Source organism: Lysinibacillus sp. JK80 (genome assembly GCF_027557635.1).
GTDB classification, from domain to species: domain Bacteria; phylum Bacillota; class Bacilli; order Bacillales_A; family Planococcaceae; genus Lysinibacillus; species Lysinibacillus capsici.
Map to the genome: position 1 here is coordinate 4239148 of NZ_CP058997.1, position 115343 is coordinate 4354490.

Below are 115343 nucleotides of genomic sequence, written 5' to 3' on the forward strand. Positions count from 1 at the left end.
TCCAGAATCAAGATGGCAATATGGATATATTGATTGGCTGCACCTACTCCTGATACAGCATTATCTGATAAAGCACTGAGCATAAAAGTATCGGCTAGTCCCATCAACATAAATAGAAAAACTTCTAAGAAGATTGGCCATGTTAAATGGAATAGACTTAACTTATTTGTCTCTTTAATTGTGTCTGCCAATACTTTCACTTCTCCTATTTTTTCTTAAAAATCTATTGTATCTTATCACAAATATTCAGACTGTAAAGAGATTTATAGGAAGACAGCGCTTCCACATAAAAAATCCCTTTCACATCGTGTGAAAGGGCTCATTTTTAAATTAAGCAATAAGATTGTAATTGCTCTCGTTTTTCAATTGTTAGGCCAAATTCCTGCTCTAAAAACCCAGTCTTAGAACCATAGCGACGATCCATCGCATCCAATGCTGCTTGTAAATAGTCTTCACGGGCAGACATTAATGCATAAAATTGCTGTAGTTCTTGCTCATTATACTGATGCTGAATAGCCTGAGCCATTCGTTCTACCATTGGACGTAAATGTATATTAGTATCTAAATAATCCTCCATGATAGTCTCCTCAGGTACATCTAAAGCTAGTAAAATAAGTGCTCCTCCAATACCCGTTCGGTCCTTACCAACTGCGCAATGATGTACAAGACCTAGATTATTAGGATTTTGAATCGTTTGCATTAACTCTTTAAATGAAAGATTGTTAAAAGGCATTTGTGCATAAAAATCCCGAAACATCTCAGGGCTTACCACTTTATAGAAATCTCTACCACCAGCATTGGTCGGCATTTCAAAAGCATGATTACCCTTTGCTGGGATTTGTATATATTGAGCATGCGAGAACACTGGGTTAGGATTATGATACGCCTCATTGTTATCGCGATAATCAAAAATGGTTTTAATCCCTAACGTTTCAAATAGCTCTTTATCCGACAGTGTCATTTTTCCAAGGGCAGCTGAGCGGTAAAATAAACCGTTCTTTACCCTACGCCCATCTTTTGTTTTATATCCACCCATGTCTCGGAAATTATAGACTGCTTCAAATGGAATTACCTTTGTCTCTAATTGCTCCAATCACTACACCTCCTAAGATTATCAAGCATACTTACTTTTATTTTAAAGAACAAACTACATTAATTCCAATTTTCACGCTAGGTAATAAATTAAACCACATAAAAAATGCTAGCTGAATGGCTGACAGCTAGCATGGAAACATTTCTTATTTAAATAACTCTGGGTACACAGCCTTCGCTACTAATTCTACAGCTTCACCAATACGCGGACCAGGTCGATTAGAGATATCTGTATCAATGGACAATACCGCTTTGTTTTGAATAGCTTTCACAGTATTCCAACCATCTCGTCCAAGAATTTCTCCTATTGGATCTTCTGTATAGTTTACTGTTGTTAAAATAACATCTGGATTTTTCGCAATAACATCTTCCTCATTCACTTTTGCCCAGCTATTCAAGTCAGAAAAAACATTATTAACATTAGCTGCATCTAATATTTCTTGCTGGAAAGTGCTAGAGCCTGCTGTATATATGTCTGGCTTAGGGCTAACCTCTAAATAAACATTTTTCGGCGTTTTTACATCCTTCACCTTCGTTTGTACTTCAGCAATTTTCGCTTTAATCTCTTCGTTTAATTTATTTCCTTTATCAGCAACATCCATCACAGCAGCAATTTGTTCGATATCTCCATAAACATCGTCGAAAGTAGTAGCAGATTGAATAACAAACACTTTAATTCCTGCGTCCTCAAGCGGCTTTAGTGCATCCTTATCACCGATTGTATAAGCAATGACAACATCTGGCTTTAACGCTAAAATTCTTTCACTGTTAAAGTTCATAGTATCCGAGACACGTTCAATTTTTTGTGCTTCCTCTGGGTAAGTATCGTACTCAGTTGCTCCTACAATTTTATTGCCAACACCTAAAGCAAACAAAATTTCAGTATTACTTGGTTGTAAAGATACAACTGTTTTTGGTACTTCATTAAACTCTATTTCCACTCCACGGTCATCTGTCACTTTATAGCTTGTTTTCTCTGCTTGTTGTGTATCTTGCGAAGCATCTTTATTTTTTGTATCTTCAGCAGTGCCACAGCCTGCTAATACCAGTGCAAGTAAGAGCACTGGTAGCCATTGGAAATTAAATACTTTTTTCATTGTTATTCTCCTTTTTCTTTTTCATTGGGTAGGATTTACTAATAAACCGTATTTCCGCTATTCCAGCTTGCTGATTCATAAAAACAGCCATGACAAAACATACATTAGCTAATAAACCAAGGTAATCGAAAAGAATAGCAGGAACCTCTCGTTCTTCTGATACTTTGTGTAAAGTACGATATGATTTTTTTGCCTCACTGCGACAAAGATGTAAGGCTGAAGCTGCCTCTGTTCCTTGAGGTAAAACAAAACTTTGAATCTCTTCCTTCACATGGCGAACGTAAAAATCATAACGTTCACTTAACCAAGATAAATCCTCTTCAGTTACTGCTAATTTCCCACGAACTGAGCCATTCACATGATAAGCCATAGGTAACATAAGCAATAAATCCTCAGCAACAACTTGAACATCCTCTTTTTTTACCGCAGCTAATGCAACTCCTAGATGTGTTGTCAGGCTATCTGTTCGAATTTCAAAATCGACCGTTGAAGCTTTCTCACGCATAAATGGATAACAAGAATAACGGGCATCTTTTTTCACTTGCTTCCCCCCTATTTTCTATAATGAAAAATTCTTATTTGAAAGGCATAAAAAAGTCGCTCCTTTTTGCAAAGGAACGACAAAAATAACATAATGAGCCATCAAACTGGACAAAGCCTATGTATTTGCCGTATATCCTCCTAGCTTCCGAGAAGTTTTTATACGTTCAAATAAAGGTCGGTCTCCTGGCTTGTACAGTTCGTCACATGAAACGAATGTGTTATAAAGGACCTTCCCATCTTCTTTGAGACAGTGGTAAATCTTTATAATGGCTGCACTTACAGTTGCGGAAACAGCTCCGGTTTTTCACCGGATTCCCGATTATGCTAATTAGCACCTTTATTCTGCAAGAATATTTCATTTGTAAAGCAGTTTATCATATATGCTTCAGAAAAAATAGCTGTGCTCAGTTTTAAAATATAGCATTATTTCTACTTGAAGAGAAAACCCTAACAAATTTTTACATTATTAAGGAATTTACTATAATAGTGTTTCAATTGCTTTTTCAATATCGAGCTGTGAATCTGTTGGTTCAAAGCGTGCGACGGTCTTACCATTAGCATCTACTAGAAATTTTGTAAAGTTCCAGCGAATATTACGACCATCTAAAAAGCTTGGGGCAAGTTGAACAATTGCTTCTGCCAACATTTTCTCCTGCATACTTGCCTTCCCAAACTCTCGGTAATCCACTTCATGCTTTAAATAATTAAAGAGTGGATGGGTAGCCTCTCCATTTACCTGTACAAGCTCAAAAATCGGGAATGTGACCCCATAGTTTACCTTGCATAGATGCTTAGTTTCCTCCCCATCTTCAGGATTTTGATGGCCAAATTGATCACAAGGAAATCCAAGAACTACAAAATTCTCTTTTCCATATTTATCATACATTTTCTGTAAGTCTTCAAATTGATATGTAAATCGGCATTGGTTTGCCGTGTTAACAATTAACATTGTTTTTCCACGATATGTTTCCATTGATAAAATTTCGCCATTAGGCTTCCGAACTAGATAATTATAAATGCTCATGTATAATCCCCTTTTTTCATTCATTATAGTTGACTATTCTATCGTTCATCAAAGAATTTGCACAAAAAAACACCACCTCGCTACTTTGAACGGATGGCTGACTTATACTTCTTTTTATATTTAGCATCTTGTTCTTCATTAATTAAACGATGGGCAATATCTAATAATTTCGAGTCATTTGTTTGATCATATAACTTTTTAAATGACATAATAATATCCTGACGAATAAGAGATGGCTGTTTTTCATCTATACATGTTTGAAATCTTTTAGCTAGATACGATACAACCAAATCTCTTTGTACTGGGCCCGCCTGTCCAATTTTCCAAATTGCTTGTAATGCATGCCTTGCCGTAGCAGATTGTTCATCGTAAGTCACAGCCCAAATCTTTAAAAAATCCTCCAAGACCCTTTCTTCTGGATCACTTTTTGCAGCTAAAGCGCATAAAATTTGTGCAGCACGTGCACGAGAATAACCATTATTGTATGTAAGTGCTTTTATTAGCTGTTCCCAAACTGCATATGTCCAATCTACGGGTTCCTGCATAATTTTCATTAATTCCTCGTAAGATTCATATTGAATATCGCGATCATGCTCTGTTAGATTACTAAAAAGTTGCAAAATCTCTTTTTCCATAATTCATCCCTACCTTTATTGTTTCAGAACGTAATAAAATTTGATTTATGGTACACTTAACTTAATTTTTTTCGCAAAGAAGGTGAGTTTATGAATAGATTTAATGCTAGGAAATTGATTTTTCGGTTGATTGTGATAATATCACTACTTCTAGCTGCCTATTTTGTTATCCCAGTGTCCATGCCTTTAATACTTGCTGGGATTAGTGCATTTTTCTTAGAACCAATTGTCATGTTCTTTAAACGGAAATGGAAAATGTCACGGAAAATAGCAGTTGCTTTTATTTACATAGTGAGTGTTATTGTTATATCTATTATTTGTTATCTTTCTATTACACAAATAATGACACAAATAATTTTACTATCTAAGCAAGCTCCCTATTATATTTCCAAGCTATCAGATATGTGGCTTCATATGCAAGAAAATATTTCTAAATACACAGAAGACTTTCCACCTGAAGTAAGTGCTTCGCTTCAAAAAACCACTATGGATTTCATAAAGAAAGTCGAAGAATCCTTTTTAAGCTTCTTTAATTATAGCAAAGTTTCTGCCTTCTTTTCAGAGATACCCAGCCTATTTATCAGTCTTCTCGTTTATATGATTGCGCTATTCCTATTTATGCTTGATTTGCCTAAGTTAAAGCAAATCACTTATAAATATTTAAAGCCCAATACAGCAAAGAAGATAAAAATTATTTTAAATCGCTTAAAAGATGCAACATTTGGCTATATGAAGGCTCACTTATTTGTAAGCTTTATTATTGGAGGCGTCACACTCATTGGACTGCTATTAATCCAACCGAAATATGCAGTAACAATGACGATTATTATCTGGTTAATAGATATTGTACCATTCCTAGGCTCTATCATTATTCTAGCGCCATGGGGACTTTACCACCTGTTGATGGGAAACACCTCTATAGCTGTAAAATTATTCATCTTAGCTGCTATTTTACTTATTATTCGTCGAGTAGTCGAGCCTAAATTAATGGGAGATCATATCGGTTTATCCACTTTACCAACATTAATTTCCATGTTCATAGGTCTACAGTTATTTGGTATTATCGGTTTACTTGTCGGCCCATTCGTTATTATTTTCTTTATTGCCTTGAAAGAGACAGGTGTCATCAAAGTAAATTTTAAAATTTAATATCAATTTAGTATGCAGGAAAGTCTCTTTTCAAGAATAGAAGTAGTCGTCTTGTTTCTTTTGAAAGAATAGCATTCCAAAAACAAAAAAGGTCATCTTTGTATATTTTTCTCTACAAAGATGACCTTTTTCTTATCTCAACCGTCTATATATTAGTGAGGCCTATTGAATACGTCCAAAGCCTACTAAGTATTGATTCCACCAATCAAGTGATTCAATTACGACACCATTGTTTTGAGCGTCGATCATTGTGTTATTACCTAAATAAATACCTACGTGTGCTACACCTGAACCATAGCTGAAGAACACTAAGTCCCCAACGCGTGCTTCACCTGCTGAAATGCGTTGTGTTGCTAAATATTGTTGTGATGCTGTACGAGGTAAAGAAACACCCGCTTGCTTATATGACCATTGTACAAGACCTGAACAGTCAAAACCTGTTGATGGGTTGCTACCACCCCAAACATAAGGACGTCCTAGGAATTGTTTAGCTGTTGAAATGGCATCTCCTGAAGAAACAGTGCCAGCTCCTGAACCAACAATAATTTTTTGTGGTTCGCCTCCACCATTATTTTGAGTTGCTTGTACAACTGGTGTAGCAGCTTGAAGTGCACGTAAACGAGCTGCCTCTTCTTCAGCTGCTTTACGCTCCGCTTCTAAACGTTCTTCTTCTTGTTTCGTTGCAATTTCAGCTTTTAATGCAAGTGATTTTGCTTCGTTCTCAGCTTTCTTCACTTCCATTTCGCTTTCTTTTTGCTGAAGCTCTTGGAATTGTTTTTGAAGTTCCTTTTGTTTTTCATCTAATGTAGCTTTTTGTTGCTCTAAGCTTGCTTTATCTGCTTCCTGTTGATCCACTAATTCTTGGTCAGCATCCATTAATGTTTTCACCGCTACGACACGATCCATTAAATCTGCAAAGCTTTTTGCCTCAAGCACTACGTTTAAATAAACACCTACCGTGTTGTCTTGCGCTTGGTATGCAGCCATACGTTCACTTAAAATTTTTGAACGTTGTTCGATGCGTTTTTGTGTTTCAACAATACTAGCATCCACTTCTTTAATATCTGCTTGTACTTGTTTAAATACCTTTACTTTTGCGTCGATCTCTTGTTGTAGTTTCGTTAGTTCTTCTTGTAATTTTTTAATTTGTGCATCTATTTCAGCCTTTTTCTCAATCATTTGTTGAGAAGTTTCTTCGGCATGTACTTCTGTTGGTTGAATTGTATTAAATAATAAGCCGCCAGCTAGTGCTAATGCTAGCACCATCGACTTACGCCATTTGTTACGCTTAGCCACGTTACCTTCATTTCCCTTCATCTATCAATTTCGCTCTCGATATTCTATGTAATCACTTGAACGATTTCTATTTTAATTAAATGTTCTTATATTTATTTTAGCCTTTTAAAGTTTAGCATTTTCTACATAACTTTTATACTATTTCATGTCTATTTAATACATTAGTAAAACTCGAAATATTTCTGTAACATTCGCACTTAAACTACATTATTCTACATAATACATTTTTCTTCTACACAGAGAAACTATTAGCTAATTCGACATTAGACCTAACAGATCTTTTGTAATGTTTTTGTAATATTTGAGGGTGCCAAAGAAAAAGGTAGGGAAAAAATTCCCTACCTATTGCTTCATCGACCTTAATGCTTGTATAGATAATCTCACTAACAAAATAGCACATAAAAATAAACCTAAATATGCCGCTGTGTTCAAATAGACCGCATAAGAATCGTGGATAAATTGTGAAATAGCTAAAAGAGCGACAGATATAATACCAAAAGTTATACCCACCAGCAGCAAAACAAATTGAGAAAACAAATGTGTAATAAAACGTGAATTATGTTCATCCGAAAAGACATCATGATGTAAAATGATTTTTCCGCTCTCAACTCGCTGAATGAGCTGATCGACTCTTCTAGGCATTTTACGCAAAGTCGGTATTAGCATAGATAATTCTTCTTGCAGCCGCTCCTTAGTTGCCATCGGTTCTTTAAAAGGCTTAAGGAAAGAGGCACGCATATATGTAGCAGAAAAATCCTTTGCCTCAGTAAAGATATCAAAACGTGGATCTATTACCCGTAATGTGCCATCTAACGTCACTAAGGAACGGAGAGCTAATCCCACTGCTGGATAGAATGCAAGTCCAAAATCTCTTACCACTGTAAATAGCGCGTGAATTAATTCTTCAGTAGGTATACGGTCAACATAGGAAATTTTCAGTAAAATTTGGTCGATTGCCTGCTCCATTCTCCCACGTTCTGCATGATCAGCATTTTCCACTAATAATGTTAAACCATCATATAAAACGCTTGAATCATTTAGTTGAATGCCCATCAAAAATAACTTTAAGCCTTCTTGCTGTGTTGCACCTAAACGTCCTACTGCGCCAAAGTCAAGCAAGACTGGTGTTCCATCTGTTTCATCGATATGGATATTTCCCGGATGTGGGTCTGCATGAAAAATACCAGAGAATAGCATCTGCTCAAAAAATGAGTAGAGTACGGTTCTTGCAAATTGCCTACGATCAATCGACAAACGATTAAATTCAGATGCCCCCTCTGCCACACTTTGTCCACGAATATACTCCATCACAATAACATTTTCATTACTGTAAGGCGTAAATATTTTAGGAATTCGAACCTTGTAATCGCTTTTCGCCAGTGCATTCTTCACCTGTAGCGTATTACGTACTTCAATATCTAAATGAATCTCCTCACGTAGCCCCTCTGCAAATCCCCCAGCCAACTCTCGAAAGCCTAATGATTCTGCCCAGGTTGATTTTGTGGATAGCCAATTAGCAAATTCCTCTAAAATTTCAAGGTCATCGCGCATAATTCCCTTTACTTCTGGACGCAATAGCTTGACTACCACCTCTTCATAATTTATAAGCCTTGCTTTATGCACTTGGCCAATAGAGGCTGCTGCAATGGGTTCCATTTGAAATTGGCTAAATATTTCGTCCATTGATTGCGGAAGAGATCTCTCTAAAATTTGTTTCACTTGCTCCTCTGATAAAGGCCTTACTCGGTGTTGAAGCCTTTCTAATTCATCAATAAAAATAGGTGAAAAAAGCTCTTTTCGTGTGGAAAGTACCTGGCCAAATTTGATGAAAATCCCACCACATTGTTCTAACGTTGCGCGCAAAGCAATTGCAAGTTCTTTTTCATTTTCTCGTTGCCTCGCATATTTAATCGTTTGTACGACACCGTTTGTAACAGCAATTTTTAATACCTGACGCAGGCGTTTCTGCTGTCGCCAATAGCTACGCAATCGCAATAGTAAAGATTTTTGGCCGTGACGGCGATCTCCATTCGTAATGCCACTAGGGTCAAAAAGCTCAAATACCAAATAAAGCAACATCGAAATTAGTAGCATACTACCGATCCAAATTAGTGTGCTTACCTCAGTTACTGTTTGCATCATCGTTTCTGATAAAAAATCTGTATGGCGTAGATAAGAATACCAGTACACAAAAGAGGTTAATGTCACACTAATAACGACTGACAGCACTCTTCGCACAAAATTAATATTCGAGCCAATTAATCGTCCACTCACAATATAAATCAAACCCGATACTATGAGGATTTGGGTTAAAAATTTCAAAAAGATCAATATGTCACCCCCTGTGCCATTTCCATTTCCTACTACCGTTAGTATAGCAAATTTGTGCATCAACTTTCTTGAACGAGGAACACCACAGAAAATTTATTAATTTGGCACCTTGATAATATACCCTTTAGGGTATATTATTTATTTGTAGTATTCAAACTACATAATTCTCCTACTTTTAGAAACAAAACCTTTATTTAAGAGACTCTAAATACCCCATTATGTATTTACTATGAAAAGGAGTGTTTACATTGAGTAAAAAATTTTTAATAGTCGGCGGCGTTGCAGGTGGTGCATCCACAGCGGCTCGTCTTCGTCGTCTAGATGAAAAGGCAGAAATTATTATATTTGAAAAGGGGCCGAATGTTTCATTCTCTAATTGTTCTCTCCCCTTCCATTTAAGCGGGATTGTTGAAAATAGCGACAAATTAATTTTAATGACGCCTCAAGGCTTCCAAACAAAATACAATATAGAGGCTCGTGTTCAGCAAGAAGTTGTACGTATTAACAGAGAGCAAAAAACCATCACCATTAAGGATTTAAAAACGAATAGAGATTATGAGGAAAATTACGATACGTTAATTTTATCCCCAGGAGCAAGTCCTATCGTCCCTGACTTAGAGGGCATTCATTCTAAGCACGTCTTTACCATTAGAAACGTGGCTGATATTGACCGTTTAAATTGGTATCTACAAACAGATAATGTACAGGATATTGCCGTGGTCGGCGGAGGCTTCATTGGTGTAGAGGTAGCAGAAAATTTGAAGCTAGCAGGCTATAATGTATCTCTAGTTGAATTTGGCCAACAAATTATGGCCCCTTTTGATTATGATATGGCTCAAATCCTACACAAGGAAATGACTGATAAAGGGGTTCAAGTTATTGTCAATGACGGTCTTGCAAAGGTTACACCAAATAATGTGACGTTGAACTCAGGCAAACAATTGAAAGCCCAAGCAGTAGTATTAGCAATTGGCGTTCGACCTGAAATCCGCTTAGCCAAAGAGGCCGGGCTAACAATTGGTGAACTCGGAGGTATTCAAGTTGATGCAAATTACGTGACGTCTGATCCTTCCATATATGCTGTGGGAGATGCGATTGAAGTATTCCATCAGCTTACCCATAAACAGACGCGCCTTGCTTTAGCCGGTCCCGCTCAACGACAAGCACGTGCAGCAGCTAATCATATGTATAACATCCCTCATCACAACAAAGGAGTCATTGGATCTTCAAGCGTACAAATTTTCGATCTCGTATGCGCGACAACAGGTTTGAACGAAAAAACAGCCCTAGCAAATGGCTTTCAAGCAAAAAATGTTTATTTGATAGCTCCAGACAAAGTAGGACTAATGCCAAATAGTAATCCACTTCACTTTAAGCTCGTTTATGAAACACCGACGGGTAAAATACTAGGGGCTCAAGCAATAGGTAAAGGTAATGCAGATAAGAGGATTGATGTTATAGCTACCCTCATCACAATGGGCGGTACATTAGAAGATTTAAAGGAGCTAGAGTTATCCTATTCTCCAATGTTTAGCACTGCCCGTGATATTGTTAATTTGGCAGCTCTTGTAGCTCAAAATCTATTACACGGACACTTTAAGCAGGTAAAAGTTGATGAAGTAAGGGAACTCATTGAAAATCAAGCCTTTTTCTTAGACGTTCGTGAAAAAAATGAATTTGAATCCGGTCACCTTATCAATGCACACAATATTCCTCTAAGTGAACTTCGGGAAAGAATGGATGAAATTCCGAAGGATCAAGCAGTGTATGTGCATTGCCGATCTGGTCAACGTAGCTATAATGCTGTTATGGCCCTTCAAAATAGCGGTTTTTCTAACGTCTTTAATGTAAGTGGGTCATTCCTAGGGATTTGCTTATACGAATATTTTACAGATATCACAACGAACAGAGATAAAATAGTAACTGCTTATAATTTTAAATAAGTTAAAGGGATGCCAATTATCAGCATCCCTTTTCTTCGTTAATTTGTAGACAAAACTTTTTCCCAGTCAATCGTACCATTTTTAACTTGTTCACGCTTTTCCTTAGTCATGATGTCATTTGGACGCCCGCCTTTTGGCCAATCTTTTTCATGGTTCGCCCACTCTGGACGATCTTGCGATAAAATAAAGGCAGCTAAATCTGCAGCTTCTTGATCTGTTAATGTTCCCGCTGCACCTATCGGCATATTATTTTGAATATAGCCAGCCATTTTTGACATACGTGCCATACCTGCGCCATCATTAAATGAATTATCTCCCCATAAAGCTGGGCCAGTATTAGCACCAGTTCCTGCGCCATCAGCTGCATGACAGGCTATACAGGACTGTGCATAAAGCTCCTCACCATCTGCAACATTTGGAATTGGCACATTCTTCATATCACTTGTGCCCGCCCATTCACGTTTTGCTCCAATTGGAACACCTTCAGAAATATAAGCGAAATACGCCACCATAGCCTCTAGTTCATCACTATTCATTTCGAATTTTTTACCATTCATACTCCGAACCATACAGCCATTAATCCGTTCTTCTATTGTAACTACACCACCTGAGCGTCCAATATACTGTGGATAATTTGCCATTACACCTACTAATGATGAGGCTTGCTCGTCATAGCCAGCACCGGCATGACAGCTTGTGCAAGATAATTGGTTGCCCACATATTCATCTGCCGCAACATGTGTGTTATTAACAAGTTCATAGCCCGTTAATATTGCTTCTTTCATTGGACCATCTGGTACTTCTTCAATACTTGGCGGAGCATAGACCATTGACTGAGCAGCTGCTGTTGTTGGTATTTGTGTTTGCACTGTCGCTTCTTTCTCACTCACATTCGAATCAACTGTAATTTTGTCACTGACAAACGTCCCAACAAAAATGGCGCCTGCTAACAGTACTGTTCCTGCTACTCCTGCTACTATAGGTTTCATCTATAATACCCCCCTTTGTATTCTCACTTATATTTTAGCAACATAACAATTTATTGGATGTGATTTTTCTCACACTACCATAAAATAGAACCATTCAGATGATAAAAAAGGATAAATTATACATTTTATTTTGTTCTATAACACAGAAAACAAGACTTAATACCTCTTGCAGTATTCATTTGTTCGAAAAAAAAGCGTCAAGTACACATACGCACTCGACACCTTTAAAGTCTTTTATAGTTTACACTGTCCATCAGCACATACCGATTCTCCATTACCATTTATCATTATCGTTGGCTGAATACCAGCTATTTCTGCAGCTTGATGCAAAGTTCGCACAAACACTTCATTCGGCTCAGCCCCTTTAATACCATAACGATTTTCAAATACAAAGAACGGTACACTTTGTACGCCAAGTTGCTGTGCTTCATAGCGATCCTTGTCTAGCTCTTCACTAAAATCAGTTGAAGCTAATATTCCCGCTGCAACTTCTCTATCCAAATCTAATTGCGCAATAACTTTTAATAAGAACTCATCTTTATTCAAATCTTCACCATCTTTAAAATAACCAGCCATTAGTGCTTCCGTATAAGCTGTCGCTTTACCAAATTGCTGCGTCCATTTAGCTAAACGATGAGCCTTTTCTGTATGCGCTGTTTTCATCTTAGCAAAATCATAATGCAAACCAACTTCCGTTGCTCTCGTAGCTATACCCTCGACCATATCTTTCACTTCATCTAGCGTGACATCATACTTTTTAGCCAGCGCCTCATAAAAAGAGGGTGCATTCACTTTCGGGATATCTGGGCCTATTTGAAATGCTTTATATTCTATTTCCACTAATCCTGTATAGCCTGCGATGCCAATCGCCCGTTCCAGTTCTCGCTTGCCAATATAACAAAATGGACATGTAAAATCAGAGAAAACTTCAATTTTCATTACCATACCCCCTTATAATATATCCATCCAAATTTTAATAGCTGTTGCTAATATAAGAACCGCTAAAATAATTTGTAGGAATTTAGTATTTAACTTGCCCCCTATTCTCGCACCTAGAGGAGCAGCTATTAGGCTAGCTACAATCAAGATGAGCGCTGGATAATATTCCACTTGCCCAGTCATTAATTTACCAATAGTTCCTCCTATTGAGGAGATAAACGTAATAGCAAGGCTTGACGCAATGGTCATACGAGTAGGGATTCCTAAGACCACAAGCATGATTGGTACTAATAAAAATCCACCAGCTGCCCCTACTATCCCGGAACCGATACCAACAACGAAAGCTAATAGGGCCGACAATGGTTTATTAAATGTAACAGCCTGCAGCGGTTTATCATCAATTTGCTTTTTCGGTATGAACATCATCACAGCTGCAATCAATGCAAGGATTCCATAAACCATGTTAATACCAGACTCAGATAAAAATTTTGAACCGAAGCTACCCACAAAGCTTCCCGCTAATATGGCGCTCCCCATATAGATAATGAGTGATTTATTTAAATACCCACCTTTACGATAGACCCAAACACCTGAAAGAGCAGCAAAAAGTACCTGAATCGCACTTATTCCTGACACCTCATGTGCAGAAAAGGCCGCAAATCCTAGTAATGGCGGTATATATAGTAGCATCGGGAAATTAATAATGGCACCGCCAATACCTAACATCCCTGATACAAATGAACCGAGAAAACCAATAAGTAAAATGGTTAAGATCCATGCAATATCCATTTAGTTTTCCTTCTTTCTGGCTGTATTCAACAAAAGGAAAGAAGGGTTGTTCTACTGTAATAGACAACCCTCAATCAGCCCTATGCTTTCTGAATGAAAAATGTAATAACGCCAGCCTCTTCAGATTGATCTAAAATGATATGACCGCCTGCTTTTGCCCAAGCAGGAATATCCGCTAAAGCTCCTTTATCTGTCACCTGAACTTCTAAAACTTCCCCAGACTTTAGGGTATCTATTGCTTTTTTTGTCTTCACAATAGGCATTGGACAAGAAAGGCCTTTTGCATCTAGTTGTAAACTTGATTTCATCATATTCTCCTTCAACTCGGCAAAGGTTGTAAGCGATTTTGCCGGTTCTTCTTGTTTTATATCTTCATGAAGGATGAGCGCCTTCAATTCACGAAATTTACATATAATAAGCATACATGCATACTCATTGCACTTTAGCATGTTTTATCGTACTGCACAGCGATTTGGTCCAATTTCCATTTCTGTTTGCTCATCTAACGCTGGTGTGATTTTCCCCATATTCACCTGACGAATTTCCTGATAAGCATTTGGTTGTGGAGGTAATTCATCTGTTACCACACGTCTAAATTCTTCTTCATCATGAATATTTAATCCATGGTTTTGTACAAATAAATCCCCTAGTCGTCTAGCAACCGTCCCATCTTCATTCAGCTCATCAATAATCATAAAATGTGCTGGTAAGACAATAAGTTCATCAGACAATTCTCGATAACGCTTGTAAAGCGTGTCTCGTAAATCTCCAACCCAGTCATCAGCAAGGCCAGCTAAATCAGGACGTCCGATTGAATCGATAAATAAAATATCTCCTGTTAATAAATATTTGCTGTCAACAACAAATGAAGTAGAGCCTATCGTATGACCAGGAGAATAGATAGCTCCTACATCTATTTTTGATGCACCGATTTGAACAGTCGTTCCATCAACTAATGGTGTATAGTGGAACATAACTTCCTCAGCGTCCTTAGGTGGCAAATAATAGGTTGCGCCTGTCATCTCTGCAATATGGCGCCCACCTGAAATGTGATCAGCATGTAAGTGTGTATCAAAAACATGTTTAATTTGGACATTTTTATGTTCTGCAAAATTTATAAACACATCTGTAAAACGTACAGCATCAATAATAGCTGCTTCACCTTCAGAAAGGACCATATAAGACAGACAGCCCTTTCCTAAGCGAACAAACTGATAAAGCTCACCACCGCCTGTTAAATCACCTACTTTAATTGGCTCTAAATATTCACTCCAGGATTTCATACCTCCAGCTAAATAGGCAACCTCAATACCTGCCTCAGCTAACATTTCAGCAACCATTAAAGACGATCCTTCTTTAGCACAAACGACTAATACATCTTTATCAGTTGGGATATTCGGTAAAATATTATCAATACCATCTAACAGTTCAAAATACGGTATATTTAAGTACTCAAAACGATGTCCATCGATTTTCCAATCTTCGAATGCATCCGCATTACGAACATCTAAAATAAACAACTCTTCATTGTGAATAACCTTTTTAGCTACTTGTGACGCGCTCCATTTTTGAATTGACATCTCTTTTACCCCCATTGGTATTGTTTTTATGTTTTTTATAGCGGAGAGGGGTGCCCTCTCCGCTTTTATAGGTAGGTCACTAGAATGTAAGTGACGGTGCTGCGTCTTTCGCGAATTCTAGGAACGTTACGGCTCCTCCCACTTCAATACCCTCAATGAAATCTTCAGTAGTTAAACCCATAACATCCATCGTCATCTGACAAGCAATAAATTTCACACCTAATTCTTGTGCCATTTCCACTAGTTGAGGAATAGCTGGCACATTTGCTTTTGTAAACCCTTCAGCATAGTGTTCTGCTCCAGCTGGCATTGGTAATGCATGCATACCTTGCTTATGAATTAAATTCAAACCTTCAAATGTAAAGAAGATAGCTACCTCTTTCTCAGAAGCTGCCGCAGCTGTTGCGATATTAAATACCTTATACGCATCAAATAAACCACCGTTACTTGCAATGATTGCTACTTTGTTTGACATAATAAAATTCCTCCAATTTAAATGTTTTTTGTTAAATCGCCTGACCAGGATGTCATACCTGGTAAGACGTTAAATACTTTCGTAAAACCATGTGAAGCCAGCTTTTGCGCAGCCATGTCACTGCGTTTTCCAGTACGACAAATAACATATATCTCCTGCTCTTTATCAAGCTCAGAAAGTCGTGTCTCCAGTTCGCCCATTGGTATCGATTTTGCTCCCGCAATATGCCCAAAAGCGAATTCCGCTTCCTCACGTACATCTAGAATTAATCCTTTACGACTTGTGATTTGCTCTAAATCAATTGTTTGATCAAACGTCATTTCTTCTATTTGGTCGTTTGTACATTTACGAATATAGTGTTTCAGTACACCATCATCTTCTAAAGTACCAATATACTGATGACCTACAGTTTCAGCCCATGCCGCAATATCAGCTTTAGATCCTTTGTCAGTCGCAGCTACTTCTAAAATTTGACCATCTACTAAATCAGCCATCGCTTTTTTTGTTTTCACAATCGGCATCGGGCAAGAAAGACCCTTGGCATCTAGCTGAAAATCCGCCTTCATACTTTTCACAACCTCCATATACCTATAAGGGTATTATTTTAATCAAAAAAATATAGATTTAACCTATTACTGTACTTTTCCCTCCCAAGCTAACATACCACCAATCATGTTAGTTACATTAAAGCCATTACTTTCTAATAGTTGAGTAGCCCGAGCACTTCGTCCACCTGATCGACAAACCATAATATACGACTCCCTCTTATTTAATTCAGGTAGTCGAAACTCTAATAAACCTAGCGGGATATGAATAATGCCTGGGATGTGGCCAGCCTCTACTTCATCTACCTCTCGCACATCAATAAGATTCAGCTTCCCTCCTTGCTCCATCGTTTGTTGAACTTCTTTTGCTGTAATTTCTTTCACTTTTTTCTCCTCCTAGTATGCACTCATTCCACCACGAACATTAGAAACACGCTCAAAACCTTGCTTTTTAAGTTGCTTACAAGCCTGACTACTTCGCATACCACTCTGACAAATAACTATGATCTCTTTATCCTTCGGAAGGTTTTTAAAGCTCGACCCAAGCGGAACATTTTTAAATTGCGAGATATGCCGACCTTTATACTCAGCAGGCGTGCGTACATCGATAAATATCTTATCCTTATCATTCAGCATATCTTTTAATTGGGCTGTAGAAATTGATTGAACGCCCTTCGCTGGCTTCATTCGCCAAACGAAAAGGCTGCCACAAGCGCGATAATAATCCATATTTCCATATGACCAGTCCTCCTTTTTATACGATTATGGGTATATCAAGTTATCGACTTTTCACGACCAAGTCCATCGCCTCTTGGATAGCAGCATTCATTTTTTCAGCATTGCCTTCAGCAGTCGATACACAATCTAATAAATTTTCACTTACAATGACACCAATCGTCCGGTCAACAGCAGAACGCACGGCAGATAGCTGTGTAATCACATCTTTACAACTTTGACCTTCTTCCATCATGCGTAAAATACCCCGCATTTGACCTTCCATACGTTTCACACGATTTGCAGTGTTTGAGCCATACGCCATTCTGTTATGCCCCCTTTCAAACGATAGATTGAACTTCCTTACGAGATTTATATTATACCCCTATAGGTATGTTGTCAACATAAAGCTTCTATCTTTTTTAAAATGCTGCAATTGCGAGTTACAATGTTCTCCCTATCGCTTTAACCTCATCTATCTGCTTCCTTATTATTTCAACAAAAAACCCTGCTACGAGTTATTACTCATAGCAGGGAGTTTATTTTTATTTAGCTAATTGCATGGCTGGCCCAAAGAATTCATAGTGAATTTTTTCATCTTTCACGCCAATTTCCTGTAAATTTTTAATAACCGCTTCCATAAAGCCTACAGGGCCACATACATATACATCTGCATTATCAGCTACTTTTTCAGCCAGCAATTCTTTTGTAATAAGCTTGTCTTCATCAGAGTATAAAGCTGTATAGGATGCATTCGGTAAGACGTTTACTTTCTTTTGAATGTCATCACTGAACGCTACAACCTTCTCATTACGAGCACATTGGATAAAGTTCACTTCATTCACTGCATTATCATTTAGAGATTGCAGCATACTGTTTAAAGGTGTTACACCGATACCGCCACTTACAAATGTAATTGGTGCAGCCGTTTCTTCTAACACAAATAATCCGGCTGGAGCACTTACATCTACCAAATCTCCAACTTGTAATTGATCATGAATATAATTTGACACTTTACCATTTGGCGTATGATCACTTTCACGTTTCACCGAAATACGATAGCCATCTTCTGCACTCGCTTGTGAAAGTGTATATTGACGGTTCATTAAATACTCTTCTCCTGGCACTTTCACTCGAATAGAGATGTATTGACCTGGTTCATAAGTTGGTAGTGGTGATCCATCTTCATTTACAAAATAAATAGAAGTTACTAAGTCACTTTCTACAACTTTTTTTGCCACTTTCAATGGTTTAAATAGACGCCAACCACCATTGTTCTCAGTTTTTTGGTATAACTCTTCTTCTACTTGAATGAAAATATCTGCGATAACGCCATAAGCCTCGGCCCATGCACCAATAATGTCATCAGTTGCTGCATCACCAAGTACTTCTTTAATCGCTTTTAATAAGTTTTCACCCACAATTGGGTAATGTTCAGGTAAAATTCCTAAACTACGGTGTTTATGTGCAATAAGCATTACGGCTGGTAAAATTGCTTCTAAGTTTTCAATATGAACTGCTGCAGCGTAAACAGTATTTGCTAATGCTGTTTGCTGACGGCCTTGTTCTTGGTTCGTGTGATTAAAAATATTTAGTAATTCTGGATGAGCTTGAAACATATTTTTGTAAAACGTCTTTGTGATTTCAACACCATGAACTTCTAATACAGGTACTGTTGCTTTAATAATTTGAATTGTTTCTTGTTTTAACATATCGCTTACCATCCTTTCGTGATTACAATATAACGCTTTCATTCTCTTAAAGCAATATATAAAATACATCTTTAACAAAATAGACATAATTAATGTATTTTAAATACATCTTTAAAAATAGGTTGTAGATATTATACTTCAATGTAAAAATGCTATAATTATTTTGAATTATAGAAAGTAGGGTGTTTAGATGCGCTTAACTTTATACACAGACTACTCTTTGCGCACACTTATTTATTTAGGCGCAAAGGAAGATGGTCAATTATCGACTATTCAAGAGATCTCAGATGCTTATAATATATCGAAAAACCATTTAATGAAGGTGACACACCAGCTCGGGTTATTAGGTTACATTGAAACAATCCGTGGACGTGGCGGTGGAATTCGCCTTGCTATCGATCCAAAAACCATTACCATCGGTGAAATTGTTCGTCATACAGAAGAGGATTTTCATCTTGTAGAATGTTTCGATAAAGAAAATAACCTATGTAAAATAGCTCCAGAATGTCAATTAAAGGGTGTACTGTATGAAGCTTTGCAAGCCTATTTGAAAGTATTAGATCAATACACCTTGGACGATTTCCTTCATTCTAAGGAAAAATTAATGGCTCTACTGCTCGGTAAATAAAAATACCCGCTCAACATTTGTTGAACGGGTATTTTTTTTAGAAGTTTGCTTATAATTGCTTTGAAAAGAAAATCATATCCAATGCACGAATACCATTTTCATAAATTGGTTCTGGGTAATGACTGAAGAAGTCCTTTTCAATAGCCTCCATGCGAAAGCCTGCTTTTTGATAAAAAGCGATATTATCAATACTTGAGTTCGCCGTTCCAACTAATACCGTTTGATAACCATCCTTTTGACATTCTTCCGTGAGCTGTCGCAATATCTCTTTGCCTATTCCCTTCCCTTGATACTTTGGTACAATAGCAATATTCTTCAATTCAATTGTAGTATCAGTTTGAGGAATGACTAATGCCACTCCCACCAACAGTTCCCCACAATTAATTTTATATAATGTACCCTTATCTAAATATTTCCGAACTGCCACTTCACTCTCATCAGCTAATAAAAGCTGAGGTAAAAAGGCTTCTCGGTTTCCTTCTACCTTTTCTAGGGATGTTCGATAACGGACATAATCTTCTCGTTCAAAAACATTTAACACACATGGTTGCTTTTCCTTCACTTCTAACCACGAATGCTCCTCAGGATAATCTTTTTCCACCCCTAATCGAACAAAAGGTAGCTTTTCTTGTGCTTTTTGTGAACGGATATTAACCTTTCGGGCTCCTGCAAAAACACGTGATAATCCCAGTTCAAAAAACGCAATATCTAAAATAGCCGTTTTTGCTTCAAGATTATAGCCCTTCCCCCAAAATTGATAGCCAAGCCAAGAGCCGATATGACAGCTCTTTTTATGACGATCGATAAACATTAATGATGTCACACCAATGACTTGCCCCTCCTCATCTAAAATCACACGAGGGACGGTCTTACCTTCTTCTTCATCTATACGTTCACGCTTAATAAAATGAATTGTGTCTTCTACCTTGCCAGCAGGTAAGCCTAGGGCATCTCGAACCTGTGGCATAGAAGACAACGCATGCATAGCCTCAGCATACTTCACATCATGCCTTACTAACGTTACTGCCATCTTCTATTCCCCTTTATTTCTTAGGATTGAAAACTTATTCTTTATATATACTCCATATACTATAGATTATTCAAAAGCCTTGTTTTGCTAGTATAACTGAATATCCATCTACTTTATATAAATATAGAAAAATAAAAATTGAGAAAGTGAGCTTTTACTACACTTTCTCAATTATTTTTATGGTTGAACTGGTATAGTGATCTCTAGTTCAGGTATATATTGAATTTTCGGATAACCGTTTTTATCCAATTGAAACATACCTTTTTCGTTTTCCTTGAAAAGATGGATATAGGGTTTTAAGGTTATTGTTTTTGGAACAGATTCAAAAGGAGTGTACCGAAGATCATCAAGATGAATGTTTCCATTGGTAGCGTTCCAACCGTTTCCTCCAATTACTTCAATTTCACGACCATGCTCATCAATAATAACTATCCCCATTGTTAGTAGTGTTAAATTATCAGTGAACGTTGAATTATCAGTTAAAACCATCCGTGTTGTGATACTTGTTGTAACTGGTGTTAGCTTGACCTTTTCAAGAGTCAAATGAATATTGTCATATTGTCGACTTATATTTGGTGCTAAAGTTACATAGTCTTTCACTTTATTTTTCACAGGAATATCAATTTCAATGGGGTTTTCTATACCTCTGACAAAAGCTTGAATGGTTAAATCAAATTGCTCTGGGAAAGGCTTCCCTCCCTGATTTCTCAGATCCGAAAATTCAATAATAACAGAAGCATTATCTTTACCAGGATACATAAAACGACTAATAGAATTGGGCTCACTCGGAGCAAAAGAATTAATAGGCTCATCATTTATAAACAAATTATAATTACTGATACAATCCATTAAAGCTTCTTTCTGATCTTCTTTATAGGGGCGTTCAATAGCAATTGAAACACGTGTACCGTCATACGCTACTTCCGATACACTTAATGTAAACCCCTCCTGTGTCACACTTACCTTTGGTTTTGTAGAAAGTCCTTTTTCATCAGCCATCTGCAACCCCAAATCACCAGCGAGACGGAAAATTGAGGATAGTACAGGCACTTGTTTAAGCGTTGCAGCCATTGTTGGTGAAATAAATGATGTAATAAATAGTAAGCTAACTAGCATGGCTGTTGCAAAAGCAACTTTATAGTGCCATTTCTTCTGGTGCTTTACTACTTGTGGCTGCTCGTTACGTTCATATTTACTAATTACACGATCAACCAAATCAACTTCTACAGGTGTTTCTCGAATTAGCAGCTCTATTTGTGCCATATCTTTATCATTCTGCTTTAAATGAATGCTCATAAAATCCACCTCCTAACTTATTTTCCTTTATTAATTTTTTTCGTAATCGTTCATATTTTTTTCTTATTGTAGCTGGTTTCATATCCATAATTTCAGAAATTTCTTCAAAGCTATATTCTTCAATAGAACGAAGCAGTAAAATCCTTTTTTCATCTACATGTAAGTTTTCCAATAGCCTATGCACCATTTCATCATATTCAGGTATCGGAGCTTGCGTCTGCTTCACCTGTTCTTGCTTCACATTTAGCCAAAACTTATAGCCCCTATTTTTTGCTTTTATGACATCAATACAATGGTGGTGAGCGATTTTATAAAGCCACGCCGATAAGGAAACTGTATAAGAAAATTTTTGAATATTCTCTAGTCCTTTAATAAAAATATCTTGTGAAGCATCCTCCGCCTCCTCTTTGGTTCCTAGCATATAGTAACAATAAATATAAATTTGCTTTTGAAAACAACGAATGATTTCTGCATAGTCATGCGTGTCCCCTGATTGAACTTGCTCCACGATTGATTGAATATCTATATCAGCTCGCTCTTTTGATGGTTCTCGTGTAGTCAATGTTGTCCCCCTCTCCAATCTATATAACTGAAATTATTAGAAGTTTGTGACACTAGATAAAAAATCTTAAAAATATTATTGAATGTCATCGAGTTACTTGGAGAAATCTTTTATATCTTCCCTTCCTCGCCTATATAACTGAAATCAACAGCCATTTGTGACACACTATAAAAATTTTTCACAAAAATAAAACGCTTAAGGGTAACCTAAGCGTTTGAGTCTCACTATTTTATTTTGTAGCTTGTTATAAACCCTTTAATAATTGGGATAAATACTCCTATCAATACAATGGGTAGGAACCACCATCCTAATGAATTTACCTCACCAAGACCAATACGAACCATCTGAATCGATATAAAAGCAAATAAAATGAGACAGATATTTTTTACTTGATTTAGTATTTTTCTGCTATTCAAATAAAATGCTTTTACATTACTTTCATCCAAACGTGACGGATAATTATGCATATGAGGTGCTTTTTCTAGCAGCCACATAACAATCCATAAAAATAAACCGATGAACGGAAGAATGAATAATTCTATTTTTGATCCCCATCGATCCACCTCACCTAATCCATTAAAATGACCAGGTATTTCATCAGGCAACTTACCCCATGCCAATATAATATAAAAGATGGATAAAATAAATATACTACCACCAATATAGTCCCATATCTTTTCTGATCTTGTTTTAGGTAACTTTAAAATTGGCCTATACATTTTCTCCACCCCTGTTCTTTTCCTTTACTACATCTACGTTATGACTACTATTAAAGTTTCAAAATTTACGAAAATTGACTTAATATTCAACATGCACCATTAATTATCCCTATTATTAGTAGCATTATAGCGATAAAATCTACTTTTTTTATTACTTCATATATAATTTATACCCATTTTCAAACTGCTAATTACTGTAGAAATACTCATAATACTTTGTAAAATTCATATAATCTGATATAAATGATATATATACATATTTCATTATTTTGTAACATTTCTACTAATTACTGAGAAAGGATATTTCAACTATGCGATTTACTATCTACAAGAAATTATTACTCGGTTTTTTTATAGTTATTTTGGTACTCGTTACAACAATCGGCTTAAATATAAAACAGCTTGATTCTGTAAATAAGACCTATCGTACATTATTGGAGGAACAAACTACTAAATCTATAAGTATTCAGGAATTACGGGTGATTGCAAAACAGGAAATTGTCAGCATGCGAGGCTACTTACTACTTGGTGACAAACAAAACTTTCAAAGTAATCAAGCCTCACGCGAGGAATTCAAACAAAAATCTGAAGAATTAATGGCTACTTTAGATTCAGAAAAATCAATTAAGATGCTTGAAGCTATTAATAAAAGTGAGCAAAATGTGCAAGAATTTGCAGATCGTATGTTTGAGTTAAAAGCTGCTGGAGAAACAGAGAAGTACGAAAAATTGGATAGTACTCAAGGACGCTTAATTATTAAACAATTCGATGAACGTGTTGAAAACCTTTCTAATTATCAAAATGAATATGTAGAAGGTAAAATGGCTGCTACATCCAATCAAATTCAAGACATCAAGCTCCAAATGATGCTTCTTGGAGTCTTTGCTGTTGTCATAAGTCTGATAATTGCTATGGTTGTTGGTAGTCTAATGTCTCGTCCAATTAACGGTATGGCTAAAGCTGCGAAAAAAATAGCTGAGGGTGACTTAACAGCTGAACAAATTCGTATAAAGAATCGTGATGAAGTAGGTGATCTAGCGCTTGCGTTTAATCAAATGGCTACAAATTTAAAGGATTTAATTACGAATGTGCGCCAAAACACTGTACAAGTAAGTGGCTCTGCTGCTGAGTTAACAGCTAGTGCAGAGCAAACTATACAGGCTACAGAACAAATCACTTCTTCTATTCAAGAGGTTGCTAGTGGCTCAGAGGCTCAAGGGAAAAACGCAACTGAAAGCTCAGAAGCAATGAAAAACATGACAAAGGGTATACAACAATTAGCTTCTACTACTGCGGCTGTTTCTGAACTGGCAATCGAAACAAATTCAGAGGCTAAGAAAGGGAATGATTCTTTACATCGTGTTATCTCTCAGATGACAACAATCAACACGGCTGTTTTAGAGTCAGCAAGTGTTGTTAAAAATCTAGACGGGCATTCCATTGAAATTGGCAATATCATTGGCATTATTACTGATATTGCAGAACAAACAAACTTATTAGCACTTAATGCTGCAATTGAAGCGGCTCGTGCAGGCGATCATGGACGCGGCTTTGCAGTCGTTGCAGATGAAGTGAAAAAGCTAGCAGAGCAATCAAAAAAATCCGCTGAGCAAATCGCTACCTTGATTTCTGAAATACAGCAGGATACAAACCGTGCTGTAACGGTGATGGATACTGGAACTCAAGAGGTTCAAATTGGTATGCAAGTAGTGAAGGTAGCAGAAGAAGGTTTCTCTAAGATTGTTGAGCTGATTGAGCAAGTATCCATGCAAATCCAAGAAGCAACGACAGTGTCAGAGGAGATGTCCTCTAGCGCAGAGCAAATCTATGCTTCCTTTGATGAAATTGCAACTATTGCACAGATGTCCTCATCTAATTTACAAAATGTTGCTTCTGCTTCCGAAGAACAATTAGCTACTATCGAAGAAGTAGCTGCTTCAGCAGCAACACTTTCAAATATGGCAGAAGAACTTCACACGCAAGTCTCTCGTTTTAAGGTAGAATAAAAAACTGCTCGTTTTCTTTAGGTTTATAGAAAACGAGCAGTTTCTTCATACAAAGAAAAATAGCATGATTTTTCTACCTATCGTATGCTAACCCTACTCACCATTTTCCCCCAGTAAATACATTCTTCACTACTTTATTTTACACTTCACCAAATATCAAATTTTTAATAAAATAGACATTACTTAAGACAGAATTAAATAAATTTTTAGAATATTATTGACAGGCAGTTAATATCCAAGTAATATTGCTTTCAACAACACATTGCAGGCCAAGATTGGAAATAGTAAAAGTGTTTGTGTACTTGTAGAGAGCCGATGGTTGGTGTAAATCGGTAGGCACACATTTTGAACTCGTCCATGAGCTACTCCCTGAACTTTTTAGTAAGGGATGTCGGTTTCCCCCGTTAACAGGATAGACAGTGATAGCTGTCGATAAGGGGACTTTTTCTATAAAGAGAAGGTCAATTAGAGTGGTACCGCGAGCATAAACTCGTCTCTATTTTTAAATAGAGACGGGTTTTTTATTTTTTTAATGACTTATTGGCCTAAGTGTAGATTTTAGATACTAATCACTAAAAAGGAGTGTTTGAAAATGGGAAGAAAAATTTGGGTGTTTGATACAACTTTACGTGATGGCGAACAGGTGCCTGGAGCAAAGCTAAATCTTTATGAAAAAGTAGAGATTGCTCAGCAGCTGAAAAAATTAGGTGTCGATATTATTGAGGCTGGATTCCCCGCTTCCTCTCAAGGTGATTATAATGCCGTCAAAGCTGTAGCTGAAAAGGTTGGCAATACAAACGACATTATGATTACAGCATTAGCACGTGCTGTAAAGGCTGACATTGATGCTGTCTATAATGCTGTGAAGTATGCTCAAAACCCGATGATTCACATGGTACTAGGAACCTCTGATATTCATGTGGAGAAAAAATTCAGCAAGTCAAAAGATCAAATTTTACAAATAGGCGTGGATGCTGTGAAATACGCTAAAACATTATTGCCGCAAGTTCAATATTCCACAGAGGATGCCTCTCGTTCTGACTTTGAATATCTTTGGAAAACAATTGAAGCTGTTATGAGAGCTGGCGCAACGATGATTAACGTTCCTGATACGGTTGGCTTTGCAGAGCCAGAGGAATTTGGAGAAATGATTTTTAAATTAAATGACCGTATGAAAAACTTAGATGATAGCGTTCTTTTAAGCGTTCATTGTCACAATGATCTTGGCATGGCAACGGCTAATACGCTAGCTGCAATTAAAAATGGTGCAGATAAGGTAGAGTGTACAATCAATGGTATCGGTGAACGCGCAGGTAATGCTGCATTAGAAGAAGTTGTCATGGCACTTAAAACTCGTAGCTCCGTCTACAATGCAGAAACCCGTATTAATACAAAAGAAATTATGAATACTTCACGTCTTGTTTCTAGCTTTATGGGCTTAGATGTACAGGTCAATAAAGCCATTACAGGAGATAATGCATTTGCCCATTCTTCTGGTATTCACCAAGATGGTTTGTTAAAATCGCGTGATGCTTATGAAATCGTCCATCCTGAGGATGTAGGTCTTGATGATATGGAGCTAGTACTAACAGCTCGCTCTGGTCGCCATGCAGTGAAAAATGCTCTTGAAAAATTAGGATTTACTAATCTTTCAACAGAGGAATTTGAAGGTATTTTCGAAGGATTCTTAAAGCTAGCCGATGCGAAGAAAGAAGTATATGATCACGATTTATATGTTATTGTTGAAAGCTATTATGAAAAACATGATGCCAATAATAAAAATGCTACACATTATAGTGAGCAATTCTTTGATTTTGATGATCTACAAGTCGTCAGCAATACAAGCTTCCCTTCAGCAAGTGTTAAGGTTCGAAAAGGCGGCGAAGTATTTAAAGCTAGTGCAGTAGGCTCTGGTCCAATTGATGCCCTCTATTCAGCCATTGCAGAAATTACAAATATGGATGTAAAACTAGTGGAATATAATATCAATAGTGTTTCACGAGGCAAAGAGGCTTTAGGTAAAGTAAAAATTACGATTGAGCACGAAGGCGAAAAGTATATTGCAAAAGCAGCAGATACAGATATTCTTAAGGCAAGTGCATTAGCCTATATTAATGCGATCAATAGCATTGTAGTGACAAAATTAACACCTGTTATGAATTAAATGAAAATAGCAAAGCCAGTATGGCACTTGTGCCATACTGCTTTTTCAATCCTAGTGACTATCCCTAACTAGTTTTTGATATTCCTCATCGATTCGTTCGATATCAAGACGTTCAAATAATGGTGTCACCTCTCGAATGACTTTAGGGAGATCTACTTGCTCATGCCACATCATTTCATTTATACCTAACATATTTCTTACTTTCTTTGCTGAAAACGGTAAGAAAGGATGCAGCAGCTGTCCTAAATTCGCAATGATATAGACGCAAGTTGCTAATGTACGATTACCTGCCTCTACGTTTTCTTTTACCTGTAGCCATGGCTGTTGTTCATCAAAATAACGATTAGCACCGCGAATATACTCAAAAATCGATTCTAACGCCTGTTTGAAATGACCACCTTCGATAAGAACACCCGCTTCATTAAACAATTGTACGGTTTGTTTTCGAATGTCGCTATCCACCTCCGCTTGTGGCACCTGACAAGCAAATGATTTCTCAATAAACTTCAATGTACGGTTTACAAAATTGCCATAGGCTCCGAGTAGTTCGCCATTATGGCTATAAATAAATTCCCGCCATGAAAAATCAGTATCACGATTTTCTGGCGCATTCATCGTTAAGAAGTAACGAATAGAGTCCGCATCATAACGGCTTAAAATATAAGGAACCCATACAGCCCAATTCTGACTAGTAGATAATTTGCGTTTTTCTAATGTTAAATACTCATTAGATACGATATGGGTAGGTAATGCCTTGGATCCAATTCCCATTAAAATGGCTGGCCAAATAACTGTATGGAATGGAATATTATCCTTCCCATGTACATAGTATGAAATGGTCTCTTCATTCCATAAATCTTCAATAGCTATTTGATGCTCTTTTGCCCATTCCAAGCTTGCTGTTAAGTACCCTGCTACAGCTTCAATCCATACATATATTTTTTTCCCTTCAAAACCTGGCACTGGAACATCTATGCCATTCGGTAAATCTCTTGTTACCGCTCGGTCAGGAACTCCCTCTGCCAAGTATCGCTCCGTTAACCCTAAAGCATTGTCACGCCAACGTTTCTCGGCTTTCGCTTGTGCTAAATAAGACTCCAACCTTCCTTGAAATTGACTAAAGGTAAAATAAAAGTGCTCAGTTTCCCGAATAACAGGTTCGTTCCCACAAATTTTGCAGCGCTTATCAATTAAATCCAATGGGTCTAAAATTTCTGAGCAGTTATCACATTGATCTCCCCTTGCTTTCGCTCCACAATTTGGACAGAGCCCCTCGACAAATCGATCTGGTAGAAATTGTTTATCCGTCTCACAGTAAGCCTGTTCAATTTTCTTTTTGTATAAGAAATTATTAGCCAGTAGCTGTAAGAAAAGGGCCTTAACGGATTCATGGTGGTGCTCCGCATCCGTTCTTGTGTACAAATCATAGGTAAATCCTAAATCATGAAAGCATCTAGTAAACTCCTCATGATAGTGATTAGCTATAGCTTCTGTCGTTGTATTCTCTTGTGCGGCACGTATAGAAATGGGTGTACCATTACAATCACTGCCTGATACATATAAAACCTGCTCACCTTTTTGTCGGTAATATCTAGCCAAAATATCACCTGGTAATAATGCGGCAACATGCCCTAAATGCAAAGAGCCATTTGCATACGGCCAAGCGCCTCCAATAACAATCGTCATTCTAAATTGCTCCCCTCACAGAAAAAATGGTAAAAAAAAATCGCCCTAATCAAATCTGATTAGGACGAGTATACCCGTGTTACCACCTATATTTACAAATAGCTTACACTATTTGCCTCTATCAGTACGTCTTCACTCAAAAAAGAGATACTGCTGCTGTTGTAACGAGTGCCCATCTCGTCGTAATCTACTGGCTAAAAAGCTTTCGGTACGAAGCTCAAAGGTCATTTTCAAAAGGGTTCATTTACCTCATTTCCACCAACAGAGGCTCTCTACAAAATGCTAATCCAATTTACTTTTCCTTCTCAATGCTTTTTCTATAGGATTGGCATTATTTTACGCCTTCTTGTGAGGAAATGCAATGATTGTTGTAAAAGCGTCTTTTTTTTGATTCATTTTCTCGAGTTAATCTAATGTAACCTTTAGCAAATCAGTTAAATCATCAATTACTATATCTGCTTTTTCTAACTCCTTATCTTGTGCAAAGTCAAAGCGAACACCTATTGATAGTAATTGATTGTCCTGTGCAGCTTGGATATCCGAAGAACGATCTCCTACCACTGCTCCATAATCAATTTTATTTTCATCTACAACTCTTTTGACCAGATCCGATTTATGCCCACTTGCAATTGCTTGAATGCTATAGATTCCCTTTATAAAACGCTCCAACTGATAGGTTTCGACGATTGCTTGTAAATAGTCAACCTGTCCATTACTCGCTATGTATAACGGATAGTTCTCTGACAATGTTGCGAGGGTTTGTTCAGCGTTTGGATACAAAGCACCTTTATGTCCACGTATTTGCTCAATCAGCTTTACATGGAATAATACATTGCTCTCTTCTCGTATCTCTAAAGCATGCATAGGACATAATGTTTCCCACACAACAGGTAAAGGAACCCCCATTATTTCTCTATATTTTTCTATAGGTGTTTCTCCCTGCCACAAGCCGTTTGTCCGCAGCACATCAAATGTTGCATCGAGCGCAGGCTCTAAAATAAGATTGGTTTGAAATAATGTTCCGTCCATATCAAAAATAAACGCTTTATTCATAAAATCTCTCCTTAATTAGTTATCCAAAAACACCATATGCTGCTTTTCTTGCTTATAATAATCCAAACGATCCTGCAAAGTTCCTGTATGAAATTCAAATTTATGACCATCAGGATCTGTAAAGTAAATCGATTTTTTATCCTTTTCATCTCTTTGCCGACCTGCTAAAATATTGACCTTTAGCTGCACCAATCTGTCATACACCTTATCAAAGTCATCCTCAGCGATTGTGAAAGCAATGTGTGTATAGGAATGATGGATGTCATTACGTGGTATATCCTTTTCTACATTCAGAGCTAGCCACAGCCCATTTACATCCAAATAGGCTGTGCTGTTCCCCTTTACTAGCAACTTGGCATCGAATACTTTTTCATAAAATGTGATGGATTCCTCTAAATTAGAAACTGAAAACAATAAATGATTGATGTTTTGAATTGTCATGGCTGTGCTCCTATTGATTATTTCTTCCCCTTTTTCATTCCCTTGGCTATTTGCTTCCACTTGCGTTGCTCCTCAAGTTTTGCTTGCGTATTTGTTTTGCGCTCCATATAAGCCAATTCTCTTTGCAGCTTAAAATAGCTTTGTAGACGATATTGGTCCAAGTCCCCATCTACAATAGCTTGCTGCACAGCACAATAAGGCTCTTTTTGATGTGTACAATCACGATAACGACAAGCTGTCGCTAGTTCCTCAATATCTTGAAAGCTAGAAGCTAAACTATCCCCTTGATCCCACAGTTGAAGCTCACGCATCCCTGGCGTATCAATTAGACAGCCACCAGCAGGCAATACTACTAGCTCTCGATGGGTTGTTGTATGTCGTCCCTTGGCATCATCCTCACGTATACCCGCTACTTTCATCAGTATCTCACCACATAAAGCATTTGTTAATGTGGACTTCCCTGCTCCTGAAGACCCCAATAGTGCCCCCGTGACCCCCTCTGTGAATAGCTTCTGAATTTCCTTTAGACCTTCGCCCGATAGAGCACTCGTTACGAAGATATCCACACCAAAGGCTACAGACTCCACTTCTTGTACTAAGCTCGAAACATCCTCGCATAAATCAGCTTTTGTCAGGACAATAATGGGCTTTGCACCTGAATCCCAAGCAGCCACTAAATATCTCTCCAAACGTCGAATATTAAAATCTGCGTTCAAGCTCATAACAAGTAACACAATATCGACATTTGATGCGACAATCTGTTCTTGAATTTCCGTTCCTGCAACTTTACGTGAAAATACAGATTTTCGTTGGAATAGCTGATGAATAATTGCTCGTTCCTCACCAGGCATTTTCTCCACTAGCACCCAATCACCAACTGCTGGATAGTCCTCCCGAGCTAAAGAGGTATACGCATAATGACCAGCAATTGTCGCAAGCCATTCTCCCTCTTCAGCTAACACCCGATAAGAATGCTTATGCTCTAAAGTAACCCTTGCAGGCACACAATTTTTTAATTTAGCCTGTTTTTTCATTTCTATCATTTGCTCTTCAAAATATGTTGTAAAACCTAATGTTGTTAAATTCAATTTATTTTCCTCCTAAACGTATGATGCCTCAGCGAAAATAGTTGTCATCCGCAAGAGGCCCTATCGCAATTCACCTTTTGGAACTACAATAAAAAACCTTGTAGCTGCAATTCGGCAGTTACAAGGTTTCACAGGCACGTTTAAAAGATACACAAATACCCCGAGTTATGGCACGGCGTCACTTTGTATATTTTAGGCGTGTGAAATTGAACAAACCGAATTGCAGTTCGCTAATTACAGATCTATTCATCATGTCACATCACCTACTTTCCATTTAGTTGTTATCAATATAGCTAAATTTTCAGAAATTGTCAATTACAATATTATAAGCATTTATTCCAATCATCCACGCATACAATGAACAAAACCATTAAATGCGAGGAGATGTTGGATTGCCTAAAATCATTTCAATTAGCACATATCAACCACCTTACACATTACAGCAAGATAACGCAGAGGAACTAACGAAAGAGCTTTTTTATGCAAAAATTCCAAAACTAGAGCGCTACTTAAAGGTTTTTGAAAATGGTGGCATCAACACACGCCATTTTTGTGTGCCAGCTGAATGGCATCGTACGAATCACTCCTTTGAAGAACGTAATAATTTATATATTGAGTTAGCTACACAATACAGCGTAAGTGTCATTCAAGCATGTTTAGCTAATACAGCTTTTTTATCCTCACCTATTCCTACTGAGGACATCGATGCCATCATTTTTGTTAGCAGTACAGGAATTTCAACACCTAGCATTGACGCACGTGTTATGAACAAAATTCCCTTTTCAGATCGACTTAAACGCATTCCTCTATGGGGTCTTGGTTGTGCAGGAGGAGCCGCTGGTATAAGCAGAGCCTATGATTTTTGTAAAGCCCATCCACATGCAAAGGTACTTGTCGTTTGTGTCGAGTTATGTAGCCTCACTTTTCAGCCAAATGATTTTTCTAAAAGTAATTTAATTGGTGCTTCTCTTTTTGCCGATGGTGCAGCATGCATACTTGTTTGTGGGGATGAAGTAGCTATCGCAACAAAAAGGCCAACCCCTAATATTCTAGCTACAGGTTCTAAATGGATGCCAGATTCGGAAAATGTAATGGGTTGGGATGTTAAAAACAACGGGCTTCATGTCGTTTTCCAAAAAAGTATTCCTTCTATTATTACCAATTGGCTTGGACCTTTCATGGAGCAATTTTTAATGGCACAAGGACTGTATAGCGAACAATTGACTCATTTTATTGCGCATCCTGGAGGAAAAAAGGTATTAAAAGCTTATGAAGATACACTTTATCTATCTCCCCAAAAAACCGACATTTCTCGGGAAATATTGAGACGACATGGTAATATGTCATCACCAACAGTGTTATACGTATTAGAGCAGTTTATGTTAAATGAAGGACAAGTGGAGGATACAGGCTTGCTCGTAGCTCTTGGCCCTGGTTTTTGTGCAGAAGCTGTATTATTAAACTGGAGGGAGTAACATGATCTTCTATTTTATTTTTATCCTTGTCGTTCTACAAAGATTGACAGAGGTTGTTATTGCCAAGCGCAATGAGAAGTGGATGCTTTCTCAAGGAGCCTATGAAGTAGGTGCTTCACACTACCCCTATATGGTAGCCATGCATATTAGCTTTTTTCTGTTTTTAATAGTGGAAATCGTCACAAACAACAATGGTATCTCGCCCTTATTTCCGTTATTTTTTATATTATTTTTAGCTGTGCAGGCTTTAAGAATCTGGTGTATTCGCTCTTTAGGCACTTTTTGGAATACAAAAATCCTCATTTTACCTGACGCACATGTTGTTCGTAAAGGGCCATATGAATATATGCGCCATCCCAATTATGCGGTAGTTTGTTTAGAAATCCTTTTGCTACCACTCATGTTTCAGGCATACTTTACAGCATTTTGTTTTACATTACTCAATATTACAATGCTTTCTGTACGAATACCTATAGAAGAAAAAGCATTACGAGATGCTACTAATTATAATCGTGTATTTCAAAAGAAGATTTCGGAGTCTTAGCCGAAATCTTCTTTTCTTCTTTATTGCCATTCCCAGTTAAAGGGATCTTGTAGACGTTCCCAAGGGTTCTGAAACTCTTCATTTGTTAACAAACAGTTGTCCAACTGTTTAGTGATGTCTTCTCGATCTAGATCAATGCCAATAATCACAAGTTGTGTCATTCGATCTCCGAACTCTTCATCCCAATCTTCCAATACTTCAGGGCTTTGCTGGAATACATCCTGCTGCTGGGCTTGAGAAAGAGCTGCTACCCAATAAGAGACTGGTTCAATTTTTGCAGATGACCCCGCTTGTGATAATAATAGTGCAACTTCCTGATGTCTTGCACTCCAAATAATCCCCTTCGCTCGTACTATTGAATCTGGCATGTGATCACACCACTCAACAAAGCGCATCGGATGAAACGGTCTTTTGCGTTTATAGGTAAAGGAAGAGATCCCGTACTCCTCAGTCTCTGGTGTATGGTTTTCATGACCAAGCTCCAACTCCTTTAACCAACCAGCCGATTCAGAGACACGTTCAAAGTCAAAGCGCCCCGTATTTAAAATTTCAACTGGATCAATAACACCATTTGTTGTACGTATAAGTTTTGCCTCAGGCTGTAATGCACGTAAAATACGTTCTAATCGCTCAAGCTCCTCTGCGGATACTAAATCGCACTTATTTAAAATAAGGACATCACAAAATTCAATTTGATCAATAAGAAGGTCTGCAACATCACGCTCATCTAATTCACCAACAGCTTCCTTCCGCTCCAATAAGCTTTCCCCAGACTGAAAATCATGCCAAAAACGATGGGCATCTACGACAGTAACCATTGTATCTAATCGACAAAACTTCGTTAAATCAATGCCAAGCTCCTCGTCTAAATAACTAAATGTTTGTGCAACTGGAATCGGCTCACTAATCCCTGTCGATTCAATCAAAATGTAATCAATATTGCCTAGCTTCGAAAGACGTTCCACCTCCTGCAATAGATCCTCTCGTAATGTACAGCAAATACAACCATTCGATAGCTCCACAAATTTCTCTTCTGTACGTGATATACCGCTACCATTTGCGATAAGCTCCGCATCAATATTAATTTCACTCATATCATTCACAATAACAGCGACACGTAAATCCTTTTTGTTTTGCAATACATGATTCATCATTGTTGTCTTACCAGAACCTAAATATCCACTCAATACTGTAACAGGAATTTTCTTTGTCATTTTTACAACTCCTCAAATCGTAATCATTACTATTTACAATTTGTAATTAAATCATATTACTTTGGAAAATGCAAAGCTTTTTATTACTAGTGAAATTAAACTTGACAATCTCCAGTGAGAAATATATTGTATAAATCGTAATAATTACTATTTAAAAGGAGGTCCTTCAATGCGTGTACAAGTAACGCTAGCCTGTACTGAAACAGGTGATAAAAACTATATTACTACTAAAAATAAACGCAATAATCCCGAAAGATTGGAGCTTAAAAAGTACTCCCCTCGCCTGAAGCGTGTAACCCTGCATAGAGAAACAAAATAATATTGGAATGGGGGGTCATGATGAGATCCTCATGAGCGGTTCTGACCTGTTTTAGAGCGGTGTCTTCTACTTTGTGAGCGAGGTTAACCTGCTTTGGAGCGCCTTCCTCTTCTTTGTGAGCGGTTGAACCTTCTTAAAAGCTTTTTATGCAAATCAAAAAAATGACTGTTTCAAAGGCATACTTTTGAAACAGTCATGATGAAATTTTATAGCTAAAGCTGCTCACTATTGATTTCTAACGCTAGTTCATTCAATTTCTCATCTAATTCATCGAGCATGCGTAATCTAAAATCTATTTGTTCATCAATATTAACTCCTTGTTTCATTAATGGGCTACCATCCTTAGATTGTTTCTTTAATGCAACTATTTCATTGGATAATCTCTCAATATCTAGATTTTTCGTCTCTAACTCACTTAGTAAATGTCGATGAAGGCTGTCCGATTCTACTTTCTCTCTATGGTATTTTTCTAGTGTCTCTAAAATATTCTCCATTTGTTTACTTGCTATGGTTGTATAGTCACTTAACTTTTTATCTATGCTTTCCACAATAGACCTTTCATTTGAATCGATCGAAGCCTCCTTTGATGCTTGAAATTTGTCCATCAATGACTTTTTTTCAGCCCGCAATTCTGCCAATTCCTTTAATAATGCCTCAATGGATGCAATTTGCTTTTTTCTTTGTGCTTCTCTCTTCTGAATTTCTTCATCGTAAGCTTGCAATTCTTTATCAAAGTCTCTTTTCAACTTTAGGAGCTCCATCGAAAGTTCTTTTTTATGCCTTGTTAATTGAACATTTTCTCGTTCAAGTCGAAGAACCAAAGCATAATAATCACTATCTCTAAGTCTTTTTACTTCATTTTTGTACTTGGCTAACTCGGCCCTTAAAAAAATAATCATTTGTTGGAGCTGTATTGGATCATTGTTTTTCACAATATCATTGTCCATCATCACACCCCCTAGCCTGAATATCTTTTTAGTAAATCGACCACCTCTTCAAGCTGCTCTCTACTTTCCTCTAGTAAATCATCCAGCTGCTTCATCCATTTTTCTTCTAACTTTGAATTCTCTATTTGTTCAACATGACTCTTTTCGCCTGAAACAAGATAAGCCATTAATAGCTGTAATGTACTTTTTTCAAGAAAGGCAAAGCTATTATCTTGTTCATTACGACGACTTAGCTGTTCCTTTACTAATTGTTGAATTACACTACCAAACTCTTGTTTTTCGTTGTCACCCATTGTCTTCCTCCTGTGTTTGGCCCATTCCATTTAGATTAATTGGATTTAAAACAACAACACCTTCTGTGAGCTGATCGCAATATGTAAAACCCATAATCGTGCCTGAATATGATAAATTATGGGACCATTTTATTTGAAAATTGGTAAATGAAATGGTTTCATTCGGTTCGATTGTTGATTTACCAACTGGTCTCAGCCAATACTCCTCTTTGCTTGATTTGTCATTAAAACGCTCCCACTGACTCTGCCCCTGAGTTTTAAAATTCGGAGTGAAATTTTCATGAACATATCTCCCTGAAAAGTAAAACGGTGACTCCTTGGGTATTGTTATACACAAAGATGGGTTCGTGACGGCTGCACTACCAATATTACGAATATGATAGGAGCCTAAACATAAACTCTCTTGCTCAGGATCATAAGAAATATTAAGTGCAGTTGTAAAATAACTAATGAGGTTAATCCTATTCGGAATTGCTAATTCCTCAACCAACCTTTTAATATCATGAACATAGGCATTTGTTTGTTCTTTTAGTGCCTGTATCTTGTCTTCAATACGATCTGCCACTTTAAACCTCCTTGTTATTTCCATTAAAAAAAGAGAGGATTACCCTCTCTTCATAGTATGACTTTCTTCTTTTTGTTATCACAATTAACCAACAGTTGGGAAAATAACTGGGCATTGTTGTGGACGAACCGCAGTTGGACATGAGAATGGTAAGTCTGCTCTTGGTTCGCAGAAAGTTGCTAAAAATTCCACAGTAACTGGGAATGTAGATTGAATACTTTGACAAACAGCAACAGTAATTGTCAACGCAGAGAACGTGATTGTACCTGCTGCAGCACCTGTTCCAACACTAAGTGTTCCAGTTGTACAAACGAAGCAATCTAAATCTGTGTATAAAATTTCAACGTCTGTTCCCTTAGGTGCACATAATGTCACTTGCTCACAGCGAGAAACTGGAATATTATTGCTTGTGAAAACAGTACCATTAGGTAAAGTAACGACAATTGTTAGAATGAAGTTCTTTTGAACATTTAGATGTTGCAGACAAACAGTTGATCCATCAATAGAGAATTGGCGATTCTCACGGTTCAGAATCACAATTGGATTTGTAGTTGCTGGAATTACTCGACAAGTAACAATAGCACCTGTTAAGTCAGTAGTTGCTGTAACACCTGGGAATGTAATTGGTCCAGTAGGTGAAATATCAAACGACATTTCTTTTACAATCCAGTCGTATACCTTATCAACATTTATACAGATTAGTTCCTGCGCCTGGGATGGCATATGCTCTTGCATCCTTTTGACACCTCCATAAAATTTTTATCTTTCGTTTGTAGCATATGTTTTTCAGCTATAAGTGCATGGGCTAACAAATAGTTACATTGGATATTTATTAAAATCAATCAAGATTTGTTTTCATACACTTCCCTCATTAACGATACGAATCAAAATGTTGAAAGAACCGTTATATTTGTAACAGAAAGTCAATATTTTTAATAAACTAATAATGGACTGAAAGGGGTGAACTACAATGGAAGAGTCAAAATTGTATACCACTCAAGAAATTGAAAATTTAAAGGAAAAAATTGAATCTTATAGAGAATCGTTAACCTCGTTAAAAATGGGGAAGTCAATTGAAGATTTCCTTTATATGAAGCAGGAGTTTGATGGACTAAAAACACAGATGGCCCATTTAGAAGGGATTACAGAGACATTGGATACTAAACAAAATTCATATATAAAAGGATACGACGATCAAATTAGGGTTCTTTCAACACAGCTTGAGTCTTTGAATCAAACCATTGAAGGAATGAACCAAGAGATTTTATCAATTTTAAATAAACTGTTGCCAGTTAAAGGAAATGATACAAAAACCATAATGCCCTCCATTGACATGCCTGCTCAAACCTATTCTAATCTTTTACCTAGACAACCTAGAATGACACAGACAGCAGATCAAACTACAATTACATCAGCACAACCTTCTTATAGACTACTACAAAGTGTGGCAGGTAAAGCCAAAAACCACCAACCAAATGTAAATATCGGGGGTCCCTCTCCTCAGAATGGTCTACCGGAAACTAAACCTGAAGAACGGCATTTTAATCAGCAATATTTCCAATCAATCAATACGCACCCCAGCCAAATATACAATGGTTTATACAGAAACACGACAGTTGAATCCACCTTCCATTTTAAAAATGCCATGGATGCAAAGGAAGTTCCAGTAAGTGTATATGATCCATCTGCCGTACAGCCTGCTTCAAGAGAAGAAAACATCGAGAATGATACTTTACAATCTTCTATAGTTAATGAATCAGATAGCACTAAAACTGAAACATTAAATAATCCTATGGAGGTTGTGAAAATTGAGAATGAACGTAACAATCTTGAGAATCCCATTGTAACGAATGAATCGATAGAACAAGTTATCTTTGAGCAAATTAGCGACCCTGTTAGTCAAGACATTGAAGCAATAGCTAGTGAGCCTCTCAACCAAATCATTGCAGAAACAGTAGCAGAACCTGCAGCTATAGATCATTCTCCTTCATTAGAAACAGAAGAATATGTTGAAGTGTATCATGCTGATGCAACCTATGAGGTTCATCCGTCCTTTGAAGAAGAGATCATGCAACTTGAATCTGTAAACAAGCCGATTGAGGAAGAACATAAAAAGGGAAAAAACTCATTTTTCGATTTCTTTAAAAGATGGAGTTAACATTATCTTAAACATCCACTATGTCAAAACATACATAGTGGATGTCTTTATGTGTTAAATAAAAGCAGTCATAAAGAAATCATTGAATTTATAGGTGAAATAGATAATTGCCCTTAACCCCTAATCTGAAATGAATAGAATAATGAAGAAAGGGGGTGTAAAAATGTGTTTGAATAACTCAATGTGTGGCTGTTCAGGTAACGGTCATGGTAACGGGGAGTGTACTGCACTGGGACCTTTTGTTGCAATTGACGCTGCATGTATTACTCCACCAGTAGCTACTGGTTCTATTATCCCATTCTCATCAGGAATAACTCCTGTTGCATTAGTAGCTGCTGCTACTGGTTTAATTGCAACTGTAAGTCTTGTAGGTTTTGGTACAGCAGTTCCAGGGATTACTCTTGCTGGCGTTAATATTGATTTAACAACTTCTGCTGCTACAGAAGCATTTACGGTTCCACGTCCAGGTACTATTACATCTATTTCTGCTACAATCTCAGCAACTGCTGCTTTAACTCTAACTGGAACAGCAACTGTCAGAGCACAGATTTACCGCGCAGTTCAAGGAAGCAATGTATTCAGCCCTACTGCAGCATTTGTTGATTTATTACCACCTTTACCACTAATAGCATTGGCAGTAGGTACGATTGCAAGTGGTAATGCAAACGTTTCAGTACCTGTAAGTACTGGTGATCGTTTACTAATGGTATTCTCTATGACTACTACAGGAGTTGCTGCTACACTTGCTGGTAACGCAAGTGCTGGTATTACTATCGTATAAAATAAACTTAAATAAAAAATGAAAACAAGTGATTTCCTCATTAGCAGAAATCACTTGTTTTTTCATAAAACATCCATATTTATTTAACCAAAGCATTCTGAATATGTGTCAAATGATGCTTACCATGCCATGCATAAAGGCCAATTGCATGCTCAAGAGTCGTCAGGCCTGAATCAGGATGATTAAAGGCTCTTTGTAATTGTTCCTCCGATAAGCTTGACAGTAAATAAACCCAACGTTCATGTAAGCTTTCAATCAAATTAAAAGAAATTGCTACTGGCATTTCAGAATCTTGTAACTGTGCCCATTCTGCCTCATTGTATGGCTTAATGGTTGGTACATCCTCTGTTAACGCTAGCTTAAAACGGATATAGCTATTCATATGACTATCAGCAATATGATGGACTAGCTGTGTCACGGTCCAGCCATTTTCACGGTAAGATTTTGCTAAGTCTTGCTCGCTTGCACCACTTAACGCATCTGCAAGTTGTTTTGGTAACAAACGAATTTCATTAATCCACTCTAGTACTTGCTGTGAATTCATTTCTTTCGGAAATTGGAATTGTCCAATGGGATAACGTAAATCTTTCATATTGCTGACCTCCGTTTTATTTTTTATATTACCAATTTAATATTTTTCTTGCTATAACCATGCACTGTAATTATCTATGTTCAATAGCTTTTCGCATTTAAATTTCTGAATGGCGTCTTCAGCATCTTGTGCATTTCAGAAATATGAAAGCAATACACAATGCAAGCTTACATGCGCACACCACACACCTCCTTTCCCAATACATATACAAACATCAAAAACCCTTATTTTATAAGTATAAATACTTATAAAATAAGGGTTTACTATTATTCCTGGATATCGTATATCAACGTATCAAAGTATTTTTCATTTGTATACAGTAGAATAGCCCATTCACCAGGCTTAGGAACTTTCACATGAGAAGGTGTATGAGCATCTGCTCCATTAACAGGTCCTCCGAGTCCTATGCTCCAACCATTCGCTAAAATCGGTTGTATGACTTTAGAGTCTCTATGGTATCCAATAACTGTTAATTCTGTATCTCGTACTTCATCTATTCCCCATAGATGCCACATCCATTTTTGTGTGCTTAGACTAGGCATATTCGCACCAATGACACCCGACTTATCAGCATTACCAATAATGCCTCTATCACCAAATTCCACTGCCTTTTGATTCCAATCAACTGATGCAATATCACTTTCTTGCACAAAATCAGGTAGATCCTCTGGCATTGTAACATTTGCTTTGTCTGTACAACCCACTAAAAATAATAGCAATATACATCCAAATACAACTCGTTTCATAACATCCCCCTTTCTTATGAAACGTTTGTTTTAACCATATTGTTACAGATAATTCTGTAAATTATAAAACTATCATTTTATCGTACTTTTTACAATATCAACTAATGACTTTAATGGATGGAGAATTGTAATCGCCGTGTGATCTTCAAATCGTTGTGCTGCATCCACCATCGATAGCTGGGCAACTGATATGGATTTTTCTTCAGCTGACAAAGTATGTAAAGCCCTTAAAATAGCATCATCATAGGCTTCCTTTTTCCCCTGCATAATGAGATTAAATGTATGCTCAATAATTTTTCCCTCTACATCTACTGATACTCCTTGATGCTTAGCATATTGGTGAAGTCTTGCCATCGTTCCTTCGACAGTTGCAGGATTTGTAAAAAGAATAAATTGAGGCTGTTGCTTACATATACTTTCAAAATAGGGCTCATCTATCTTTATGATAGGGATCGAGGGATCGAACAAAGTTTCATCCTCTAATAAAGCAATATAATTTGTACACGTTATTAAAATGGCATCCACATCACAGCTAATTATCCATTCAATTTGCTCCTTAACTTTACGTGCTAAACCATCACTACCTTTAGACACGTGCTGTATCACGCCAGGGTCTACAAAATGGAGTATCTCTATGTCTTCAGCGCTTTGAAAAGCCTGCTCAATGTATTGTATATTGGAATAATGAGCATGCAAGCAGGCGACCTTTTTTCTCAATTAAACTCCTCCTCATTGGAAAGTCTCTTTTCCATTGTTGCTATTACTAGAGAGTTACCATTACGATTCTTCACCATTTCCTCTTTCGTTACAACATAACCTAAAGAACGATATAACTCAATATTACGTGGAACACTCATACGTACTTTGCACTGACTAATTGTAATCCCCTTCGATAGTGTATATTGTTCAAGCCAAGAAATTAGTGTTTTAGCTAAACCTTGTCCCTGTCTTTCTGGGATAACTGAAAGTCTAAAAAAATAAATTCCCTTTGTACTGAGGGTAAACCTTACCATGGCAACTGGCTGTTTTTCGATATAGCCAATAAACGCTTGTTCACTTTGCTGCATTGCCTGCTCAATAGAATCCACCGTTTCACTTAGTGCACTGGATGGTGGAGTAGCTTTTTCATATTCTTGAAACGCCTGTAGCATCACCTGATGTATAACTGGGGCATCCTTGCTCTGTGCTAAAACAATTTCCATCCTAAACCACCTCTTATCGTTTTTTATTCATAATAGTGCATATTAAAACAAAAAGAAACCGTATTATTTCGAATACGGCCTACTACTTATTATGTTTGTCTTTCACTTTTGCTTCCTTTTCAATGTGCTTTCTCGCTATTTTCAAACGTTGGATATCCTTTTTCTTAAGAGGAATAATCTCTTCCTTCATCATCTTAATATAAGAAATCATTAATAAAAGTAACACCACTGTAAAAGGTAATGCAGCGATTAACGAGGCCGTTTGTAATGCTTCAAGACCTCCTGTATACAATAAAACGCCTGAAATAGCTGCCATTAAAACACCCCATACTAGCTTTGATAAAATTGTGGGATTTAAAGAACCTCTGGACGTCATGCTCGCCATAATAAATGTAGCTGAATCAGCAGAAGTGATTAAGAAAGTAAAAATTAACATTATGCCTATAACTGGTGCTAACAGTGATAATGGCAAATGCTCAAGCATTTGAAAAAGTGCAATTGTAACATCATTACTAACTGCTTCAGCTATATGTGCATTTTCATGTAAATCAAACCACATGGCAGTACCACCAAAGACCGCAATCCAAAAACAGGCAATAAGGGGCGGGATAATTAAAACACCTATAATAAATTCTCGAATCGTTCTACCTCTAGATACACGAGCTATAAATGATCCTACAAACGGAGACCAAGCAATAGCCCAAGCCCAATAAAAAATAGTCCAATCTTTTACCCAAGTTCCCCCCACATATGGCTGCATTCGAAGGCTATACTGAATAAAATTTGAAATATAATCCCCTATCGCTAATGTAAAAGTTTCTAGAATGAAAACTGTAGGGCCTGTTATAAATACAAAAAGCAACAGAATAATAGCAAGGCCCATATTAACATTACTTAAAATACGAATCCCTTTTTGAAGACCTGTCGTAGAAGAAAACATATAGCCTACAAACATAATGGCAATAATAGATATTTGTATAAAAAATGTATTTGGCAAGCCAAAGACAAACTTCAATCCCCCATTTGTTTGTAGAACTCCGAGGCCAATAGACGTGGCTACACCCATAACTGTAGCAATAACTGCCAGAATATCAATCGTACTTTTGACTATACGATTTGAACCAGTGACTGGCTCTAAAGCTGTAGAGATTAATAAATTTCGTTTTTTATTAAATTGTACATAGGCCATGACCAGTCCCATAATAGCATATACTGACCATTGGCTTATACCCCAATGAAAGAATGAATATCCCATGGCAAGTCTTGCAGCATCTGTTGTTAAAGGTTCCGTAGAGCTAAAAGGTGGTGAAAAGTAATGACTCATTGGCTCAGCTACTCCCCAAAAGACCAAGCCTACGCCAAGTCCTGCGGAAAAAAGCATGGAAATCCATGTTAGAAAGCTAAATTCAGGTCGACTATCTTCTGTCCCTAAGCGAATGGTGCCATATTTACTAATTGCCAAGCCAAATAAAAAAATAACGATAATAAAGACTGTCAATAAATAAAACCAGCCGAAATAATCCGTAGTCATATGAAATACGCTGTTTGCTACGTTCTTAAATTTTTCTGGTATCGTTGCTCCGATAATGACCAAAAGAAAAATTGCTCCACTTGAAATAAGAAATACTGGGTTTCTTAAAATTTTATTTTGCATACAGCGCCTCCATTTATCCCAGACAGATGACCAAATTTCCTTTATTATGCGTATCATTCGTTAATTTTATTAATAAATAAAAAAGAAACCGCATTATCAAAAGACAATGCGGTCTACTATTAATGTGATTTATGCATAAAACGTATGGCTCTACTAATAACAGTTGGTACGATCGAAGCATGATTTTCGTTTAAAGCCTCATAAAATTCAACATTCATTATTTTTTCTAATACTGTCGCCATTTGGCGCGCATCATCCACCATAAAGGTTTCAAGTTCACCAGCGCTCAAAAACAAAGTTTCGTTCATGTCTTGATGCTCGTTCAGAAATACTGAAGCACACTGCACTAATTCATGCTCATTCCACCAAATGGATGGGCTAATAGCTAGATAGCGCTGGAAGCTGGATTGGTGGTGAAATAGTTGCCACAGTGCAAAGTAACCTCCTAGGGAATGACCAAATAAAGCTTGCTGTGCTTGATTTACTGGATATTGTGCCTCAATCGTCGGCTTTAGCTCTTCTTCTATAAAGCGACTAAAATCCACTGCTCCTCCAAGCTTCTCATGACCTTTTCCTTTAAATCTTGCTGGATAAATATAAGACTCCGCAGGTGCTGTAAAATCATAAAATCTTCTTTCACGCATATCGTCGCCATGACCAATTCCAATAACAATAGCTGGAAGGATACCTGTTTTTGGTGCATTACGACTTTGTAGACGCACCGCTTCCTTTACAAGGTTAAAATAGGATGAGCCATCAAGTACATACAAAACTGGAAAGCCATCTTGTGGCGCTTCCTCCTCTGGCACATAGATATTAATCGTGTACAAATAATTTGTCAATTTTGAAGTCATATGTTGTGTAATGTAGTCTACTTTAGTTGTATTCATTAGATATCCTCCTTCAAAATTTCATAGCCATAACATACAGGTGTATTGGTTACAGGATCTTCCATAATGCGTGCATCAATATTAAATACTTTACGCATTACCTCAGCACTTAAAATTTCCTGTGGCGTGCCAGTTTGCATAATAGTACCCTTACGCATTGCAATAAGATGATCTGAATATCTGGCCGCGTGGTTAATATCATGTAGAACCATCACTACTGTACAGCTGTGGTGCTCATTTAAACTTTTAACAATGTCCAATACCTCTAGCTGATGCGCCATATCTAAATAAGTAGTAGGTTCATCCAATAGCAAGATATTTGTTTCTTGTGCTAAGGCCATAGCTAGCCAAACACGCTGACGCTGACCTCCTGAAAGCTGGGCAAGCTCCCTATTTCGATATTCCATCGTATTAGTAACTGTTAAAGCCCATTCAATCATTTCCTCATCCTTATTCGTTAAACGATTGACATTGTTGCGATGTGGATAGCGACCATACGCAATTAACTCCTCCACTTTCAATTGACCAGGAGCTATCGGTGTTTGAGATAATATTGCTAGTTTCTTGGCAATATCTTTGGTCGATAAATTTTGCATATTTTGCTCCTGCAAATATACCGTACCTTGTTGTTTTTTTAAAATACGTCCTATTGTTTTAAGGAGTGTAGATTTACCACAACCATTTGGACCGATGATTGTAGTCACTTTGCCCTCTTCTATCGTTAAATTTAACCCTTCAAAGACACGTACCTGCTCATAACCTGAAGCCAAATTTTCCATTCTAAATGCAGTTTGCACGCCATTTCCTCCTATGCCTTAGATTTCACCAGTAAATACAAGAAATACGGAATCCCAATAATTGAAACAACAATACCTACAGCCAGTTCCGATGGTGCAAAAACGGTTTTACCAATAAAATCAGCGAGGATTAACAGACCTGCACCAATTAAAGCACTCACTGGCATAACGTAACGGTGCTGAATACCAACAAGCTGCTTGGCAATGTGTGGGGCCATTAAACCTATGAAGCCAATACTCCCTGATACAGACACACAAGCACTGACAAGACCTACACTGGCTAGTAACAGCTTCATTTTCTCCTTTTCAACAGCTATTCCTAAACTTGTGATGCTATCCTCTTCAAGCTGAAAATAATCGAGTAAATATGATTTTCTATGCACATATATTCCTAAAATCAAAAGCCAAGGTAGCATTGTAAGCGCAAAGATCCAATTCGCATTATAAATTGAACCTGCCATCCAAATAGCCGCTGATTCAAAATCTTGTGCACTCATTTTTAAGGATAGGAACAAGGACAAAGCTCCAAATCCACTATTGATAGCTATACCAGTTAAGATTAATCGCTGCATATCCAGATGACCATTTTTTAAAGCAAATGAAAAAATCAGGATAGCTGCAATTGTTCCACCGATAAAACCGAATAGTGGCATCATTAAAATTGACATCCAGCTGTTCATATCTGCACTCACTAGCTTTACTTGAAAGAAGTACATGAATAGTACGACTGCTGCACCAGCTCCAGCATTAATCCCTAATATTCCTGGATCTGCTAGTCCATTGCGTGTAATCCCCTGTAATACAACTCCTGCCATACCTAAGCCAATACCGACAAGTCCAGCAATGACAATCCGAGGTAAACGGAATTCAAATATAACAAGATCAAACTTTGAATTTGACTCGATCCGCAGCAATGTTTTGATGACATCCATTACAGACATATCAAAAACACCATTTGTAATATGTAAATAGCTCGCAACTAAAATCATTAAAACAAGCATCAGCATGGTTAAAAAGAATACACTTGAGGTTTTTTTACGCACGTTTTTCACCTCCGTGCTTACGAACTAAATATAAGAAGAATGGTACACCGACCAATGCGGTTAAGACACCAATTGGCGTTTCAAATGGATAATTGACAACGCGGCTCAGGACATCACAAAGCGCTAAGAAAAAGGCTCCAATGACAGCTGCACAAGGAATAATATAGCGATAATCAACACCAACAAGGAAGCGTGTAATATGTGGTATGACTAACCCTACAAAGGCGATTTTCCCTACAAGGGCAACCGCTGTCCCTGTCAAACATACGACAGCTAGCATGCTAATAATACGTACTGCTTTTATTTTCTGTCCTAGCCCCATGGCAATATCTTCACCTAATGAAGTAATGGTAATCGCTTTTGCCGATAGTAAAGCCAAGATCAACCCAGTTAAACCAAATGGAATAGAAAGAATCAGCAAATCCATATTTACCATATGTACCTTTGTGTTATACCAAGCACTTACTGTTTGTGATACTTGGAAATACATCGCAATGGCAGTAGCAATACTACTTAAAAATGTGCCAATGACCGTTCCAATTATGGCTAGCCTTACTGGAGATAAGCCATTGCGGATTAACGAGCCAAAACCAAAGACAATACCAGCTCCCAATGCAGAACCAAGCATCGATAATAAAATCATTTGATAGTTTGGTAGCCCTGGAAAAAAAACAACGGCTAATGTAATGACAAATGCAGAGCCATCATTAACACCCATTAATGAAGGCGAGGCTAAATAGTTTCGTGTAATCCCCTGCATGACTGCACCGGCAACTGCTAAAAATGCTCCAACTAGTAATACCGCGGCAACTCTTGGAATACGGCCTGTTCTTATAATTTGATGATCGACATCCGATGGATCAAATGCTGTCATCGACTGCCATACTGTAATGGCACTAATATCTTTTGTCCCATACATAACAGAAATAAGTGCCACAAGGGCAATAAGGAAAGGAGATATCGCTAATATTGAAAACGACACTTTGTTTGTTTTTTTCAACTTTCACACCTTTTTCTTTATCCATTTTGCGGTACACAATATCAATCACTTAAGTGTATACCCTTAACAACTGCCTGCAATGAAAAATGCCACATCTTACAAAAGGCTGGTAATAGCCCGGTGATACCACCAAATCTACTACCAGCCTGTTTATACTATTTAAATAACTTTTCAGCTGCAGCATCTAAGAATTTCACCTTAGACCAAGCAGTACCACCTTGTGCTAATGGCTCAATTGTGTTGACAAAAACTTGATTATTTTGTGTTGCCTTTAAGCTAGTAAAAATTGGATTCTTTTGTAGCTCCTCTAAAGCTTTTGGCGTATCCTTATTCTCTGAATCCTCGAATTGCAGGAAAATCACATCTGGATTTACTTGTGCTAATGTTTCAAGTGATAGTTCCGCTTGCGCCTTAGCTGTTGTAACAACTTCTGGTACTGGTGCTCCTAAATCTTCATATAGAACAGGGTTTAAATAAACGCCTGCTGGATAGATGTACATCACTCCACCACGAACACGGATGATTAATACTTGCTTATCTGCTAATTGCTCCTTGGATTTTACTTGGGCATCAGCAACTTTGGCTTCATAGTCAGAGATGATTTTCTTTGCATCCTCTTCCTTCCCAGCTAATTGTGCAAGCAATGTTAAATTTTCTTTCCAATTTGTTGAAATATGTGAGTATGGAATCATTGTTTGAATTTTGTTGAGCTTTTCAGCCGTTTCTTCAGGAAATTTCGAAGTACCCACAATTACATCAGGATCCAGATTAAGAATGGCTTCTGCATTTGGCTCCATTTTATTTCCTACAAGTGTAGCTCCTTCAAAATCTGTTGCTAGATAGGCAGGAACTTTTCCACCTACTTCTAGAACACCTACTGGCTTAATACCAAGCATTGCCGCATCTTCCATTGATTCAAGACTGGCAGCGACAATGTTCTTTACTTCGGCTGGTAGCTCATATTGCTCGCCTAAGTACGTGATGGTCTGCGTGGATTTAGCTTGCTCTGTCTGTGATTCTGTTGCACTTGTCTCTGCTGTATTAGCTGTTGATGTTGCTTCCTCTGCTTTGTCTGTTCCACATGCGGCCAGTGATAATGCTAATAGTGCTGGTGCACACATTTTAAAATATTTATTCATAGATATTCTCCCCTAACGATCTCATATTGATAATGATAATCGTTTTCATATATAAGTCAATATATAATTGATACTCATTATCATTTACGGATACTATCCTAACAAAGTGAAAAAAGATTGTGAATGGACGATTTCGAAAATGACATGGATTTTTGCCGATTTAAGCAATAAAAAAACTGCTTCTTTTTTATAAGAAACAGTCAATTATACATATCTGGCTTCCTCTATTTTTAACTTGCGATAGGCTGAGGGAGATAAACCCGTACACTTTTTAAATACTCTGCTAAAATAAAAACAATCTACATATCCAACACATTCTGCAATTTCAGCTACAGGTATTCCACCATATTCTAGTAAGTCTTTCGCACGTCGTATACGGTATTCTGTTATATATGTACTTGGATTCATACCTGTATGCTGCTCAAATAAATAAGCAAAACGACGACGCTCAATGCCCAATTCCATCGAGATATTTGATACTGAGATTTGCTGTGCATAATTTTCGTGTATATACTGTAATGCCTGTTCCATTAATTCGCTGGCACTATCTAAAACCTGCATTTTTGCCGCTACAAGGATATCTTCCAACAAATTCATAAATAATGTCTTAGACTTGAATAAAGCCATATTACCAGGAAAGGAATAGCTTTCTACTAATTGCTGAACATGGCTAATAATTTGTGTGTTAAAGCCTGTATTGATTAGAAAATGTTGCTCGGCTAGTGGATATAGATTTATTTCTTCTGTAGGTAGGCTGTAATGAACAACTGCATACTCCCAACCTTTATGGCCAGTCGCTCTCACTTCTATCGGCATCTGGGGGCCAGCATGGGCAATCATTCCTGGCTCCATCATATAGGGGGTTCCATTAAAGCTAAAGATCGCACTCCCTGCAAGTGGTACTACTAAACCACACTTTTCTGGAGCTGTTGTTCTACCAGCATCTACTTCACCTGGCTCCATTTTTTTAGTAAAAACATCTGTAAATTTTACAGAAGCATGTGCAAAGTAATCAATTAAATACTTGATATCCATATGCTAACTCCTATACATGTATAACATTCTGAATCTGTGAAAAATGATGTAAATCATGATTGATTAATCCTACAAAATAGTCGATTATAGTCATTTCTGACTGCCCAATTTTAAATGACTGTTGCCATTGCTCATCTGTCCATTGCTGAATGTCCTGCAATAATTGACGCCTTGTGGAAATAAAATCATTCAATGTTTCCTCCATTGTTTGTTCACGGCTTTTCTTAGCTGCCATCGTATTCAAATGTGCTACATCTGGCCCTTTCGGCAGACGCTCATCTGTAAAGAGAAAAGGAATTCGGTAATTTTGCACAAACTTATCCCATGGTGGAAGATGCCCAATTACCTCTGCAACCGACCATTTCCCAGGTTCAATGGGCATACGCCATTGTGCCTCAGATAACCCTCGTAAATTATCTATCCAATCTAAAGATTTTATATAGTGTTTAATGACATAGGTTATATCTTGTTGCAATTGTTCCCCCTCTTTCTTTTTTTATTGAAGATGAATTTTCAATTCTGGCCAACATAAATGCCATTGTTTTTGCTGAATTCTTTGACGATAAATCGCATAGGCATACTTATTTTCTAGGTAAAACGATGTTGGCTCTACTATGCCTGCTCCTAAAAGATGAATATCGTACGGTGCTGCAATCTCTAGTACCCCATCTGATAATTTTACTCCAATTGCCGTTGGGATTTCTGGGAAATGAGAGATTCCATCAACAGCAGACTGATATGGTTTACTACCATTTAGGACATGCATTCGTGCTTGATTTTTCACGGACCAAGGCTCGTTTGGAGATAACTTTCTCAGTTCTTGCTCATACTGCTTCTCTACTTCTTCTGCTAAATTTTCTTTATCAAAATATATCACATCAATATCAGCAATTGGTGTTCTTTCCTCCTTATTGTGAAGGTAATCCCATACCTTTGAGCGAATAATTCCTGCGCATATCCACCAATCTGGTAGTTGCAAGTTTTCTACTGTGGATAAAATGCTCATCATCCAGTCATCAGATGCAATTAAGTTCTTCAGCTCTTCCTCCGATTGAAGCAACCTCATTCTGTCAGCCTCCATTAATATAAATTAAATTTATAAATCACTAAAAATTATATATTAGATTTATACATTAACAACATTTACCCTAAAGCTAATAAAAGAAAGGGAGAAGCTTATGAATAAAATGATCATGCTGTTATTATTTGTACTACTTAGCTTAGTTGGACTTTTCTATACAAACATTTCTTTAACACTCATATGTATCGGAATGGTAGCTGCTTTTATTGGTACACTTGCGGGAGGTGGTGGACTAATTACACTTCCTGCCATGATGCTTGTCGGTATCCCTATTCAAACAAGTATTGCCACAAACAAATTTTCGACAGGCATTTCGTCTTTATCCAGTATTTTTTATCTACTCTATCAGAAGGAGCTATATCTCACATCTATCATCAAATATATAACTCTTGCTATTGTTGGGGGGATTTGTGGCTCACTTTTAGCGGTTTCGCTGTCTGAGCAAACTATGAACTATATGGCCTGTGTACTACTTCTTTTGGCTTTAGTCGTAACTTTAAAAAATAAGGCGTGGACGGAAGTTCCTGATTCGCTAGAACATCAAGCACCTCATTTTTGGCAACCATTTTTCATCGCTATGTATGATGGTGGTTTCGGCCCTGGCTCTTCGACATTTAGCATCTTACACTATCTACGTACTCATCATACTTACATTAAGGCTGTACAGCTCACTCGAGTACTCCTCTTCGGGAGCTGTACAGGAGCATTTATTGTGTTTTATCACACTGGCTTTATTCAATGGCACTATGCAATTGCTATGGCAATTGGCTCCATTATAGGCTCCCAATTAGGTCTCCTAGTGCTCCCATACATTCCATTAAAAATAGCCAAAACACTACTAACATTGATTATTATATTGTTGCTTGTTCAAGTTACATTGAAAATAATTTAATGACCACTACTCAAATGCTCATGAATTACCTTCCATTGATCGTTAACTAATGTAAAAATATTAGTTGCTCTACCGCTACCTGATACAAACTTTTCGTTATGATAGCCTTCATAGTGATATGTATAAAGACAGGTAGCCGTCGTTTCATCAACGGTTAACCATTTTACATCAGTAGCTGAATAAACCTCTTCTTTAATGACATTCCATGCATGCTTGAAATAAGCCTCAATCTCCTCTGTTGTAGTGCATGTTTTATCAGAGAACCAATAAATTGCTTGTGGATGCAAAATAGCCTTTACTTGATTAAAATCATGGGTATTTGTTGCTTGGATATAATGTTCCAATGCTTGTTGATGTGTCATCTTCACCCCTCCTTTTTTCACAATATTATCCGATAATTAACTTTTTATAAATCACTAGTTCTGTATCCCTTTCTGCTTTGACAGTAAATAGATGGCAGCTATAATTAAGAAAAAACCACAGACCTGAAGATTAGTTATTTTTTCATCCAATAGAATAGAAGATAAAATCATACTACTAATTGGCAATAAGCTAGTAAGTACACCTGCCCAAGATGCTGAAATTACTGCAAGACCCTGTTGCATCAAAAGAAACGCTATGACGGTTACAACAATGCCGAAATACAATACTAATCCCCACTCTGCAACTGATATTTCTTTAAATTCAAAATACCTGCTTTCAGCTACAGCAAATGGGAAAAATAATATGACGCCTAATAAGCTAACCATAGTTGAGACTGTAAGAGCACTCATACGATAAGAAATTAACTTACCAATGATGATAAATAAAGATTCACAGAATACTGCACCTAAAATGAATAGATTGCCTAATAATGAAGTTGAATAATGGTTAGTAGTAGAATGGTTAGCAATGTTCATAAGGATAGCTCCCACTACGGCAAGAAGTATGCTAATACCCATATTCCTCGTTAATGTCTCCTTCAAAATAAAATAGGATAGGAATGCCGTGCAGACTGGCAGAGTACCAGTATAATACCAGCTTCCATAGCAGTCGTTTTTGAAAGACCATGGAGCATTAATAGATTAAATAAAAACACCCCTAATAACGCTTGTAAAAAAATCGCTACTAACTCTTTTCTGTTTAATGTTGAAAATCCCTCTATCTTTATCCACAAAGGAATCAAAATAATTGCAGCCACAAGAAATCTTAGTTCATTAGCTAAGAAAATTGGAAAACTTTGAACAACCAATTTGCCAGCAACAACTGAACTACCAACGATACTCATCGCCACAATAACTTTCCCACTACTCCAGATCCACCTATTCATTTTTCTATACTACTCGTTCCATGGATTCATTAATAATATCGGTTACTGCTAAATATAGGTTTTCAGGGTGTTCAGCAATTCGGTGGCAAAGATATAAGTACCACTCATTTCCATACGTTAAATATACTCTACAACGATAATCTTTCCTTCTTAATTCATTGAGTAATGTAGGGCGTACACCATAAAGCATCTCAACTTCAACATTTGAGTTATCAAGATATTGGCGTCGCTCTATCTCTTGAATAAGCATTTCATCATGTGTAGCGATTGATAACGGATGATTCGCATTTACTAACTGATCAACATAATCAAGATAATGCTTATTCAGTTCTTCTGATCTGATCATGGCTATATCGACAGACTCTTGAAAAGCCCCTTTAACAAGTCTTATTTTCCCTGGATATTGCATAAGTTCTTGTAAATCTAACTTTGTACGATAAAGATGCACTTGCAATGTAATTCCAACATTTGTATACTCCGTTGCTATTTTTTTGTAAAGAGTAATAATATCATTAGTCTTAGAGGATTCTTCCATACTTATCATCAAAGTTATTCCATACTGCTGAGCTTTTTGTGTAAGCTCTTCAAGATGCTTATAAGCTATCTCAGCATTAATAGAAAGACCTATATGAGATAAATCGAAAGATACTGTTTGCTTCAAAGATAAAATCCCCATTTCCTCAATTACTTGTAAAAGCTCATCCTTTGCTCTTTGACAATCCATTAAATTGGTTGTATTTTCCCCAATATATTCAATGGAGATATTATAATTGTCATTAAGATAATTACGTGCAGCAGCGATGGCATCCTCTCTTTTTTCTCCTGTTACATACCTTTTTGCTGCTTTCCATAATAATGGGTAGAGCTCTGTTGATTGCTGCACCGCATATTTCAAGCGCTCGTCTCGTGCCGCGGCTTTTAAGGCCTGAATCACTAATTCTTCTGTTTTCTTCATATTTATTCCCCCTCTTCGGTATTGGTAAGTACTTTATCATGATAAAATTGGTAACTGTAGAACCACTTTAAAGTGATTTTAAAGGTACCACTTTCAAATCGGAGGTATGTAAAATGTTATGGATACCTATAGATCGAGCATTAGATATTCCTTTAAATCGTCAAATCTATCAGCAAATACGGGAAAAAATTTTAAGTGGACAACTTCAGGCAGGAGAAAAATTAGTATCAACACGAGAGCTTTCAGTAGAATTAAAAGTATCAAGAAATGTCATATTAGAAGCTTATGATCAGTTACTTGCCGAAGGATTTTTAATTGCACGAAGAGGAGCTGGTACATTTGTTGCAGAAGGCACATTGTTACCACAACAGACCAAACCTCTTATTACAAATAAAGCAGGAGATCCAATAGTAGGGAAAGAGGTTGTAAACTTACGCTCGGGTATTCCAGCACTCGACTTGTTTCCTCGTAAAACTTGGGCGAGGATAAGTCACCAGCTATGGCACGATAGTGAGTCCTCCATATTAGGATACGGGGTTCCAGAGGGGCGCATAGAATTAAGGCGTACTCTTGCCCACTACTTATTAAGGACAAGGGGCGTTGAATGTCATCCAGAGCAAATTATTATTACATCTGGTGCGACACAGGCAATGATGCTTGTGTCGAGATTATTGCTGTCATCTAATGATATTGCTATTATGGAAGATCCTATAACGAATGATATTCAAACTATCTTTAAAGCTTCTGGTGCTACCATTTATCCGGTACCAGTAGATGAACTCGGGATGAAAACAAGCCTATTACCAGATAATATAGATCCTAAACTTGTCTTTCTAACTCCCTCTCATCAATTTCCTTTAGGAAGTACCTTACCTATTCAGCGTAGAATTCAATTAATTGAGTATGCTAGAAAGAATAATTGCTTTTTAATAGAAGATGATTATGATAGTGAGTTTCGCTACGAAGGGCCACCTGTTAGCTCTTTACAGGGCCTAGATCCAGAGCTAGTTCTCTACATCGGTTCTTTTAGTAAAATTCTCTCTCCCGCATTAAGAATAGGATACATTATCCTTCCAACACAGCTTACTGAAAAATGCCGTCAATTAAAATGGTTTACGGACTTACATACACCTTCCTTAGACCAGCTTATCCTTTCTCGCTTTATACAGGAGGGCTATATGGAAAGACATATCACAAAAATGAAGAAGTTCTATAAAAGCCAACGTGATTTTCTGATTCAATGTTTACAATCCACTTTTTCACATAACATAAAAATATTTGGCTATTCTACAGGTATGCACTTAGTTGCAGAATTTGAGAAGATTGATTTTACACGAAACTTATTAGTGAAAATAGAACAATTTGGTGTAAAGGTTTACCCAGTAGAGGATCATACAATTAAAAAGGGAAAATATAATAACAGATTGATTATTGGCTATGGTCATTTACAAAAGCATGAAATTGAACTAGGCATCACTAGACTTTTTCAAGCAATTTATCATTAGGAGGATGTCTGTGCTAGCTACTATTGAAAAACAATCAAATTACCATATTGCTACATTCAAACGGCCATTACTATATTCAATAGATGCCGTTTGGGCCGCTATGACTAACAATGAAAACCTACAAAAATGGATGAGTAATTTAGAAATCATTGAGCTACGTAAGAACGGGAAAATACATTTTAATATGAATGATGGAACAGGTAATTTTGAGGAAATAACCATCACAGATTATGTTGAGAAAGAAGTAATAGAATTTTGTTGGGGAACAGATACGGTGAGATTTGAATTATTTTCTACTGAAAAGGGTTCTTTATTGGTATTAGTGGAGACACTTCAAAATCTGACAGAGCATACACCGAAGGATTTAGCAGGATGGCATATTTGTCTTGATATGTTAGAAGATCTACTAAATGGCGTTGACCATCAATATTTCCCAATGGATGAATGGCAGCAAAGATTCAGCGAATACCAAAAAATGCTGAATAGTATAAAGTAAAATAATACAAAAAATCCTAGAGCATCATTACTCTAGGATTTCTATTATTGATAAAAGGCTGTAGCAATTGCTAGTGCTTTTAAAGGATCTTTGATTGAATCCAGTGTGTAAACAAGCTTTTCATCCTGCCACACAATTAAATTACCTGATTGATAGACATCTAGCTGAGCCATGCCATATTGCCTTGGAATAGGTAGCATGTGGTTTTCTAAATACGCTACTGCCTGCTTAGCAAGTTTGACACCTGCATCAGGATTATCAGTTCGTGTATGAGTGGCAATTGCCCATCGCTCTTCGTTCCAACCAGTCCATAATGAACCAGCGCCTGCATCTTGATAACCTTTTATATTGTAACCAAGATCAACCTCTTGCCCGCCATTTTGATTAAAATTATCAAATGCTATCTGTGTGCTTGCACCTTCCACACTTTTATATTTCTTGACCAGCAATCTTCCAATAACAGTCGCTGATTTCTTTAATCGAATATCGTTAATTGGCATATTCTCTTTGCTCTCATAAAAAATAACTTCAACCTGGTCGCCCTGTGTTCTTGCTGTAGCTGATAAAAATGTACCCTCTGCAATAGGTAACGTTGTTGGCATTTTTATTGGAACATTGAAATGTATCTGCTCCTTTATTTGTTGAAGAGCTTCAGTTGCTTGAACCGTATCAATTTGATCATTATTAGACAGTGCTACAGATGTACTTGTTTCAATCTCATGTTCTTGTGCATTCTTATTTCGTTCAGCACAAGCACTTAAGCTACAAATGCTTAACAATAAAAAGAGAAATACTACCTTTTTCAACATGTTAACCCCCATTTAAGAAATGCCTTCTCTCCATATTTTCCCCTGAAAAAGGTTAACTTAAACGCTTCAGCTATCGAAGTTCATTGATGCGCTTCGTCAGCTCATTAAACTTCTGATCAAGCATTGTGTAGTCCTTATCTTTTACTGTTAGAAAGCTCAGTTTGCCTAAAATCTCTTGTCTTTCCGTTTCAAGCTTTAAACGGAGAGCCGCTGTATCATCCACTTTATTCGGTGTGACTTCTGTCCACTTTTTCTTGATGTGCTGACCGTGAAGCTCCCAAACACTGTTCGTGACTTTTTCTAGAAAGTATCGATCATGTGAAACGACAAGCAATGTTCCATTATATTGAGTAAGAGTATGCTCTAACTGCTCACGAGAAGGTAGATCAAGATGGTTTGTCGGCTCATCTAAAATAAGAACATTTTTATCCTCTAAAATATAAGCCATCAGCTTACACTTTACGCGTTCTCCCATACTCATTTTGCCTATGGGAGATGTCCAATGTGTCAGTGTAAACCCTAAATTCTTCATCAAGTTGCGCACTTTAGCACGCTCTTCAAATGTCTCTTGATAAAAATATTGCTCTGGTGTCTGATCAAGTGGTAAATCAAATACTTCCTGTGTCAGATAACCAATGTTTGCAGCTGGTGATACCCATACTTCACCCTCAGCTTCTAGCTTGCCTAAAAGAACTTTTAAAAAGCTTGTTTTCCCACTTCCATTCTTTCCTGTGATAGCTATCTTATCTCCAAATTGAGCCGTAATATTCACATCGTTAAATAGTATGCGTTCACCAAATTTTAAAGATAAATGCTTGATTTCCAGTAAGCGCTTGCCAACTCGTTGATTCGTGCCTAAAGAAAAACGAATCTCTGCTTCTGGCTCTACTGCTTCCACTCTTGTCTTCGCAAGTTCAGCCTCTAATCGCTTTTTCTTAGATTTCACCTGAGAATCTAAACGCTTTGCTTTTACACGATGGTACTCCTTAAAACCTTCCAGTTTTGTTGACTGGGCGTGGCCCTTTTGTGACCAAGACGTCAGTTCCGACATTTGAGCCTCAATTCGTTCAATGTTTTTTTGCTGCTTCTCGTAGGCACGTTGCTGTGTTAATCGTCGGTGTTCCCGATCAGCCATGTAGCTTGTATAATTGCCATCATGTTCAATCAGGCTTTTTTCCTCAATAGACCAGATTTTTGTGGCAACCTTATCTAAAAAATAGCGATCATGTGATACCACGATGATTGTCCCCTTATAGTGTTGTACTTGTCTGATGAGGAATGCGGTACTTCGTTCATCTAAATGATTCGTTGGTTCATCAAGTAATAAAATTTGAGCATTCTGGGAAAAACCTTCTGCAAGACGCATTTTCAGCTTTTCACCCCCACTTAACGCTGCAAATGACACATTAGGTACCTGCCACTTAGCCAGCAGATCAGCTTCTCTTGCGGATACTTCTAGTTTGTCAAAATGAGCTAGCTCCTGTTCAACAAATGTAATTTTTAAAGCCTGTGCTCCCTGAATTACTCCCATAGTTGGTGATAATGTACCTTGAATCAATTGTAATAATGTCGATTTCCCAGCACCATTCCTCCCTATAATGCCGATGACTTCGCCTTTTTTTACTGTGCCTGTCACATGCTCAAATAACAACATATCCTTTATTTCATAACGTACATCCTGTAATTTTAAAAGTTCCTTCATACTATCCATCCTCTCCAGTTGGAGGGACAAAAAAATCCCTCCAATTCATTTGGAAGGATTAGTCGCTACAATATCATACACAAATAAGCTCCAAACTATTGTGAAAACAAGCTTTGGAGTAGCTAAATATCGGCAGTGGTTTGCGAATATAAAGCAATTATTATGAAAAATGGGCAGACTAATCCTATTTTTGTTGTTCGTGAAATATAAAATTTCCTATACAAAAATTAAGATTAGTTATTCATTAGCCACCCATCTTCCCTTCATTCATCGTTATCGTCATTGTAACATCATTTTTTTAAAAATAAAACTCCATACCTTGAGCTAAGTCTATCTAAAACATTCATAGGAACGAATTTGGTTTCTAGAAATGGTACGGAAATACCAGCCATATCTTCGACTCCATCTAAAGCCAGCAATGATTTCCCTTCCTACAGCTGTTGGGAAAAACCAAAAACTTCTACCACTATTCATCCAAATATACGTATTTCTAAACAAACAGGAACGTATACCACTGGACCCTTCTCGCCAAGCAGGAATTGGTGGTGAAAAACCTGGTGGTGTGCTCATGGGCATTTGTCCTGCTGGAGGGGGGCCGAAATAAGTTGGCCCAAATGACGTTGTTTCAAAATCATTATAATCTCCCCAACCACCAGGTCTTCTAAAATTATCTTCTCTAAATGGATTATTATACACACAAACCCTCCTTTTACATTATTCAATATATGTAAAAGGGCGATTCACCGTTGAGCTATTGCCCATTTATCAAAGGTTACCTAGTTCCTATTATTGTATAATGGAAGGAAAATCGTTCAAAAAGGAGTACTTATGAAAAAATTATTGATACTCTTATTAGCCCTGCTTATCGCAGGTAGTATGTGGATGCTGCTTGCTAAAAATTCAGTCTCTTCTTCCACAAGTATCCAAGCAAAGCTTGCTGATGTGAAAGATTACACATACTACTTAGATAAAGGCAACGATGCCATTGGCAAGAGCATGACGAAGTTAGATTTAGTGATTGTAGAACCTCTTGAAATGCAGCAAAGGTATATCGTCAATGCTCAAAAAAGCGGTACTTTAGTGTACGGCTATATTAATGTGATGGAAGCAGACAAATGGAATACAGCACTCTATCAACAATTGAAGGAAGAAGATTTTTATCGAGACAAACAGGGTGAAAGAATGTATTTTGCCAAATGGGATTCTTTTTTAATGGATTTGACTTCTACGCACTATCAAGACATTTTGCTAGCAGAAATAGAGCAGCAAATTGTTCAGAAAGGCTTAGACGGTGTGTTTTTAGATACGGTTGGTAATATCAATTCCTATTTACCTGAAGATGAACAAAAGTGGCAAAATGAAGCCATGTTATCTTTTATCCAACAAATCAAAAAACGACATCCAAATATATCTGTTGCTCAAAATTGGGGATTTCAAACACTTGCCGATTATACAGCACCATATGTTGATTTTATTATGTGGGAGGATTTTTCGTATCCTGTAGTAGGAAAAGATGAATGGTCACTCGATATGATGCAACAGCTTGTCCACATACGCAATAAATTTGGTACACAAGTGATGACAATTGGTTTTGAAGAAGAAGCAAAAAGCCGTGCTTTAGCTGAGAAGCATCACTTCAAATTCTTTTACAGTCCTGCTGGCTCTTACTATAATAGCTGGCAATCATCCTTACTTCCCTCTGACAAATGACTGTTTTGAGGGATATTTGTTTAAGAGCTCATCTCAGGGGTAGACTAAAAGAAAATCAGCTTGAGGTGATAGGATTGGATATGACCAATATGTATGAAGAACAAAAACATAAGCATGAAAATCGCTTTCAATATAAGCAGCGTAACATGTGGACTGGGATTTTATTTGGGCTTGGGGTTGTGGCATTTATAGATGAGGTGATTTTTCACCAATTATTACACTGGCATCATTTCTATGATAAGTCTACAGCAGCTATTGGACTAGTTTCAGATGGTTTATTTCATGCATTCAGCTTTTTTGCTACGATTGGATCTGCTTTTTTATTGGCTGATCTACATAGAAAACATGGGTTTTGGCTAAAAAGATGGCTAGGCGGTATTTTTCTTGGAGCAGGCTCATTTCAGCTTTACGATGGAATTATACAACATAAATTCATGAAACTTCACCAAATTCGTTACAATGTTGAAATACTTCCCTATGATATCGTTTGGAACATATTGGCGGCGCTATTAATAATTATCGGTATTGTCTTACTACTCCAAACAAATCAAAAAGATCGATAGGAGGTGGCGCATCTTGCATTCTCACGATGTTCATGCTCAAAACTTTCCTATTATGGTTCAGCTTCTACTGGCCTTGCCATTTGTTCTAGTTCTTATAGGCTATATCCTCGCTGTTATTATTTCGAATCAACATAAAAAACAATGGCCTCATTTCCGTACTATCTGTTGGATTGTTGGAAATGTCTGTGCTCTGATTACATTAATCGGCCCATTGGCTGCTCTTAGTCATATTCATTTTGACGCACATATGATAGGACATTTATTGCTTGGCATGCTGGCACCATTACTTATGGCTTTAGCAGCACCCATGACTCTGCTGTTAAGAACCTTACCAGTAAACAAGGCTCGTATTCTCTCTCGGCTACTAAAAAATCCGTATGTTCGTTTTATTCGTCATCCAATTATTGCATCTATTTTAAATGTAGGAGGCCTATGGTTACTCTATACAACCTCACTTTTCAATTTGATGCATGAACATATACTACTGTATGTATTCATTCATCTCCATATTTTTCTAGCGGGTTATTTGTTTACTATTGCCTTTATTTATATTGATCCTACTCCACATTCATACTCTTATGTTTTTCGATCCCTTACATTAGTAGTAGCATTGGCTGCTCATGCCATATTGGCAAAATTTATTTTTGCAAATCCGCCTCATCATGTACCATCCACTGAGGCAGAACTAGGTGCTAAGATCATGTACTACGGTGGAGATGCTATTGAAATCCTTCTTGTGTATATTCTCTTTTATCAATGGTTTAAAAGCACAAGGAATAGTATTCACCCCAAAGCAGCTACTTCATCACGCTAATCTCGCCCTGTTGATTAGGTTAAATAGGATTGGATAATCCGCCAGTCCTCTAGCTTTTCAGTGAACGTTTTAATATTTTTCCCTGGTATTGGACTTGTTGATGGCATTTTTTTATAGGCTCGTCCTTCTAGAAGCCCTAAGCCAATATGCTTTTTAAAAACCTCAAATGCTTTCGCTCCATTAAAAAGCACTAATTGAATATTAGGGTATTGTTCAAAAAGGGTTTGAAAATCATTGGGCTTTTCATTGCGTATTGCTGCATCTAAACTTCCTTCACGTTCACAAGTTGCAATCGTGTCCCAAAGACCGATTGCATTGTTTTTTAATAAGGCTATTCTCTCTGTATAATCATTTGGAATCGCTATCTGTAATAACTCACCCATAATAGGCCAAAAGTGATTGCGTGGATTGCCATAGTACTGCTGTTTCTCTAACGATTGTTTTCCTGGCATGGATCCAACAATGAGCACCCTTGTTGATGAGTCTACAATTGGTAATAATATATTTTTTAATTCATTGGACACAACAATCACTCCTTTTCTCTATTGTAGCGGAAAATTCGAACCAGTAAGTAAATCTTGGCTTGAAATGAACAAGGGATGTTGGCATGAATGGTTCATTTTATACGACTGCACAATTTTGTAGCCTATACAGTAGCCTATCCAAGGTGGAAGGGCCCCCCCGTATAGAAATGGATGATGTTGTTTAATTCCTTGAAGTTGTATATTCGGTAAAAAATGATGCTCCCATAAAGCTAAAAGTTCTTTTTCTGAGTAGGATTGTAACCAAGGAGCAATCCACCTTTCTCCGTATAAATCTTTCACCGCATCTTCTGCTAAGCCTTCTAAAATGAGAGAATCCAATAAAGTCATATCATCTAAAGTTTTTTTTAATATGTGTATACGACAAACATGGTTATATTCATGAGCAAATAATGCTTGAAGCTCCTGCTTTTCTAAATCACCCACAAATAAAAAAAGCGAATGAGGATAAGCGACACCATTTTTATTGGTTATCGTTTGCTGCTGAGTAATTGGGAAAATATAAATTGGTATTGATGGGCCATTCCATTTCCTCTGTAAGTATAGGAACTCCTGCTGTACACTGGCCCATAATTTTTGCCTCTTTAATTTTTCAACATCGACTTCCTCATGAGGTAAAAAAAGACCCTGTTGCTGTAATGTATAGTGAATTTCTTCTGGAAGCCCATCTCGAAATAGTTTGACTAATCGACCGCAAAGAATCGAGCATTGTAAGCTTGTTCGCTCATCCTTTCTAGTTGATTTTCTAGCACTTACAAATTCATCTAACCACTTATCCGTTGACACAACTGCCATATTATCACCTCTTCACAGCATATGTCTTGAATAGACAATCGGCTAGTGATAAATGCATCAAATCGCATATATTAGCTTGTAATGATAATGAAAGGAGGGATATGTGTGAATCCAGCTGATGCTTATAGTCTTTGCTGTAAATATCATGGTAAACGTGTTCGAATCTCGGATTCATCTGGTAAAGTACATGTTGGAGAAATCACAAGGGTAGATAGAAGACAGGTATGGATTCTACCTGATAGAAGATATAGTGGTTATGGTTTAGGGTTTTGGGGATTTGGAGGGTATGGAGGAGAAGGTTTTGGCTATGGAATTGCTCTAGGAACAATTTTAGGTATTGCGCTAGCTCCAATTATTTTCTTCTAATTCAAACCTTTTATATAAGTGAAAAAGAAGCCATTTCAAACATTGTTGAGATGGCTCATTTTTCATTATTGAACTTGCTCTTGTTGCTGTTTGCTTTCAATCAGCTCGGATATTGTAACAAATGTGTAGCCTTGCTTTTTTAATGCAGGTAGTATTTCTTCTAGTGCTTGAATTGTTTGTGTACGGTTCCCGCCGCCATCATGAAATAAAATAACATCTCCAGGCCTTGTTCCCTTCATTACCTTTTGCACAATTTTTCTTACACCAGGCTCTTTCCAATCTTGCGTATCCTGATGCCAGGACCACATTACTACCTTATAGCCGTCCTTAACAGCAGCATTAATCATAGCATCCGTGTAATTTCCACCAACGGGACGGAATAAAACTGGGGAAAAACCAGTAATACTATAAATCGTGTCATTTGTCTGTTGAAGCTCCTCTTGCAATTTTTTGATGGAAACTTTAAATGGATGTGTATACGTATGATTTGCTAATTCATGGCCTTCTGTATAAGAACGTAAAACAAGCTCTGGATATTTTTCTGCATTTTTTCCAATAATAAAAAAGGTGGCTTTTGCATCATATTTTGCTAATAAATCTAGCACAGCAGCTGTGTATTTAGGATGTGGACCATCATCAAAGGTGAGTGCAACAATTTTATCCTCTGTATTGATATCCCAAACAACTTCACCTGTCTCCTCATAATAAGGACGACCTCTATCTGCGTAGCCTTCCTGCACTAAAAATCCCGAGATGATTAAAAAGAAAACCATAAAAATGAATACGTAATTACGTGTCATAGCATCACCTCCCAAGTCCGAAATCACAGAACTCCGTCAACTTACTATTTACGAATTACCCGGAAATATACTTGTGAAGGATTGTCTGTTTTCTCCTTTTAATTATTTCAAAAAAATTTTAAACGTTATTTATAATTTTGAACAATATGTGAAAATCTTTGAATAGTACTTTATTTTTTTATTTATTGATGTAAAATTAAATCAAATCTGATATATAACAGTTATTATAAATATATAAATGTTATGCAACACGACAAAGGGGATGACATATATGTGGATTATTACAGTATTTGAAGAAAACACTTATCGCATGTTTGAGTATAGTTCTAAACGTGAGGCAACAAATGCACTACATAAATTTAAGCAAACCGCTTTGCTTTCTTATACAAGATAATAAAGGATAAAAGGAATCTATTCATTTGAGTAGATTCCTTTTTGTTATAAAGTACCTCCGATGCTTCCCCCCTCATTCCTTTCATCCTTATACATCTAGCAACATATTTAGTTTTTTTATGAAAATGTCGAACACCTTGCTAGCCTTCACCATATGTATATAGAGAAAAGGAGTGATTTCAATGGTGACAATTGAACCTATTATGATTAAAGGGCATTTCTTCACTGCAGTAGTTGTTCAATTACCTAAAACAACATTACTAACTATTTCTAATGATACAGGCTACATTATGTGTGGTGCTTTAGATGTCGGCCTATTAAATAGTCGCTTAGTTGATCGAAAAATTATTGCTGGTCGTGCAGTAGGCGTGAAAACAATTGACGAGCTATTAACAGCTCCATTAGAATCTGTAACATATGAAGCAGAACAGCTTGGTATTACAGAAGGAATGACTGGTGTAGAGGCACTTTTAAAAATGATCTAATTGGCTAAAAAAGCGTCAACTAGACGCTTTTCTTTTTTGTTTGCTAACTATTTGAATAAGCAATTTCCCCATTTCCCATACTGTTAGACAAAGGGAGTTGTTAGTATGAATAGTAGGCAACATGTTAAAATACACGCCACCTTACTTATTATTGTTTTAATTGTTTTCATCTGGTCTGTTATAAAGCCGTCCTCCTATTTAGATTGGCTAGCTGAAGTTAGTCCTGGAATTGTGGCAATAACAGTCGTTGTTTGCATTTATCATAAATTCCGCTTCACCACATTTTCTTATTTTATTATCGCTCTCTTGTCGATCCTGACTTTTATAGGTGGGCATTATACCTATTCGGAAGTCCCTCTTTTTAATTGGATAAAAGATGAATTTCATTTACAACGTAATCACTATGATAGGTTTGGCCATTTTTTAAAAGGTTTATTAGCCATCGTAATAAGGGAAATACTAATCAGGAAAACACCACTTACAAAAGGAGCTTGGCTTACAGGTATTACGATCAGTATTCTGCTCGCAATTGCTGCTTTTTATGAAATCATTGAATGGTTAAGTACAAGAATCTCGAAGGGAAGTAAAGGAGCAAAGGATTTTTTAGGCATGCAGGGAGATAAATGGGATGCACAATGGGACATGTTTTTAGCCTTGCTGGGAGCTATTTTAGCTTTACTTCTATTCACAAAGCTCCATGACAAATTTTTAAAAAGAATAAACAAATCATAAATATTTTTGCATAGCATGATTATATAACCTATGAAAGGTGGTATTAGATGTACTATGCACAGGTCAATCAACAAACACATCATCCATCACGTACTATGATTGTAATCGGCTATGGACAGGTAATGGCTACACCAAGCTCTGTACAATTACAAATTGAAGTCCAAACACAGGGCAACCATGTACAAGGTCCTCAACAGGAAAATGCGGCAATCATGAATGAAGTTATGCAATCACTTATCGCACTTGGTATTCCAAGAGAACAAATTCAAACGGCTAGTTATACAATCACACCACTATATAATTTAGAAGATGGCAAACAAATTTTTAATGGCTATGAAGTAGTCAACGCCATTTCCGTCAACGTTTCGGATACCAATGATTTGGGCTTAATCATTGATACGGCTGTAGAAAATGGGGCAAATCGAATAACCAATATTCAGTTCAAAATGGACCATACCGATGCTTACTATCAGCAAGCATTAAGTTTAGCGCTACAGAATGCTCAATTGAAGGCGAAAACAATAGCAGAAACTATGCACCTGCCTTTGCAGCCACTCCCTGTAGAGATTGTGGAAGAGCAGGCTAACACACCTATCCTTTATCGCTCTATGGCTGTATCCTCGGGAATCACGCCTATAGAACAGGGACAAATTGCTATTGATGCTACTGTTCGTGTAAAATTTCAATACTAAAGTTAGGAGCCTTCCACTAGTCAAAGTGCAGAAGGCCCTCATTTATTTTACAAGTGTATTTTTTTCAATAAGGATTTCATCATCCTGAGTTTTAATAACCATATCAAAATGTTGGCAATGTGGATGCATAAATAATTCATATTGAATACGTCGCTCATCATGTGATTGTTTTAAATAATTTATATCTGTCCCTCTTTCAAGCACATCACGATCTGATCTTCTCTTAAGCTCTGTAGCCCCATCCGTATAAAAATAAATGTTTAAATCGAATAACTGCGGATCTATAAATGCTACACACATTCCTTCTACTATCGTGATCTGTTTTTTCGAAGATATTAATGTACTTTTCATATAATGTGTATCGATTGTCATTAAATCGAGTCCTACTCTTATCATCTGAACATCTCGCTCCAATGATGGCAGATGATGAGCAGCGGGATGACAAGCCGTCATTTTAAAACGATGATGCTCATTTTGATATGTATATTCAAGTATTGATTGTTTGCGAATATCCGAATCCACAATATACGGATCAGTATTTAAATAATTCACTTCATCTTGATCTAAAGCATGTATAAGTTTTTTGGCAAATGTCGTTTTTCCAGCAGCTCCATGACCAGAAATGCCGATTATGATTTTTTTATCAGCTTGTTTAACCCATCTTAAAATTTCTTTTAATATCGTCTCCATCTTACTCTCCTTCACTATAAAAGGTATGGCAAGAAACAATTCCTACCATACCACTTAATATTAGCCTTCATTATACGGGGAATCCCATATTCGCTCTATCATTACTCCATTATGCTTAGGGCTTAGTAGAAAAACATCTGGGTTGCTTAAATTTTTCCAACAGTGAAAATCAACATCATTATCATAATACTTCAGTAGCAAAGAGATGATATTGCCATGACTCACAATTAATGTATAATCAACATCCTGAGCAAATGCATCTTTTACAAGGTCTACAATTCGATGCATCGCTTCATTACTGGATTCTCCACCATCATATTTTAAATCCATATCAACAAATGTCGCCTGTAATTTTTCGTACCAATCTGGAAAATCTCTAGTACTTAAAAGGCGCTCCGAAAGACGTTCATCAATTTCAATCGTTATACTTTCTCTGCTACTTAATGGTTCAATGGATTGGATTGCTCGTAAGAAAGGGCTAGATACAATTCGATCAATTTTTAGATTCTTGAAAAATTCAGCTAAACTATTTGCTTGCTCTATTCCCTTCTGTGTTAAGGGTGCATCTAGTGATTGTCCTTGTGCTAGACAATGTCTAATGACATAAATTTTCCCCATAAAAACCTCCTAATATAGAAAGTCATTTATAAACGATTATTATACCCCGTTTACTAAATAGCTCCGATTTAAATGTTCCTATTCATTATCTCACTTGTTCTACATTTTTCCGCCCAAAATAATTCGTCCCTATCACACCAATAATAATCATGATGCCACCAATAAGATGATATAGATGGAAATCTTCCTGTAAAAATAAGACCCCTGCCAAAATAGTAATAAGTGTTGCAAAATTGCTAAAGACACTCATTTTAGATGCTTCCAATTTAGATAAAGCATAATTAGATAAATAGGATGTACCAAGTGAAGATAGTATACCTAAATATAAAATAGCGAAGACAAAATGAGCATGTGTTAATGGCTTAAAAAATTCATTGAGTGTTCCATTCATCATATGACTTCCAAGAGCCATTCCATTAAAAATAACAAATCCACACAATGTCATGACATATGTTAATGCTAGTAAAGAATATTTCTTGGTAAGCCCTCTAGCAAAAATATTATAAAGTGATGTCGCAATCGCTGATAGTAAAATAAATCCATTTCCTATGACATTTCCTGTAGTAGTATTTGCTCCATTCATCATTAACAGATAGATGACACCAAGTACGGACAAACTTACAGATACAAGTTGACCCCAAGTAGCTTTTTCCTTTAACAATAAACCTGCCAATGCTAATGTAAAAATAGGAATTGTCGCTTGAATAATTCCCGCCTCTGATGAGGAAATTTTAGCAAGTCCAAGCACTTGAAACGTAAAAAAAGCAATTGGATACAAGATGGCTAACGGTAATATTTTTAGTATGTCCTGCATGTTCATTATTAGCTTATTTTTTGTCATTACCATGATTATAACAATACCGATGAATGCAAAAGTAAAACGATGTGCAAGTATATCAATAGGACTTGCTACAGTCAACGTAACTTTCACAAACATAAATGAGAGCCCAATGACAAATGCATAAATTATTGCTGCTATATAGGCATTTCTATTTTCTGACATAGGATCGTACTCCTTCTTTAAACATTCCGGCCGGTATAGTTATCGTATTAAATAGAGAACTTATTGACGATATAAAAAAAACACATCTGTACCGATACAGATGTGCTGGAGGTTATGTATGCTTAAATACGAATGGATTTATTCTCAGCTCCTGACTCAGATCCAAACAGGCTCACTTCAAGCAGGGGCAAAACTCCCCTCGATTCGCCAGTTATCACAGCAATTTTCCTGTAGTAAGAGTACGATTTTAGCATCTTTAAAAAAACTGGAGGATCAGCATCTTATCTATTCAATGCTTAAAAGTGGCTACTATGTTGTTGATCATCAACTGCCCATCCAACCAAAAATGAAAAATTACATTGATTTTGCTACATCTTCGCCCAATTGGCATGCATTCCCTTATCAAGATTTTCAGCATTGTATTAATAAGGCCATCGACACATACCAAGCAGATTTATTTAGATATGGGACACCAAAAGGCCTACCGTCATTAATAGCGGAAGCAAAAAAACTATTAACAAGCTATCAGCTGTTTACAAAGGAAGAAAATATTTTCATTACTTCAGGTGTCCAACAATCTCTATCCTTGCTAAGTATAATGCCCTTTCCAAATGGTCGCTCAACGATCTTAGTGGAACAACCTAGCTATCATTTGTATATGGATTATTTAAAAACCTATGAACTTCCGGCAATGGGCATCAAAAGAACAACGGATGGCATTGATTTAGATGAACTAGAAAACATTTTTAGTAAACACGACATAAAGTTTTTTTATACGATGCCACGTCTGCACAACCCTCTAGGAACTTCCTATAGTAAAAAAGAAAAGGATTCAATACGAAAACTTGCCTATAAATATAATGTGTATATAGTTGAAGATGATTATTTAGCGGATTTTGAGCAAAATACAAAAATAGATCCCCTATTTACGGAGGATACACAGGATCGGGTTATTTATTTAAAAAGCTTTTCTAAAATTATGTTTCCTGGCTTACGTATCGGACTTGCCGTATTACCAAATGTTTTGATTAATACTTTTCAACAGTATAAAAATACCACTGATATTGATAGCTCCATGATCTCCCAAGCTGCATTAGAGCTCTACTTGAAAAGTGGTATGTTTGAACGTTATCAGAAGAAAGTCAGTGAAGCTTATGCAAGCCGAGCAAATCAACTTCAACAATCTATAGCAACTCATCTGGCAGACTATCAATCCTCTAAGGAAATCTGTATGCATAGCCATATCATTCTACCGAGACAGGTGAATACTTCTAAGATTATTGATCATTTGGCACAACAAAATATTTTGTTAGATCCTATTAAACGCAATTATTTAGATGCATTTTATCGGGAACGTATTATCAAACTAAATGTATCGAATATAGACGAATCCAAGATTGATGTTGGCATAAGGGAAATTGCGCTAGCCCTTCATAACACGAGCAATTATTTCTAAAGAACATTATTCATGAAACCTTATTGTAGCTCATATAATTAGACATCATAAATTGGTTCAATAAGGAGGATTCAATGCAATCTGAGAAATTGCGACTAAGGAAGATTCAACGTCTTGCATATGAAATTATGGATGAGATGCACAAAGAAAAGCATCGCACAGAAATGCACAAATTAATTCCGATTATTGATAACTTGTCGCGGGCAATTGGGGATTTAACAGATTCTGTTGGTAAATACTCACTGGATTATGTAGAAGAAAAAGTAAAAAATGCCCATGCTCTTTTATTTAACAAAGAAAAGGTAGATATTTATTAATAAAGACAGGGAAAAAGGGTAACCATATACATGGCTACCCTTTTGGCATTAATGCGTTTCAGGTTCGAATGTTTTACAGTCTGTTTCCTCGCTGTTGGAAGCATGTTGTCCCTTTTGGCTGACAACATAAATTTTTTCAGCTGTGCATTTGTTACCAGAATCCCAAAATGTGCAGTTATTGACTTCACAAAGAATTTCTTGTGCCATCGTCTCACACCTCCTCCTTGTTATCTTTAACAAATTAGAGGTAATCAATACGTTATTCAAAAAAGTCATCTTGCACTTTTGTCAGTGCTGTCTGATTCACTCCATACTGAAGTCTAGATTAGTAGGATGATTTGATAAATGTTCCTGCGTAAGCATATTTGTTGAGGGTACCTTGTTGTCAACTTCTTCAAAACGGAAGCCATCTGCCCAGACTTTACCCGAACCAATTAGTAACACACCAAAATAAATGGAATTACCTTCTTCAGGTACGTCTAAGACAATAGAATAATGATTCCATTCAGTAGAACCTGTCACAGGGCGTTGATCCATATTATCAAATTGAATCGTATCACCTGTACCATTGTCAATACGCATCCATGCACCACACTTTGTAGCATCTGCCGTCTTTAAGTAGCATGACATTTTCAAGCGTTTCCCTTTATAGTCAGCTGCCTGAAAACCCTGCATCATTGTAGCAAATTGACCATGATTTGCTGAGGCAGTTGTGGAATACAATACTCCTGAACGCTTCCCTGAATGAAATACCTTGTCATCTGCATGAAATTTATACAATTCTGGATTAGCACCACTCAACACCCAACCTTTAACCTGTTCAACTGTTTCCATGTAATGTTCCTCCTCCATCATATTTAATGATTGCATTACTTTTCGATACTTCCCTGGTGGTAAAGCATAAACTTCTTTAAAGGCTCTTGTAAAAGCCTCTTGTGATTGAAACTGAAGTGTAACAGCAATCGTTAATATCGATACATTAGAGTACATCAAATAACTCGCTGCCATAGCTAGCCGACGTATACGAATATATTCACCAATCGTAATTCCCGTTTCTTGCTTAAAAATTCGGCTTAGATGGTACTTCGAATAGCCAGCAGTATTAGGAAGACATTCAAAAGAAATTTCTTCCATCAATTGCTCCTCGATATAGGCAATAGTTCTTTGTGTCGCTTGACTATACTCCATGTTACTCACCTCATCTTTATCATAATGGAGAAGGAAACAGATTTTTTGATGGAGGTTGCTAAATTTAGCTTAATCAATTATTTTTGTTGGTGTTGCTTCTTGCACAACGATGAGACCATCATAAGCTTCCTCAGGCGTCATTTTAATGGTGTACAGCATTTGTGTCAGCTTATACCACGGACGAAAATCATCGCCGATATTGCCCATTCTTTGCTTTTTGGAAAGAATATTCGCCAGCTCCTTCGATTGTTTGGCAGCTTCAAAATCCACATAAAAGATGCTATTATCAATGTCACTAAAGGCATCCACTAAAGCATTGTGATGCTCAATCGTATATTCCTTTCGTGCTCCAGACCCATTTTGTGCCTTGAATGTATTTTTCACAAAGTCTGTGCCAATCGCAAAATATTGATCTTTATATATCTCACTTAAATAATGCCCCATCGATTGATAGCCTGCCATCGTAGCAGAAGTTTTCTCAATATGACCATTATGAGCAGACATTAATACTTTATCATGACCTTGTGTTGCTTCATATTCAACAATCCATTGTAAATTTTCAGCTAAATATTCGTCCCGTAAATTCATATAATTACCATCATTTAAAAATAATTGCGTACGCTGCTTCATAATTTGCGCATATTGAACAGCAAATGCGAATTCATCCTTTGAAGATTTTTTCTCATACATCGCTTTGTTTGATTGTAAATCGTTGATTATTGTATCAATCGTTTTATCAAGCTCAAGTAGCTGACTATCCGATAAATCTCTCATCGTTTTGTTGGAAACATGCTCTAGCTTAGTCGTGAATTTTCGTGCATTGTCAGCATGTACCTTGGCGTAAAAATCAAGTAACCCCTTTTTTTTGCTGCAATCATAGCGTTGCATATCATTTCCATAAAAGTAAATTTTATCTTGATCATCAACTGTCTGATTATAGTCATGCATCCACTGCACAAACTCTACCATTTGTTCTGTTTTGTAGATGCCATAGTCTAACGCTTTTATAGCTTCCTCCGCCGTTCCGACACCGTTTTCGATAAATTGATTTATCTGTTGGGCCCCACCAAAATCTCCTTCTAAAACGAAAACATGGACATTTTCATTTTTTATCATCGCTTCAAATACATCTTTTTTTAATGTTTGAAATTCGATATTGCCATGTGTTGCTTCCCCAAAACCAATAATTTTTACATCATCAGGAATGTTGATATCTTTAATTTCATTCGTATATTGTGCGGCATCTTTTACTGCCTCTCTCTGTCCACATCCTACTAAAGCTACTAATAGCATCGATGCAGTTAAAAAACGTAAGCTACGTTTCAGCATTCTCATTCTCCTTTTAGCTTAAATAGATTTTCGCTGGAAATAGTAATATCCTCCGAGGAAAAATACGATGAATCCGCCACCTACTACGGTTAACAATTGCTCCCACGGTACAAAGAATACATCGTCTGTATTGCCCCCTATATACATCATCGAAAAGGGTTGTGCCCAAGGATAATACGGACCAATTCTTTCAGAATTCACTGCTAAAATTGATGGTAATGTAAATATGACATTAACAGCAAATGGAGCAGCAAAGCTTTTAAACATAATGGACATCCACAATTGCAAGGCTACTAATGGCAATGTCGCTACCCAGCCTCCTACTATGCTTTTCCAAACAATCTCCATAGGAAAAGAATCTGTATAGCCTTTTACCATCCCAACAGCAAAGACCGAGCCTAAATACAATATCTGCATTGCTAAAACAAGCAGCATAATCAATATGTATTTAGCTACAAATACTTTCCCTCTTGTTACTGGTAATGCTAAAAGTTGCTTCCATCCACCAGACTGATGTTCATACCTACAAATAAGACTGGTAAAAACACCAGAAATAAGAGGTAAAAATAATAGAGCATATGTTAAATTCATCGAAAATAACGATATATACCACTCATTGATTTCAATCCCCTGCATGTTGTCCTCTAAATTAGCGGATAGTCCTATAAAAAGTCCAATCATGGGTCCTGCTAAAATAATTGGTACCATTTTTGATTTACGTAACTTAAACCACTCAGCTTGAAGTAAAGCAATCATTATTTCACGTCCCTTCTTGCAAAATCAACCATGCCGATAATATAGAGTAAGATACCAATTCCTACGCCTAATAAGACATTGATCATCGGCTCATTCCATTGGTTCATCAATGATGGCCATTTCCATATCATCCAATCTGGAAGAACATAGGAAGAATAGGCAAAAATCACCCCAAAAATGCCTACAGTTATAGGAATCCCTTGATTATGACTTACACTCGCTATCCACAATTGAAGTGCCAAGATAGGTAATGCTGCAAAAGCAGGGAAATAACTATATTTGGCTAGCTCCATGTAAGGTACCGTGTCACCTAATTCTAAAAACAACCCGTAGCTCAGCGTAAAAAACATTAATAACGTTGAGGCGAAGAATAGTAAGATAGCTAACAACGTAAATTTAGACAAATACACGGTTAATTTCGAAACAGGTAATGCAATGAGCTGCTTCCAAGCATTGGTCTCATTTTCAATGCTTGCTATGAATGACGTAAGAATGGCAATACCCAAGACTATGGCAAGCGGTGTAAATGAATGCACATTTAATAAGAAATAGCCCCAATCATCCTCACTTTGCTGTAAGAGATAATCCTTTCTTACTCCATAATTGACCATTTGCAGAGCAACCACCCCTAAAGGGCCAATAAGCGTTAGAAGCCATAATCCTTTACGTTTGATTTTTAAGAAGTCAGCAGTTAATAGCTTTCCCATCATATCCCCTGTTCTCCCATCGTCATTTGGAGGAATATATCCTCCAATGAACGTTTCTCTTCCTCGACTCGGAATACCGATATACCTTCCTGAACAAGAACTTGGACAATATGAGCAACCTTTTCATCCGAGCACTCTTCTAAGAAAATCACACCACCCTGATAATCTGCCTTAATACCATTTGCTAATAAGAAGCGCCATCCTTTTTCACCATTGTTTACTTTAAAGGTAACCTTTGGTTGGGCAAATCGACGCATAGCCTCAATAGAATCTTGGAAAATTAATTTCCCTTTCGAAACAATCCCAACTTGTGTTGCCATTTGATCAATCTCTGATAACAAATGGCTGGAGATTATAATGGTCATGCCATATTCCTCTGGTAATCTTTTAATTAAATTACGAATCTCTATAATGCCTGAAGGATCGAGGCCATTCGTTGGTTCATCTAAAATAAGTAATTCAGGACTATGTAGTAAAGAAGCAGCAATACCAAGACGTTGCTTCATTCCTAAAGAGAAACCTTTGACCTTTTTATGGGCAGCTTCCCTCAAACGGACAATTTCCAAAACTTCATCGATTCGAGTTTTCGGTACACCTAGTATTTTTCTTAGTGCCTCTAGATTCTCATATGCTGTTAAATGTGGATAATAAGAAGGGTTTTCAACCAATGAACCAATCTTAGCTAAAATTTGGATACGTTCCTTCGTAATATTCTTTTCAAAGACTTTAATTGTTCCAGAAGATGGCTTCATTAAACCTAGAAGCATTCGAATTGTAGTCGTTTTACCTGCCCCATTCGGACCTAAAAATCCATATATTTCACCTTTGCGTATTTGCAAGTTCAAATTTGATACAGCTTGCTCTTTTCCAAAGCTTTTTGATAAGTTTTGTGTTTGTACGATATATTCCAATGTCCTCACCTCTTTAACTATCTTAAAAAGGGAAGTTTAAAAAAAGGTATGGGCTAAGTTTAAATTTTGTTTAAAAAATCATTTCTATCATAAAAAAAATCTGCGAAGCATTTATTTCTCCCGCTTCGCAGATTTTTTTATGATAATTTTAGTACCAGAGTGATCGGAATGGATATCCCATTCAAGATGCATGCCCTTTATCATGACATCAACAATTGACAAGCCGATTCCGGCGCCCTTTGCATTCGACTCATTTTTCATCCCTTGACCATGATCCTCAACAATAAATGCTGTATAACACTCCGTCGATTCGGTTTTGACACTTATATATTTACCACTATTCGCGTGGCGCAGTACGTTTTGGAAAATATTATCAAATATTCTCCCTAACCATAATGGATCAACACGCCATTCAACAGGTTCAAATGACTGTAGCTCAATATCGATTGTAAAACCTTCTCGCTCGAAAACTGGATACCATGTCGTTAGATGTTCCCTTACAAATCGGATAACATTGATGTCTTTCGGTTCAAATTTATATTTACTTGCCATAAGCAATGTGTAGGACATCAAATTTTCAATTAAAGCATCAATATTCACTATGGATGTGTCCATAGCCTTTAATGCCTGCTTCCCTTCCTCAGATAACGCTTCTTTGCTAATTGTATAGGATTGAGCTCTTACCTTCGTTAAAGGTGTCCGTAAATCATGTGATAAATTAGCAATCAGTTCACGTCTTAGCTGTTCTTCCTTCTGTTGACGTTGTTTACTGTCTCGCAGTTCACAAACCATTCTGTTAAAACTATGCTCCAATTGCCCAATCTCATCTCGTTTTTTCACCTGAATTTCAATAGGTAGACCATCTACATCACGTATTTCCATCGCCTCTTGCAGATGTAATAGTCTTTTTCGAATTCCCTTGAAAAATAAAAGCGAAACTACAATAAAAAATAAAATAACTGCAATAACACCAAAAAATAAAAAGTTACCATAGTTATCATAGACCTTTATAAGTGGAGGATTAAATGCTACCCTTGGAATCTCTAATACAATAAAGCCATTTGATATATCATCACCTAAGAAGGCAATAACAGTAAATGGATCATCTCCATAACGTTCTTTTATAAATTGAGTTGTATAGGCTGGTGTCCACTTTGCTGGTAACTGATCCTTCACATTCCATGTAGTCAGTAAGTTCCCCTCTTCACTTACCCAAAACATAGAAGCCGTAGGAAATTGCTCTTGCCACTTTTGAAATAACTGCGTAATCGCATCATCTGTTGCATTGGTCATATTTTTAGCCTGTACATGCCATTGCTCTTCAATGTCACTTTCTACAAGTACTCCACTTGAAAAATCTCCTGTCCCTGTCTTTGTAATGCCTAATACGAAAATAGCAACACCCAGATAGGAGATTTGCACAATAGATATGGCTAATATAATAATGAGCATATATTTCGCTAATAATGATCGAAAAAATTTCATTGTTTCACCCTATAGCCAATGCCTCGGATTGTTTCAATAATCATAGGCTTTGCAGGATTGATTTCTATTTTTTCTCTTAAGTAACGAATATGCACCATGAGTGTTTTATCACCTTCTATATAGCTCTCACCCCAAACACCCTCATAGAGTTGTTCCTTCGTTAAAATTTGATTTAAATGACGAATAAAATACTGTAATAAATAAAATTGTTTTCCTGTCAAAAGAATTTCTTCTTCATCAATCGTATTGATTATTTGCATATCTTTCGTATCAATTTTAAGGTGCTGCAATGTCAGTACATCATCACTTTTTTGATATCTTCTTAATAATACTTCCAGTCTTGCTACGAGCTCATCAGGGTGAAATGGCTTTGTTAGGTAATCATCAGCAAAATGCAGCCCTTCAATTTTATCTTCAACAGCTGTTCGTGCTGATAACATTAGAATTGGCAGGTCTTTATTTTCCCGTTTAATTCTTTTACCTATGGAGAAACCGTCCAATCCAGGTAGCATCACATCCAATATAGCAATATCTTTTGAGTTAATATGTTGCTCAAGCCCCTCCCCTGATTCCAGCCATGTCACGTCATAACCTCGTTCAGTTAATTCCTTGCTTACCCATTGTCCGATTTCTTTTTCATCTTCTATGTACAATATACGAATCAATGTTCATCCTCCTTGATACATTTAACTAAAATTAGAAATTTATAATTTCCATACATGGTTATTATAGGGGAACTGTTAATTATTTTCTTAGGAAATTCAAAAACGTTGATTTATTGAAAAAAGCAACTAATAAAAGTTGCTCTTTTATAGTATACGTTGCTACTTTATCAACTGCTTCAAATTCATTTAGAAAGGTGTAGGGAATCGGTATTACAAGGCAAGCCCCAAAGCATGCAAGAATCATATACTCCTAAGTTGAATTATTTTTTCATCGACGTTGCTCGCTTCACATTTAGGTGCTCGAAAAAAGAAACTTTACTTCTTTTTTCTTTGATAAATATGCTAACATGGCCCTAACTATATTAAAAATATTAGAGAAATATAATTTACTTAGGTTTTACCTATAATAGAGGGGGGTTTATGTTTGGATATAAGACAACTACGCTATTTTATAGCAATTGTGGAGGAAAAAAAGATTTCTGCTGCGGCTGAAAGGTTACATATTTCTCAACCACCATTAAGTCAGCATTTAAAAACGATGGAGGAAGAACTCGGTTCAAAGTTGGTAGAAAGGAGCGGCAAGTATTTTGAAGTAACTGAAGCGGGAAAGACATTATATAAATATGCGTTGCAGGTTGCACAATTAATGGAAGAGGCAGAAGCAGAGGTTAAGGATATTGGATTAGGCCTTCATGGTCGATTGACATTGGGCATTAATACATTTTCAGTAATTGAGCTACCTCAATTACTACAACAATTTCAACAATATTATCCAAAGGTGACTTATAAAATTCAACAAAACGAATCTTCTTATCTATGTAAATTAGTAAGGGACCGTATTGTAGAACTTGCCATCATTCGCTTACCTTTAGAATTAGATGATTTCTCTGTTCTTCATATGTACACTGAACCATTTTACTTTATACAATCCAAAAAATTCGACTTCTTAGAACACGATGTATCTTTAGCTGACATACAAAATTGGCCAATCCTTTTACCAAGCACTGAAGGCTTAGGCGTACATTATTCGATATTAGAAGCATTTTCTCGCTTCCAGTTGCAGTCCCACATTGTTGGAGAATGCTCAGATACGGCACTGTTAATGAACTTGATCGCTGCTGGCTTTAGCTCCTCTATCGTACCTGAAACTATTTTAAAGCAATATGGAGATTTACCACTTCATGCATACAAAATTCCATCAGCAGAATTATCCACCTCAGTAGGACTCGTATGGCTGAAGAATCATTATTTATCTAAAGCCGCTCAAAACTTTGTGGATTTAATGAGGAAGTATTATTGTTAACGATTAATAAAAAAGAGAACAAATCAGAAACGTTAGTTTGCTCTCTTTTTGAACAGTTATTGAATAATCAGCATATCATTCTCATCAAACTGCCACATGTCGCCATAGGCAACTTCCCAATAGTAGCCATTTGGATCTTGAAAATATCCACTATAGCCACCCCAAAATACAGTTACGGGCTCCTTAATAATTTTTGCACCCGCCTTTTTTGCTAATGCAAAGACTCGATCTACTTCTTCTTTTGATTTACCATTATAGGCAAGCGTGATTCCACCAAAGCCTTGGCTAATTTCTGGTGGATTGGATTCATTAATATCTTTGACTAAACGTTCAATTGGAAATAACGATATTTTTGTTCCTCCATTATTAAAGAACATGACATCGGGATTCGTCTCCTCTCCGTATACCACCACTTCAAAACCCAGTCCCTCTCGATAAAAATTTAGAGATTCCACCATATCTTTAACACCTAATGTAATTAAATTTAAACGATTCATCTTCAAAATCCCCTTTTTAAAGTATTACTACTTTAATTCTCTACCGAACGTATATTTCCTTTTATTACCGCAAGAAAAATATCGAGTAGTTAAGACCAATCAGGTGTGACATTTTTATTTAATCGTTCATCATCAATAAATATTTTTATTCCTCTAATCATTGCCAGCTCACAAAAGTTACCTCTACGTTTCTATGACACAAAAAAGTACGTACTTTTTTTGAGAGTTTATTAGCAGCATAATGAGTAAGCAATCCAATAATCACAAAACATGGAGGACTAAAAATGATTACTCATTTACAAGATACAATCACTTTAAATAATGGCCTACAAATGCCTGGTATGGGTTTAGGGGTTTTTCAAGTAGAAAATGACGCTACTGCAGAAATGGTTAAAAATGCTATCGAGGTTGGCTATCGAAGCATCGATACTGCTGCTATTTATGGCAATGAAGCAGGTGTAGGAGAAGGTATTAAACAAGCTCTAGCATCTACTGGCTTACGTCGTGAAGATTTATTTATCACATCTAAAGTATGGAACGATGGTTTAAGCTATGATGAAACAATTGCAGCTTATGAAGAGAGCCTACAAAAATTAGGATTAGATTATTTAGACCTTTATCTAATTCATTGGCCTGGTAAAGATAAATATGCTGAATCGTGGAAAGCACTTGAAGACCTATATGAACAAGGCAAGATCAAGGCAATCGGTGTATGTAACTTTACTGTGACACACTTGGATAACTTATTATCATTTGCTCATATTAAACCTGTTGTGAACCAAGTGGAATTCCACCCACGCTTACAACAAGTGGAGCTTCGTTCATTCTGTGACAAGCACCAAATTCAACTTGAAGCATGGGCACCTTTAATGCAAGGTGGACTTCTTGAAGATGAAACAATTTCAAAAATCGCAACAAAATACGGAAAATCAAATGCTCAGGTTATTTTACGCTGGGATGTACAAAATGGAGTGATTACAATTCCAAAATCAGTACGTAGAGAGCGTATGATGCAAAACGCTGATATCTTTGACTTTACTTTAACAGACGAAGAAATGGCATTAATCAATGAGATGAATCGTGAACAACGTGTTGGACCAAATCCAGATGAATTTGACTTTGCTCTATAAGCATTAAAAAGAGGAAAGAGACTGTCTTGTATATGACAGTCTCTTTCTCCCCTCATTATGATGTTTGCTGCATGGCAATATCATCATCACGTTGTTTTAACAGTACATCTTCACCTTTATCCTGTAATAATTCAACATGTTTTTCACCCCACGTACAAAGCATGTTCAGAATTGGTTCCATTCCTTGTCCATAGGCTGTTAATGAATATTCAACTTTTGGTGGTACTTGATTGAAGACCTTTCGATTGATTAACCCAGCCTGCTCCAGTTCCCTTAATTGGTTTGTGAGCATTTTTTGTGAAATACCTGGAATCAATCGTCGAAATTCGTTTGTTCGAATTTTACCATGGTGGTTTAAATGACAAAGAATAACTGGTTTCCATTTACCACCAATAACTTCTAGTGTAGCTTCAACACCAATATTATAAACTTTTTGCATCGTAAACCTCCTGTTATATCCAAAAGTAACTAAAAGTACTCTACATATCTTTTTGGTATGTATGAATATTACTACACATAATAAAAAAAATCAAAGGAGATAGTAGTAAAATGTCAAAATCAAAAAAGCCAAATGCTAAACTTACCTTACTAGCACTTGCTATCAGTGCATTTGGTATAGGGTCCACTGAATTTATCAGTGTCGGACTTTTACCATTAATTACAGATGACTTTGGTATTTCTCTTAGCACAGCTGGCTTAACCGTTTCTATATATGCACTAGGGGTAACTGTTGGGGCTCCCTTACTAACAGCTTTAACATCCCGCCTTAGTCGAAAAACCGTATTATTGCTTGTCATGTCCATTTTTATAGTGGGTAACCTAGCAGTCGCTTTAGCTCCTAATTTCGCATTACTATTAATCGGACGTATTATTTCAGCATTAGCACATGGTGTGTTTATGTCCATCGCTTCTGTTATAGCAGCAGATGTAGTGGAACCAAATAAACGAGCAAGTGCTATCGCCTTTATGTTTACTGGCTTAACATTAGCTACTGTAACAGGTGTCCCACTCGGTACATTTATTGGACAAGTAACAGATTGGCGTATGTCATTCATTTTTATTGTTGTCATTGGAATTGTCGGTTTAATTAGTAATGCATTTTTAGTACCTAGCCAATTATCGAAAGGCAATCCCATCTCTATCCGTGATATTGGCAAAGTATTAGGCAATATTCGAATGATCTTAATACTATTCATTACCGCAATTGGATACGGCGGTGCTTTTGTTGTCTACACATATGTTTCACCTATTTTAGAGCAATATATGGGGTATTCCCCACATACAGTCGTCATTATTCTAGTTGTCTATGGTATTTGTGTAGCTATCGGTAATACTCTTGGAGGTCATTTTGCTAATCATAATCCACTACGTTCCATCTTTATTATTTTTGTTGGACTTGCATTGGCATTGCTTGGCATTGGCTTTACTCTTGAATCACCTATTATGGGATTAATAATGGTGCTGACAATGGGATTGTTCATGTTTATGAATGTCCCAGGATTGCAGCTATATGCTGTTCTACTATCTGAAAAATATATACCATCAGCAATTTCAATGGCCTCAGCATTGAATATTTCTGCTTTCAACATTGGCATATTTTTAGGCTCATATATCGGAGGCTTTATTATTCGCCACCAATCGTTGGCGCATACGCCTATATACGGATTCCTGATGGTTATGCTAGCAGCAATTGTTACACTTTTATGGTTACTTTTCGATAACAAAAAACAATAACTCTCTGAATTTCATTTTGTATAAAAAAGTAGTAGAGAATGTGTATTGTTTGTTGATATGTAGTATCCTATAATTTACTTGAAACAAACGAGAATGATTATCATTCTAATTTGAGGGAATACCATTACTGTTTTAGTAAATCTATAGGAGTGAATAAAATGCGTAGAGGTCGATATTTTTCATTTGTAGTTTTCTTTGCACTTATATTCGTATTAGGTGCCTGTGGCTCAAATGAAGTAAAAGAGGATACAGCTACAGAAGAACAATCATCTAAAGATACAAGAATTGTAGAAGACGAGTTTGGAAAAGTAGAAATTCCTACAAATCCACAGCGTGTAGCTGCTATCTATTTGGAAGACTATTTAACTGCTTTGGATGTAAAACCCGTTGTGCAATGGTATCACCCATCTTGGGGAAAACAGGACTATTTAGGATTAGATGTTCCTGAGTTCGACATTACTGGTAGCATGGAAACATTATTACAAGCCAAGCCTGATTTAATCATTGTAGATGGTGCCGCGGACAAGGCAAAGTATGATGAATACTCAAAGGTAGCGCCTACTTACCGCTTGAAAGAAGATATTCTACAAGATCCACGTGAAATTGCAAAAACAATAGCTGATGTTTTAAATATTTCCGATAAAGCAAAAGAAATGGTTGATCGATATGAGCAACGTGTTTCCGATTTAAAAGCAAAACTAGATGAATCAATTGGAGACGAAACAGTTGCTGTTGTACGACTAAATGTAGCAGATAATACATTAGCGTTATTTGGCATTAAAAATCGCTACTCTGGCTATATTTACACAGAGACAGGCTTAACACCACACCCATTAGCCCGTGATATGACAGAGTTTCACGAGGTTTTATCAGAAGAGGCTATCACGGAATTAGATGCGGATCATATCATCCTTTTCCCTTCAAACGGAACATGGGAGTCTAAAGAAAACCAAGAAGCCATTAAATGGTTAGATAGTACACTATGGAAAACACTCCCTGCTGTAAAAAATGGGCATGTTTATATTGCTGATCGCACATATTGGCAATCTGGCGCAATCACAGCCAACTTGCTAAAGTATGATGATCTAGAGAAATGGTTCGTCAAATAATTTTCCAAAGAAAGCTCTTAACGAGGGCTTTCTTTGGCTTAGTGTTAAAAAACAAAATAATCAATAGCACTTTTGTGAAGGAGAAAATGGACAGGTGTTGTCACTCATCACTTCTTCACATTGAAATAAGTGCCTATCCTCTCTTTAATAGACTTTTTTGTTCCCTACTGCTAGTTCGAAAGAAGAAAAGACATGTTAGCAGCATGGTTGATTGGAGTGGAGCCAGCGTCACTCCTAGGAGATTTAGCGTCATAGGTGAGACCCTGGAGCGAACGCAAGTGAGTGAAGCGGCTCATCAGACGCCCCCTGGAAAGGACGCTGGCGGAGCGGAAATCAACCCCTTGCCTTGCTAAATGGACTTTTTCTACTAGTCATATGATCTTTTTCAACAACATGAAGAAAGCTCTTAATGAGGGCTTTCTTTGTGTTGTTCTGCCAATTCAAAAAAGGGGTGAATTATCAATGGGTAACTTAACACATGTTTATACGTTACAAAATATCTCTTATTCAATTCAATCATCAAAAAAGTTATTGATTAGTAGTGATTTCTATACACTTTTCATCGTAATGAATGGTAGCGGAAAGCTAGAAATAGATCATGACATCATTCATTTTAGTGAAGAAAAGTGCATATTGATTCCGCCAAATAACACGGTTAGTATCCATATTCAAAGTGAGCACCTTTGTTTTTATCAATTACAATTCAACATTGTCAATCTCAGCAATAGTCAGAATTCATATAGTCATTTTACAAGTATCAGCGAACGACATCTTCTCCCCTTTTCACAATGTCATAGACTGCTAGAAGTCATCTATCAGAACCGGTTAGCGGAGGATGAACACACGATTTTTGAACAGCATGTACACTTTCAAGAGCTGATGTTATTACTCTTACATCAAACCATACCCAAGCAGATGCAAAAAAATGATCGACAATCTGTTGAGCAGTCCATTAACCATTTACATAAACATTTTGAAAAAGAGTGGACGGTTGAGCAGCTAGCACAGCTAGCTGACGTACCAAGATGGAATTATACGCGCATTTTTAAAGATATTACGGGACAAATTCCTCTTCACTATTTAAATAAACTTCGTATTGAAAAAGCTAAGCAATTATTAATGACAACAAATGATCGAGTATTTGAAATTAGCCTGTCTGTCGGATTTAATAATGAGTATTATTTCAATCGTCGTTTTAAAGAACATGTTGGCATCTCTCCAGGACAATATCGAAGAAATCAAAGCAGCCATATACGTGTATTTGCACCATTCTTAGAAGATTTCTTTGTTGCGCTTGGGATTACGCCAATTGCTCAATTTAGTCATTCAAAATGGGGAAAACAAGACTATTTAGGTCTACAGAAAGTGCCAGATATCGATGTACAAAATAGAGAAATGGATCGACTCTTTAACTATAAGCCAACTTTAATTATGTTAGATTCTGGTGTAGAGCGTTGGGAATCCTTTCAGCACTTAGATGAAGTAGCCCCCGTCTGCCATCTTTCACACCCTGGAGAGAATTGGCAATCTACTTTATTTAAAATTGCAGATCTAACAGGAAAAACCTCCTTGATGCAAGACGTAATCCTACAATATGAAGATAAAGTACAACAAGCAAAAGGAATTCTTAGCAAATCTGTTTATGGGCAAAGTGTAGCATTTCTCCGTATTTCAGCCATTGGCATTACTCTATACGCGGGTCCTGAATGTGGCTATACGGGCCCAATTTTATATCGTGACTTAGGTTTAATGCCACATTCACTAGTATGGAGTATTCCGCACAATCAACGTAAAGCACAACTGACATTTGCTCAATTGTTGCAATTAGATGCTGATCATTTATTTATTACCTTTGATAAACAACATTCCATTTATGAAAATGAGGAACGTGCTATTTTAAAAACTCCTACTTGGAAAAACCTAGCTGCCGTTAAAAGCAACTGTGTCTATGAAGTAGACTTTTTAACATGGATGAATTATGGCATTTTATCACATAGTAAAAAAATTGATGATGTCTTGAATGTACTTGGCTAAAAGGAAGCTTACTTTAGCTTCCTTTTTAAATGATTAGGACAAACATTGCACTGCTAATAACACCGAAAGCCGTTTGGCTACATAAGATAGAATATCAGTTATAGGATAGGAGGAATAACCTTGTATTACAATCCTTATCCGTATTTTGTGCATCCCTATCATTATCCAACATCGCCTATCGCTAATCATTTTGCCATTAGACCCTTTTCGCAACATCTAGCAATGCCGACCAATAATCCTTTTCCACCTGTCGATACACACAAATTAAAAGCTTCAGCATCACGGATAAAGGCGATGATGCAGCAAGCCCAATTACTTACGGATAAAATAGATAGCTCCCAACAATTCGCACATGATTTAATGAATGCTGCTCAACTTTCAAATAAAACAGAGGTTGAAAAATTAATCACATCAACAGGCATTACGATGAAATTTGAAACAAACTATACACCAGACAGTTTTAGAATACGCCTTATTGATAATGATTGTTGTGGAGTCACCTTAAATTTGAATTGGTGAAAATTCCTAGTGAACTTGTAAACTATAAAAAACTATGCTAAAGTGTTTGTATTGTTATTTCTGAAAATTCTTATATTACTTTTCTTATCAAGAGAGACGGAGGGATTGGCCCGATGAAGTCTCAGCAACCAGCTAACAGTATGGTGCTAATTCCAATTGGCAAAATGATCAGCCTTGAAGATGAGAAGAAGAACTACCGTTGTTGCAGCAGGAGTCCTCTTCTATTAGGGGACTCCTTTTTATTTACAACTATTTTTACAGAAAGCAGGGAAATCGATGTCTAATGAACTTTTACAAGCATTGCAATTATTAAAATCCAAACAGTGGGTTGACTTAACACATACATTCGGCCCTAATTCACCACATTTTTTTATGTTTGAGGACGCTAAATTTGAAACGTTATTTTCTCATAAGGACGGTTTCTTCGCTCAACAATTCACGTTCCCTGGTCAATATGGCACACATATCGACCCACCCATTCATTTTGTGCGAGATACTCGCTACTTAGAAGAATTAGAACTAAAAGAGCTTGTTCTTCCCCTTGTTGTTATTGATAAATCACAAGAGGCTGCGAGCAACCATGATTTTTCATTAAGTGTTGAAGATATTCTTGATTTTGAGGACAAGCATGGAGAAATTGAAGCAGGAACATTTGTAGCATTACGCACAGATTGGAGTAAGCGCTGGCCAGATAAAGAGGCTTTCAGTAATAAGGATGCAGATGGACATAACCATATCCCTGGCTGGGGTTTAGAAGCTTTACAGTTTTTACTAAAAGAACGCAAGGTAAGCGCAATTGGTCATGAAACTTTCGATACGGACTCTGCTGCTGATTTTCGTAAAAATGGCAAGCTAGATGGCGAATATTTTGTGCTTGACCAAGACACCTATCAAATTGAGCTAATGACGAATTTAGACAAGCTACCTGCGAAAGGCGCTATCATCTTCAATATCGTACCTAAGCCAGAAAAAGCATCTGGCTTCCCTGTGCGCTCATTTGCTATTTTGCCATAACATAAAAGTCGGTATAGCGTATACCGACTTTTATGTTTGTCCATTTCTTTTTTTGAATAAAAAGTAAGCAATGAGCATCCCTACAATAAATAAAAGGATAAGATAGATACTATAATGAGTCAGATAGTATCCAACAAATCGCCATTTCTCTTCAAGCATCTTTCCTAATGATATAAATGTGAACGTCCAGATAAATGCCCCTGTATAGGCAAAAAGCGCAAACTTCCTATAAGGATAATTATTAATAGCCGCAATATACGCTGTCAAATGACGTACCCCGGGGATAAAATAGCCAATTAATAATAGGGTAGGTCCTATTTTTGTAAACATCTTTTTCGTAAAGTCAATTTTTTGCTCTGTAATATGAATTTTAGGGCCATATTTCTGCAATAACGGTAAGCCAAAACGATAACCAATATAGTAGCTTAAGGTAATGCCTCCAACCGCACCAATCATTGCACTGACTAAAGCAGGAATATGTTCAAGACTTTCTCGGTAAACACTATAGCCTACATAAGTTAGAAACACCTCATCAGGAAGTGGCACCCCTACAATACCTCCAATTAGAATCACGATAATTCCAAAGTATCCGTAATGTTCAATTAGAGACTGCACGTGATGTGCCATAAATCATCCCACCTAAAATTTATTAAAATCTACCTGCTATATATAGTGTAACCTCAGCGCTCTAAATGACTTGAAGCTGACGTAAAGCAAAATTGATACCGCCATCCGTAGATGTCTTTGTAACAAAATTCGCAACACTTTTTAGAGCTTTACTACCATTTCCCATGGCAATTCCTACTCCTACATATTCCAACATGTCAACATCATTATCCCCATCCCCAAAGGCAATCGCATTCTTAGGGTCAATATTGAAATGATGAAGCACCGCTTTAATAGCTATAGACTTCGAAACATTCTGCTGTAATACATTCACAATATAAGGATGCCAACGCTGTAAAAATATATTCGAAAATTGGCTAGTATATCTTTTTTCAGCCAGCTCATCCACATATAGACACATGAGAAAAACCTCTTCATCTACAATTTTTTCATTTATAAGTGGAAAATCCCCTAAAGATAAAGTTTCTTGCATCGCTCTTAAAGCTACTGGACTTTGTATGCTATTCATGGATAACTCCTCTGTAAAAAATGTTAGGCTATGCTGCTGTTCCTGTGCAAAAGCCTGTACATTGTGGACAATTTCTTTGGCAATCGGAGTTTTATGTATGACAAGATCCTTATGTTTCACATAGGCCCCATTTGCAGTAATAAAGGTTTCAATCCCCAGTGCTTTTAACTCATAGCACATAGATAAGGGTCTTCCAGTAGCCGCTACAAGATGGATTCCTTTTTCTTGCAATAGCTGAATAGCTTGTTTTGTACTTTCTTCCACACAGCCATCCTCGTAATTAATCAATGTGCCGTCTACATCAAAAAACACGATATTATACTTCATTTTGAGCACCTCCTTTATAGTCATTTAGAACTAATTTATAATTTTTCTCCCATGAAATATGTGAAAGTATTTTGACAAACTTTAAGCAAACTATATAACTTCCTTTTGCACCACCGATAAAAACAATTACAAGCGTATTTATAATAATATTTAACTAAAATTTCCTTGAATATTTTTATTTAATAATTCTAAAGGAGTATACCAAAGAACACAAAATTGTTAAAATAAAAGATAATATCTTAAATACATTGAACGATAAAATCTTACGTATAAATAGAACAAAAGAAATAAAATTTTAGTGCACGCAAAGGAGTTGATTCTTATGGCATTTAACATTTACTACTATGAAAGTAGTGTGGATTGTAAATTTTGCAAAAAGCAGTTTACAACTTATAAAGTTCGCCCTAATCGATATAAAATTATCGAAGAACAGACGGATTTCATGCCTGTTTACGATGGCCTAAACCCTTTGCTATATGAAGTTGCCGTATGTCCACATTGTGGTTATGCCTACCATAAATCTATGACACGGACATATGGACCTTTCATGCTACTCATTGATGAACTATACATTAAAGAGCTCCAGAAACCTATGGATATCTGTCAGGAACGTACAATTGATGATGCCATTATCAGTTTTAAGCTCGCCTATTTAGTATCCCGTGCATCAATGGAAGAATCTCTTTTAATGGCGAATTTCGCTTTAAAAATTGCTTGGCTCTATCGATTAAAAAAGGACGAAGAATCCGAAAAGCGTTATCTTTTTGCAGCTAGAGACTTTTATAGTAAATCCTTTGCCTCTAATCAAGAAGGTGGAGAGAGAATTCAGTTTTTACATGCTGAATTAAGCCTTCGACTTGGTGATATTCCTGAAGCAAAAAAAGGATTTTCACGCTTAATCGCTGATCGAAATGTTTCGCCAAAATATCGCAAGCTTGCACGCAATCGTTGGGAAAATTATAAATATGACGAACAACCCATAACAATTAATGAAATCATTAATTAATGGGACGAGGAGATGATTAATTATGTTGCTATTTCAAAAGAAAATTGATGTGAGAGAAGAGGATATATTTTCAGAGCTACATCATTTTTTATTAAGAAAAAATAATCGCTACCTAACAAACGAAGAAATTGTCGCTCTAACAGGCGTATCACCTGAGCTGCTTTACAAATGGGTAAAAGCAGGAAAATTAAAGAACTCCATTTTTCCTAATTTAGGGGCTCCATGCGAACGATGTGGACAGATTACGCAAGCTAAAATTTGCGTGAGCTGCTCTTCCTCCATTGTTGGGACATTAAAACAAGAAGAAAAGGATCGTGCATGGTTTAACCAAATTCAACGTAACCATGTAAGAGCAAGTACGTATCACTATAAATAGCATTCCAACATCTCCATCAATTGGAGGTGTTTTTCTTTTTTACATACTAAATTTAAACTAATTTTAAACAAATTCTTCCTAAACTTTAAACTTGCCTTTCTATAATTAGTATCAATATAAAGTGAAGGGTTGATAATTAATGAGGAAAGCTAGGAAGCATAAGGTTTTATTAAGTTTTGCACTGGCAAGTTTAATGACAGTAAGTGGAGTAGTAAATGTCTCTGCTGCTGTCCCTGTAAATGAGCAGATTATTAAAAACGATTCTGCTGTCAAACAAGCTAGGACTTCTAATGAAACATTACTTGATTGGAAAAAATGGGTGAATGACCATGCATACAGCCTGTCATCCATCCAGCCTGAAACGTTTGACGGACAAAAAATTCCCGCTAACAAATTTGACGATTTAGAGATGCTAAAACCTTTATTACATGATAAACGTATTGTCTTTTTAGGGGAAAGCTCTCATGGAGTGGCGCAATTCAATCTAGCGAAAACACGTTTAATACAATTTTTACATCAAGATATGGGCTATAATGTCCTTGCCTTTGAAAGTGGTATGGGTAATGTGATGAATGCTCAAGGACAAATTGATAAACAAGCAGCTCTACAAACAATGAAGGATGCCATTTTCGGCGTTTGGTGGACAAAAGAAACTTTGCCTCTGTTTGACTATGCAAAATCGACTCAAGCAACAGAGCAACCTCTTGTACTTACTGGCTTCGATATTCAACAGCAAGGAGCATTTACGAACGGAGATTGGCTGCAAAACCCTAAGTTGGCTCAGCAATTCAATGAAGCTGAGAAGCAACTTGCTGAATGGAGCTCGGGAAAAGATTTGAAGGGCTATCAAAAAGTAAAGGCTACTATAATTGATGTATATAAACAAGTAAAATCACAAATACAATTCAAAGAAAAAGAGCTACAGGCAGCTTATCCAAAAGAGCCTCATATTGTAAAACTAATGGATCGCACTCTAGCAGATCGTATTCGACTAGCAGACGAATATATAGAGTTAACAATTCAGTCCAATATCGACATTGAACAAAATAATATAGAATCATTTTTGCAAACTATGGAATGGCGAGATCAAGCGATGATGGAGAACTTACTTTGGTTAGCTGAAGAGGTGTACCCAACAGAAAAGTTTATTGTATGGGCTCATAACGATCATATTCGTAAAGCACAATCGGAAGTAATGGGATCTCCTTACCCAGTTAAATTAATGGGGGAACGTTTACCTGATATCTATAAGAAATATAGCTATGTATTAGGTCTATACATGACTAGTGGAGAGACAGCTAATAATATGGGAGAACCTATGCCTGTTTTACCTCCTGTCAAAGGATCTATTGAAGATATTCTGTCTTCAACAAATAAACCTTACACATTCATCGATTTACGCAATCGACAAAATGAACGAGGCAACTCATGGATGTTTGAACCACGCTTATCCTATAGTTGGGGAATGATACAGGAAAGTCTTGTTCCGCGCGAACAATACGATGGTATACTTTTAATAGATCAGGTGAATAAACCAACTTATATCAAATAATCTCTCTTATTAAATCAGAACCACCAGTCTAACTGGTGGTTTGCTCTACGCGTGAAACGCTGGGGTACTGGCCCATGTCTAAAGACACACTGAAAGGTCCGCCAACCGCACTCCGTTTTCACGCTACCACTAAAGTGGTTTTATTATTTTCGCTTTTTTGCTTGTATTTCTTCTCCTGTAAATGGATCAATGAATTCTTTCATGGTCATTTGATCCTCAATAATATCCTCGCGCAATTGATTTTTTATATATTCCTGTATGATTTTTCTGTTTCGTCCTACTGTATCTACATAATATCCGCGACACCAAAACTTCCTATTTCCATATTTGTATTTCAGGTTCGCATGCCGATCGAATATCATTAAACTACTCTTCCCTTTCAAATAACCCACAAACGATGAAACACTTATTTTTGGTGGAATACTCACCAACATATGAATGTGATCAGGACAGGCTGTAGCTTCAATGATTTCTACTCCTTTTCTTTCACATAACTGGCGAAGAATTCTACCTATATCTGCTTTGATTTGTCCATAAATAATCTGCCTTCTATATTTTGGCGCAAAGACGATGTGATACTTACAATTCCATGTCGTGTGTGCTAAACTTTTATTATCCATTTGGAGCCCCTTTCGTACGAAGTCGGTTGACCAGACCTGATTTCATTGTACGGCTGGGGTTTTTTTCTTGTCCATAGCTAGAAGCTCTTTGGAACCCCTCGCATAGCAAGGGGTTTTCAAAAAATACAAACAATAGCAAACTAGATTTCCTAGTTTGCTATTATTTTAAGTATCCATCGATATAGTATCCCATTCTTCGCCTTGATATCCAATCATCCAAAATAAGCCTCTCCGTCTTTCCATCACAACACTTTCATTTAATGCTAAAGGAGCTTCTTGTCCATTGATGCGGCTATCTACACAAGCCCAATGTAATCTGTAAATTTTATCCGCCTCATCCACTATATCTTCCTTACTGCGCAGTACCGTTTGACCATAAAATTGCTCAAATGTCTCGCAACGAGAAACTACTTGAATTGCATATTCACAATCACATACATCGTCAGGGAAATTTAGCTCTTCCACAAGTCCCAATGCCCAAATAAGTGTCCAATAGGCTTCATATTGCCATGATATATTGACCGCTTCTTGAGCACCAGGATGCTGAGCCTCAAGAAAGAATTTTTCATGCTCCGTTAAAAATTCATGCACCTCATATGTGTGTAGCATATTGGTAAAGAACTCTCTAGACTCCTCAATATCACCCTTCTGTGCTACATCACAAGCGAATTGAATAACAATCAACAGGGCAACTGCTCTTCTTGCAATATCCTCTTGGCTTTTAAATTGAAGATTTTCTACTGGTGGTAGCTGAGGAAGCGATGCCGCATAAGGTATGTTCTTCTCTTTTAAAAAGGCTATCGTTCTAATTTTTCGTGCCTCTCCCTGTGCTGATGTGACCTCTTGTGCATGTATCTTTCTTGTACAAGCATGTGGTTGAAAATCAGATGGACCTGATTCTCCATTAGGATAAACAATAACCATACCGTTCTGATCCAGCAAAGTACCATCTGATAGGAAACCAATCCCCCCTATGCTTGCTAGTAATTTTATAAATTGCTGCATATGGTCTTCTGTCATCTCTTTGTTCATTTCGATTGCAACGACAGTATTGAGCACTGATATTTGAATCATTATGCGTTCTTTTAGCTGTTCATCTTTAAATGGAATTTTATCGTAAAAGCCCATCATCCCAGGTATATTTTTTACAAAATAATCAGGGTGCGTATCTTCAGTTAAAATATTTATGGAGCATCTATATTTATTAAATAAACCTCTTGATTTTAATAAATATTCGTTATCATCTTTTTCAATAATGAAGCTTTTTGCCAATACATCGGATAGTTTATCCTGAATATCATCTGTATCATTTTTGGAAGCAAATATCGTAAAATGGTTCAATCTACTCTCTCCTTAGTCGCATATAGCATTTTAATAACCAATTTTCCAAACAACTAAGCGCTTGGTTAAACAGCTGTTTGTTTTTCCGTAGCACCTCATGTTCAACCCAATATGCCAGCAAAGGACGCCATTTTTCTTCGTCTATCATAGTTGTTGGTGTGATTCCCCGCTGCATCATCTGACAAACAGCTCGGATGGATGTTAGCCTCTCTACTTCGTTGCCATTTAACCACTCGTATAATGTCTCTGCACTTGGTTGTGACTCAGCTAAAAGTGTATCCCACCCATCAATAGGAAACGTGACATAGGATCTCATCCAGTCTATAATATTTGGATGGTGAAATTGGCGTAGACGATATAGGGCAGTATAGGCATCAATTCTATCTTTTTCGATATCCATTAAGATAAAAGATTGTCCTTCATTAACTGGCAAACAATGTACTGTTACATAATCACGCAGCCAGTCAGGTACGTCATTCTGTCCTTGCCAAAGTTCTCTCGCCCAATTTCCCGCCTCACTCGGACATATCTTGACTAAAATTTCACTCCACGCCTTTTGTTCTGATTGAGATTGAGCTCGCTCTAACTTATGTCGAAGAGCCTGATACACCTGTACGCCATCAAAATGCAAAAATGCCTCCTGCACGCTTGTTTTTTTGACACCATGCATGGAAACATAATGAAGTAAAGATGCTAAGCTGGATTGAGCCTGCTGTAAATTAGAGCTTAAATATTGTTCTAGCCAAGTTAGCCATAATTGTGAGCGATACAATTCAATATCCAATCCATTTTCACTACAAAATTGACGATGCTGTCCGCAATCTACGCCAATACAGCCTAAAGCCGTCATATTATCAACGTACGAATGAAAGCTGGCAGCAAGCAAATCAAGCTCATCTTCTTCATGGCTCCAATACCAAACCGTTTCGTCGTCAAGCTTAAGGAGAAGGGCATCTCCATTACCGGCCGTAAAAAATTGTAAATATTGCTGTTCATACGATTCATCATTCTCTCCAAAGTAAGGAAAGTCTAGAGCTTTTAGGCTCCAGCCAAATTCACCAGAAGGCGTATCTAGCAATTCAGTGGGAAGTATCGCCTCATCTGGTAATGACCAATAAATACTTACTTGCTTTGAGCAATTTTGCAACAGTTGACGAAACCCATTAGGGATTTGTACACCAAGTCTTTCCTCAACCTGCTGTAACTCTTGCTCGGTAGCAACTGGCCGCATTTCAATCGGATGTACACAAGCTCCCTGCTGCTTCAATCGCTCTACTAAATGATTCCAACGCTCAATCCACATTGTCTCTAACCTCCATATAAGGCTCATGTGATGTCATACTTCTTATTTATCGTCAGGAAATCATTTACTGATTAGGCTAACTTTAAACAGAATGACAAAATGCTATTATTTTACTGCCATCTAAACCTTCGTATATGATAAATGTCTCAGCTATATTCATTCTTTTCTATTACGTCTTAATGAATTATTTTACTTTCTTTACTTCCATCATAATTTTGGTTACATACTCTTCTTCTCGATTTTTCATTACGGCATCATAAATGTATTCCTCGTATACATACTGACCTAGCTCATAGCCCTTTTCATGCATGACATTAAATAGCCGTGTGTATGTCTCACCAAGTTTTGAGGAGGGGCCTACATGATAACCAATCACAAATTCACCCTCTATCGCCTTAAAATAAGGATGCCCTTCTCTTGGATGAGGCTGCTCAATATACAAATAACTATAGTTATCGTAATTCCCAGCCAACACTTGCTCTCTTCTTGTTATCCCTCCAATGGGATACCCCGTATCTAATTGAGAGCGATCCAATTCCTCAATAAAGTCAGATACAGCCTTCACAAACTGCTCTTCTGTAGAATTCTCAATATTTTTACTCAAATATAATGTATCTTCAGGAAAATACTCAATCGTGATATCCTTAAAATTTAGATGCAGTGCTTCCTCTGTCATTTTGATTTTGACATCAATAATATTCTCAATCATTTCTAGTTCTCTACGCTTCTTCGCAACATGCTCTTTTTGTTGGTGCATCAATTCTAAAAAATTTTCAGGTGATTTCTCTGCCATATAATGCTGAATATCCTTTAAGGACATCCCCACTGCCTTTAATAATTCAATAACACCGAAAAAATCATATTGAGCAAGTGAATAATACCTATAATCCTTACTATCTTTCATGATGGGAGATAATAAACCAATTTGATCATAATAAATAAGTGTCTGTTTATTCACCTTACATAATTTAGCAAATTCACCAGTTGTAAAATACTTTACATTTTTATTAAGCATTTTTTGAGTTCCCTCCCTTGACTATATAGTTACTATATACTTTAGATTGTACCTATTCAAAATAAAAATAGAAAGGTTTTGACATTATGTTCACGGAGATTCGTGACATTACAGCTTTTAACAAGAAAGAAATTTTAGCATTACGCATCGCTGACAATCAGCAACATTTTATAGAATCTACAGAACAATGCTTAACAGAGGCGGAAATGGATCGACGCTTTACGCCTTTAGGTCTGTATAAAGATAACACCGCTATAGGCTTCGCTATGTACGGCTTATTCCCTCATGATGATTACAGTCAACGAGTATGGCTTGATCGCTATCTAATTGCAGAACAATACCAAGGACAAGGTTTGGGAAAACATTTTTTACAGCAACTTATTCAATATTTAACAGTAAAGTTCAACTGTCTTCAGATATATTTAAGTGTTTATGACAATAACGCTGTAGCTATCCAGCTGTATAAACAATTTGGTTTTATATTTAATGGTGAGCTAGATGATAAAGGGGAAAAAGTGATGGTTTTGGAGGTGCATGGTTATGACAACCATTAATCCAATTGAAACAAAGCCACTGAAACCATTATTTTTATCATACTTATTCCCTGCAATGATCGGGATGCTTTTAATGTCCGTCAATATATTGGTAGATGGCATTTTCGTTAGTCATGGCGTGGGACCTACAGCTTTAGCTGGAGTTAATATAGCTGTTCCTATTTTCTCTATTTTGCTTTCTATTTCTCTATGGATTGGCATGGGAGGAGCTACTCTTTTCTCGATTTCTCTAGGAGAGGGCAATAAGCAACGTGCCCATCAACTATTTACATTGGCGTTTTCTACAATGCTAGTGGTTGTGATAACGATTATTGGATTTCTCGCGTTAAATCTAAAGGACATTTCTTATATATTCGGAGCGAGCGATGATACGTATCCGTATGTGCAGGAGTATTTACATGTAATTTTGCTCTTTGGGATATTTTACACACTTGAAAATTTATTAAGTATTTTTATTCGGAATGATGGCAACCCAAAATTGGCTATGCTGGGCTTAATTACAACATCGGCTTTGAATATACTCTTAAATTACGTTTTCATCTTCGTACTAGATTATGGTGTGACTGGCTGTGCCTTAGCGACAGCAATAGCTACAATTATAGGTACGTCTGTGCTATGTCTTCATTTTTTCCGTCCTCAATCTGAGTTAAAATTTGTCACTTCATTTTTAAATCTATCAGATTTGAAAAAAATTTTTGCTATAGGTTTACCTAGCTTTATTGTTGAAGCTTCCGTTGCAGTTATCGTTATTTTGTATAACGTTACATTTTTACATTATTTAGGTGCGAATGGCGTTACTGCCTATGCAATGGTCAATTATATCCATACTGTCTTGTTGACTATTTTCCTTGGAGTCGGTATGGCTCTACAACCGTTAGTTAGCTATCACCACGGGGCAAGATTACTTGAAAGATTAACTGCTTTATTGAAAATCGGTTTAGCTACCGCATTTATTTTAGGATTAACAACAGCTCTTATAGCTCTTCTTTTCCCTTCTCAATTAATGGCTTTATTTGGAGATAGCTCATTTGAAATTCGCAGTATGGCAGCACAGGGCTTTGTTTATTTTGCCATTGGCTATGTATTTTTAGGGATCAACATGGTGTTCGCAGAATTCTTTCAATCCATTGAAAAAATTCGTATTGCTACAACAATTATGTTACTACGTAGTATTATCTTATTTATCCCTACTCTCATCATACTACCCAAGATACTTGGCTCGCAGGCTATTTGGTGGACCTTCCCAGTAGCAGAAGGAATTACAGCATTGCTTATTTACTTGTTCATTAGGAAAAATCCAAGAACCCTTTCATCTCCTGACCATGCTTAAATGAAAGGGGGCCTCATCAAGGTCCCCCTTTTAATATGTTTGCCTAACAAAATTGCATTTTTAGCGTACCTCTTCCTTCTTCTACTATTACTTCCCCAACTGCTCCATTCACTAGAATTAATTGAGGGGGGACATGTCCAATATCTACTTCATAGAAAACTGGTATTCCCATCTCGTCAAAAATATCCCCTAATGCATCCACCAATGTAAAGTCCCCTAGATTTTCATATAGTCCTGCTCGCCCGATTAGAACACCATTACATTTATTGAACCAACCATTATACTTTAATTGCCATAAAGCTCGGTAGATTTTTGCTGCATCCATACCAACACTTTCTAAATACCATATTGTTCCTTCCTCAGAGCAATATTCGTTAATAAATGATTGAACGTAATCGAAGGGCGTACCTATAAGAATTTGCAATGTATTTAAACAGCCACCTATCAACCTACCTGTCATACGATTACTACGCTCTTGGTTTAGAACTTTCCATTCGGTTTCACTGTCAAAATAAAATCCTGTAGCAGGATTTTTATAAACTTGCTCCCAGCTCGATTGAAAATAGTGAGAAGAGCTTTGAGTTATTGAATGACCAGTCTTACATGTAATTACGTCTATCCATTTAGAAGAAAGTTCATCCCATTGAGGTGCAGATAATTCAGTAAAATTCACCCCATGTGCGGATGCGTACCCCGTCATGGTTGTGTATACAAAAGATAAAGTACTAATATCTGAATACCCTAATATCCATTTGGGTCCAGCTTTTTTTAATTCGTCCCAATCGATTAAAGGTAATAACTCCATTAAAAAACTGCCTCCCCACGGTGGCATGACGACATCTATACGCTCATCTAATAAATAGTCCATAAGTTCAGAGACTCGCTTTTCTTTTGTTGTACTTCTACCTTTAAACTGCGTCCAGGTAGTATTTCCAATAATAACTTTCATTCCTCTTTGTATTAATTGTTTTTCAGCTTCTGTTATTAATAGATGAAGATGCTGTTCAACTCCACTAGAGGGTGCTGTCACGCCAATCGTAAGAGGCGTTTTTAAAGTAGGATATTGTATTTTCATTTACCATCTCTCCTTTATGCCTGCAAAAAATAATTGTTTTACAACAACAAGACGATTTTGGGTCTCTTAATTAGTTTTGCTATATCAGATTTAGAATGCATTTTAACTAAAAATACAGCTATGAAAGTTTCAACACTATTTCTGTCCTTCACACACAGAAATTTTTACCAATTATACTTGTGTTCAGAAAAAAAACCAACACAAAAATCTGTGCTGGTTAAATTTCTACTTTTGAATTTTCATATACTCATCACGCAACAGACTCATAATGATTTCATCAGAAAATGTATTATTCATAAACAAGGCCTGCCTCAAAACACCTTCTTTTTTAAAGCCGACCTTTTCATAGGATTTAATTGCTCTACTATTGTGTGAATATACCTGTAATTCTAAGCGATTCAGATTTAGCTCCTCAAATGTAAATCTTTGAGCAAGCCTAACTGCTTCTGAACCCATACCTCTGCCACAATTCTCTATATTATGTAAAGCTATACGGAACACTGCCTTTTTATTATCTAAATCAACCTCCATAATCGCCAAATCACCAATTACCTGATCATTATCAACTAAACAAATAGCAAAATCATAGCGAGAAGAATCTGCTTTAAAGCGTTTGATCGCCTCTTTGATTTGTTCCTTTGTTAAAATATTCCGTGTTCCTGTCATATACATGATTTCTTCATTTTGAAAGCATCTTATAATACTATCACTATCATCTTCACGTATTTCTCTTAAATAGACCTGTTGACCTTTTATCAATATAAACACCTCTTGTGCATTAAATAAGGAATCATCATATATGTAGATGATTCCTTTGTTTGGAACTATTCCATTTGTTTTTCAGTGTGTACCTTTACCGATTTCTTCGCAGGGTCTTCCGAGGAGGTTACACCTAGAATATCAAGCAGGAACATAAATAGTGGAATACCTATGATTAGTCCCCATACACCAAGGAAATGCTCAGAAAAGAGAATGACCATAAACGTATAGAAAATCGGTAAATCTGTTTTGGCAGACATAAGCTTTGGATTTAAGAAGTAAGCTTCAATGGCATGTAAAACCATGACAATAACTAAAATATAGACGATGTACATCAAGCCACCAATGCTATATGCGATAATACTTAATGGTATTAATGAGATGATAACTCCCGCGACTGGAACTAAGCCTAAAATAAAGAGCATAATCCCAAGTGCAATCAAATGTGGGAAGCCCATAATAGAAAGGGCAATGACGGATAACACACAGTTAACAGCAGCAATAATAAATTGTGCTTCAATTACTTTACCAAATGAGCGGATGAATATTCTTGAGAAATAATGAAGCTCATCGTAAAGCGGCCCAATTTTACTATCCTTAAACTTAGCTGTAAACTCAATAATACGATTCTTTTCTAACAAGATGAATAAACTCAAAATTAGAGAAATCAATATTTGCATAATGATTTTACCAATATTCGTAATATTTTTAAGAGTTAAATCCACACCTTGCTCTAAATATTTCCCGAGCTCTATTTTCTCAAAAGTCGGTGCTAAGTATCTCGCAATCTCATTGTCATCTGGATCGAGATTAAAACTTGCAATAAGGTCGAAAAGCTGTGTGATCTGCTGGGTCACAATTGGTAAATATTTGTAAATAACAGCTACAATACCCGCCACAAGTAAAAGGTATAATGTTACCGTCACAGCTTTTTCATTCATCGGCGTATATTTTCTTATGCTTTTCGTTGTCTTCGTAGTAAGCTGGTTCATCAAATAAGTAATAATAAACGTAAGTAAAATTAGATTGATCATACTACGCATTAAATATAATGCAAGAGCAATCCCGACTAGAATAATAAAACGCTTAAATCCATTACTCCGAAAGAAATTATTCATTTATTCACTCCTTCTACAAAACGGCCTCGCTGCCTCTGCTACCTAGGGCTACACTATAAAATTGATTTATAACAATACGCATCATTCTTATGTAAAAATTTCCCTCTCATTTAATGAGTATAGCCATCTACCTTCAAAATAAGACGAAATGTATGTTTCTTTTAGAAGTGTCTGTATAAAACCTAAGGCGGGGTTGAAGTGAATTGTATGTCTTGTCAAATTAAAAAGTCGATACTCTTATCCTTTGTGAAAGCTTTACCAGCGTATTAGCCAAAATTCTATAAATCTATTATAACCCTTTAAACCAGCATATCCAATTTGTATGTTCTTTTATAATGGTATTTGTATAGAACTTTTATCAACTATTACTTTATGCTATTTTGATTAGAGATATAAATTAAACAGAGACAAGGACTGATTCTATGAAAATTGCGAGAAACCCTCAGAACATTCATCCACCCGTTGCTCCTTATGTTCATCAAATTGAGGTGACGGGACCTCAGAGATGGTTAACATTATCAGGACAAATTGGCATGATAGCTGATGGATCTATACCTGAAGATGCAATAGCTCAATTGAAGATAGCACTTGAAAATATTAAAAGAAATCTAGATAGTGCCGATATGGAGGTTCAAGATATTACAAAGCTCGTCTTTTATTTAGTGGGGGATATGGATGCTATTCAACGTAAGGAAATTATCAGTGACTTCTTGGAGGAACATCTTCCATGCACAACATTAATGTATGTCGTTGCACTCGCTACGCCAGCTTTAAAGGTTGAGATTGACGCATGGGCTTGTAAGGAATTATAAATTCATCCTATGTTTTATAAACTAAATTTGTGCATTTTTTTCTTATTTTTTCAATACCCCTTTAGCAACGCTAAAGGGGTATTGCCTTATTATTTAAGTAATGTCAGCGTCGTTGCAATGGCATTATCAACAAACGAGCGTTGTGGCTGCGATTTCAGCATAACTGTTAACCCTATTAACGCAACAATTAATGCTTGCGCTAAAGACTTTGAATCCGTGTTCGCCTCTAGTTCTCCTGATTGAATTCCCCGTTCAATTGTCTCCTGAAAAATTACTGATAGATAGAGTTGATGCTCTCTTGTCAAAATCTCGAACTTCTCATCATGTGGAGCTAATTCAACCATTGTATTGATACAAAAACAGCCATTACTAAGATCTTTTGTATATTCAGCAGTAATCACATCTTCAAAAAATATAGAAAACGCCTGTTTTACAGAGGCATAACTTTGAAGTTTAGTCCGTATTTCGGATGCGCGAGTTGTCGTATATCTACGAAGTGCCGCTTCAAATAGTTCCTTTTTATCCCCAAACGTTGAATAAATACTAGGACGCTGAATCCCCATTCTAGTAGTAAGATCACTTAAAGAAGTTGCTTCATACCCCTTCTCCCAAAATAATTGCATTGCTGCCTCTAACACTTTTGCCTCATCAAATTCCCGAGTTCTTGCCATTATAGATACACCCCCATTAGGAAAAAATAGTAAGTTAATCATTAAATTTTACGATACTAAACAGTATGTAATTATTTTATATCTGGCTTTTTTTATTGTCAATTTCATTTCATCAATCGAAATAAAAAGAAAATATATACCAAATAAATATTGACAAATCCAATGTAGTTAAGATATATTTACCAATAATTATTTTGTACCGAACGGTATGTTATAATTACAATTCAATTAGAAAGGGAGGTTACAATGTGAACAATGCAAATGATGATGCAATTCATATAAATCAATCATCTTCTATATCCCAAGCTGTAACATTATTATTCGCTACAGCCTGCGGAATGTCTGTCGCCAATATTTATTTTGCTCAGCCGCTGCTAGATGAATTATCGAATGATTTTGCTATTGATCAATCAATTATTGGTTTGATTATTACTGTCACACAAATTTTCTATGGGCTAGGCTTACTTCTTCTAGTTCCACTTGGAGATTTACTAAACCAACGACGCTTGATTATTGGACAAATGCTATTGTCCTCTGTTGCTTTGCTTCTAGTCGGTACTGCCTCCTATGTTGTAGTGCTATTTGCGGGTATGGCCTTAGTTGGTCTACTTGCAGTCGTGACTCAAACCCTTGTTGCGTTCGCTGCAACTATGGCTTCCTCTACAGAACGTGGTCGTGTCGTAGGCATTGTTACAAGTGGCATTGTCATTGGCATACTACTTGCTCGTACCTTTGCTGGGTTAGTAACAGATCTTGCAGGGTGGCGTTCTGTCTATCTAGCCTCCGCCGCGTTCATGCTTCTAATGAGTGGTATGTTTTTAAAAGTTTTACCAAGGGGCGAACGTGAAGTAAAATCAATCACCTATTCTCAGCTAATTCAATCCGTGTTTACGCTGTTTATTCAAGAGCGAACATTACGTATCCGCTCTATTCTAGCCATGCTAATTTTCGCTGATTTTAGTATTTTGTGGACGCCCCTTGTTCTGCCACTTAGTTCACCACCATTTTCTCTATCACACACTGTAATTGGCGCTTTTGGTCTTGTAGGTGTGGCAGGGGCATTAGCTGCTGCACAAGCGGGTAAACTTGCTGACCAAGGCTATGGACAAAGAACGACAGCTATTGCTTTAACGCTTTTACTTATCTCCTGGATATTTATTAATTATTTAGATAAGTCATTCTTGGCATTAATTATTGGCATTGTGTTACTTGACTTGGCAGTACAGGCAGTACATGTCACAAACCAGACGATGATTCTCCCATTACGTATAGAAGCACGAAGTCGACTGACCGCAGGCTATATGGTGTTCTATTCTATTGGTAGTGCTAGCGGTTCAATCGCATCGACTCAGATGTATGCACATTTTGGTTGGGGAGGGGTTTGCTTACTCGGAGCCTCTATTAGTACAATTGCTCTTCTTTTTTGGGCAATAACTAAACGATTTACTAAATAAAATTAGACTTGGAGAGATAACAAATGGAAATAGGAATTACTTCTTTCGTAGAAACAAAACCAGATGTTCACAGTGGTGAAATAATTAGTCATGCACAGCGTTTACGTGAAGTAGTAGAAGAAATCATTCTTGCAGATCAAGTAGGATTGGATGTCTTTGGCATTGGTGAGCATCATCGTGAAGACTATGCCGCCTCTTCTCCAGCAATGGTGCTATCTGCTGCTGCTTCTCAAACGAAAAACATTCGACTCACAAGTGCTGTAACTGTCCTTTCTTCGGCAGATCCTGTGCGTGTTTTTCAGGATTTTGCCACATTGGATGGACTATCAAATGGACGTGCAGAGATCATGGCAGGTCGTGGTTCTTTTATCGAATCCTTCCCCTTATTTGGCTACGATTTACATGATTATGATGAATTATTTGAGGAACATTTAGACTTACTACTTAGCATTCGTCAGTCTGAGAAAGTAGTTTGGGAAGGTAGACATCGTCCAGCAATCAATCATTTAGGTGTGTATCCTAGACCTGTTCAAAAATCTCTCCCAATCTGGGTGGCTAGTGGAGGAAATCAACAATCTGCTATGCGTGCGGGCCTTTTAGGATTACCCCTTATGCTAGCAATAATTGGTGGCAGCCCAATGCAATTTGCACCGATTGTACAGCTATATAAAAAGGCAGCACTTCATGCAGGTCATGATTTATCAAAACTTCAGGTAGGTTCTCATTCAATAGGTTTCGTTGGACCGAATACGGAATGGGCAGCAGACACATTTTTCCCATCAACAATGACTGGTATGAATAAATTAGGCAAGGAAAGAGGCTGGCCTTATTATGACCGTTCTAGTTATGATGCTGCAAGAAGCTTTGAGGGAGCATTATATGTTGGTGATCCAGATACAGTTGCTGAAAAAATTATTCATCTTCGTAAGCATGTAGGAATTACACGGTTTATGCTATACGTTCCTTTAAGTACCATGCCGCATGATCAAGTCATGCAAGCTATAGAACTACTTGGAACAGAAGTTGCTCCCCGTGTACGTGATGAAGTCGCTAAATGGGAAGCTGAAATGGCTCTAGAAGGAAAGCCATTTCTTTAAGATTCATTATTCAACAGGAGGAGTATATATGACCATCATTAACCGAATTTTACCAGAATTAAGGCAGGCTTACTCAGAATTTCCTGGCTTTCGATTAGAGGAAGATTTAACTTGGAGTCGAGGTCTCTTGTCCAATCCACCTTCAAAAAAATCAGAAGATGTACTTACGACCAACTGTATGATTCCTAGAGGTGATGGGGACGAAATGCTAGTTAAAATCTATGAACCAGCTAAACGGGAACAGGATAAACTTCCAGCTATGCTTTGGATTCACGGAGGTGGCTTTGTCATGGGGCACCCTGATATGGATGATGTTTTATGTGAACGCTTTGTTGAGACAGCTAACTGCGTTGTCGTATCCATTGATTACCGACTAGCGCCTGAACATCCCTACCCAGCGGCTATTGAAGATTGTTATGCTGGATTAGTTTGGATGACTAATGAGCACCAATCACTTGGTATCGATGTCAAACGGGTGGCAATTGCTGGAGCAAGCGGTGGAGGAGGATTAACAGCAGCACTTGCATTAATGGTTCGTGATAAAGGAGGACCATCAATTATATTCCAGATGCCACTGTATCCGATGCTTGATAACCGAAATGTAACACCTTCCAGCTATGAGATTATTGATGATCATGCAACATGGAGTAGAACAAATAATTTGACTGCTTGGCATTTGTACTTAGGAGAGGAAAAGGACATCAATGCCCGTTCTCCGTATGCGGTCCCTGCAAGAGCTGAAAACTTTGCAGGATTACCGTCAACCTATATATGTATTGGCCAACTTGATTTATTTCGTGATGAAACCATTGATTATGTAACACGTCTTGCACAGGCAGGAGTGGACGTTGAATTCCACCTCTACCCTGGCAGTTACCATTGCTTTGAGGTCTTTGTGCCTGAAGCAAAAGTAAGTCAACAGGCTATTCAGAACTATTTAGAGGCCATGGCACGTGCACTCAATTTTTGATTAGCATTTCGCCTTCTAATAATAAAAAATGCGAAAATGTTGGCTATCAACATTTTCGCATTAATTGAAAATCTATTGTGGACGTTCTATCTCATAAATCCCGCCAACTTTAGCTTAGCTTGATCCTGCAAACCCGCTTAATCAAGCTCACGCACTTTAATCGGGATTAATGTTCTTTCTAGTTGTTCACGATGTTGCTCGTATTGAGGTGGCAACATTAATTGGCTACCCATTGTCTCTGGTGTCTCGTCATGAGCAAATCCAGGAGGATCTGTAGCGATTTCAAATAAGATTTCGCCAGGTTCACGGAAATAAATCGCATTAAAATAATTACGATCTTTTACTTCTGTTACATGTTGTCCATGATTCATCACATACTCTTGCCATTCTAAATGATCTGTATTATCTTGGGCTCTCCACGCAATATGATGCACAGTTCCTACACCCATTTGGCCACGTTGACCTGCAACTGTTTTTAAATCCACTGTATTGCCGATCTCTGCACTAGAAGTAAAACGCGTATAGTCACCTTCCGTCGCTACCTTTTCAAGACCCATTACTTCTGTTAAAACTTTGGCAGTTTCTTCAGGGTGACTTGAGAATAGCGTAGCTCCACCAAATCCTTTGATAGCAACCTCAGGTGTTACTTCACCAAATGACCATTCGTTGTGCCCGCCTTTCGCACGTGCCACGAGTTCAATATGCAAACCATGTGGATCATCGAATTGAATGACTTGCTCACCAAAACGTTCAGCTTTTTGGAAAGGAATCGAGTATTTCGCTAAGCGATTAACCCAAAATGGCAGTGCTCCTTCTGGTACAACATACGTTGTAACGCCAACCTGACCATCACCAATACGTCCTTGATAAGCATTAGCCCAAGGGAAGAAGGTAATGATTGTTCCTGGTTTCCCACCTTTGTCACCGAAATATAAATGATATGTGCCCGGATCATCAAAGTTTACTGTTTGTTTTACTAAACGTAAGCCTAATACTCCCGCATAAAAATCAATATTCTCTTGCGGATGTCCTACGATCGCTGTGATATGGTGTATACCTGCTGTATGTTTTTTCATGTTAACAAGCCCTTTCATGACTATATTTCTCACCTATACTATGCCCTATTTATACCTACCTCAATCTGTAAAAGCTTAGCGAATTGTATACAACGCTTTAGACCATGGGATCAATTGATCTAACATTTGGTTTACTGAATCTATTTGTACTTCTTTTGGTTTAAATTCTGTGCCATTTTCAAAATCTGTGAATAATGATAGTGCTGGATGAACACGCACATCTGCGATTAAAAGCTCACCCATAATCCCACGTAAATGTTCTGCTGCACGAGCACCGCCAACAGAACCATAAGATACGATTCCAGCCGCTTTGTTATTCCATTCAACACGTAAGTAGTCTAGTGCATTCTTTAATGCCCCTGTAATAGAGTGATTGTATTCTTGTACGATGAATACAAAACCATCTTGTTTAGCAATAATTTCTGACCAACCTTGTGCTCCTGAAGCATCCTGTCCTGGCTCACCTAATAATGGTAATTTATAATCAGCAATATCAATCACTGTATAATTGGCATCTCCACGTTGATCTGCAATTTCCTTTACCCACTGTGCTACTTGAGGGCTTACACGCCCCTCACGAGTTGATCCAATAATAATACCGATATTTAATTCTGCCATTGTTTGTTCCTCCTCTTTTTTTGAGCTAAAAAATTTATTAAAAAACCCCATAATTGTACCTCCTAACGAAGCTAAAGGTTCGAATTCATTTATCTTGAATTTATTTATCTTGAATTCGAGATAATAATAACACGATATTTTTATAAACGTCAACAACTTTGTTTTGAAAATTAAAAAGGCAGAGATAATTAATTCTCTGCCTTCCCTAAAAGCTTATAAACTTGTGTTTTTAGATAACGATATTGACTATCATTAGTATCTTGAAAAGCCTCTACCCTATTTGAATCAATATCTTGGTAGTCGATTAGATATGGGAATTGTTCCTCGGAGAAATCCTTTCTTTCTCCATTAATAATATTATAAAAGTGCCAGCCTTCCTCAAGAAATGTCTTCCTAATTTCTCCGCCAAGAATATCCTGCACAACTAATGAAGTGACGCCACATTGTCCTTTTGCAGGGTTGTCCACACTCCATTTAGAACTTGATTGAATGGACCATGATTTTCTTAAGGCATTTAATACGTCTTTTTCCATGCAAAAACTCCTTTCAAACACTTTAAAATGGAACTTCATCCATTCTTATTGGTGTTGACTTCCCTACTACCCAGTCATCTTTAATAGCACCATAGACAATACTATCTGTCACAGTACCATCTTCATTTTCCCAAGCATTTATTTTGCACTAATAAATGTACTAAATCATCAATTTCTTCTTCAAATAATTTGATTTCCATACATATCTCCCTTCATCTAAACGTCCTCACATATATCTGAAAAAATAAAGTTAGTTTTCGTATGTGCATATGGCTGTAATGCATCAATAAACTGCTCTACATCAGGAAAAGATTGAAAATGCCCCTTTAATAAAAAACATGACTCACCTGAAATGCGATAGCAGAAGTCTATATTTGTATAAACCTTCAGATGTTCTTTAAAGTCTGCATAGCGGTTATTTTTGATTGTCGCTTCAACAATAGCGTCAATTGGATAACCCAATGCTTTTTTATTAATATCCAATGTATACCTCTTAATAACGTTCTGTTCCTCTAATTGCCGTATTCTTTCGCGAACTGCTGGTGCAGATAAGTGAACCCTTCTCCCTAGTTCGCTCATAGAAATTCGACTATCTTCTTTTAATTCTTTAAGTATCATTTCGTTAATGAAATCCATTTTGTAAATACCCCTTCTTTTTGAAGGAAAACAATCATATTTCCCTTCGAATTGATATGTTAACTTCGTTATGAACATTTTACACTAATTAATAGAAGGAGGAATGATTGATGACACTTATTCAATTATATGACAAGGGCTTAACACCCTTTCAACAATTATTAGGCTACAACAAGGGAATTCAGCTGCACTGGCAGCAGTTGGGGGAGGTACTCGAAAAAGACGGGCATCTATCCGCTTCATTAAAAGAAGAGGTTCGAAAAACTTTAGCTCAAAAAAATGGCTGTCAGTATTGTCAGGCAAAAGGCAAGCCTGATCCCCAGAACTATGATGAGAAAACGGCAGTATGCACAGGTTTTGCGGAAGCATTCTTAGCTGCTAAGGGGCACACCGCCCCCAACGTCACGGCTGTATTAAAGGACTATTTAACAGAAGCCGAGATTAGCGAGCTACTAGCATTTATTTGCTTCACGACAGCACAGCAATATTTTGGCGCACTCATGCAATTAAAATAATAAGGAGCTAGGGGCGAAACCCTAGTTCCTTTCCCAGCTGCTATCCTTTTAATTCCATTTTATTAGCTATATCTATAATAAATTTCCTACTAAGCTCTTCTTTCATATTATTTTCAGCATCCACCATCACTTGTTCAATGAGACAGCCTTGATGATGGAAGGAATGATCGTGTTCAGAGGAACAACTAAATAATGAGGTTTGTCCTTCAATTGCATATATCACATCTAAAAACGATATTTCATGGGGGCGCTTAGAAATTCGATAACCACCGTTGACACCTGGGTTCGACTCAATTAAACCTGCCTTCACAAGCTTAGTTAATATTTTGGAAAGATAGGTTGGAGATAATTTTTGCATTTCTGCTAAAGACTCTACACTCATTGATTTCCCTTTAGGATTGAGTGTTAAAAACACCATTGTATGTAAAGCATAATTTGTTGCTTTTGAATACTTCATCATTCATCACCCTTCATTCAGGACCTTTATTATCTGCAATTAAAACACATTCTATCATAATTCAAGAAAAAAGCATGTTTTGTATGAAAACACGCTTTTATGATCCCTAGTCATGCTGTCCATAACCCGCTTCTCCAGCAAGAGCATCAGCCTTTGTTACTTGTACAGTCCCAAATGGATGATTTGGTGGCGCATAAATCGTGTAAAGCTTTAGTGGTTTATCCCCTGTATTCGTAACATTATGCCATGTTCCTGCTGGTACCATAATAGCCGTATCTTCTGCGACATGTCTCTGATAGTTTAAATAATCTCTAGTTGGCCCCATTTGAGTTAATCCATGCCCCTCCTCAATACAAATGAATTGGTCCACATGTGGGTGTACTTCTAAACCAATATCTTCTCCGACATTAAGACTCATCACCGTTACTTGTAAGTTTGACCCTGTCCACAATGCTGTACGATAATTATTATTGCGCTTTGTAGCCTCTTCAATGTCGATAACAAATGGTGTTGGTCCAAAATCATTCTGGACATTACTTCTTGGCGCTCGTTCTGCCTGATTTGGATAGGCCCAATAAACAGGTTGATAACCGTAATGATACGATTGATAATTACCGTAATAAGGGTGGTACATTTATCTCAATCCTCTCATGCATGATAACGCTATAGTATGCAGTTGAATGAAAGAAGGTACTCACATGTAGTGTGACTTAATTGAGTAATCTTTATATAGAGACTGGAGGTAGATACAGTGTATGCTAGATTAACAGAAAAACTTGCAGGCACTCCTGCAATTAAATGGTTTTCTGGACACGTTGTAAAACATGAATGGATTGTAGAAGTGGAAGCAGAGTTAGGATTTGAATTACCACCATCCTATTGCTGGTGGTTAAAAAATTATGGCAATGGGCAGCTGAATGGTGGATCTATTCTCTTAATCGGTCCACCAGCATACAGAGACATCAATGATCATGATATTCTCTATATACATCGTCTTAACTTGGCTGACGAGGAGTGGTGTAAACAATTTCCGAATAGATTGGATTTATTTATTCCAGACTCTGACGAATTGTACTTCTTTGATCGTTCGTCTAAAGATGAACACGACGAATTTCCAGTTATGTGCTATGACTTAATGAATGACATGATCTATGAATATGCCTCTTCTTTCTCAGAATTTCTTGAAAAACTGATTGATGAGCGTAGTCAATAGTATGAGTTGCCTTATCTATGGGCAACTCATAACTCGGAAAATTCCTCTTTCAAGCGATTACGAAATTTATCATCTGTAAGAAATTTCAATTGAAAACTATTCATACTATTTGAGAGCTTAATCTGCTCCATTGTATTTAAGTTGTTAGCAAAAAAGGCTATCTCTGTTTGATTTCCATCTTTATCTTCCGCATAGGCTGCTAGTGTTAACACAAATGCAGTCGATCCTCCCTTTTGACCAGCATGTTTTAACCATGCTTGATTTCTAGGATTCTGCATCAATTGCTCCAACACGGGATCTAAATATTTATGTACTTCTGCGCTAAAGAAATTTTTACCATTCAATTTTTCTAAAATAGAGATGTAATCACTTGTTGTGGCCCTTATTAAACGATCAGACCATATCTTTTGAAAATCCATATTGAGCATTTTTTGAGCTTTTGTTTTCTCCTCAATTGTTAAAGGATGTTCTATCCAATTCGAATGAATAGCCAATGCACGCTCACGATATTCAACCATATCCATTTTTCGTAAAGCAGTTAATGTTGCTTTTTTCGTTAAATTTTTTTCCTCCATCAAGTGAATGGGAATATAAAGTGCACTTACAATTGGATACAAAGGTTCATGATCCTCTACATTTAACTGTGTAAGCACATCATTAATTATTTGAAAGTCTAATACATGCATTAAATATTCCGTATTTGCATTGGAGCTATAGGCAATCATGCCATTTGCTACTTCACTTAAAGGTACACTATCTGCACCCTGAAGGTTTAACTGCGCCAACCATGCTTTATGTGCGCCACCATCTGTTTTAGGAATGTAAAATGCCTCTAACTCCTTTAGATTTACTTGCTCTTTAGGATTAATACGGCCATCAGCTGCTTGTTGCGCATAGGCGATGGCTACGATTATTTTAACCGTACTTGCTAACGGTAGCTGTTCCTTGGTGTTTAGCTCCACCCAATGTTGTTGATTATATTGAATGGCTACGGAAATATTTTTATCCTCTTTATGTTCCTTGATAAATTGCACGATATATTCAGGATCGTTCTTCTTGATTTCTTTTTGAAACTTCCAAAAAATAATGCTACATACAAAACCTATACAAACCAAAACACCGCCAATCATCCAATACAACTTTTTCATATTCATCCCTCCATCACTCAGCTGCTTCTAACAACCATTGCTGTAATACTGTAGACGACTGGTTATTTAATCGTAATGCTATTTCTGTTTTTATTTCTTCTGGAGGCGTCACTTCTACAAGTATGCATACAGAATCCCTTGCTTGATTCACCTCGAATAACCCTTCTTAGCACAAACTATTTCAGCTCCAATTGCTCGATGTTATCGATCGTTGACATACCTCTCCTCCTTAATGAATTAGAGAAGCTCGTAAATTGCTAACCCCATTTTCTAAGTATCCTTTGAGGCATGTTAATGTATAGACCCAACCCTCTTTTTGGCCCATCATTTTTGTCACAATTTCTGGGTCATGTGCATTTAACCCAGATTCTACAACAGTAATAATTGTTTCACTTTGTGATTCTTCAAAAGTGATGGTAACCATTGTCACTTCACCATGCTCTTCTCCCCAAACAAACACAATTTTTTTATTCATCTCCATTTCAAGCACAGTGATCACACCCTCTGCACCATACTCCTCATATTTAAGCGTGATTCTTTTACCTTCTGCCCATCTTTCGGAACTGCTAGAAAACCAATAATGACCGATTTCAGTAGGGGAAATAATGGCTTCAAATACTTTATGGGCGGGTTGATTGATTTTTAGTTTCGTCGTCACATCCGTATTTATCATCGTTCATCATCCTTTTTCATATTGTCTATCTACACCTTCGCCGAAATTTTCCATTAACCTTCCTTTCTAATAAAAATTCACTAAAAAAGGTGCAATTCTCCTAATGGAATTGCACCTTTTCACTTAAAGTATTTTTTTATTATGAACAGTAAACTGAATATCTGCTACATTGTCGATAAAATTTTTATCATGTGTGACAAAGATTATTGTTCCCTCATAAGCAGCTATAAATTGTTCAAGGGCTTCGAGTGCTTGAATATCTAAGAAATTAGTTGGTTCATCCAACAGCAAAATATTATAATTTCCTAAAAATAGCTGACAAAGCTGAAGGCGTATGGCCTCACCACCACTAAGTGTGGTAATTTTCTTTTGTAAATCAGTGCCAGCAAACTGCATGGAATGAAGTACGCTTCGTAATAAACTTTCATCATATTCAGAGCGATTCTTTAAAAATTGTAGCACTGTTTCCTCACCAGCAAATTGGTAGCTCATCTGATGAAAATAACCTATTTTAGCCTTTTGAGAAATAGTTATACCCTCACCATTATTGGCTATATGTTTTAGTAATGTACTTTTACCACTACCATTGTTACCCTTAAGCGCAATTTTTTTACCTAACGGGATTTGGAAGCTGACCTCGTGTAATAGTACCTTATCTTGAGCATGTAAAGTGAATCGATCTGCCATAATGGGATACTTATTATGCAATGCCAAGGCTTTTGATTGTCGAAAAACAATTTTTCTTTCTTCCTGCACCGCTTCTGCTTTATGAAGCTTCCCTATCCGATGTTCGATAGCTTTTGCTGCACGCTGTACGGCTTTTTGACTTGTGCCTTTGGACTTTGTCATAAACATACGATTAGGTTTAGCGTTAGCCTCTCTTTTAGACATATTGCCTGCCTGAGCAATTTTTTCAGCTTTTTTCATTTTTTCATCTACAGCTTTTTCAAGTCTGCACTTTTCTTTCAAGTATTGTTCATGAGCCTGATTTTGTTGATCTTGCTCTAATTGCTTTTGCATGGCATACTCGCTGTAATTCCCTGAGTAGATCGTTACCTTACCACCATCTACCTCCCATATCGTTGTAACCAGCTCATCTAGTACAGCACGATCATGGCTGATGAGTATGAGGGCCCCATAATAATAACGTAATTCATCTAATAAAAATGAGATGCCGAGTTGATCCAAATGTGTTGTCGGCTCATCAATAAGCAAAGCTTCCTCATAAGAAGTAAATAATTGTGCTAGCTTTAATCTTGTTTGCTCTCCACCACTTAATCCTTCAGAATACGTAGATACTGCTAATCTCCCTAATAACTGTGGATCTGCCTCTATTAACGTTGGTGCCTCCATCTGTTCAAAGTATCCGAAATGAACATGCCTTTTCAATTTCCCACTTACTGGTTGTACCTTGCCAGCAAGTAACTTCATCAACGTACTTTTACCTGCACCATTTTTACCAACGATTCCTATTCGGTCAAATTGATGCACAGCTAATTTTTCAATATTTAATAGTTCTTTATCTAAATAAGTAACGACTACATTCTCTAACTCAAAGCAAACCTTTTCCATTTTGCTACCTCCCGAAATTGATCATTCCGTACCGATAGCGATGGTATCGATACGAGCTTTTAATCAAAGCTCGTATTAAAAGAATAATAGACTATACATTTCACTTTCCTCCCTACATTCAATAAAAAAACACAGACAAATTTGCCTGTGATGTAAAGTAAAAGAGATTTATTATAAGACAAGCGTCTCTTTTTTCTCATGATTATGAAGATGATTAAAAAAGGACAGACTATCCCATTTACTCTGGTGTCACAAAACAGCGTTTGGCCCTATTCAGTTACTGGTTCAACATTGGGAAACGTAGTCTCATAGCATGTGTCATTTTTTAATAACCCTCCTAGCATTGTTACGACTATTATAAATTCTGGCTATAATATGTCAAGTTTCCAAAGTTCTCTCTAAAGACACACTAATTACTGTCGATATATCACAAATGAACATTCCAAAAAGTATATCATTTGCTGAAAACCTGATATAGTATGGAATTTAAGAAAAATAAAATTTGATTTGGTGGTGTTATGTGAATGAAGAAATATGTTATCGATATTTTAATGATTATGCTTGGATCACTGCTTTTTGCCCTAGCAGTTAACTTATTTGTTATTCCTAATGATTTAGGTGAAGGTGGCGTAACAGGCTTAACGATTATTGCTTATTATCTGTTCGGATGGTCGCCAAGTATTGTCAGCTTTGTTATGAACGCAGCTTTACTTATCGTTGGTTATAAATTTTTAAATAGACAAACAACAATTTATACAATCATTGCGGTCTCATTCCACTCTTTATTTTTACATTTAACAGAAACGTGGTCTATTTCTTCAGATGAGATTATCGTCAATACAATTTTTGGTGGCGTATTTGCAGGAGTCGGTATTGGCTTAATTATAAGAGTTGGTGGTACAACAGCAGGTTCTACAATTTTAGCGAGAATCACTAACAAATATCTTGGATGGAGTATTAGCTATGGACTTTTATTCTTCGATTTAATTGTTGCTTTTTCATCTTATTTTATCATTGGTGCGGAGGCATTAATGCTAACAATTGTTATGCTGTATGTTGGTACAAAGGTAATGGAGTTTGTTATTGAAGGGGTTAACCCTAAAAAGGCAGTTACCATTATCTCTAAAAAACCTGAAGACATTGCTGGACAGGTAACTGCTTATATGAATCGTGGGGTAACTGTGCTATCAGGTCATGGTTATTATACAAAGGAACAAAAGGAAATCCTGTATATTGTTATTAGTAAGCAAGAAGTTGTAAAGCTCAAAAAAATTGTCAAAGAAGTCGACAAGGACGCCTTTATTGCCATTCATGATGTAAGGGACGTTTTCGGAGAAGGCTTTATTGAATTAGCAAAATCA

General features: G+C 36.9%; 130 protein-coding genes, 1 pseudogene, 2 riboswitches and 2 other annotated features (2 of these 135 only partly in view). Of the genes and pseudogenes, 42 read left to right on the forward strand and 89 right to left on the reverse strand.

All coding sequences use genetic code 11. From position 1 onward, the window contains the following. From HXV90_RS21230 to HXV90_RS21255, 6 genes are all read right to left on the reverse strand, one after another. Positions 1–191 carry the 5' portion of an MATE family efflux transporter gene (locus HXV90_RS21230; protein WP_048394160.1) on the reverse strand. 1177 nt of this gene lie to the left of the window's left edge, so 191 of the gene's 1368 nt are visible here — the first part of the coding sequence; it begins with the start codon at positions 189–191; its stop codon lies beyond the left edge, outside the window. A 134-nt stretch (positions 192–325) separates the two neighbouring features. After that, positions 326–1093, reverse strand: a complete 768-nt coding sequence (locus tag HXV90_RS21235) for a tyrosine-protein phosphatase (RefSeq protein WP_269897950.1) — start codon at positions 1091–1093, stop codon at positions 326–328. A 145-nt stretch (positions 1094–1238) separates the two neighbouring features. Then, entirely contained in the window at positions 1239–2189 is a 951-nt protein-coding gene (locus HXV90_RS21240) for an ABC transporter substrate-binding protein (protein WP_269897951.1), read from the reverse strand. Further along, positions 2173–2730, reverse strand: coding sequence for a hypothetical protein (locus tag HXV90_RS21245; RefSeq protein ID WP_048394154.1), 558 nt, complete (start codon positions 2728–2730; stop codon positions 2173–2175). Before HXV90_RS21245 ends, HXV90_RS21240 begins: the two co-directional genes overlap by 17 nt. Before the next feature lie 158 nt (positions 2731–2888). Continuing rightward, a riboswitch (cobalamin riboswitch) is annotated at positions 2889–3086 on the reverse strand. A 124-nt stretch (positions 3087–3210) separates the two neighbouring features. Then, on the reverse strand, positions 3211–3756 hold the full coding sequence (locus HXV90_RS21250) for a glutathione peroxidase (protein ID WP_004231883.1): 546 nt from the start codon (positions 3754–3756) through the stop codon (positions 3211–3213). Between the two features lie 80 nt (positions 3757–3836). Further along, a complete protein-coding gene (locus HXV90_RS21255; protein ID WP_004231881.1) occupies positions 3837–4391 on the reverse strand; it encodes a hypothetical protein in 555 nt (184 codons plus the stop codon). 90 nt (positions 4392–4481) lie between these two features. On the opposite strand from HXV90_RS21255, the gene ytvI reads away from it, so the two are divergent. Then, positions 4482–5540 (forward strand): sporulation integral membrane protein YtvI, encoded by a 1059-nt coding sequence (gene ytvI, locus HXV90_RS21260; protein ID WP_269897952.1) that lies wholly within the window; start codon positions 4482–4484, stop codon positions 5538–5540. 162 nt (positions 5541–5702) lie between these two features. Here ytvI and HXV90_RS21265 read toward each other — a convergent pair whose 3' ends face one another. Together HXV90_RS21265 and HXV90_RS21270 are read right to left on the reverse strand one after the other, a co-directional pair. Beyond that, on the reverse strand, positions 5703–6857 hold the full coding sequence (locus HXV90_RS21265) for a C40 family peptidase (RefSeq protein ID WP_259950538.1): 1155 nt from the start codon (positions 6855–6857) through the stop codon (positions 5703–5705). 321 nt (positions 6858–7178) lie between these two features. Beyond that, positions 7179–9167 carry an ABC1 kinase family protein gene (locus HXV90_RS21270; protein WP_269897953.1) on the reverse strand — a complete coding sequence of 663 codons (1989 nt, stop codon included), beginning with the start codon at positions 9165–9167 and terminating at the stop codon, positions 7179–7181. 248 nt (positions 9168–9415) lie between these two features. Here HXV90_RS21270 and HXV90_RS21275 point away from each other — a divergent pair, with 248 nt between their 5' ends. Continuing rightward, complete coding sequence (locus HXV90_RS21275; RefSeq protein WP_269897954.1) at positions 9416–11110, forward strand: FAD-dependent oxidoreductase; 1695 nt, start codon at positions 9416–9418, stop codon at positions 11108–11110. Positions 11111–11148: 38 nt separating this feature from the next. Here HXV90_RS21275 and HXV90_RS21280 read toward each other — a convergent pair whose 3' ends face one another. The 11 genes and pseudogenes from HXV90_RS21280 to hmpA all read right to left on the reverse strand — a co-directional run bounded on the left by HXV90_RS21280 (position 11149) and on the right by hmpA (position 18853). Further along, positions 11149–12099 (reverse strand): c-type cytochrome, encoded by a 951-nt coding sequence (locus HXV90_RS21280; RefSeq protein ID WP_009370633.1) that lies wholly within the window; start codon positions 12097–12099, stop codon positions 11149–11151. Positions 12100–12333: 234 nt separating this feature from the next. Beyond that, complete coding sequence (locus HXV90_RS21285) at positions 12334–13038, reverse strand: DsbA family oxidoreductase (protein ID WP_054549636.1); 705 nt, start codon at positions 13036–13038, stop codon at positions 12334–12336. A gap of 12 nt (positions 13039–13050) precedes the next feature. Next, on the reverse strand, positions 13051–13827 hold the full coding sequence (locus HXV90_RS21290; protein ID WP_269897955.1) for a sulfite exporter TauE/SafE family protein: 777 nt from the start codon (positions 13825–13827) through the stop codon (positions 13051–13053). An 80-nt stretch (positions 13828–13907) separates the two neighbouring features. Beyond that, positions 13908–14138, reverse strand: a complete 231-nt coding sequence (locus tag HXV90_RS21295; RefSeq protein ID WP_112118009.1) for a sulfurtransferase TusA family protein — start codon at positions 14136–14138, stop codon at positions 13908–13910. Positions 14139–14279: 141 nt separating this feature from the next. Next, the gene (locus HXV90_RS21300; RefSeq protein WP_269897956.1) at positions 14280–15407 is read right to left on the reverse strand and encodes an MBL fold metallo-hydrolase; all 1128 of its coding nucleotides are present in this window, start codon (positions 15405–15407) and stop codon (positions 14280–14282) included. 79 nt (positions 15408–15486) lie between these two features. After that, positions 15487–15882, reverse strand: coding sequence for a DsrE/DsrF/DrsH-like family protein (locus HXV90_RS21305; protein WP_048394137.1), 396 nt, complete (start codon positions 15880–15882; stop codon positions 15487–15489). 17 nt (positions 15883–15899) lie between these two features. Next, positions 15900–16466 carry a sulfurtransferase TusA family protein gene (locus HXV90_RS21310; protein WP_196333043.1) on the reverse strand — a complete coding sequence of 189 codons (567 nt, stop codon included), beginning with the start codon at positions 16464–16466 and terminating at the stop codon, positions 15900–15902. Positions 16467–16514: 48 nt separating this feature from the next. Further along, a complete protein-coding gene (locus HXV90_RS21315) occupies positions 16515–16811 on the reverse strand; it encodes a rhodanese-like domain-containing protein (RefSeq protein ID WP_048394133.1) in 297 nt (98 codons plus the stop codon). Positions 16812–16823: 12 nt separating this feature from the next. After that, positions 16824–17164 (reverse strand): annotated as a pseudogene (locus HXV90_RS21320) (rhodanese-like domain-containing protein). Positions 17165–17205: 41 nt separating this feature from the next. Then, positions 17206–17466 carry a metal-sensitive transcriptional regulator gene (locus HXV90_RS21325; protein WP_048394130.1) on the reverse strand — a complete coding sequence of 87 codons (261 nt, stop codon included), beginning with the start codon at positions 17464–17466 and terminating at the stop codon, positions 17206–17208. Between the two features lie 220 nt (positions 17467–17686). Further along, the gene (gene hmpA, locus HXV90_RS21330) at positions 17687–18853 is read right to left on the reverse strand and encodes an NO-inducible flavohemoprotein (RefSeq protein ID WP_054549641.1); all 1167 of its coding nucleotides are present in this window, start codon (positions 18851–18853) and stop codon (positions 17687–17689) included. Positions 18854–19043: 190 nt separating this feature from the next. On the opposite strand from hmpA, the gene HXV90_RS21335 reads away from it, so the two are divergent. After that, entirely contained in the window at positions 19044–19481 is a 438-nt protein-coding gene (locus tag HXV90_RS21335; RefSeq protein WP_048394127.1) for an Rrf2 family transcriptional regulator, read from the forward strand. A gap of 49 nt (positions 19482–19530) precedes the next feature. Here the strand turns inward: HXV90_RS21335 and HXV90_RS21340 are convergent, their stop codons facing one another. The 4 genes from HXV90_RS21340 to HXV90_RS21355 form a co-directional block, all read right to left on the reverse strand. After that, entirely contained in the window at positions 19531–20511 is a 981-nt protein-coding gene (locus HXV90_RS21340; protein ID WP_112116790.1) for a GNAT family N-acetyltransferase, read from the reverse strand. Between the two features lie 177 nt (positions 20512–20688). Then, the gene (locus tag HXV90_RS21345) at positions 20689–21807 is read right to left on the reverse strand and encodes a DUF4179 domain-containing protein (protein WP_269897957.1); all 1119 of its coding nucleotides are present in this window, start codon (positions 21805–21807) and stop codon (positions 20689–20691) included. Beyond that, positions 21782–22369 (reverse strand): RNA polymerase sigma factor, encoded by a 588-nt coding sequence (locus HXV90_RS21350; protein WP_112116792.1) that lies wholly within the window; start codon positions 22367–22369, stop codon positions 21782–21784. The genes HXV90_RS21345 and HXV90_RS21350 overlap by 26 nt, the downstream gene beginning before the upstream one ends. A gap of 224 nt (positions 22370–22593) precedes the next feature. After that, on the reverse strand, positions 22594–23088 hold the full coding sequence (locus HXV90_RS21355; protein WP_048394119.1) for a DUF1648 domain-containing protein: 495 nt from the start codon (positions 23086–23088) through the stop codon (positions 22594–22596). A gap of 311 nt (positions 23089–23399) precedes the next feature. On the opposite strand from HXV90_RS21355, the gene HXV90_RS21360 reads away from it, so the two are divergent. Together HXV90_RS21360 and HXV90_RS21365 are read left to right on the forward strand one after the other, a co-directional pair. Continuing rightward, on the forward strand, positions 23400–25094 hold the full coding sequence (locus HXV90_RS21360) for a methyl-accepting chemotaxis protein (RefSeq protein WP_103118926.1): 1695 nt from the start codon (positions 23400–23402) through the stop codon (positions 25092–25094). A 262-nt stretch (positions 25095–25356) separates the two neighbouring features. Continuing rightward, positions 25357–25595, forward strand: a binding site (T-box leader). 91 nt (positions 25596–25686) lie between these two features. Continuing rightward, on the forward strand, positions 25687–27258 hold the full coding sequence (locus tag HXV90_RS21365) for a 2-isopropylmalate synthase (protein ID WP_269897958.1): 1572 nt from the start codon (positions 25687–25689) through the stop codon (positions 27256–27258). Positions 27259–27309: 51 nt separating this feature from the next. Here the strand turns inward: HXV90_RS21365 and metG are convergent, their stop codons facing one another. The 4 genes from metG to rsgA all read right to left on the reverse strand — a co-directional run bounded on the left by metG (position 27310) and on the right by rsgA (position 31526). Continuing rightward, a complete protein-coding gene (metG, locus tag HXV90_RS21370) occupies positions 27310–28944 on the reverse strand; it encodes a methionine--tRNA ligase (protein WP_237898823.1) in 1635 nt (544 codons plus the stop codon). Positions 28945–29001: 57 nt separating this feature from the next. Then, positions 29002–29262: a binding site (T-box leader), on the reverse strand. An 87-nt stretch (positions 29263–29349) separates the two neighbouring features. Further along, a complete protein-coding gene (locus tag HXV90_RS21375; RefSeq protein ID WP_112116794.1) occupies positions 29350–29997 on the reverse strand; it encodes an HAD hydrolase-like protein in 648 nt (215 codons plus the stop codon). Between the two features lie 15 nt (positions 29998–30012). Then, the gene (fosM, locus tag HXV90_RS21380) at positions 30013–30438 is read right to left on the reverse strand and encodes a FosM family fosfomycin resistance protein (RefSeq protein WP_269897959.1); all 426 of its coding nucleotides are present in this window, start codon (positions 30436–30438) and stop codon (positions 30013–30015) included. Between the two features lie 17 nt (positions 30439–30455). Continuing rightward, entirely contained in the window at positions 30456–31526 is a 1071-nt protein-coding gene (gene rsgA / locus HXV90_RS21385) for a ribosome small subunit-dependent GTPase A (protein WP_048394110.1), read from the reverse strand. 392 nt (positions 31527–31918) lie between these two features. Between rsgA and HXV90_RS21390 the strand changes: the two genes are divergently transcribed. Both HXV90_RS21390 and HXV90_RS21395 read left to right on the forward strand, forming a co-directional pair. Next, positions 31919–33001, forward strand: a complete 1083-nt coding sequence (locus tag HXV90_RS21390) for a type III polyketide synthase (RefSeq protein ID WP_112116795.1) — start codon at positions 31919–31921, stop codon at positions 32999–33001. A gap of 1 nt (position 33002) precedes the next feature. Further along, the gene (locus HXV90_RS21395; RefSeq protein WP_112116796.1) at positions 33003–33545 is read left to right on the forward strand and encodes an isoprenylcysteine carboxyl methyltransferase family protein; all 543 of its coding nucleotides are present in this window, start codon (positions 33003–33005) and stop codon (positions 33543–33545) included. Positions 33546–33565: 20 nt separating this feature from the next. On the opposite strand, the gene HXV90_RS21400 is transcribed toward HXV90_RS21395, so the two are convergent. Continuing rightward, on the reverse strand, positions 33566–34759 hold the full coding sequence (locus HXV90_RS21400; RefSeq protein ID WP_036079527.1) for a GTP-binding protein: 1194 nt from the start codon (positions 34757–34759) through the stop codon (positions 33566–33568). Positions 34760–34928: 169 nt separating this feature from the next. Between HXV90_RS21400 and rpmG the strand changes: the two genes are divergently transcribed. Continuing rightward, positions 34929–35078, forward strand: a complete 150-nt coding sequence (rpmG, locus tag HXV90_RS21405) for a 50S ribosomal protein L33 (protein ID WP_004231780.1) — start codon at positions 34929–34931, stop codon at positions 35076–35078. Between the two features lie 212 nt (positions 35079–35290). Here rpmG and HXV90_RS21410 read toward each other — a convergent pair whose 3' ends face one another. The 4 genes from HXV90_RS21410 to HXV90_RS21425 form a co-directional block, all read right to left on the reverse strand. Then, positions 35291–36025, reverse strand: coding sequence for a hypothetical protein (locus HXV90_RS21410; protein ID WP_112116798.1), 735 nt, complete (start codon positions 36023–36025; stop codon positions 35291–35293). Between the two features lie 11 nt (positions 36026–36036). After that, positions 36037–36318 (reverse strand): hypothetical protein, encoded by a 282-nt coding sequence (locus HXV90_RS21415; protein WP_112116799.1) that lies wholly within the window; start codon positions 36316–36318, stop codon positions 36037–36039. Then, positions 36311–36883, reverse strand: a complete 573-nt coding sequence (locus tag HXV90_RS21420; protein ID WP_048394104.1) for a hypothetical protein — start codon at positions 36881–36883, stop codon at positions 36311–36313. The genes HXV90_RS21415 and HXV90_RS21420 overlap by 8 nt, the downstream gene beginning before the upstream one ends. Before the next feature lie 84 nt (positions 36884–36967). Continuing rightward, positions 36968–37618 carry a BMQ_0737 family morphogenetic spore coat protein gene (locus HXV90_RS21425; RefSeq protein ID WP_004231775.1) on the reverse strand — a complete coding sequence of 217 codons (651 nt, stop codon included), beginning with the start codon at positions 37616–37618 and terminating at the stop codon, positions 36968–36970. Between the two features lie 235 nt (positions 37619–37853). On the opposite strand from HXV90_RS21425, the gene HXV90_RS21430 reads away from it, so the two are divergent. Together HXV90_RS21430 and HXV90_RS21435 are read left to right on the forward strand one after the other, a co-directional pair. Beyond that, complete coding sequence (locus HXV90_RS21430) at positions 37854–39041, forward strand: hypothetical protein (RefSeq protein ID WP_269897960.1); 1188 nt, start codon at positions 37854–37856, stop codon at positions 39039–39041. Between the two features lie 163 nt (positions 39042–39204). Next, entirely contained in the window at positions 39205–39822 is a 618-nt protein-coding gene (locus HXV90_RS21435) for an exosporium glycoprotein BclB-related protein (protein ID WP_048394100.1), read from the forward strand. A 79-nt stretch (positions 39823–39901) separates the two neighbouring features. On the opposite strand, the gene HXV90_RS21440 is transcribed toward HXV90_RS21435, so the two are convergent. From HXV90_RS21440 to HXV90_RS21500, 13 genes are all read right to left on the reverse strand, one after another. Next, entirely contained in the window at positions 39902–40414 is a 513-nt protein-coding gene (locus HXV90_RS21440; protein WP_269897961.1) for a YfiT family bacillithiol transferase, read from the reverse strand. Positions 40415–40680: 266 nt separating this feature from the next. Next, positions 40681–41160, reverse strand: coding sequence for a DUF4871 domain-containing protein (locus tag HXV90_RS21445; protein ID WP_257961886.1), 480 nt, complete (start codon positions 41158–41160; stop codon positions 40681–40683). A 72-nt stretch (positions 41161–41232) separates the two neighbouring features. Beyond that, the gene (locus HXV90_RS21450; RefSeq protein WP_112116802.1) at positions 41233–41877 is read right to left on the reverse strand and encodes a hypothetical protein; all 645 of its coding nucleotides are present in this window, start codon (positions 41875–41877) and stop codon (positions 41233–41235) included. Next, positions 41874–42362 (reverse strand): GNAT family N-acetyltransferase, encoded by a 489-nt coding sequence (locus HXV90_RS21455; protein ID WP_048394093.1) that lies wholly within the window; start codon positions 42360–42362, stop codon positions 41874–41876. Before HXV90_RS21455 ends, HXV90_RS21450 begins: the two co-directional genes overlap by 4 nt. Before the next feature lie 82 nt (positions 42363–42444). Beyond that, positions 42445–44016: a BCCT family transporter gene (locus tag HXV90_RS21460; protein ID WP_269897962.1), complete on the reverse strand. Its 1572-nt coding sequence runs from the start codon at positions 44014–44016 to the stop codon at positions 42445–42447. Between the two features lie 119 nt (positions 44017–44135). Next, entirely contained in the window at positions 44136–44906 is a 771-nt protein-coding gene (locus tag HXV90_RS21465) for an alpha/beta hydrolase (protein WP_269897963.1), read from the reverse strand. After that, positions 44906–45685, reverse strand: a complete 780-nt coding sequence (locus HXV90_RS21470; RefSeq protein WP_066038038.1) for an ABC transporter ATP-binding protein — start codon at positions 45683–45685, stop codon at positions 44906–44908. The genes HXV90_RS21465 and HXV90_RS21470 overlap by 1 nt, the downstream gene beginning before the upstream one ends. A gap of 29 nt (positions 45686–45714) precedes the next feature. After that, a complete protein-coding gene (locus tag HXV90_RS21475; protein ID WP_016993066.1) occupies positions 45715–46710 on the reverse strand; it encodes a FecCD family ABC transporter permease in 996 nt (331 codons plus the stop codon). A 28-nt stretch (positions 46711–46738) separates the two neighbouring features. Continuing rightward, positions 46739–47746, reverse strand: a complete 1008-nt coding sequence (locus HXV90_RS21480) for a FecCD family ABC transporter permease (RefSeq protein WP_269897964.1) — start codon at positions 47744–47746, stop codon at positions 46739–46741. A 155-nt stretch (positions 47747–47901) separates the two neighbouring features. Continuing rightward, the gene (locus HXV90_RS21485; protein ID WP_009370609.1) at positions 47902–48885 is read right to left on the reverse strand and encodes an ABC transporter substrate-binding protein; all 984 of its coding nucleotides are present in this window, start codon (positions 48883–48885) and stop codon (positions 47902–47904) included. Positions 48886–49089: 204 nt separating this feature from the next. Then, the gene (locus HXV90_RS21490) at positions 49090–49920 is read right to left on the reverse strand and encodes a helix-turn-helix domain-containing protein (RefSeq protein ID WP_112116806.1); all 831 of its coding nucleotides are present in this window, start codon (positions 49918–49920) and stop codon (positions 49090–49092) included. A 10-nt stretch (positions 49921–49930) separates the two neighbouring features. Next, the gene (locus HXV90_RS21495; protein ID WP_066037970.1) at positions 49931–50395 is read right to left on the reverse strand and encodes a DinB family protein; all 465 of its coding nucleotides are present in this window, start codon (positions 50393–50395) and stop codon (positions 49931–49933) included. Between the two features lie 21 nt (positions 50396–50416). Then, positions 50417–50986: a nucleotidyltransferase family protein gene (locus HXV90_RS21500; protein ID WP_269897965.1), complete on the reverse strand. Its 570-nt coding sequence runs from the start codon at positions 50984–50986 to the stop codon at positions 50417–50419. 112 nt (positions 50987–51098) lie between these two features. Between HXV90_RS21500 and HXV90_RS21505 the strand changes: the two genes are divergently transcribed. Beyond that, a complete protein-coding gene (locus HXV90_RS21505; protein WP_269897966.1) occupies positions 51099–51893 on the forward strand; it encodes a sulfite exporter TauE/SafE family protein in 795 nt (264 codons plus the stop codon). Here the strand turns inward: HXV90_RS21505 and HXV90_RS21510 are convergent. The 4 genes from HXV90_RS21510 to HXV90_RS21525 form a co-directional block, all read right to left on the reverse strand. After that, positions 51890–52255 (reverse strand): YybH family protein, encoded by a 366-nt coding sequence (locus HXV90_RS21510; RefSeq protein WP_066037968.1) that lies wholly within the window; start codon positions 52253–52255, stop codon positions 51890–51892. The genes HXV90_RS21505 and HXV90_RS21510 overlap by 4 nt on opposite strands. A 54-nt stretch (positions 52256–52309) precedes the next feature. Further along, on the reverse strand, positions 52310–52792 hold the full coding sequence (locus HXV90_RS21515) for a DMT family transporter (protein ID WP_269897967.1): 483 nt from the start codon (positions 52790–52792) through the stop codon (positions 52310–52312). Between the two features lie 62 nt (positions 52793–52854). Further along, positions 52855–53202, reverse strand: coding sequence for an EamA family transporter (locus HXV90_RS21520; protein ID WP_269897968.1), 348 nt, complete (start codon positions 53200–53202; stop codon positions 52855–52857). Positions 53203–53206: 4 nt separating this feature from the next. Further along, positions 53207–54157 (reverse strand): proline dehydrogenase family protein, encoded by a 951-nt coding sequence (locus HXV90_RS21525; RefSeq protein WP_269897969.1) that lies wholly within the window; start codon positions 54155–54157, stop codon positions 53207–53209. Between the two features lie 113 nt (positions 54158–54270). Between HXV90_RS21525 and pdxR the strand changes: the two genes are divergently transcribed. After that, complete coding sequence (gene pdxR, locus HXV90_RS21530) at positions 54271–55662, forward strand: MocR-like pyridoxine biosynthesis transcription factor PdxR (RefSeq protein ID WP_269897970.1); 1392 nt, start codon at positions 54271–54273, stop codon at positions 55660–55662. Positions 55663–55666: 4 nt separating this feature from the next. Continuing rightward, positions 55667–56158, forward strand: a complete 492-nt coding sequence (locus HXV90_RS21535; protein WP_269897971.1) for an SRPBCC family protein — start codon at positions 55667–55669, stop codon at positions 56156–56158. Between the two features lie 44 nt (positions 56159–56202). Here HXV90_RS21535 and HXV90_RS21540 read toward each other — a convergent pair whose 3' ends face one another. The 3 genes from HXV90_RS21540 to HXV90_RS21550 all read right to left on the reverse strand — a co-directional run bounded on the left by HXV90_RS21540 (position 56203) and on the right by HXV90_RS21550 (position 59365). Continuing rightward, entirely contained in the window at positions 56203–56967 is a 765-nt protein-coding gene (locus HXV90_RS21540) for a hypothetical protein (RefSeq protein WP_269897972.1), read from the reverse strand. Positions 56968–57037: 70 nt separating this feature from the next. Continuing rightward, positions 57038–58669, reverse strand: coding sequence for a ribosomal protection-like ABC-F family protein (gene abc-f, locus HXV90_RS21545; protein ID WP_269897973.1), 1632 nt, complete (start codon positions 58667–58669; stop codon positions 57038–57040). Positions 58670–58999: 330 nt separating this feature from the next. After that, positions 59000–59365 (reverse strand): hypothetical protein, encoded by a 366-nt coding sequence (locus HXV90_RS21550; protein ID WP_269897974.1) that lies wholly within the window; start codon positions 59363–59365, stop codon positions 59000–59002. Between the two features lie 132 nt (positions 59366–59497). Between HXV90_RS21550 and HXV90_RS21555 the strand changes: the two genes are divergently transcribed. The 3 genes from HXV90_RS21555 (at position 59498) to HXV90_RS21565 (ending at position 61756) form a co-directional block, all read left to right on the forward strand. Then, positions 59498–60379 carry an endo alpha-1,4 polygalactosaminidase gene (locus tag HXV90_RS21555; RefSeq protein WP_269897975.1) on the forward strand — a complete coding sequence of 294 codons (882 nt, stop codon included), beginning with the start codon at positions 59498–59500 and terminating at the stop codon, positions 60377–60379. 80 nt (positions 60380–60459) lie between these two features. Beyond that, positions 60460–60942 carry a DUF2243 domain-containing protein gene (locus tag HXV90_RS21560; protein ID WP_237898836.1) on the forward strand — a complete coding sequence of 161 codons (483 nt, stop codon included), beginning with the start codon at positions 60460–60462 and terminating at the stop codon, positions 60940–60942. A 13-nt stretch (positions 60943–60955) separates the two neighbouring features. Then, entirely contained in the window at positions 60956–61756 is an 801-nt protein-coding gene (locus HXV90_RS21565) for a cytochrome c oxidase assembly protein (RefSeq protein WP_269897976.1), read from the forward strand. Positions 61757–61770: 14 nt separating this feature from the next. On the opposite strand, the gene HXV90_RS21570 is transcribed toward HXV90_RS21565, so the two are convergent. Together HXV90_RS21570 and HXV90_RS21575 are read right to left on the reverse strand one after the other, a co-directional pair. Further along, positions 61771–62280 carry a DNA-deoxyinosine glycosylase gene (locus HXV90_RS21570; protein ID WP_054549667.1) on the reverse strand — a complete coding sequence of 170 codons (510 nt, stop codon included), beginning with the start codon at positions 62278–62280 and terminating at the stop codon, positions 61771–61773. Between the two features lie 18 nt (positions 62281–62298). After that, a complete protein-coding gene (locus HXV90_RS21575; RefSeq protein WP_269897977.1) occupies positions 62299–63093 on the reverse strand; it encodes a DUF2268 domain-containing putative Zn-dependent protease in 795 nt (264 codons plus the stop codon). A 105-nt stretch (positions 63094–63198) separates the two neighbouring features. Between HXV90_RS21575 and HXV90_RS21580 the strand changes: the two genes are divergently transcribed. Further along, positions 63199–63459, forward strand: coding sequence for a hypothetical protein (locus tag HXV90_RS21580; protein ID WP_004231722.1), 261 nt, complete (start codon positions 63199–63201; stop codon positions 63457–63459). 65 nt (positions 63460–63524) lie between these two features. Here HXV90_RS21580 and HXV90_RS21585 read toward each other — a convergent pair whose 3' ends face one another. Then, positions 63525–64259, reverse strand: coding sequence for a polysaccharide deacetylase family protein (locus tag HXV90_RS21585; protein ID WP_257961870.1), 735 nt, complete (start codon positions 64257–64259; stop codon positions 63525–63527). Positions 64260–64530: 271 nt separating this feature from the next. On the opposite strand from HXV90_RS21585, the gene HXV90_RS21590 reads away from it, so the two are divergent. From HXV90_RS21590 to HXV90_RS21605, 4 genes are all read left to right on the forward strand, one after another. After that, entirely contained in the window at positions 64531–64653 is a 123-nt protein-coding gene (locus tag HXV90_RS21590) for a hypothetical protein (protein ID WP_255501615.1), read from the forward strand. A 181-nt stretch (positions 64654–64834) separates the two neighbouring features. After that, complete coding sequence (locus tag HXV90_RS21595; RefSeq protein WP_004231716.1) at positions 64835–65137, forward strand: YunC family protein; 303 nt, start codon at positions 64835–64837, stop codon at positions 65135–65137. A 105-nt stretch (positions 65138–65242) separates the two neighbouring features. Further along, the gene (locus tag HXV90_RS21600; protein WP_054549669.1) at positions 65243–65869 is read left to right on the forward strand and encodes a DUF2238 domain-containing protein; all 627 of its coding nucleotides are present in this window, start codon (positions 65243–65245) and stop codon (positions 65867–65869) included. Positions 65870–65916: 47 nt separating this feature from the next. Continuing rightward, on the forward strand, positions 65917–66561 hold the full coding sequence (locus HXV90_RS21605; RefSeq protein WP_269897978.1) for an SIMPL domain-containing protein: 645 nt from the start codon (positions 65917–65919) through the stop codon (positions 66559–66561). 42 nt (positions 66562–66603) lie between these two features. On the opposite strand, the gene HXV90_RS21610 is transcribed toward HXV90_RS21605, so the two are convergent. From HXV90_RS21610 to HXV90_RS21620, 3 genes are all read right to left on the reverse strand, one after another. Then, positions 66604–67251, reverse strand: coding sequence for a uridine kinase family protein (locus HXV90_RS21610; RefSeq protein ID WP_269897979.1), 648 nt, complete (start codon positions 67249–67251; stop codon positions 66604–66606). A gap of 60 nt (positions 67252–67311) precedes the next feature. Next, entirely contained in the window at positions 67312–67869 is a 558-nt protein-coding gene (locus HXV90_RS21615) for a histidine phosphatase family protein (RefSeq protein ID WP_269897980.1), read from the reverse strand. An 85-nt stretch (positions 67870–67954) separates the two neighbouring features. Further along, positions 67955–68872 (reverse strand): DMT family transporter, encoded by a 918-nt coding sequence (locus HXV90_RS21620; protein WP_269897981.1) that lies wholly within the window; start codon positions 68870–68872, stop codon positions 67955–67957. Positions 68873–68990: 118 nt separating this feature from the next. On the opposite strand from HXV90_RS21620, the gene HXV90_RS21625 reads away from it, so the two are divergent. Together HXV90_RS21625 and HXV90_RS21630 are read left to right on the forward strand one after the other, a co-directional pair. Continuing rightward, positions 68991–70328, forward strand: coding sequence for an aminotransferase-like domain-containing protein (locus tag HXV90_RS21625; protein WP_054549673.1), 1338 nt, complete (start codon positions 68991–68993; stop codon positions 70326–70328). Between the two features lie 74 nt (positions 70329–70402). Then, entirely contained in the window at positions 70403–70645 is a 243-nt protein-coding gene (locus HXV90_RS21630; protein ID WP_004231701.1) for a hypothetical protein, read from the forward strand. Positions 70646–70693: 48 nt separating this feature from the next. On the opposite strand, the gene HXV90_RS21635 is transcribed toward HXV90_RS21630, so the two are convergent. The 8 genes from HXV90_RS21635 to HXV90_RS21670 all read right to left on the reverse strand — a co-directional run bounded on the left by HXV90_RS21635 (position 70694) and on the right by HXV90_RS21670 (position 77686). Further along, positions 70694–70852, reverse strand: coding sequence for a DUF1540 domain-containing protein (locus tag HXV90_RS21635; protein ID WP_004231699.1), 159 nt, complete (start codon positions 70850–70852; stop codon positions 70694–70696). Positions 70853–70948: 96 nt separating this feature from the next. Continuing rightward, positions 70949–71833, reverse strand: coding sequence for a helix-turn-helix transcriptional regulator (locus HXV90_RS21640; RefSeq protein ID WP_269897982.1), 885 nt, complete (start codon positions 71831–71833; stop codon positions 70949–70951). A 69-nt stretch (positions 71834–71902) separates the two neighbouring features. After that, positions 71903–73162, reverse strand: a complete 1260-nt coding sequence (locus tag HXV90_RS21645) for an erythromycin esterase family protein (protein ID WP_269897983.1) — start codon at positions 73160–73162, stop codon at positions 71903–71905. Between the two features lie 18 nt (positions 73163–73180). Further along, on the reverse strand, positions 73181–73918 hold the full coding sequence (locus HXV90_RS21650; protein WP_048394044.1) for an ABC transporter permease: 738 nt from the start codon (positions 73916–73918) through the stop codon (positions 73181–73183). Continuing rightward, positions 73918–74628, reverse strand: a complete 711-nt coding sequence (locus tag HXV90_RS21655) for an ABC transporter permease (RefSeq protein ID WP_004231689.1) — start codon at positions 74626–74628, stop codon at positions 73918–73920. Before HXV90_RS21655 ends, HXV90_RS21650 begins: the two co-directional genes overlap by 1 nt. Further along, positions 74625–75536, reverse strand: a complete 912-nt coding sequence (locus HXV90_RS21660) for an ABC transporter ATP-binding protein (RefSeq protein WP_269897984.1) — start codon at positions 75534–75536, stop codon at positions 74625–74627. The genes HXV90_RS21655 and HXV90_RS21660 overlap by 4 nt, the downstream gene beginning before the upstream one ends. Before the next feature lie 111 nt (positions 75537–75647). Beyond that, positions 75648–77021, reverse strand: a complete 1374-nt coding sequence (locus tag HXV90_RS21665) for a sensor histidine kinase (protein ID WP_269897985.1) — start codon at positions 77019–77021, stop codon at positions 75648–75650. Then, complete coding sequence (locus tag HXV90_RS21670) at positions 77018–77686, reverse strand: response regulator transcription factor (RefSeq protein WP_016992630.1); 669 nt, start codon at positions 77684–77686, stop codon at positions 77018–77020. Before HXV90_RS21670 ends, HXV90_RS21665 begins: the two co-directional genes overlap by 4 nt. A gap of 424 nt (positions 77687–78110) precedes the next feature. On the opposite strand from HXV90_RS21670, the gene HXV90_RS21675 reads away from it, so the two are divergent. Continuing rightward, positions 78111–78989 carry a LysR family transcriptional regulator gene (locus HXV90_RS21675; protein WP_269897986.1) on the forward strand — a complete coding sequence of 293 codons (879 nt, stop codon included), beginning with the start codon at positions 78111–78113 and terminating at the stop codon, positions 78987–78989. A gap of 56 nt (positions 78990–79045) precedes the next feature. On the opposite strand, the gene HXV90_RS21680 is transcribed toward HXV90_RS21675, so the two are convergent. Further along, positions 79046–79486: a VOC family protein gene (locus HXV90_RS21680; protein ID WP_269897987.1), complete on the reverse strand. Its 441-nt coding sequence runs from the start codon at positions 79484–79486 to the stop codon at positions 79046–79048. A 284-nt stretch (positions 79487–79770) separates the two neighbouring features. Here HXV90_RS21680 and HXV90_RS21685 point away from each other — a divergent pair, with 284 nt between their 5' ends. Next, positions 79771–80616, forward strand: coding sequence for an aldo/keto reductase (locus tag HXV90_RS21685; RefSeq protein WP_269897988.1), 846 nt, complete (start codon positions 79771–79773; stop codon positions 80614–80616). A gap of 55 nt (positions 80617–80671) precedes the next feature. Here HXV90_RS21685 and HXV90_RS21690 read toward each other — a convergent pair whose 3' ends face one another. Further along, entirely contained in the window at positions 80672–81055 is a 384-nt protein-coding gene (locus HXV90_RS21690) for a winged helix-turn-helix transcriptional regulator (protein WP_016992625.1), read from the reverse strand. Positions 81056–81165: 110 nt separating this feature from the next. Here HXV90_RS21690 and HXV90_RS21695 point away from each other — a divergent pair, with 110 nt between their 5' ends. From HXV90_RS21695 to HXV90_RS21715, 5 genes are all read left to right on the forward strand, one after another. After that, complete coding sequence (locus HXV90_RS21695) at positions 81166–82350, forward strand: MFS transporter (RefSeq protein ID WP_054549682.1); 1185 nt, start codon at positions 81166–81168, stop codon at positions 82348–82350. 158 nt (positions 82351–82508) lie between these two features. Beyond that, positions 82509–83459 (forward strand): ABC transporter substrate-binding protein, encoded by a 951-nt coding sequence (locus HXV90_RS21700; RefSeq protein ID WP_115673123.1) that lies wholly within the window; start codon positions 82509–82511, stop codon positions 83457–83459. Positions 83460–83921: 462 nt separating this feature from the next. Continuing rightward, positions 83922–85493 (forward strand): helix-turn-helix domain-containing protein, encoded by a 1572-nt coding sequence (locus HXV90_RS21705; RefSeq protein WP_269897989.1) that lies wholly within the window; start codon positions 83922–83924, stop codon positions 85491–85493. A 120-nt stretch (positions 85494–85613) separates the two neighbouring features. Beyond that, positions 85614–86012, forward strand: a complete 399-nt coding sequence (locus tag HXV90_RS21710; RefSeq protein ID WP_016993417.1) for a YuzC family spore coat inner layer protein — start codon at positions 85614–85616, stop codon at positions 86010–86012. A gap of 81 nt (positions 86013–86093) precedes the next feature. Further along, a riboswitch (SAM riboswitch) is annotated at positions 86094–86199 on the forward strand. Between the two features lie 89 nt (positions 86200–86288). Continuing rightward, positions 86289–87026, forward strand: coding sequence for a cyclase family protein (locus tag HXV90_RS21715; RefSeq protein WP_048394025.1), 738 nt, complete (start codon positions 86289–86291; stop codon positions 87024–87026). Between the two features lie 30 nt (positions 87027–87056). On the opposite strand, the gene HXV90_RS21720 is transcribed toward HXV90_RS21715, so the two are convergent. Together HXV90_RS21720 and HXV90_RS21725 are read right to left on the reverse strand one after the other, a co-directional pair. After that, positions 87057–87653 carry a DedA family protein gene (locus HXV90_RS21720; protein WP_269897990.1) on the reverse strand — a complete coding sequence of 199 codons (597 nt, stop codon included), beginning with the start codon at positions 87651–87653 and terminating at the stop codon, positions 87057–87059. A 61-nt stretch (positions 87654–87714) separates the two neighbouring features. Continuing rightward, positions 87715–88488: a Cof-type HAD-IIB family hydrolase gene (locus HXV90_RS21725; protein WP_269897991.1), complete on the reverse strand. Its 774-nt coding sequence runs from the start codon at positions 88486–88488 to the stop codon at positions 87715–87717. Between the two features lie 322 nt (positions 88489–88810). Between HXV90_RS21725 and HXV90_RS21730 the strand changes: the two genes are divergently transcribed. From HXV90_RS21730 to HXV90_RS21740, 3 genes are all read left to right on the forward strand, one after another. Continuing rightward, on the forward strand, positions 88811–89494 hold the full coding sequence (locus HXV90_RS21730; protein ID WP_016993422.1) for a DUF2225 domain-containing protein: 684 nt from the start codon (positions 88811–88813) through the stop codon (positions 89492–89494). A 22-nt stretch (positions 89495–89516) separates the two neighbouring features. Further along, the gene (locus HXV90_RS21735) at positions 89517–89870 is read left to right on the forward strand and encodes a hypothetical protein (protein WP_269897992.1); all 354 of its coding nucleotides are present in this window, start codon (positions 89517–89519) and stop codon (positions 89868–89870) included. A 139-nt stretch (positions 89871–90009) separates the two neighbouring features. Continuing rightward, a complete protein-coding gene (locus tag HXV90_RS21740; protein ID WP_269897993.1) occupies positions 90010–91422 on the forward strand; it encodes an erythromycin esterase family protein in 1413 nt (470 codons plus the stop codon). Between the two features lie 143 nt (positions 91423–91565). On the opposite strand, the gene tnpA is transcribed toward HXV90_RS21740, so the two are convergent. The 4 genes from tnpA to HXV90_RS21760 form a co-directional block, all read right to left on the reverse strand. Then, entirely contained in the window at positions 91566–92042 is a 477-nt protein-coding gene (gene tnpA, locus HXV90_RS21745; RefSeq protein ID WP_269897994.1) for an IS200/IS605 family transposase, read from the reverse strand. Between the two features lie 165 nt (positions 92043–92207). Further along, positions 92208–93383, reverse strand: a complete 1176-nt coding sequence (locus HXV90_RS21750; RefSeq protein WP_066037942.1) for a DUF4272 domain-containing protein — start codon at positions 93381–93383, stop codon at positions 92208–92210. Between the two features lies 1 nt (position 93384). Next, positions 93385–94686: an SMI1/KNR4 family protein gene (locus tag HXV90_RS21755; protein ID WP_269897995.1), complete on the reverse strand. Its 1302-nt coding sequence runs from the start codon at positions 94684–94686 to the stop codon at positions 93385–93387. Positions 94687–94870: 184 nt separating this feature from the next. After that, complete coding sequence (locus tag HXV90_RS21760; RefSeq protein WP_009370580.1) at positions 94871–95701, reverse strand: MerR family transcriptional regulator; 831 nt, start codon at positions 95699–95701, stop codon at positions 94871–94873. Between the two features lie 86 nt (positions 95702–95787). On the opposite strand from HXV90_RS21760, the gene HXV90_RS21765 reads away from it, so the two are divergent. Together HXV90_RS21765 and HXV90_RS21770 are read left to right on the forward strand one after the other, a co-directional pair. Continuing rightward, positions 95788–96255 (forward strand): GNAT family N-acetyltransferase, encoded by a 468-nt coding sequence (locus HXV90_RS21765; RefSeq protein WP_112116834.1) that lies wholly within the window; start codon positions 95788–95790, stop codon positions 96253–96255. After that, positions 96242–97585: an MATE family efflux transporter gene (locus HXV90_RS21770; RefSeq protein ID WP_257961854.1), complete on the forward strand. Its 1344-nt coding sequence runs from the start codon at positions 96242–96244 to the stop codon at positions 97583–97585. Before HXV90_RS21765 ends, HXV90_RS21770 begins: the two co-directional genes overlap by 14 nt. Before the next feature lie 43 nt (positions 97586–97628). Here HXV90_RS21770 and HXV90_RS21775 read toward each other — a convergent pair whose 3' ends face one another. The 3 genes from HXV90_RS21775 to HXV90_RS21785 all read right to left on the reverse strand — a co-directional run bounded on the left by HXV90_RS21775 (position 97629) and on the right by HXV90_RS21785 (position 100537). After that, positions 97629–98660 (reverse strand): S66 family peptidase, encoded by a 1032-nt coding sequence (locus tag HXV90_RS21775; RefSeq protein WP_257961853.1) that lies wholly within the window; start codon positions 98658–98660, stop codon positions 97629–97631. Positions 98661–98885: 225 nt separating this feature from the next. After that, a complete protein-coding gene (locus HXV90_RS21780; protein ID WP_048394011.1) occupies positions 98886–99419 on the reverse strand; it encodes a GNAT family N-acetyltransferase in 534 nt (177 codons plus the stop codon). 65 nt (positions 99420–99484) lie between these two features. Continuing rightward, positions 99485–100537, reverse strand: coding sequence for an AI-2E family transporter (locus HXV90_RS21785; RefSeq protein ID WP_048394009.1), 1053 nt, complete (start codon positions 100535–100537; stop codon positions 99485–99487). Between the two features lie 422 nt (positions 100538–100959). On the opposite strand from HXV90_RS21785, the gene HXV90_RS21790 reads away from it, so the two are divergent. After that, positions 100960–101349 (forward strand): RidA family protein, encoded by a 390-nt coding sequence (locus HXV90_RS21790; protein WP_048394006.1) that lies wholly within the window; start codon positions 100960–100962, stop codon positions 101347–101349. An 89-nt stretch (positions 101350–101438) separates the two neighbouring features. Here HXV90_RS21790 and HXV90_RS21795 read toward each other — a convergent pair whose 3' ends face one another. After that, on the reverse strand, positions 101439–102020 hold the full coding sequence (locus HXV90_RS21795; protein WP_048394004.1) for a TetR/AcrR family transcriptional regulator: 582 nt from the start codon (positions 102018–102020) through the stop codon (positions 101439–101441). Between the two features lie 248 nt (positions 102021–102268). Between HXV90_RS21795 and HXV90_RS21800 the strand changes: the two genes are divergently transcribed. From HXV90_RS21800 to HXV90_RS21810, 3 genes are read left to right on the forward strand one after another with little or no spacing between them, the layout of a single operon-like run. Beyond that, positions 102269–103474, forward strand: a complete 1206-nt coding sequence (locus HXV90_RS21800; protein WP_269897996.1) for an MFS transporter — start codon at positions 102269–102271, stop codon at positions 103472–103474. A 23-nt stretch (positions 103475–103497) separates the two neighbouring features. Next, complete coding sequence (locus HXV90_RS21805; RefSeq protein WP_048394002.1) at positions 103498–104571, forward strand: LLM class flavin-dependent oxidoreductase; 1074 nt, start codon at positions 103498–103500, stop codon at positions 104569–104571. 28 nt (positions 104572–104599) lie between these two features. After that, on the forward strand, positions 104600–105541 hold the full coding sequence (locus HXV90_RS21810) for an alpha/beta hydrolase (protein WP_269897997.1): 942 nt from the start codon (positions 104600–104602) through the stop codon (positions 105539–105541). A 137-nt stretch (positions 105542–105678) separates the two neighbouring features. Here the strand turns inward: HXV90_RS21810 and HXV90_RS21815 are convergent, their stop codons facing one another. The 4 genes from HXV90_RS21815 to HXV90_RS21830 form a co-directional block, all read right to left on the reverse strand. Further along, a complete protein-coding gene (locus HXV90_RS21815) occupies positions 105679–106617 on the reverse strand; it encodes a ring-cleaving dioxygenase (protein WP_158651975.1) in 939 nt (312 codons plus the stop codon). 75 nt (positions 106618–106692) lie between these two features. Next, positions 106693–107286, reverse strand: a complete 594-nt coding sequence (locus HXV90_RS21820; RefSeq protein WP_112116841.1) for an NADPH-dependent FMN reductase — start codon at positions 107284–107286, stop codon at positions 106693–106695. Positions 107287–107423: 137 nt separating this feature from the next. Continuing rightward, the gene (locus HXV90_RS21825) at positions 107424–107768 is read right to left on the reverse strand and encodes a YunG family protein (RefSeq protein WP_048393998.1); all 345 of its coding nucleotides are present in this window, start codon (positions 107766–107768) and stop codon (positions 107424–107426) included. Between the two features lie 216 nt (positions 107769–107984). Beyond that, positions 107985–108404, reverse strand: a complete 420-nt coding sequence (locus tag HXV90_RS21830) for an Lrp/AsnC family transcriptional regulator (protein ID WP_054549696.1) — start codon at positions 108402–108404, stop codon at positions 107985–107987. Positions 108405–108514: 110 nt separating this feature from the next. Here HXV90_RS21830 and HXV90_RS21835 point away from each other — a divergent pair, with 110 nt between their 5' ends. Continuing rightward, complete coding sequence (locus HXV90_RS21835; protein WP_048393996.1) at positions 108515–108919, forward strand: carboxymuconolactone decarboxylase family protein; 405 nt, start codon at positions 108515–108517, stop codon at positions 108917–108919. A gap of 40 nt (positions 108920–108959) precedes the next feature. On the opposite strand, the gene HXV90_RS21840 is transcribed toward HXV90_RS21835, so the two are convergent. Beyond that, positions 108960–109379, reverse strand: coding sequence for an Rrf2 family transcriptional regulator (locus HXV90_RS21840; protein ID WP_103118966.1), 420 nt, complete (start codon positions 109377–109379; stop codon positions 108960–108962). Positions 109380–109482: 103 nt separating this feature from the next. After that, on the reverse strand, positions 109483–110010 hold the full coding sequence (locus tag HXV90_RS21845) for a cupin domain-containing protein (protein WP_112116843.1): 528 nt from the start codon (positions 110008–110010) through the stop codon (positions 109483–109485). Positions 110011–110127: 117 nt separating this feature from the next. Between HXV90_RS21845 and HXV90_RS21850 the strand changes: the two genes are divergently transcribed. Next, the gene (locus tag HXV90_RS21850; protein WP_269897998.1) at positions 110128–110589 is read left to right on the forward strand and encodes an SMI1/KNR4 family protein; all 462 of its coding nucleotides are present in this window, start codon (positions 110128–110130) and stop codon (positions 110587–110589) included. A 26-nt stretch (positions 110590–110615) separates the two neighbouring features. Here the strand turns inward: HXV90_RS21850 and HXV90_RS21855 are convergent, their stop codons facing one another. The 5 genes from HXV90_RS21855 to HXV90_RS23560 form a co-directional block, all read right to left on the reverse strand. After that, positions 110616–111737: a serine hydrolase gene (locus HXV90_RS21855; protein WP_269897999.1), complete on the reverse strand. Its 1122-nt coding sequence runs from the start codon at positions 111735–111737 to the stop codon at positions 110616–110618. A gap of 13 nt (positions 111738–111750) precedes the next feature. Continuing rightward, the gene (locus HXV90_RS21860) at positions 111751–111888 is read right to left on the reverse strand and encodes a hypothetical protein (protein WP_269898000.1); all 138 of its coding nucleotides are present in this window, start codon (positions 111886–111888) and stop codon (positions 111751–111753) included. A 78-nt stretch (positions 111889–111966) separates the two neighbouring features. Continuing rightward, positions 111967–112410 carry an SRPBCC family protein gene (locus HXV90_RS21865; protein ID WP_112116845.1) on the reverse strand — a complete coding sequence of 148 codons (444 nt, stop codon included), beginning with the start codon at positions 112408–112410 and terminating at the stop codon, positions 111967–111969. A 123-nt stretch (positions 112411–112533) separates the two neighbouring features. Then, the gene (locus HXV90_RS21870) at positions 112534–113982 is read right to left on the reverse strand and encodes an Msr family ABC-F type ribosomal protection protein (RefSeq protein ID WP_269898001.1); all 1449 of its coding nucleotides are present in this window, start codon (positions 113980–113982) and stop codon (positions 112534–112536) included. Between the two features lie 277 nt (positions 113983–114259). Then, a complete protein-coding gene (locus HXV90_RS23560; RefSeq protein WP_112118014.1) occupies positions 114260–114304 on the reverse strand; it encodes an erythromycin resistance leader peptide in 45 nt (14 codons plus the stop codon). 202 nt (positions 114305–114506) lie between these two features. Between HXV90_RS23560 and HXV90_RS21875 the strand changes: the two genes are divergently transcribed. Then, positions 114507–115343 carry the 5' portion of a YitT family protein gene (locus HXV90_RS21875; RefSeq protein WP_036079667.1) on the forward strand. The gene runs 3 nt beyond the window's last position, so only the first 837 of its 840 coding nucleotides appear in the window; it begins with the start codon at positions 114507–114509; its stop codon lies beyond the right edge, outside the window.

Coding starts and splice junctions, on each gene's coding strand:
- HXV90_RS21240 (WP_269897951.1), bottom strand. CDS start 2,189: ATGAAAAAAGTATTTAATTTCCAATGGCTACCAGTGCTCTTACTTGCA.
- HXV90_RS21250 (WP_004231883.1), bottom strand. CDS start 3,756: ATGAGCATTTATAATTATCTAGTTCGGAAGCCTAATGGCGAAATTTTA.
- HXV90_RS21255 (WP_004231881.1), bottom strand. CDS start 4,391: ATGGAAAAAGAGATTTTGCAACTTTTTAGTAATCTAACAGAGCATGAT.
- ytvI (WP_269897952.1), top strand. CDS start 4,482: ATGAATAGATTTAATGCTAGGAAATTGATTTTTCGGTTGATTGTGATA.
- HXV90_RS21265 (WP_259950538.1), bottom strand. CDS start 6,857: ATGAAGGGAAATGAAGGTAACGTGGCTAAGCGTAACAAATGGCGTAAG.
- HXV90_RS21280 (WP_009370633.1), bottom strand. CDS start 12,099: ATGAAACCTATAGTAGCAGGAGTAGCAGGAACAGTACTGTTAGCAGGC.
- HXV90_RS21285 (WP_054549636.1), bottom strand. CDS start 13,038: ATGAAAATTGAAGTTTTCTCTGATTTTACATGTCCATTTTGTTATATT.
- HXV90_RS21290 (WP_269897955.1), bottom strand. CDS start 13,827: ATGGATATTGCATGGATCTTAACCATTTTACTTATTGGTTTTCTCGGT.
- HXV90_RS21295 (WP_112118009.1), bottom strand. CDS start 14,138: ATGATGAAATCAAGTTTACAACTAGATGCAAAAGGCCTTTCTTGTCCA.
- HXV90_RS21300 (WP_269897956.1), bottom strand. CDS start 15,407: ATGTCAATTCAAAAATGGAGCGCGTCACAAGTAGCTAAAAAGGTTATT.
- HXV90_RS21305 (WP_048394137.1), bottom strand. CDS start 15,882: ATGTCAAACAAAGTAGCAATCATTGCAAGTAACGGTGGTTTATTTGAT.
- HXV90_RS21310 (WP_196333043.1), bottom strand. CDS start 16,466: ATGGAGGTTGTGAAAAGTATGAAGGCGGATTTTCAGCTAGATGCCAAG.
- HXV90_RS21325 (WP_048394130.1), bottom strand. CDS start 17,466: ATGGCGTATGGCTCAAACACTGCAAATCGTGTGAAACGTATGGAAGGT.
- hmpA (WP_054549641.1), bottom strand. CDS start 18,853: ATGTTAAAACAAGAAACAATTCAAATTATTAAAGCAACAGTACCTGTA.
- HXV90_RS21335 (WP_048394127.1), top strand. CDS start 19,044: ATGCGCTTAACTTTATACACAGACTACTCTTTGCGCACACTTATTTAT.
- HXV90_RS21340 (WP_112116790.1), bottom strand. CDS start 20,511: ATGGCAGTAACGTTAGTAAGGCATGATGTGAAGTATGCTGAGGCTATG.
- HXV90_RS21345 (WP_269897957.1), bottom strand. CDS start 21,807: ATGAGCATTCATTTAAAGCAGAATGATAAAGATATGGCACAAATAGAG.
- HXV90_RS21355 (WP_048394119.1), bottom strand. CDS start 23,088: ATGTATAGGCCAATTTTAAAGTTACCTAAAACAAGATCAGAAAAGATA.
- HXV90_RS21360 (WP_103118926.1), top strand. CDS start 23,400: ATGCGATTTACTATCTACAAGAAATTATTACTCGGTTTTTTTATAGTT.
- HXV90_RS21365 (WP_269897958.1), top strand. CDS start 25,687: ATGGGAAGAAAAATTTGGGTGTTTGATACAACTTTACGTGATGGCGAA.
- metG (WP_237898823.1), bottom strand. CDS start 28,944: ATGACGATTGTTATTGGAGGCGCTTGGCCGTATGCAAATGGCTCTTTG.
- HXV90_RS21375 (WP_112116794.1), bottom strand. CDS start 29,997: ATGAATAAAGCGTTTATTTTTGATATGGACGGAACATTATTTCAAACC.
- fosM (WP_269897959.1), bottom strand. CDS start 30,438: ATGACAATTCAAAACATCAATCATTTATTGTTTTCAGTTTCTAATTTA.
- HXV90_RS21395 (WP_112116796.1), top strand. CDS start 33,003: ATGATCTTCTATTTTATTTTTATCCTTGTCGTTCTACAAAGATTGACA.
- HXV90_RS21400 (WP_036079527.1), bottom strand. CDS start 34,759: ATGACAAAGAAAATTCCTGTTACAGTATTGAGTGGATATTTAGGTTCT.
- rpmG (WP_004231780.1), top strand. CDS start 34,929: ATGCGTGTACAAGTAACGCTAGCCTGTACTGAAACAGGTGATAAAAAC.
- HXV90_RS21410 (WP_112116798.1), bottom strand. CDS start 36,025: ATGGACAATGATATTGTGAAAAACAATGATCCAATACAGCTCCAACAA.
- HXV90_RS21415 (WP_112116799.1), bottom strand. CDS start 36,318: ATGGGTGACAACGAAAAACAAGAGTTTGGTAGTGTAATTCAACAATTA.
- HXV90_RS21425 (WP_004231775.1), bottom strand. CDS start 37,618: ATGCAAGAGCATATGCCATCCCAGGCGCAGGAACTAATCTGTATAAAT.
- HXV90_RS21430 (WP_269897960.1), top strand. CDS start 37,854: ATGGAAGAGTCAAAATTGTATACCACTCAAGAAATTGAAAATTTAAAG.
- HXV90_RS21435 (WP_048394100.1), top strand. CDS start 39,205: ATGTGTTTGAATAACTCAATGTGTGGCTGTTCAGGTAACGGTCATGGT.
- HXV90_RS21440 (WP_269897961.1), bottom strand. CDS start 40,414: ATGAAAGATTTACGTTATCCCATTGGACAATTCCAATTTCCGAAAGAA.
- HXV90_RS21445 (WP_257961886.1), bottom strand. CDS start 41,160: ATGAAACGAGTTGTATTTGGATGTATATTGCTATTATTTTTAGTGGGT.
- HXV90_RS21455 (WP_048394093.1), bottom strand. CDS start 42,362: ATGGAAATTGTTTTAGCACAGAGCAAGGATGCCCCAGTTATACATCAG.
- HXV90_RS21460 (WP_269897962.1), bottom strand. CDS start 44,016: ATGCAAAATAAAATTTTAAGAAACCCAGTATTTCTTATTTCAAGTGGA.
- HXV90_RS21465 (WP_269897963.1), bottom strand. CDS start 44,906: ATGAATACAACTAAAGTAGACTACATTACACAACATATGACTTCAAAA.
- HXV90_RS21470 (WP_066038038.1), bottom strand. CDS start 45,685: ATGGAAAATTTGGCTTCAGGTTATGAGCAGGTACGTGTCTTTGAAGGG.
- HXV90_RS21475 (WP_016993066.1), bottom strand. CDS start 46,710: ATGCTGATGCTTGTTTTAATGATTTTAGTTGCGAGCTATTTACATATT.
- HXV90_RS21485 (WP_009370609.1), bottom strand. CDS start 48,885: ATGAATAAATATTTTAAAATGTGTGCACCAGCACTATTAGCATTATCA.
- HXV90_RS21490 (WP_112116806.1), bottom strand. CDS start 49,920: ATGGATATCAAGTATTTAATTGATTACTTTGCACATGCTTCTGTAAAA.
- HXV90_RS21500 (WP_269897965.1), bottom strand. CDS start 50,986: ATGAGGTTGCTTCAATCGGAGGAAGAGCTGAAGAACTTAATTGCATCT.
- HXV90_RS21505 (WP_269897966.1), top strand. CDS start 51,099: ATGAATAAAATGATCATGCTGTTATTATTTGTACTACTTAGCTTAGTT.
- HXV90_RS21510 (WP_066037968.1), bottom strand. CDS start 52,255: ATGACACATCAACAAGCATTGGAACATTATATCCAAGCAACAAATACC.
- HXV90_RS21515 (WP_269897967.1), bottom strand. CDS start 52,792: ATGAACATTGCTAACCATTCTACTACTAACCATTATTCAACTTCATTA.
- HXV90_RS21520 (WP_269897968.1), bottom strand. CDS start 53,202: ATGAATAGGTGGATCTGGAGTAGTGGGAAAGTTATTGTGGCGATGAGT.
- HXV90_RS21525 (WP_269897969.1), bottom strand. CDS start 54,157: ATGAAGAAAACAGAAGAATTAGTGATTCAGGCCTTAAAAGCCGCGGCA.
- pdxR (WP_269897970.1), top strand. CDS start 54,271: ATGTTATGGATACCTATAGATCGAGCATTAGATATTCCTTTAAATCGT.
- HXV90_RS21535 (WP_269897971.1), top strand. CDS start 55,667: ATGTCTGTGCTAGCTACTATTGAAAAACAATCAAATTACCATATTGCT.
- HXV90_RS21540 (WP_269897972.1), bottom strand. CDS start 56,967: ATGTTGAAAAAGGTAGTATTTCTCTTTTTATTGTTAAGCATTTGTAGC.
- abc-f (WP_269897973.1), bottom strand. CDS start 58,669: ATGAAGGAACTTTTAAAATTACAGGATGTACGTTATGAAATAAAGGAT.
- HXV90_RS21555 (WP_269897975.1), top strand. CDS start 59,498: ATGAAAAAATTATTGATACTCTTATTAGCCCTGCTTATCGCAGGTAGT.
- HXV90_RS21560 (WP_237898836.1), top strand. CDS start 60,460: ATGACCAATATGTATGAAGAACAAAAACATAAGCATGAAAATCGCTTT.
- HXV90_RS21575 (WP_269897977.1), bottom strand. CDS start 63,093: ATGGCAGTTGTGTCAACGGATAAGTGGTTAGATGAATTTGTAAGTGCT.
- HXV90_RS21585 (WP_257961870.1), bottom strand. CDS start 64,259: ATGACACGTAATTACGTATTCATTTTTATGGTTTTCTTTTTAATCATC.
- HXV90_RS21590 (WP_255501615.1), top strand. CDS start 64,531: ATGTGGATTATTACAGTATTTGAAGAAAACACTTATCGCATGTTTGAG.
- HXV90_RS21595 (WP_004231716.1), top strand. CDS start 64,835: ATGGTGACAATTGAACCTATTATGATTAAAGGGCATTTCTTCACTGCA.
- HXV90_RS21600 (WP_054549669.1), top strand. CDS start 65,243: ATGAATAGTAGGCAACATGTTAAAATACACGCCACCTTACTTATTATT.
- HXV90_RS21605 (WP_269897978.1), top strand. CDS start 65,917: ATGTACTATGCACAGGTCAATCAACAAACACATCATCCATCACGTACT.
- HXV90_RS21610 (WP_269897979.1), bottom strand. CDS start 67,251: ATGGAGACGATATTAAAAGAAATTTTAAGATGGGTTAAACAAGCTGAT.
- HXV90_RS21615 (WP_269897980.1), bottom strand. CDS start 67,869: ATGGGGAAAATTTATGTCATTAGACATTGTCTAGCACAAGGACAATCA.
- HXV90_RS21620 (WP_269897981.1), bottom strand. CDS start 68,872: ATGTCAGAAAATAGAAATGCCTATATAGCAGCAATAATTTATGCATTT.
- HXV90_RS21625 (WP_054549673.1), top strand. CDS start 68,991: ATGCTTAAATACGAATGGATTTATTCTCAGCTCCTGACTCAGATCCAA.
- HXV90_RS21630 (WP_004231701.1), top strand. CDS start 70,403: ATGCAATCTGAGAAATTGCGACTAAGGAAGATTCAACGTCTTGCATAT.
- HXV90_RS21635 (WP_004231699.1), bottom strand. CDS start 70,852: ATGGCACAAGAAATTCTTTGTGAAGTCAATAACTGCACATTTTGGGAT.
- HXV90_RS21640 (WP_269897982.1), bottom strand. CDS start 71,833: ATGGAGTATAGTCAAGCGACACAAAGAACTATTGCCTATATCGAGGAG.
- HXV90_RS21645 (WP_269897983.1), bottom strand. CDS start 73,162: ATGCTGAAACGTAGCTTACGTTTTTTAACTGCATCGATGCTATTAGTA.
- HXV90_RS21650 (WP_048394044.1), bottom strand. CDS start 73,918: ATGATTGCTTTACTTCAAGCTGAGTGGTTTAAGTTACGTAAATCAAAA.
- HXV90_RS21655 (WP_004231689.1), bottom strand. CDS start 74,628: ATGATGGGAAAGCTATTAACTGCTGACTTCTTAAAAATCAAACGTAAA.
- HXV90_RS21665 (WP_269897985.1), bottom strand. CDS start 77,021: ATGAAATTTTTTCGATCATTATTAGCGAAATATATGCTCATTATTATA.
- HXV90_RS21680 (WP_269897987.1), bottom strand. CDS start 79,486: ATGAATCGTTTAAATTTAATTACATTAGGTGTTAAAGATATGGTGGAA.
- HXV90_RS21685 (WP_269897988.1), top strand. CDS start 79,771: ATGATTACTCATTTACAAGATACAATCACTTTAAATAATGGCCTACAA.
- HXV90_RS21690 (WP_016992625.1), bottom strand. CDS start 81,055: ATGCAAAAAGTTTATAATATTGGTGTTGAAGCTACACTAGAAGTTATT.
- HXV90_RS21695 (WP_054549682.1), top strand. CDS start 81,166: ATGTCAAAATCAAAAAAGCCAAATGCTAAACTTACCTTACTAGCACTT.
- HXV90_RS21700 (WP_115673123.1), top strand. CDS start 82,509: ATGCGTAGAGGTCGATATTTTTCATTTGTAGTTTTCTTTGCACTTATA.
- HXV90_RS21705 (WP_269897989.1), top strand. CDS start 83,922: ATGGGTAACTTAACACATGTTTATACGTTACAAAATATCTCTTATTCA.
- HXV90_RS21715 (WP_048394025.1), top strand. CDS start 86,289: ATGTCTAATGAACTTTTACAAGCATTGCAATTATTAAAATCCAAACAG.
- HXV90_RS21720 (WP_269897990.1), bottom strand. CDS start 87,653: ATGGCACATCACGTGCAGTCTCTAATTGAACATTACGGATACTTTGGA.
- HXV90_RS21725 (WP_269897991.1), bottom strand. CDS start 88,488: ATGAAGTATAATATCGTGTTTTTTGATGTAGACGGCACATTGATTAAT.
- HXV90_RS21730 (WP_016993422.1), top strand. CDS start 88,811: ATGGCATTTAACATTTACTACTATGAAAGTAGTGTGGATTGTAAATTT.
- HXV90_RS21735 (WP_269897992.1), top strand. CDS start 89,517: ATGTTGCTATTTCAAAAGAAAATTGATGTGAGAGAAGAGGATATATTT.
- HXV90_RS21740 (WP_269897993.1), top strand. CDS start 90,010: ATGAGGAAAGCTAGGAAGCATAAGGTTTTATTAAGTTTTGCACTGGCA.
- tnpA (WP_269897994.1), bottom strand. CDS start 92,042: ATGGATAATAAAAGTTTAGCACACACGACATGGAATTGTAAGTATCAC.
- HXV90_RS21755 (WP_269897995.1), bottom strand. CDS start 94,686: ATGTGGATTGAGCGTTGGAATCATTTAGTAGAGCGATTGAAGCAGCAG.
- HXV90_RS21760 (WP_009370580.1), bottom strand. CDS start 95,701: ATGCTTAATAAAAATGTAAAGTATTTTACAACTGGTGAATTTGCTAAA.
- HXV90_RS21765 (WP_112116834.1), top strand. CDS start 95,788: ATGTTCACGGAGATTCGTGACATTACAGCTTTTAACAAGAAAGAAATT.
- HXV90_RS21770 (WP_257961854.1), top strand. CDS start 96,242: ATGACAACCATTAATCCAATTGAAACAAAGCCACTGAAACCATTATTT.
- HXV90_RS21775 (WP_257961853.1), bottom strand. CDS start 98,660: ATGAAAATACAATATCCTACTTTAAAAACGCCTCTTACGATTGGCGTG.
- HXV90_RS21785 (WP_048394009.1), bottom strand. CDS start 100,537: ATGAATAATTTCTTTCGGAGTAATGGATTTAAGCGTTTTATTATTCTA.
- HXV90_RS21790 (WP_048394006.1), top strand. CDS start 100,960: ATGAAAATTGCGAGAAACCCTCAGAACATTCATCCACCCGTTGCTCCT.
- HXV90_RS21795 (WP_048394004.1), bottom strand. CDS start 102,020: ATGGCAAGAACTCGGGAATTTGATGAGGCAAAAGTGTTAGAGGCAGCA.
- HXV90_RS21805 (WP_048394002.1), top strand. CDS start 103,498: ATGGAAATAGGAATTACTTCTTTCGTAGAAACAAAACCAGATGTTCAC.
- HXV90_RS21810 (WP_269897997.1), top strand. CDS start 104,600: ATGACCATCATTAACCGAATTTTACCAGAATTAAGGCAGGCTTACTCA.
- HXV90_RS21815 (WP_158651975.1), bottom strand. CDS start 106,617: ATGAAAAAACATACAGCAGGTATACACCATATCACAGCGATCGTAGGA.
- HXV90_RS21820 (WP_112116841.1), bottom strand. CDS start 107,286: ATGGGGTTTTTTAATAAATTTTTTAGCTCAAAAAAAGAGGAGGAACAA.
- HXV90_RS21825 (WP_048393998.1), bottom strand. CDS start 107,768: ATGGAAAAAGACGTATTAAATGCCTTAAGAAAATCATGGTCCATTCAA.
- HXV90_RS21830 (WP_054549696.1), bottom strand. CDS start 108,404: ATGGATTTCATTAACGAAATGATACTTAAAGAATTAAAAGAAGATAGT.
- HXV90_RS21835 (WP_048393996.1), top strand. CDS start 108,515: ATGACACTTATTCAATTATATGACAAGGGCTTAACACCCTTTCAACAA.
- HXV90_RS21840 (WP_103118966.1), bottom strand. CDS start 109,379: ATGATGAAGTATTCAAAAGCAACAAATTATGCTTTACATACAATGGTG.
- HXV90_RS21845 (WP_112116843.1), bottom strand. CDS start 110,010: ATGTACCACCCTTATTACGGTAATTATCAATCGTATCATTACGGTTAT.
- HXV90_RS21855 (WP_269897999.1), bottom strand. CDS start 111,737: ATGAAAAAGTTGTATTGGATGATTGGCGGTGTTTTGGTTTGTATAGGT.
- HXV90_RS21865 (WP_112116845.1), bottom strand. CDS start 112,410: ATGATAAATACGGATGTGACGACGAAACTAAAAATCAATCAACCCGCC.
- HXV90_RS21870 (WP_269898001.1), bottom strand. CDS start 113,982: ATGGAAAAGGTTTGCTTTGAGTTAGAGAATGTAGTCGTTACTTATTTA.